120 protein-coding genes, 2 pseudogenes and 2 other annotated features (1 of these 124 running past the window's edge) are annotated in these 115343 nt (G+C 36.7%); of the genes and pseudogenes, 99 read left to right on the top strand and 23 right to left on the bottom strand.

Annotated features, from left to right (window positions below; genetic code table 11):
• Together ACZ76X_RS10630 and ACZ76X_RS10635 are read left to right on the top strand one after the other, a co-directional pair.
• Nucleotides 1–427, top strand: a pseudogene (locus tag ACZ76X_RS10630) (peptigoglycan-binding protein LysM); the annotation flags it as partial.
• Nucleotides 428–607: 180 nt separating this feature from the next.
• A complete protein-coding gene (locus tag ACZ76X_RS10635; RefSeq protein ID WP_098670082.1) occupies nt 608–1255 on the top strand; it encodes a YhcN/YlaJ family sporulation lipoprotein in 648 nt (215 codons plus the stop codon).
• A gap of 33 nt (nt 1256–1288) precedes the next feature.
• On the opposite strand, the gene ACZ76X_RS10640 is transcribed toward ACZ76X_RS10635, so the two are convergent.
• On the bottom strand, nt 1289–1723 hold the full coding sequence (locus ACZ76X_RS10640; protein ID WP_479850446.1) for a branched-chain amino acid ABC transporter substrate-binding protein: 435 nt from the start codon (nt 1721–1723) through the stop codon (nt 1289–1291).
• A 446-nt stretch (nt 1724–2169) separates the two neighbouring features.
• Here ACZ76X_RS10640 and ACZ76X_RS10645 point away from each other — a divergent pair, with 446 nt between their 5' ends.
• From ACZ76X_RS10645 to ACZ76X_RS10655, 3 genes are all read left to right on the top strand, one after another.
• A complete protein-coding gene (locus ACZ76X_RS10645) occupies nt 2170–2490 on the top strand; it encodes an ArsR/SmtB family transcription factor (RefSeq protein WP_479850447.1) in 321 nt (106 codons plus the stop codon).
• Between the two features lie 67 nt (nt 2491–2557).
• Nucleotides 2558–3487: a DMT family transporter gene (locus tag ACZ76X_RS10650; RefSeq protein WP_479850448.1), complete on the top strand. Its 930-nt coding sequence runs from the start codon at nt 2558–2560 to the stop codon at nt 3485–3487.
• A 120-nt stretch (nt 3488–3607) separates the two neighbouring features.
• A complete protein-coding gene (locus ACZ76X_RS10655; RefSeq protein ID WP_342715832.1) occupies nt 3608–4138 on the top strand; it encodes a BofC C-terminal domain-containing protein in 531 nt (176 codons plus the stop codon).
• Between the two features lie 13 nt (nt 4139–4151).
• Here ACZ76X_RS10655 and ACZ76X_RS10660 read toward each other — a convergent pair whose 3' ends face one another.
• The gene (locus tag ACZ76X_RS10660) at nt 4152–5096 is read right to left on the bottom strand and encodes an iron-hydroxamate ABC transporter substrate-binding protein (RefSeq protein WP_479850449.1); all 945 of its coding nucleotides are present in this window, start codon (nt 5094–5096) and stop codon (nt 4152–4154) included.
• 188 nt (nt 5097–5284) lie between these two features.
• Here ACZ76X_RS10660 and ruvA point away from each other — a divergent pair, with 188 nt between their 5' ends.
• From ruvA to yajC, 6 genes are read left to right on the top strand one after another with little or no spacing between them, the layout of a single operon-like run.
• Nucleotides 5285–5902, top strand: a complete 618-nt coding sequence (gene ruvA / locus ACZ76X_RS10665; RefSeq protein ID WP_479850450.1) for a Holliday junction DNA helicase RuvA — start codon at nt 5285–5287, stop codon at nt 5900–5902.
• A 5-nt stretch (nt 5903–5907) separates the two neighbouring features.
• Complete coding sequence (ruvB, locus tag ACZ76X_RS10670) at nt 5908–6909, top strand: Holliday junction branch migration DNA helicase RuvB (RefSeq protein WP_479850451.1); 1002 nt, start codon at nt 5908–5910, stop codon at nt 6907–6909.
• Nucleotides 6906–7106 carry a DUF2905 domain-containing protein gene (locus ACZ76X_RS10675; RefSeq protein WP_000138162.1) on the top strand — a complete coding sequence of 67 codons (201 nt, stop codon included), beginning with the start codon at nt 6906–6908 and terminating at the stop codon, nt 7104–7106. Before ruvB ends, ACZ76X_RS10675 begins: the two co-directional genes overlap by 4 nt.
• A gap of 19 nt (nt 7107–7125) precedes the next feature.
• On the top strand, nt 7126–8178 hold the full coding sequence (gene queA, locus ACZ76X_RS10680; protein WP_479850452.1) for a tRNA preQ1(34) S-adenosylmethionine ribosyltransferase-isomerase QueA: 1053 nt from the start codon (nt 7126–7128) through the stop codon (nt 8176–8178).
• A 12-nt stretch (nt 8179–8190) separates the two neighbouring features.
• Entirely contained in the window at nt 8191–9330 is a 1140-nt protein-coding gene (gene tgt / locus ACZ76X_RS10685) for a tRNA guanosine(34) transglycosylase Tgt (protein ID WP_479850453.1), read from the top strand.
• Nucleotides 9331–9358: 28 nt separating this feature from the next.
• Nucleotides 9359–9619: a preprotein translocase subunit YajC gene (gene yajC, locus ACZ76X_RS10690; protein ID WP_048531388.1), complete on the top strand. Its 261-nt coding sequence runs from the start codon at nt 9359–9361 to the stop codon at nt 9617–9619.
• 36 nt (nt 9620–9655) lie between these two features.
• Here the strand turns inward: yajC and ACZ76X_RS10695 are convergent, their stop codons facing one another.
• A complete protein-coding gene (locus tag ACZ76X_RS10695) occupies nt 9656–10039 on the bottom strand; it encodes a TIGR04086 family membrane protein (RefSeq protein WP_479850454.1) in 384 nt (127 codons plus the stop codon).
• A 103-nt stretch (nt 10040–10142) separates the two neighbouring features.
• Here ACZ76X_RS10695 and ACZ76X_RS10700 point away from each other — a divergent pair, with 103 nt between their 5' ends.
• Nucleotides 10143–10790 (top strand): DUF421 domain-containing protein, encoded by a 648-nt coding sequence (locus ACZ76X_RS10700; protein WP_098670090.1) that lies wholly within the window; start codon nt 10143–10145, stop codon nt 10788–10790.
• Between the two features lie 29 nt (nt 10791–10819).
• On the opposite strand, the gene spoVB is transcribed toward ACZ76X_RS10700, so the two are convergent.
• Nucleotides 10820–12379 (bottom strand): stage V sporulation protein B, encoded by a 1560-nt coding sequence (spoVB, locus tag ACZ76X_RS10705; RefSeq protein ID WP_479850455.1) that lies wholly within the window; start codon nt 12377–12379, stop codon nt 10820–10822.
• Between the two features lie 171 nt (nt 12380–12550).
• Between spoVB and ACZ76X_RS10710 the strand changes: the two genes are divergently transcribed.
• The 12 genes from ACZ76X_RS10710 to ACZ76X_RS10765 all read left to right on the top strand — a co-directional run bounded on the left by ACZ76X_RS10710 (nt 12551) and on the right by ACZ76X_RS10765 (nt 28150).
• Nucleotides 12551–12835, top strand: coding sequence for a post-transcriptional regulator (locus ACZ76X_RS10710; protein ID WP_000886978.1), 285 nt, complete (start codon nt 12551–12553; stop codon nt 12833–12835).
• A 269-nt stretch (nt 12836–13104) separates the two neighbouring features.
• Nucleotides 13105–15369 (top strand): protein translocase subunit SecDF, encoded by a 2265-nt coding sequence (gene secDF / locus ACZ76X_RS10715; RefSeq protein WP_479850456.1) that lies wholly within the window; start codon nt 13105–13107, stop codon nt 15367–15369.
• A 153-nt stretch (nt 15370–15522) separates the two neighbouring features.
• Nucleotides 15523–16416: a cation diffusion facilitator family transporter gene (locus ACZ76X_RS10720; protein WP_078417956.1), complete on the top strand. Its 894-nt coding sequence runs from the start codon at nt 15523–15525 to the stop codon at nt 16414–16416.
• 101 nt (nt 16417–16517) lie between these two features.
• Complete coding sequence (gene recJ / locus ACZ76X_RS10725) at nt 16518–18857, top strand: single-stranded-DNA-specific exonuclease RecJ (protein ID WP_479850457.1); 2340 nt, start codon at nt 16518–16520, stop codon at nt 18855–18857.
• A gap of 47 nt (nt 18858–18904) precedes the next feature.
• Nucleotides 18905–19417 (top strand): adenine phosphoribosyltransferase, encoded by a 513-nt coding sequence (locus ACZ76X_RS10730; protein ID WP_078383408.1) that lies wholly within the window; start codon nt 18905–18907, stop codon nt 19415–19417.
• A gap of 210 nt (nt 19418–19627) precedes the next feature.
• On the top strand, nt 19628–21811 hold the full coding sequence (gene relA / locus ACZ76X_RS10735; RefSeq protein WP_098670094.1) for a GTP diphosphokinase: 2184 nt from the start codon (nt 19628–19630) through the stop codon (nt 21809–21811).
• 17 nt (nt 21812–21828) lie between these two features.
• Nucleotides 21829–22269, top strand: a complete 441-nt coding sequence (locus ACZ76X_RS10740) for a D-tyrosyl-tRNA(Tyr) deacylase (protein WP_001266956.1) — start codon at nt 21829–21831, stop codon at nt 22267–22269.
• A 128-nt stretch (nt 22270–22397) separates the two neighbouring features.
• On the top strand, nt 22398–23090 hold the full coding sequence (locus ACZ76X_RS10745) for an alpha/beta fold hydrolase (RefSeq protein WP_479850458.1): 693 nt from the start codon (nt 22398–22400) through the stop codon (nt 23088–23090).
• Between the two features lie 197 nt (nt 23091–23287).
• A complete protein-coding gene (locus tag ACZ76X_RS10750; protein WP_001242605.1) occupies nt 23288–23464 on the top strand; it encodes a hypothetical protein in 177 nt (58 codons plus the stop codon).
• Nucleotides 23465–23518: 54 nt separating this feature from the next.
• Nucleotides 23519–23751, top strand: a binding site (T-box leader).
• Between the two features lie 69 nt (nt 23752–23820).
• Nucleotides 23821–25092, top strand: a complete 1272-nt coding sequence (hisS, locus tag ACZ76X_RS10755; protein ID WP_479850459.1) for a histidine--tRNA ligase — start codon at nt 23821–23823, stop codon at nt 25090–25092.
• A gap of 12 nt (nt 25093–25104) precedes the next feature.
• On the top strand, nt 25105–26880 hold the full coding sequence (gene aspS / locus ACZ76X_RS10760) for an aspartate--tRNA ligase (RefSeq protein ID WP_479850460.1): 1776 nt from the start codon (nt 25105–25107) through the stop codon (nt 26878–26880).
• A gap of 502 nt (nt 26881–27382) precedes the next feature.
• Complete coding sequence (locus ACZ76X_RS10765) at nt 27383–28150, top strand: tRNA threonylcarbamoyladenosine dehydratase (RefSeq protein ID WP_000903176.1); 768 nt, start codon at nt 27383–27385, stop codon at nt 28148–28150.
• Between the two features lie 505 nt (nt 28151–28655).
• Here ACZ76X_RS10765 and ACZ76X_RS10770 read toward each other — a convergent pair.
• Both ACZ76X_RS10770 and ACZ76X_RS10775 read right to left on the bottom strand, forming a co-directional pair.
• The gene (locus ACZ76X_RS10770) at nt 28656–29297 is read right to left on the bottom strand and encodes an RsfA family transcriptional regulator (RefSeq protein ID WP_479850461.1); all 642 of its coding nucleotides are present in this window, start codon (nt 29295–29297) and stop codon (nt 28656–28658) included.
• A 37-nt stretch (nt 29298–29334) separates the two neighbouring features.
• Nucleotides 29335–30621 (bottom strand): replication-associated recombination protein A, encoded by a 1287-nt coding sequence (locus tag ACZ76X_RS10775; protein ID WP_479850462.1) that lies wholly within the window; start codon nt 30619–30621, stop codon nt 29335–29337.
• Nucleotides 30622–30907: 286 nt separating this feature from the next.
• On the opposite strand from ACZ76X_RS10775, the gene cymR reads away from it, so the two are divergent.
• From cymR to ACZ76X_RS10810, 7 genes are all read left to right on the top strand, one after another.
• Nucleotides 30908–31324 carry a cysteine metabolism transcriptional regulator CymR gene (gene cymR / locus ACZ76X_RS10780; protein WP_000704116.1) on the top strand — a complete coding sequence of 139 codons (417 nt, stop codon included), beginning with the start codon at nt 30908–30910 and terminating at the stop codon, nt 31322–31324.
• A 35-nt stretch (nt 31325–31359) separates the two neighbouring features.
• Complete coding sequence (locus ACZ76X_RS10785) at nt 31360–32505, top strand: IscS subfamily cysteine desulfurase (protein ID WP_474404621.1); 1146 nt, start codon at nt 31360–31362, stop codon at nt 32503–32505.
• A gap of 16 nt (nt 32506–32521) precedes the next feature.
• Nucleotides 32522–33637, top strand: a complete 1116-nt coding sequence (gene mnmA, locus ACZ76X_RS10790) for a tRNA 2-thiouridine(34) synthase MnmA (protein WP_479850463.1) — start codon at nt 32522–32524, stop codon at nt 33635–33637.
• Between the two features lie 110 nt (nt 33638–33747).
• A complete protein-coding gene (locus tag ACZ76X_RS10795) occupies nt 33748–34407 on the top strand; it encodes a tetratricopeptide repeat protein (protein WP_479850464.1) in 660 nt (219 codons plus the stop codon).
• Between the two features lie 96 nt (nt 34408–34503).
• A complete protein-coding gene (recD2, locus tag ACZ76X_RS10800; protein ID WP_479850465.1) occupies nt 34504–36840 on the top strand; it encodes an SF1B family DNA helicase RecD2 in 2337 nt (778 codons plus the stop codon).
• Between the two features lie 127 nt (nt 36841–36967).
• Nucleotides 36968–37156, top strand: coding sequence for a hypothetical protein (locus ACZ76X_RS10805; RefSeq protein ID WP_000469281.1), 189 nt, complete (start codon nt 36968–36970; stop codon nt 37154–37156).
• A gap of 18 nt (nt 37157–37174) precedes the next feature.
• A complete protein-coding gene (locus ACZ76X_RS10810; protein ID WP_098670102.1) occupies nt 37175–37303 on the top strand; it encodes a YrzQ family protein in 129 nt (42 codons plus the stop codon).
• A gap of 37 nt (nt 37304–37340) precedes the next feature.
• Here ACZ76X_RS10810 and ACZ76X_RS10815 read toward each other — a convergent pair whose 3' ends face one another.
• Nucleotides 37341–37553 carry a hypothetical protein gene (locus ACZ76X_RS10815; protein WP_000242552.1) on the bottom strand — a complete coding sequence of 71 codons (213 nt, stop codon included), beginning with the start codon at nt 37551–37553 and terminating at the stop codon, nt 37341–37343.
• Nucleotides 37554–37729: 176 nt separating this feature from the next.
• Here ACZ76X_RS10815 and ACZ76X_RS10820 point away from each other — a divergent pair, with 176 nt between their 5' ends.
• Nucleotides 37730–38797 (top strand): AI-2E family transporter, encoded by a 1068-nt coding sequence (locus ACZ76X_RS10820; protein ID WP_098670103.1) that lies wholly within the window; start codon nt 37730–37732, stop codon nt 38795–38797.
• 38 nt (nt 38798–38835) lie between these two features.
• On the opposite strand, the gene ACZ76X_RS10825 is transcribed toward ACZ76X_RS10820, so the two are convergent.
• Nucleotides 38836–39180 (bottom strand): PH domain-containing protein, encoded by a 345-nt coding sequence (locus ACZ76X_RS10825; RefSeq protein WP_479850466.1) that lies wholly within the window; start codon nt 39178–39180, stop codon nt 38836–38838.
• 222 nt (nt 39181–39402) lie between these two features.
• Nucleotides 39403–39619, top strand: a binding site (T-box leader).
• Nucleotides 39620–39659: 40 nt separating this feature from the next.
• On the opposite strand from ACZ76X_RS10825, the gene alaS reads away from it, so the two are divergent.
• The 12 genes from alaS (at nt 39660) to ACZ76X_RS10885 (ending at nt 51742) form a co-directional block, all read left to right on the top strand.
• Nucleotides 39660–42302, top strand: coding sequence for an alanine--tRNA ligase (gene alaS / locus ACZ76X_RS10830; protein WP_342715809.1), 2643 nt, complete (start codon nt 39660–39662; stop codon nt 42300–42302).
• A 76-nt stretch (nt 42303–42378) separates the two neighbouring features.
• Nucleotides 42379–42645, top strand: coding sequence for an IreB family regulatory phosphoprotein (locus ACZ76X_RS10835; RefSeq protein WP_000348590.1), 267 nt, complete (start codon nt 42379–42381; stop codon nt 42643–42645).
• A gap of 3 nt (nt 42646–42648) precedes the next feature.
• Entirely contained in the window at nt 42649–43062 is a 414-nt protein-coding gene (ruvX, locus tag ACZ76X_RS10840; protein ID WP_001221197.1) for a Holliday junction resolvase RuvX, read from the top strand.
• A 12-nt stretch (nt 43063–43074) separates the two neighbouring features.
• Nucleotides 43075–43353 carry a DUF1292 domain-containing protein gene (locus ACZ76X_RS10845; protein WP_000392247.1) on the top strand — a complete coding sequence of 93 codons (279 nt, stop codon included), beginning with the start codon at nt 43075–43077 and terminating at the stop codon, nt 43351–43353.
• Nucleotides 43354–43569: 216 nt separating this feature from the next.
• Nucleotides 43570–44640 carry an endolytic transglycosylase MltG gene (gene mltG / locus ACZ76X_RS10850; RefSeq protein WP_479850467.1) on the top strand — a complete coding sequence of 357 codons (1071 nt, stop codon included), beginning with the start codon at nt 43570–43572 and terminating at the stop codon, nt 44638–44640.
• A gap of 202 nt (nt 44641–44842) precedes the next feature.
• Nucleotides 44843–45484 (top strand): O-methyltransferase, encoded by a 642-nt coding sequence (locus ACZ76X_RS10855; protein ID WP_000389094.1) that lies wholly within the window; start codon nt 44843–44845, stop codon nt 45482–45484.
• Nucleotides 45485–45491: 7 nt separating this feature from the next.
• On the top strand, nt 45492–46421 hold the full coding sequence (locus ACZ76X_RS10860) for a peptidase U32 family protein (RefSeq protein WP_479850468.1): 930 nt from the start codon (nt 45492–45494) through the stop codon (nt 46419–46421).
• Between the two features lie 18 nt (nt 46422–46439).
• Complete coding sequence (locus ACZ76X_RS10865) at nt 46440–47720, top strand: peptidase U32 family protein (RefSeq protein ID WP_000217970.1); 1281 nt, start codon at nt 46440–46442, stop codon at nt 47718–47720.
• 17 nt (nt 47721–47737) lie between these two features.
• Complete coding sequence (udk, locus tag ACZ76X_RS10870) at nt 47738–48376, top strand: uridine kinase (protein ID WP_000537078.1); 639 nt, start codon at nt 47738–47740, stop codon at nt 48374–48376.
• A 278-nt stretch (nt 48377–48654) separates the two neighbouring features.
• A complete protein-coding gene (gene greA / locus ACZ76X_RS10875) occupies nt 48655–49131 on the top strand; it encodes a transcription elongation factor GreA (RefSeq protein ID WP_000179963.1) in 477 nt (158 codons plus the stop codon).
• Nucleotides 49132–49223: 92 nt separating this feature from the next.
• A complete protein-coding gene (locus tag ACZ76X_RS10880) occupies nt 49224–50978 on the top strand; it encodes a peptidoglycan D,D-transpeptidase FtsI family protein (protein WP_479850469.1) in 1755 nt (584 codons plus the stop codon).
• A 116-nt stretch (nt 50979–51094) separates the two neighbouring features.
• The gene (locus ACZ76X_RS10885) at nt 51095–51742 is read left to right on the top strand and encodes a YrrS family protein (RefSeq protein WP_479850470.1); all 648 of its coding nucleotides are present in this window, start codon (nt 51095–51097) and stop codon (nt 51740–51742) included.
• 34 nt (nt 51743–51776) lie between these two features.
• Here the strand turns inward: ACZ76X_RS10885 and ACZ76X_RS10890 are convergent, their stop codons facing one another.
• Nucleotides 51777–51992 carry a YrzA family protein gene (locus ACZ76X_RS10890; RefSeq protein WP_000010984.1) on the bottom strand — a complete coding sequence of 72 codons (216 nt, stop codon included), beginning with the start codon at nt 51990–51992 and terminating at the stop codon, nt 51777–51779.
• 136 nt (nt 51993–52128) lie between these two features.
• Here ACZ76X_RS10890 and ACZ76X_RS10895 point away from each other — a divergent pair, with 136 nt between their 5' ends.
• The 13 genes from ACZ76X_RS10895 to ACZ76X_RS10955 all read left to right on the top strand — a co-directional run bounded on the left by ACZ76X_RS10895 (nt 52129) and on the right by ACZ76X_RS10955 (nt 63964).
• Entirely contained in the window at nt 52129–52767 is a 639-nt protein-coding gene (locus ACZ76X_RS10895; RefSeq protein ID WP_479850471.1) for a class I SAM-dependent DNA methyltransferase, read from the top strand.
• A 14-nt stretch (nt 52768–52781) separates the two neighbouring features.
• The gene (mtnN, locus tag ACZ76X_RS10900; protein ID WP_001217039.1) at nt 52782–53477 is read left to right on the top strand and encodes a 5'-methylthioadenosine/S-adenosylhomocysteine nucleosidase; all 696 of its coding nucleotides are present in this window, start codon (nt 52782–52784) and stop codon (nt 53475–53477) included.
• An 82-nt stretch (nt 53478–53559) separates the two neighbouring features.
• The gene (locus ACZ76X_RS10905) at nt 53560–54483 is read left to right on the top strand and encodes an O-acetylserine dependent cystathionine beta-synthase (RefSeq protein ID WP_479850472.1); all 924 of its coding nucleotides are present in this window, start codon (nt 53560–53562) and stop codon (nt 54481–54483) included.
• A 3-nt stretch (nt 54484–54486) separates the two neighbouring features.
• Nucleotides 54487–55620 carry a bifunctional cystathionine gamma-lyase/homocysteine desulfhydrase gene (locus ACZ76X_RS10910; RefSeq protein ID WP_098670113.1) on the top strand — a complete coding sequence of 378 codons (1134 nt, stop codon included), beginning with the start codon at nt 54487–54489 and terminating at the stop codon, nt 55618–55620.
• Nucleotides 55621–55880: 260 nt separating this feature from the next.
• A complete protein-coding gene (adhE, locus tag ACZ76X_RS10915) occupies nt 55881–58484 on the top strand; it encodes a bifunctional acetaldehyde-CoA/alcohol dehydrogenase (protein ID WP_479850473.1) in 2604 nt (867 codons plus the stop codon).
• A 126-nt stretch (nt 58485–58610) separates the two neighbouring features.
• Nucleotides 58611–58838: a YrhC family protein gene (locus ACZ76X_RS10920; RefSeq protein WP_479850474.1), complete on the top strand. Its 228-nt coding sequence runs from the start codon at nt 58611–58613 to the stop codon at nt 58836–58838.
• A gap of 158 nt (nt 58839–58996) precedes the next feature.
• Nucleotides 58997–59944, top strand: coding sequence for a helical backbone metal receptor (locus tag ACZ76X_RS10925; RefSeq protein ID WP_479850475.1), 948 nt, complete (start codon nt 58997–58999; stop codon nt 59942–59944).
• Nucleotides 59945–59949: 5 nt separating this feature from the next.
• Nucleotides 59950–60978: a FecCD family ABC transporter permease gene (locus ACZ76X_RS10930; RefSeq protein ID WP_479850476.1), complete on the top strand. Its 1029-nt coding sequence runs from the start codon at nt 59950–59952 to the stop codon at nt 60976–60978.
• The gene (locus ACZ76X_RS10935; protein ID WP_479850477.1) at nt 60965–61783 is read left to right on the top strand and encodes an ABC transporter ATP-binding protein; all 819 of its coding nucleotides are present in this window, start codon (nt 60965–60967) and stop codon (nt 61781–61783) included. Before ACZ76X_RS10930 ends, ACZ76X_RS10935 begins: the two co-directional genes overlap by 14 nt.
• Nucleotides 61750–62145: an ankyrin repeat domain-containing protein gene (locus ACZ76X_RS10940; protein ID WP_479850478.1), complete on the top strand. Its 396-nt coding sequence runs from the start codon at nt 61750–61752 to the stop codon at nt 62143–62145. Before ACZ76X_RS10935 ends, ACZ76X_RS10940 begins: the two co-directional genes overlap by 34 nt.
• A gap of 309 nt (nt 62146–62454) precedes the next feature.
• On the top strand, nt 62455–62961 hold the full coding sequence (locus ACZ76X_RS10945; protein WP_098667241.1) for a GNAT family N-acetyltransferase: 507 nt from the start codon (nt 62455–62457) through the stop codon (nt 62959–62961).
• A 56-nt stretch (nt 62962–63017) separates the two neighbouring features.
• Nucleotides 63018–63476, top strand: a complete 459-nt coding sequence (locus ACZ76X_RS10950) for a GNAT family N-acetyltransferase (protein WP_098667242.1) — start codon at nt 63018–63020, stop codon at nt 63474–63476.
• A gap of 110 nt (nt 63477–63586) precedes the next feature.
• On the top strand, nt 63587–63964 hold the full coding sequence (locus ACZ76X_RS10955; RefSeq protein ID WP_479850479.1) for a hotdog family protein: 378 nt from the start codon (nt 63587–63589) through the stop codon (nt 63962–63964).
• 34 nt (nt 63965–63998) lie between these two features.
• On the opposite strand, the gene ACZ76X_RS10960 is transcribed toward ACZ76X_RS10955, so the two are convergent.
• Nucleotides 63999–64544: a helix-turn-helix domain-containing protein gene (locus ACZ76X_RS10960; RefSeq protein WP_001020700.1), complete on the bottom strand. Its 546-nt coding sequence runs from the start codon at nt 64542–64544 to the stop codon at nt 63999–64001.
• Between the two features lie 156 nt (nt 64545–64700).
• Between ACZ76X_RS10960 and ACZ76X_RS10965 the strand changes: the two genes are divergently transcribed.
• Both ACZ76X_RS10965 and ACZ76X_RS10970 read left to right on the top strand, forming a co-directional pair.
• Complete coding sequence (locus tag ACZ76X_RS10965; protein WP_098667244.1) at nt 64701–65105, top strand: DoxX family protein; 405 nt, start codon at nt 64701–64703, stop codon at nt 65103–65105.
• Nucleotides 65106–65125: 20 nt separating this feature from the next.
• Nucleotides 65126–65983 (top strand): VOC family protein, encoded by an 858-nt coding sequence (locus tag ACZ76X_RS10970; RefSeq protein ID WP_479850480.1) that lies wholly within the window; start codon nt 65126–65128, stop codon nt 65981–65983.
• A gap of 16 nt (nt 65984–65999) precedes the next feature.
• Here the strand turns inward: ACZ76X_RS10970 and ACZ76X_RS10975 are convergent, their stop codons facing one another.
• The 3 genes from ACZ76X_RS10975 to ACZ76X_RS10985 all read right to left on the bottom strand — a co-directional run bounded on the left by ACZ76X_RS10975 (nt 66000) and on the right by ACZ76X_RS10985 (nt 70988).
• Nucleotides 66000–66314 carry a 4a-hydroxytetrahydrobiopterin dehydratase gene (locus ACZ76X_RS10975; RefSeq protein ID WP_098667246.1) on the bottom strand — a complete coding sequence of 105 codons (315 nt, stop codon included), beginning with the start codon at nt 66312–66314 and terminating at the stop codon, nt 66000–66002.
• Nucleotides 66295–68049 (bottom strand): aromatic amino acid hydroxylase, encoded by a 1755-nt coding sequence (locus ACZ76X_RS10980; protein WP_479850481.1) that lies wholly within the window; start codon nt 68047–68049, stop codon nt 66295–66297. Before ACZ76X_RS10980 ends, ACZ76X_RS10975 begins: the two co-directional genes overlap by 20 nt.
• Nucleotides 68050–68240: 191 nt before the next feature.
• Complete coding sequence (locus ACZ76X_RS10985; RefSeq protein WP_479850482.1) at nt 68241–70988, bottom strand: S8 family serine peptidase; 2748 nt, start codon at nt 70986–70988, stop codon at nt 68241–68243.
• A gap of 296 nt (nt 70989–71284) precedes the next feature.
• On the opposite strand from ACZ76X_RS10985, the gene ACZ76X_RS10990 reads away from it, so the two are divergent.
• On the top strand, nt 71285–72523 hold the full coding sequence (locus tag ACZ76X_RS10990; RefSeq protein WP_479850483.1) for an eIF2A-related protein: 1239 nt from the start codon (nt 71285–71287) through the stop codon (nt 72521–72523).
• 39 nt (nt 72524–72562) lie between these two features.
• Here ACZ76X_RS10990 and ACZ76X_RS10995 read toward each other — a convergent pair whose 3' ends face one another.
• Nucleotides 72563–72685, bottom strand: a complete 123-nt coding sequence (locus tag ACZ76X_RS10995) for a DUF4023 domain-containing protein (RefSeq protein WP_000071866.1) — start codon at nt 72683–72685, stop codon at nt 72563–72565.
• A 69-nt stretch (nt 72686–72754) separates the two neighbouring features.
• On the bottom strand, nt 72755–73093 hold the full coding sequence (locus tag ACZ76X_RS11000; protein WP_098667248.1) for a phosphoglycerate mutase: 339 nt from the start codon (nt 73091–73093) through the stop codon (nt 72755–72757).
• A gap of 170 nt (nt 73094–73263) precedes the next feature.
• On the opposite strand from ACZ76X_RS11000, the gene ACZ76X_RS11005 reads away from it, so the two are divergent.
• The 3 genes from ACZ76X_RS11005 to ACZ76X_RS11015 all read left to right on the top strand — a co-directional run bounded on the left by ACZ76X_RS11005 (nt 73264) and on the right by ACZ76X_RS11015 (nt 75186).
• Entirely contained in the window at nt 73264–73866 is a 603-nt protein-coding gene (locus ACZ76X_RS11005; RefSeq protein WP_479850484.1) for a histidine phosphatase family protein, read from the top strand.
• Nucleotides 73867–73884: 18 nt separating this feature from the next.
• The gene (locus ACZ76X_RS11010; protein WP_479850485.1) at nt 73885–74421 is read left to right on the top strand and encodes a delta-aminolevulinic acid dehydratase; all 537 of its coding nucleotides are present in this window, start codon (nt 73885–73887) and stop codon (nt 74419–74421) included.
• Nucleotides 74422–74685: 264 nt separating this feature from the next.
• Entirely contained in the window at nt 74686–75186 is a 501-nt protein-coding gene (locus ACZ76X_RS11015) for a DoxX family protein (RefSeq protein WP_000236600.1), read from the top strand.
• 41 nt (nt 75187–75227) lie between these two features.
• On the opposite strand, the gene ACZ76X_RS11020 is transcribed toward ACZ76X_RS11015, so the two are convergent.
• Entirely contained in the window at nt 75228–76103 is an 876-nt protein-coding gene (locus ACZ76X_RS11020; RefSeq protein ID WP_479850486.1) for an alpha/beta fold hydrolase, read from the bottom strand.
• A gap of 15 nt (nt 76104–76118) precedes the next feature.
• Nucleotides 76119–76952: a GNAT family N-acetyltransferase gene (locus ACZ76X_RS11025; protein WP_479850487.1), complete on the bottom strand. Its 834-nt coding sequence runs from the start codon at nt 76950–76952 to the stop codon at nt 76119–76121.
• A gap of 261 nt (nt 76953–77213) precedes the next feature.
• Here ACZ76X_RS11025 and ACZ76X_RS11030 point away from each other — a divergent pair, with 261 nt between their 5' ends.
• Both ACZ76X_RS11030 and ACZ76X_RS11035 read left to right on the top strand, forming a co-directional pair.
• On the top strand, nt 77214–78599 hold the full coding sequence (locus ACZ76X_RS11030) for an alkaline phosphatase (protein WP_479850488.1): 1386 nt from the start codon (nt 77214–77216) through the stop codon (nt 78597–78599).
• A gap of 54 nt (nt 78600–78653) precedes the next feature.
• On the top strand, nt 78654–79121 hold the full coding sequence (locus ACZ76X_RS11035) for a hypothetical protein (RefSeq protein WP_479850489.1): 468 nt from the start codon (nt 78654–78656) through the stop codon (nt 79119–79121).
• Between the two features lie 208 nt (nt 79122–79329).
• On the opposite strand, the gene ACZ76X_RS11040 is transcribed toward ACZ76X_RS11035, so the two are convergent.
• On the bottom strand, nt 79330–79980 hold the full coding sequence (locus ACZ76X_RS11040; protein WP_000456225.1) for a GTP pyrophosphokinase: 651 nt from the start codon (nt 79978–79980) through the stop codon (nt 79330–79332).
• Nucleotides 79981–80317: 337 nt separating this feature from the next.
• Here ACZ76X_RS11040 and rpmG point away from each other — a divergent pair, with 337 nt between their 5' ends.
• Both rpmG and ACZ76X_RS11050 read left to right on the top strand, forming a co-directional pair.
• Nucleotides 80318–80467, top strand: coding sequence for a 50S ribosomal protein L33 (rpmG, locus tag ACZ76X_RS11045; RefSeq protein WP_001265617.1), 150 nt, complete (start codon nt 80318–80320; stop codon nt 80465–80467).
• Nucleotides 80468–80538: 71 nt separating this feature from the next.
• A pseudogene (locus tag ACZ76X_RS11050) lies at nt 80539–81081 on the top strand (YcdB/YcdC domain-containing protein); the annotation flags it as partial.
• Nucleotides 81082–81122: 41 nt separating this feature from the next.
• Here the strand turns inward: ACZ76X_RS11050 and ACZ76X_RS11055 are convergent.
• Nucleotides 81123–82016, bottom strand: coding sequence for a hypothetical protein (locus ACZ76X_RS11055; protein ID WP_479850490.1), 894 nt, complete (start codon nt 82014–82016; stop codon nt 81123–81125).
• 181 nt (nt 82017–82197) lie between these two features.
• Between ACZ76X_RS11055 and sigK the strand changes: the two genes are divergently transcribed.
• The gene (sigK, locus tag ACZ76X_RS11060; protein WP_000051382.1) at nt 82198–82911 is read left to right on the top strand and encodes an RNA polymerase sporulation sigma factor SigK; all 714 of its coding nucleotides are present in this window, start codon (nt 82198–82200) and stop codon (nt 82909–82911) included.
• Between the two features lie 290 nt (nt 82912–83201).
• Nucleotides 83202–83990 (top strand): phosphatidylserine decarboxylase, encoded by a 789-nt coding sequence (locus tag ACZ76X_RS11065; RefSeq protein ID WP_479850491.1) that lies wholly within the window; start codon nt 83202–83204, stop codon nt 83988–83990.
• A 146-nt stretch (nt 83991–84136) separates the two neighbouring features.
• Here the strand turns inward: ACZ76X_RS11065 and sda are convergent, their stop codons facing one another.
• On the bottom strand, nt 84137–84292 hold the full coding sequence (gene sda, locus ACZ76X_RS11070; RefSeq protein WP_000850093.1) for a sporulation histidine kinase inhibitor Sda: 156 nt from the start codon (nt 84290–84292) through the stop codon (nt 84137–84139).
• Between the two features lie 247 nt (nt 84293–84539).
• Here sda and ACZ76X_RS11075 point away from each other — a divergent pair, with 247 nt between their 5' ends.
• From ACZ76X_RS11075 to ACZ76X_RS11110, 8 genes are all read left to right on the top strand, one after another.
• The gene (locus ACZ76X_RS11075; RefSeq protein WP_074614814.1) at nt 84540–85052 is read left to right on the top strand and encodes a YqeG family HAD IIIA-type phosphatase; all 513 of its coding nucleotides are present in this window, start codon (nt 84540–84542) and stop codon (nt 85050–85052) included.
• A gap of 3 nt (nt 85053–85055) precedes the next feature.
• On the top strand, nt 85056–86162 hold the full coding sequence (yqeH, locus tag ACZ76X_RS11080) for a ribosome biogenesis GTPase YqeH (protein ID WP_000140795.1): 1107 nt from the start codon (nt 85056–85058) through the stop codon (nt 86160–86162).
• A 15-nt stretch (nt 86163–86177) separates the two neighbouring features.
• A complete protein-coding gene (gene aroE / locus ACZ76X_RS11085) occupies nt 86178–87011 on the top strand; it encodes a shikimate dehydrogenase (protein WP_479850492.1) in 834 nt (277 codons plus the stop codon).
• Between the two features lie 5 nt (nt 87012–87016).
• Nucleotides 87017–87310, top strand: a complete 294-nt coding sequence (gene yhbY / locus ACZ76X_RS11090) for a ribosome assembly RNA-binding protein YhbY (protein WP_000955224.1) — start codon at nt 87017–87019, stop codon at nt 87308–87310.
• A 137-nt stretch (nt 87311–87447) separates the two neighbouring features.
• Nucleotides 87448–88017: a nicotinate-nucleotide adenylyltransferase gene (gene nadD / locus ACZ76X_RS11095; protein WP_479850493.1), complete on the top strand. Its 570-nt coding sequence runs from the start codon at nt 87448–87450 to the stop codon at nt 88015–88017.
• Nucleotides 88007–88576 carry a bis(5'-nucleosyl)-tetraphosphatase (symmetrical) YqeK gene (yqeK, locus tag ACZ76X_RS11100; protein WP_479850494.1) on the top strand — a complete coding sequence of 190 codons (570 nt, stop codon included), beginning with the start codon at nt 88007–88009 and terminating at the stop codon, nt 88574–88576. The genes nadD and yqeK overlap by 11 nt, the downstream gene beginning before the upstream one ends.
• A complete protein-coding gene (rsfS, locus tag ACZ76X_RS11105) occupies nt 88573–88929 on the top strand; it encodes a ribosome silencing factor (protein ID WP_000653200.1) in 357 nt (118 codons plus the stop codon). The genes yqeK and rsfS overlap by 4 nt, the downstream gene beginning before the upstream one ends.
• Nucleotides 88926–89675, top strand: a complete 750-nt coding sequence (locus tag ACZ76X_RS11110; protein WP_062923560.1) for a class I SAM-dependent DNA methyltransferase — start codon at nt 88926–88928, stop codon at nt 89673–89675. The genes rsfS and ACZ76X_RS11110 overlap by 4 nt, the downstream gene beginning before the upstream one ends.
• A 222-nt stretch (nt 89676–89897) precedes the next feature.
• Here the strand turns inward: ACZ76X_RS11110 and comER are convergent, their stop codons facing one another.
• Nucleotides 89898–90725 carry a late competence protein ComER gene (comER, locus tag ACZ76X_RS11115; RefSeq protein ID WP_098344846.1) on the bottom strand — a complete coding sequence of 276 codons (828 nt, stop codon included), beginning with the start codon at nt 90723–90725 and terminating at the stop codon, nt 89898–89900.
• A 77-nt stretch (nt 90726–90802) separates the two neighbouring features.
• Here comER and ACZ76X_RS11120 point away from each other — a divergent pair, with 77 nt between their 5' ends.
• The 3 genes from ACZ76X_RS11120 (at nt 90803) to ACZ76X_RS11130 (ending at nt 94359) form a co-directional block, all read left to right on the top strand.
• Nucleotides 90803–91402, top strand: coding sequence for a helix-hairpin-helix domain-containing protein (locus ACZ76X_RS11120; protein WP_479850495.1), 600 nt, complete (start codon nt 90803–90805; stop codon nt 91400–91402).
• Nucleotides 91403–91465: 63 nt separating this feature from the next.
• Nucleotides 91466–92023, top strand: a complete 558-nt coding sequence (locus ACZ76X_RS11125) for a ComE operon protein 2 (RefSeq protein WP_479850496.1) — start codon at nt 91466–91468, stop codon at nt 92021–92023.
• Between the two features lie 14 nt (nt 92024–92037).
• Nucleotides 92038–94359: a DNA internalization-related competence protein ComEC/Rec2 gene (locus ACZ76X_RS11130; RefSeq protein ID WP_479850497.1), complete on the top strand. Its 2322-nt coding sequence runs from the start codon at nt 92038–92040 to the stop codon at nt 94357–94359.
• A 29-nt stretch (nt 94360–94388) separates the two neighbouring features.
• Here the strand turns inward: ACZ76X_RS11130 and ACZ76X_RS11135 are convergent, their stop codons facing one another.
• Nucleotides 94389–94523 carry a YqzM family protein gene (locus ACZ76X_RS11135; protein WP_000997609.1) on the bottom strand — a complete coding sequence of 45 codons (135 nt, stop codon included), beginning with the start codon at nt 94521–94523 and terminating at the stop codon, nt 94389–94391.
• Between the two features lie 346 nt (nt 94524–94869).
• On the opposite strand from ACZ76X_RS11135, the gene holA reads away from it, so the two are divergent.
• The gene (gene holA, locus ACZ76X_RS11140; RefSeq protein WP_479850498.1) at nt 94870–95880 is read left to right on the top strand and encodes a DNA polymerase III subunit delta; all 1011 of its coding nucleotides are present in this window, start codon (nt 94870–94872) and stop codon (nt 95878–95880) included.
• A gap of 83 nt (nt 95881–95963) precedes the next feature.
• Here the strand turns inward: holA and rpsT are convergent, their stop codons facing one another.
• Nucleotides 95964–96221, bottom strand: coding sequence for a 30S ribosomal protein S20 (rpsT, locus tag ACZ76X_RS11145; RefSeq protein WP_001274011.1), 258 nt, complete (start codon nt 96219–96221; stop codon nt 95964–95966).
• A 181-nt stretch (nt 96222–96402) separates the two neighbouring features.
• On the opposite strand from rpsT, the gene gpr reads away from it, so the two are divergent.
• The 18 genes from gpr to ACZ76X_RS11235 all read left to right on the top strand — a co-directional run.
• Nucleotides 96403–97506, top strand: a complete 1104-nt coding sequence (gene gpr, locus ACZ76X_RS11150) for a GPR endopeptidase (RefSeq protein ID WP_029439956.1) — start codon at nt 96403–96405, stop codon at nt 97504–97506.
• Nucleotides 97506–97868, top strand: a complete 363-nt coding sequence (locus ACZ76X_RS11155) for a YqxA family protein (RefSeq protein ID WP_479850741.1) — start codon at nt 97506–97508, stop codon at nt 97866–97868. Before gpr ends, ACZ76X_RS11155 begins: the two co-directional genes overlap by 1 nt.
• Before the next feature lie 209 nt (nt 97869–98077).
• Entirely contained in the window at nt 98078–99901 is a 1824-nt protein-coding gene (gene lepA, locus ACZ76X_RS11160; RefSeq protein ID WP_001030955.1) for an elongation factor 4, read from the top strand.
• A gap of 152 nt (nt 99902–100053) precedes the next feature.
• Nucleotides 100054–100428, top strand: a complete 375-nt coding sequence (locus ACZ76X_RS11165; protein WP_139866624.1) for a winged helix-turn-helix transcriptional regulator — start codon at nt 100054–100056, stop codon at nt 100426–100428.
• A 52-nt stretch (nt 100429–100480) separates the two neighbouring features.
• Entirely contained in the window at nt 100481–101620 is a 1140-nt protein-coding gene (hemW, locus tag ACZ76X_RS11170) for a radical SAM family heme chaperone HemW (RefSeq protein ID WP_479850499.1), read from the top strand.
• A 133-nt stretch (nt 101621–101753) separates the two neighbouring features.
• Nucleotides 101754–102770 (top strand): heat-inducible transcriptional repressor HrcA, encoded by a 1017-nt coding sequence (gene hrcA, locus ACZ76X_RS11175; protein ID WP_479850500.1) that lies wholly within the window; start codon nt 101754–101756, stop codon nt 102768–102770.
• A 114-nt stretch (nt 102771–102884) separates the two neighbouring features.
• Nucleotides 102885–103463, top strand: a complete 579-nt coding sequence (gene grpE, locus ACZ76X_RS11180; RefSeq protein ID WP_098667265.1) for a nucleotide exchange factor GrpE — start codon at nt 102885–102887, stop codon at nt 103461–103463.
• A gap of 26 nt (nt 103464–103489) precedes the next feature.
• Nucleotides 103490–105325 carry a chaperone protein DnaK gene (gene dnaK, locus ACZ76X_RS11185; RefSeq protein WP_000034690.1) on the top strand — a complete coding sequence of 612 codons (1836 nt, stop codon included), beginning with the start codon at nt 103490–103492 and terminating at the stop codon, nt 105323–105325.
• 204 nt (nt 105326–105529) lie between these two features.
• Nucleotides 105530–106645, top strand: a complete 1116-nt coding sequence (gene dnaJ / locus ACZ76X_RS11190; protein ID WP_071757255.1) for a chaperone protein DnaJ — start codon at nt 105530–105532, stop codon at nt 106643–106645.
• A gap of 28 nt (nt 106646–106673) precedes the next feature.
• Nucleotides 106674–107612 carry a 50S ribosomal protein L11 methyltransferase gene (gene prmA / locus ACZ76X_RS11195; RefSeq protein WP_479850501.1) on the top strand — a complete coding sequence of 313 codons (939 nt, stop codon included), beginning with the start codon at nt 106674–106676 and terminating at the stop codon, nt 107610–107612.
• Nucleotides 107613–107756: 144 nt separating this feature from the next.
• Nucleotides 107757–108506: a 16S rRNA (uracil(1498)-N(3))-methyltransferase gene (locus tag ACZ76X_RS11200; protein ID WP_098667267.1), complete on the top strand. Its 750-nt coding sequence runs from the start codon at nt 107757–107759 to the stop codon at nt 108504–108506.
• Nucleotides 108507–108512: 6 nt separating this feature from the next.
• Nucleotides 108513–109865 carry a tRNA (N(6)-L-threonylcarbamoyladenosine(37)-C(2))-methylthiotransferase MtaB gene (mtaB, locus tag ACZ76X_RS11205; RefSeq protein ID WP_098760895.1) on the top strand — a complete coding sequence of 451 codons (1353 nt, stop codon included), beginning with the start codon at nt 108513–108515 and terminating at the stop codon, nt 109863–109865.
• A gap of 407 nt (nt 109866–110272) precedes the next feature.
• On the top strand, nt 110273–110446 hold the full coding sequence (gene rpsU, locus ACZ76X_RS11210; RefSeq protein WP_000048061.1) for a 30S ribosomal protein S21: 174 nt from the start codon (nt 110273–110275) through the stop codon (nt 110444–110446).
• Nucleotides 110447–110461: 15 nt separating this feature from the next.
• The gene (locus tag ACZ76X_RS11215; protein WP_000054573.1) at nt 110462–110905 is read left to right on the top strand and encodes a GatB/YqeY domain-containing protein; all 444 of its coding nucleotides are present in this window, start codon (nt 110462–110464) and stop codon (nt 110903–110905) included.
• 108 nt (nt 110906–111013) lie between these two features.
• Nucleotides 111014–111307: a sporulation protein YqfC gene (gene yqfC / locus ACZ76X_RS11220; RefSeq protein ID WP_000732265.1), complete on the top strand. Its 294-nt coding sequence runs from the start codon at nt 111014–111016 to the stop codon at nt 111305–111307.
• A 176-nt stretch (nt 111308–111483) separates the two neighbouring features.
• The gene (gene yqfD, locus ACZ76X_RS11225) at nt 111484–112683 is read left to right on the top strand and encodes a sporulation protein YqfD (protein ID WP_098667270.1); all 1200 of its coding nucleotides are present in this window, start codon (nt 111484–111486) and stop codon (nt 112681–112683) included.
• Between the two features lie 3 nt (nt 112684–112686).
• Nucleotides 112687–113646 carry a PhoH family protein gene (locus tag ACZ76X_RS11230; RefSeq protein WP_002194561.1) on the top strand — a complete coding sequence of 320 codons (960 nt, stop codon included), beginning with the start codon at nt 112687–112689 and terminating at the stop codon, nt 113644–113646.
• Between the two features lie 176 nt (nt 113647–113822).
• Nucleotides 113823–115343: the 5' portion of an HD family phosphohydrolase gene (locus tag ACZ76X_RS11235; RefSeq protein WP_078417920.1), read on the top strand. Its footprint extends 624 nt past the window's final position; 1521 of the gene's 2145 nt are visible here — the first part of the coding sequence; it begins with the start codon at nt 113823–113825; its stop codon lies off the right edge, out of view.

Here is a 115343-nt window from a genome sequence, read left to right on the forward strand (position 1 = left end):
TCAAATGCCAAACATGATGCCGAGCATGGATAATAATCAACCACCGAATATGATGCCATATCAAATGCCATACCAACAACCTATGATGCCACCGAATCCGTATTATCAACAACCAAACCCATATCAAATGCCGTATCAGCAAGGTGCACCATTTGGACCGCAGTACACGTCTATGCCAAATCCAAATATGATGCCAATGGATAATAATATGCCGCCGCTCGTGCAAGGAGAGGAAGATTGTGGGTGTGGAGGAGAGAGTAGGTTATATAGTCCACAACCTGGAGGGCCACAATACGCAAATCCTTTATATTATCAACCAACTCAATCGGCATATGCACCACAACCAGGAACGATGTATTACCAACCAGATCCACCAAATGTATTTGGGGAGCCAGTTTCAGAAGAAGAGGATGAAGAAGAAGTTTAAAAAAGGTGGGGTTATTCCCATCTTTTTTTGTATGTAGAGTCGTTCTGAAACAGGAAGATTTACACCTAATGTTAGAAAATTCCTAGTGAAATATTAACAGTGTAAAAACCTTCTCTGTTACTCATCATAAGAGGGAGCTTTTCAGAAGAGAAGCTCATTCTAACAGAGGGGGTTTTTGTATTGAATACGAAAGTAAAAGTGATTGCTGCTTCTTTGTTAGTTACCAGTGCATTAGCTGCATGTGGTACACCAAAAGATAACAATGCAATGGATGGACGTAACTACAATTACGAGCGTACATCTTATAATGATACACACCAATATCGTGATAATGTAACGCGTAACGATCGTTATACAGATTATGTAACATATAGAAATGGTCGTAACGGTACAGGATATAACAATTATTACCGCGATGTAAATTACAATGGTCAAATTGCTAATCCGCATCCAACACGTAATATTACAATGAACAATTCATACATTAACAATGATGGTAAAACAGCAGAAAGAATTACAAATCGTGTGAAACGTATGAATAACGTAGACCGTGTGTCTACAGTTGTATATGGAAATGATGTAGCGATTGCAGTAAAACCACGTAATCCAGTATCGAATGAAACAGCGCTTGCAAATGAAGTTCGTCAAGCTGTTGCAAATGAAGTTGGAAACAGAAACGTATATGTTTCTGTAAGAAATGACATGTTTACACGTGTCGATGCAATGAGTACACGACTGCGTAACGGTACAGTTACAAACGATTTCAACCGTGACATAACAAATATGTTCCGAGACATCCGTTACGGTTTAACTGGTACTATGCGATAGCAAAACAAAAGAGGAAGGGGGAGCCCTTCCTCTTTATTCATCTTCGTCTTGTAAACGACGTTTTTTAATGAAATAACTAACGGAATAAGAACCTAAAAAACATATGAAGAGAATACCACCTGTTAAAATAGCTTCAAATAGGGGGCTTTCTGGACTGAAAATAATATAAATAATAGCCATAACGATTCCTATAATAAGAGAACGTAAAACAATTTTGTAATAAGGAGTTAATTTTATTTCCTTTTCGCTTTCTTCTACATCAATTGAAACACTTAACTGTAAATAACTAAGTACGATACTCGTAAGAATAAATAATAGCCATAATGGAGATTTCGTAATTTGGTCCATTCCTTCAGTGAATCCGATATAGCCTAAAATTCCAATTATACCAAGTGATTGAAAAAGAAAGGCAATACGTACGTTTTTTAACGTTTGTAGAATGAGGCGTTCATCCTTTATTTTTTTCACAATATCCATCTCCTGTTTATTATGATTTCGCTGTTACATTGATTGTAACATATATATTGCATTTATCAATTTATAATTTACATATAATTCATTTGGATGAAAGAGGAAATGAAATATTTTTATAAACATGTTGCACTTATACTGTATTAATGTTATATTAGCAAAGCGATGAGCTAATTTACGTAAGACGAGAGATATGCTTAAGTGCTAAACACGCGAATGTGGTCGCCTGGTCTCTCGCCGTAAACGCATCAAGACGCCTGCTTTGCAGGCGTCTTTCATTTTATATGAATCTAAAGGGAAGAATGGAGAAATCCAATCTTCCCTTTTTTTATCGGGATAAAAATCTGAAAATAAAGTTATTTACAATTGTGAATGAAAGAGTTACTATTTAATGGTAATATATTACATGTTTTTTATATATAAAAGGTTGGGATGAATAGGATATGGAGAAGTTTGAATGTAGAAATACAGAAGTTGTATTAGAAAAATTTCAGGGCGTAACACCTATATTTCAGGCATTAGGAGATGAGAATCGTCAGCAAATTATTATGCTGTTATTAGAAAACAAACAGATGAATGTAACGCAAATAACAGATAAAATGGGGATTTCTAGACCAGCTGTTTCGCATCATTTGAAAATTTTAAGGCAAGCAGAACTAATTGTAGCGGATCGACATGGGAAAGAAATTTTTTATTCTATAATAGCCGGAGAATTTTTAAAACAGGTGAAGGATTTACTTCAAGCAATAGAATCGAATTATTAATTTTTTTTAACTAACAAGTAAATAAGTTTAAACTTTTAAACCTGTTTACTTGAAAGGAGTAATAAAAATGAAAAAAATAAATCGTATGTATGTCATTATGTTACTTGTTCCTTTATTTTGGGGTGGGTCTTTTGCGACAGCAGAGCATGTTATTACTGAAATTCCACCGATTACTGCGGCAACAATTCGTTTTGGTTTAGCGGGTTGTATTTTAATAGGCATAGTGTTTATGAAATCTGAGTGGAATACAAGTTTGTTATTAAAGAATTGGAAGGGACTGTTATTCGTATCGTTAACAGGTATTTTTGGCTACAATGTTTTTTTCTTTATGGGACTTAACTATACTTCTACTCTGAATGGCTCGCTTATTATTGCTACAATGCCCGTTTTTGTAACATTGGGAGCAATATTGTTTTTTAAAGAGTCTTGGAGTATAAAAGTCGGAATAAGTTTAACTTTATCTCTTGTCGGTGTAATAGTTGTTATTACGGGTGGTTCAATGAATATACTTATGTCTTTGTCGTTTAATAAGGGAGATCTTTTATTTATAGCTGCTTTAACCTGTGGGGTGTTATATAGCTTAACAGGCAAAAAAGTTATGAGTGGTGTCTCCCCTCTGTTAACTACAATGAGTATGACGGTATTGGGTACTGTGTTTTTAGTAGGCCTTTCTCTATATGAAGATGGATGGGGAAAGGTTGCGACACTCTCTTTACAGGGATGGATAGAAATGTTGTATATGGTCGTATGCGGGACGTTAGTTGGATATATCGTGTTTAATAAAGGGGTAGAAGAACTAGGTGCAAGCAAAGCGAGTATGTATTTAAATTTAACTCCTATTGTGGCTACTGGTATCTCAGTTGTATTGTATGGAGCAGCTGTTACTTGGCAACAAATAGTTGGGATGATAATCGTATTAATTGGGGTTTATATAGCGACGGTACAATCAAATAAAGATATAAAAAAGTTTTCGCGTAATCAATGTGTTTCGAAATAGGTAGAAATCATTGCACTCTATAAGTCTTAATGAGAGTAATCTATGAATTAGGGATAAAACCCCCATTTCCGGAAAAACTACTAATGAAAGTTTGATCTTGCCTAAAAGAGGTGAACGGAAATGAGATGGATACTGATTGCGATGCAAGCTTTCGTTATGATGTTTTGTTTCTTTTATGAAACGAATGTGAAGGCGGAAGGGCCAGTACCAAAAATAACAGAAAAAGAGCCAGAAGTTACAATTTTATTAGAGCGTATGTATGTTGATGGAGAAGTAAGTGAGGAAATCTTTACAGAAAAAGTGGCGGATTTAGAAAAGTTTTTACAGCAGTATAAAGAATGGCAGCTCGTTGATCGTGATGATGTACAAATCGTACTACAAAAGAAAGTTGATGATATTTCTCCGTTATTAAAGACGAGTGGTTATTTTGGCGTGTCAGAGGAAGGGATATTACAAATTTTTAAAGGTGTACCGAAAAGTGATAATGCGATTCATTCCTTCTTCCAAATTGATATGAAAAAGCTTGAGAGTTATGAGCGTGCGAAATTGAAGCGTGGTATTCGAATTAAATCAAAAGAAGGTTTTGTGAAGACGATTGAAAAAATGAAACAATATGCAGTGCAAAATAAGAAAAAAAGCAGCTCATGGTGAGCTGCTTTTTTTCTTATTTATTTTTCGCCAAAATTTGTTTTGCGATTTCATCAATTAGCATGTCTTTTCCGATTGGATTGAATGCTTTCGTATTGAAGACTTCGTTTGATACTTCATATACATGATTGTTTTTCACAGCTTTATTGTCTTTCCAGACGGCACTGTTTTTGTAGTCTTCGTAAACTTTATCAGCTTCGCCGCCAAAGTTTACTATAAACATTTGATCAGGTTGGAATGCAACAAGACCTTCTAGCGATACTTGCGCCATCGTTTGTTTTAAATCTGTACCTTTTGTTGCTGGAAGTTTTAAGTCGTTAAAGATGATGTCACCGTATCCGAAGCTACCGTATACGCGGAAGTTTTGTGGTGTAACTGCGACGAACATAAAGTTCTCATCTTTTGTTTTTTCTTTAATTTTTTTAGATAGAGAGCCTGCTTTTTTATCGTAGTCTGCAATCCATTTGTCTGCTTTTTTTTCTTCGTCAAATAGTTTACCTACTTCTTTAAACTTACCGCGCCAGTCTTCTAAGTTTGTTTCTAAAACAACTGTCGGTGCGACCTTTTCTAATTGGTCATAAATCTTCAATTGACGATTATTTAAAATAATTAAGTCTGGTTTTAAAGCAGTAACAGCTTCTAAATCAACTTTAGGTGCCCAGTACCAACCCACTGCTTTTACGCCATCTAATTTCTCCGTTAAATGATTTTGGATTTTATCTTTATATGTATTTGCTGTACCAACAGGTTTGTGTCCAAGAAGTAATAATTCTTCTGTTGATCCAGATAAGTCAACAATTCTCTTTGGATTTACTGGAATTGTCGCTTCCCCTTTAGCGTGTTTTACAACTTTTGTTTTCGGTTGTTCTTTTGTTTTTGCTTCTTCTTTTTGAGAAGAACAGCCAACGATAGAAAGAACAACTAGCATAATCGTAAATAAAATAAATAGCTTCTGTTTCATCCTGATGTAACCCCTTTAATTAATATTGATAATCATTATCGACATCTGTATATTAAGGTGCTTTATGCTTTCTGTCAATGGAAAATAACAGAAGTTTCAAATAGAGAACATTTGTTGGGGCAGTCTCGCTTTTCTATCATTAAATATGTTAAAATGGAATACATGATTTAAGAGGGAGAGATCGTATTTTGTTTGAATATGTTACAGGTTACGTGGAGTATGTAGGGCCGGAATATGTCGTAATTGATCATAATGGAATTGGTTACCAAATTTTCACACCAAATCCGTATGTATTTCAAAGAAGTAAGCAAGAAATCCGTGTCTATACATATCATTATGTGAGAGAAGATATTATGGCACTTTACGGGTTTAAAACACGTGAAGAGCGTTTATTATTTACAAAATTGTTAGGTGTGTCTGGTATTGGACCAAAAGGTGCTCTTGCGATATTAGCTTCTGGTCAAACAGGCCAGGTCGTTCAAGCAATTGAACATGAAGACGAGAAGTTTTTAGTGAAGTTCCCGGGAGTGGGAAAGAAAACAGCACGCCAAATGATTTTAGATTTAAAAGGAAAACTAGCAGACGTTGTACCAGATGCATTTGTTGATTTATTCTCAGACGAAGAACGTTTTGATGAGAAGAAAGGTTCATCAGCTGAGCTTGATGAGGCGCTGGAAGCTCTGCGCGCACTTGGATACGCAGAACGAGAAGTTTCTCGCGTTGTACCAGATCTATTAAAAGAATCATTAACGACGGATCAGTATATTAAAAAGGCACTTAGTCTTTTACTAAATGGTAAGAGGTGAGTATAATGGACGAACGTCTCCTTTCAGGGGAATCTGCATATGAAGATGCGGATTTAGAGTATTCATTACGGCCACAGATGCTCCGTCAGTATATTGGCCAAGATAAAGCGAAACATAATTTAGAAGTGTTTATTGAAGCAGCGAAAATGCGTGAAGAAACGTTAGATCACGTTCTTTTATATGGGCCGCCAGGTCTTGGTAAAACGACGCTTGCCAATATTATTGCCAATGAAATGGGCGTAAATGTTAGAACAACTTCAGGTCCAGCAATTGAAAGGCCGGGAGATTTAGCGGCCGTATTAACATCGCTTCAACCAGGGGATGTATTATTTATTGATGAAATTCATCGTTTGCATAGATCAATTGAAGAAGTACTATATCCTGCGATGGAAGATTTTTGCCTTGATATTGTAATTGGAAAAGGTCCGTCAGCACGGTCTGTACGTTTAGATTTACCGCCATTTACATTAGTTGGAGCAACAACACGTGCGGGAGCATTATCAGCGCCGCTTCGTGATCGTTTTGGTGTACTTTCAAGATTAGAGTATTACACAGTAGATCAGCTTTCTGCGATTGTTGAACGTACAGCAGAAGTGTTTGAAGTTGAAATTGATTCGTTAGCTGCACTAGAAATTGCAAGACGTGCTCGTGGTACACCTCGTATTGCGAATCGTTTATTACGACGTGTACGAGATTTTGCACAAGTCCGTGGTAACGGAACAGTTACGATAGAAATTACTCAAATGGCGTTAGAACTACTGCAAGTAGATAAATTAGGTCTAGATCACATCGATCATAAATTATTGCTTGGTATTATTGAGAAATTCCGTGGGGGCCCAGTTGGGTTAGAAACGGTTTCCGCAACGATTGGAGAAGAATCCCATACCATTGAAGATGTGTATGAGCCGTATTTATTACAAATAGGCTTTTTACAACGAACGCCAAGAGGCCGAATTGTAACGCCACTTGCATATGAGCATTTCGGAATGGAGATGCCAAAAATATGACGGAGATGCCAAAATTGCTTATTACAGCAGGTATCTTACTCATCGTTGTTGGATTAGCTTGGAAGTTCATTGGAAGGCTTCCAGGCGATATTTTTGTGAAAAAAGGAAACGTTACCTTTTATTTTCCTATCATTACATGTATTGTGTTAAGTATTGTATTATCTTTTATTATGTATATAATAAATCGATTTAAATAAGAAATAGGTGGATATAGTTATGGATATTAATCTGTTTGATTTTCATTTACCAGAAGAACTTATTGCACAAGTCCCATTAGAAGAACGTGAAACATCAAGATTAATGGTGTTAGACCGCGAAACAGGCGATATTGAGCATAAACATTTTACGGACATTCTTTCTTACTTACATGAGGGGGATTGCTTAGTTTTAAATGAAACGAAAGTAATGCCAGCTCGTTTGCACGGTGTGAAAGAAGATACAGGAGCACACATTGAAGTGCTTCTACTAAAACAAGAAGAAGGCGATAAGTGGGAAACGCTTGTTAAGCCAGCGAAACGTGTAAAAGAAGGAACTGTTATCTCTTTTGGCGAAGGGAAATTAAAAGCAACTTGTACAGGAACTGCAGATCAAGGTGGACGTCAGCTTGAATTTTCATATGACGGTATCTTCTATGAAATTTTAGATGAACTTGGAGAAATGCCACTTCCTCCATATATTAAAGAGACGCTAGAAAATCGCGATCGCTATCAAACAGTATATGCGAAAGAAATTGGTTCAGCAGCAGCGCCCACAGCAGGACTTCACTTTACAGAAGAATTACTAGAGAAGTTAAAACAAAAAGGCGTCGAGTTAGCTTTCATTACACTTCACGTAGGACTTGGAACATTTAGACCAGTTTCTGCTGATACGATTGAAGAACACCATATGCACGCAGAATATTACCATATGTCTGAAGAGACAGCAGCATTATTAAATCGTGTGAAAGAGAGTGGTGGACGTATTATTACGGTAGGTACGACTTCAACTCGTACGTTAGAAACAATTGCGACAGATCATGATGGCAAGCTTTGTGCTGCTTCTGGCTGGACAGATATTTTTATGTACCCAGGTTATGAATTTAAAGCAATTGATGGTTTAATTACAAACTTCCATTTACCGAAATCAACATTAATTATGCTTGTAAGTGCATTTGCAAACAGAGATAATGTACTGCATGCTTATAATGAAGCAGTAAAAGAAAAATATCGTTTCTTTAGCTTCGGTGATGCAATGTTCGTTGCATCCCACGCTAAAATGGGAAACAAATAAAAGGAGTAAATTATGACAGCAATTCGTTATGAATTTATTAAAACTTGTAAACAAACGGGGGCGCGTTTAGGACGTGTACATACGCCGCACGGTTCATTTGATACACCGACATTTATGCCAGTTGGTACACTTGCAACAGTTAAGACAATGTCACCAGAAGAATTAAAAGCAATGGATTCTGGCATTATTTTAAGTAATACGTATCATTTATGGCTACGCCCAGGTCACGAAATTATTCGTGAAGCAGGCGGTTTGCATAAATTTATGAACTGGGATCGTGCAATCTTAACGGACTCTGGTGGTTTCCAAGTATTCAGTTTAAGTGACTTCCGTCGTATTGAAGAGGAAGGCGTTCACTTCCGTAATCACTTAAATGGAGATAAACTATTCCTATCACCAGAAAAAGCGATGGAAATTCAAAATGCATTAGGGTCAGATATTATGATGGCATTTGATGAATGTCCTCCATTCCCAGCAACTTTTGAATATATGAAGAAGTCTGTAGAGCGTACAAGCCGCTGGGCAGAGCGTTGTTTAAAAGCGCATGAACGTCCACAAGATCAAGGTTTATTCGGTATTGTACAGGGCGGAGAGCTCGAAGAGCTTCGTCGCCAAAGTGCAAAAGACCTTGTTTCAATGGACTTCCCTGGTTACGCTGTAGGTGGTTTATCTGTAGGTGAGCCGAAAGATATTATGAACCGTGTACTTGAATTTACAACACCACTTCTTCCAGATAATAAGCCACGTTACTTAATGGGAGTAGGTTCTCCTGACTCATTAATCGACGGTGCAATTCGCGGTATTGATATGTTTGACTGCGTACTTCCAACTCGTATCGCTCGAAATGGTACATGTATGACAAGTGAAGGTCGTCTAGTTGTAAAAAATGCGAAATTCGCAAGAGACTTCGGTCCGCTTGATCCAAATTGTGATTGCTATACATGTAAAAATTACTCTCGTGCGTACATTCGTCACTTAATGAAATGTGATGAAACGTTTGGAATTCGTTTAACGTCTTATCACAACCTTCATTTTCTGTTAAACTTAATGGAGCAGGTGAGACAAGCTATTCGTGAAGACCGTCTTGGCGATTTCCGCGAAGAGTTCTTTGAACAGTATGGCTTTAATAAACCGAATGCTAAAAACTTCTAATACATAATTTAAAAGGAGGAACAAAAAGATGAATCCAGGTATGATGAATATCGTTATGATTGTTGCGATGTTTGCGATTTTCTATTTCTTATTAATTCGCCCGCAACAAAAACGTCAAAAAGCAGTTGCTCAAATGCAAAGTGAGTTAGCAAAAGGTGATGCTATCGTAACAATCGGTGGTTTACACGGTACAATCGAATCAGTAGATGATACGAAAATCGTTATTAAATCTGGTGGTTCACACTTAACTTTCGATCGCAATGCGATTCGTGAAGTTGTGAAAAACTAATGAGGAAGGCCCTGCATGAAATGTGCAGGGCCTTTTTTAGGTGTTTTGTTTGGACATATTTACACCGAAAATACCACCGAGTGTACTCGCACCCATTAAGGCTAATTGGTAAAGTACCTGTGAGTTCGATAAAGTTTGAGAGAAGCCTAAATAGTTAACTAAAAAAACAAGTATAGTGAATGTAAGTCCTGTTGAGAAGCCTACTAGCCAACCTTTTCCTTGTGCTTTTTTGCCGGCAGTAAATCCGGATATAAGCATAGATAAAAGAGCTATTATAAAAATAGTAACAGCTAATGTGCCCTCATTCATATCTGTAAATTTTAATAAAAGAGCCATAATCATGCTAGTAACTGTTGCAAGAATTAATAGGGTAACGATACCGAAGCCGATTGCAGTTGATAATTTTTTTGTTCCATCCATTTATACATTCCCCCTTTTTAATACAAGCATATTTTCCTTTTGCCTAAGTTAGACTAGTTTCTTTTTTAAAGGGGAGCCTATATGTAAAAAAGGAGATGTAGAAATGGAATGGATATCGGTAATTGGCCGGACGATGCTTTTGTATATTATCATTTTAATTATCTTTCGCCTTATGGGTAAACGTGAGATAGGAGAATTAAGTGTATTAGATTTAGTCGTATTTATTATGCTCGGTGAAATGGCTGTAGTAGCAATTGAAAATACCGACAAATCACTTTGGCATCAATTAGTTCCGATGACCTTTCTTATGTGTATACAAATCATTTTGTCAGTCATTTCATTAAAGTTTCAACGGTTTCGACATTTGATAGAAGGAGAACCAGCGATTATTATTAATGCTGGAAAAATTGATGAAAAAAAGATGAGAAACCAGCGATATAATATAGATGATTTAATGATGCAATTAAGGGAGCAGGGAGTCGGAGATATTAGGGATGTAGAATATGCCATTTTAGAACCATCTGGGAAGTTATCTGTTTTTCAAAAACAAAAAGGCGGGCAGGATGCATTGCAGTTTACTCTTCCGCTTATTATTGATGGAGAAATTCAATCTAGTCATTTACAAATGATTGAACATACAGATGAATGGCTTATTGGGAAATTAAAAAACTTAGGTTATAACGATACAACAAAAATTTTATATTGCAGCTTTCAAAATGGAGAATTTTTTGTTGATTCGAAAGAAAGCTAGAGGCTTACTATACGACATAGTAAGCCCGTTCACTTCAAAAATGAAAGCTTTCGAATGATAGGAAGGCGGCTTAACTCTTCTTTTCGAATGAGTTTGAAAATGAAGAGGAGCACAATATAAACGAGCGTTGTTAAAGTGATTTCCCATAATGTTTGTATGCCAAGTGAATGAGAGAAAATCATATACTTATGAAGGTAAAAACCGAAAGAGCCTGCAATACCGATGGCAAGTCCGCCGAAAATGTAGTCTTTTGCGTAAATGGTGAATGTAATTTTCTTTAAAACAGTAGCGTAATGGAGAAAAGTTACTGTTACTATATTTGCAGCGATAGCAAGGGCAACTCCCATCATTTGAAACTCTGGCCTTGAAGCTAGTACAAAAATAACGATTAATTTCACGATTGCGCCAATAAATGTATTCATCATGGCGGCGCGTGCTAAGTTTAAAGCTTGTAAAACAGAGGTAAGTGGACTTTGGAAATAATGAAATAAAAAGCAAGGTGCAAGGAGCTGGATGAATGCTGTTGCACTATCTGATCCATACATAAGAGTTAAAACAGGAGAAGCGAATACGTATAATATAACAACTGACCAGCCGCCAGTAATTAATGAGATACGCAGAGCTTGTTGCAAGCGGTGTTCCACTAATTTATGTTGTCTTTTGGCCATTGCTTCACTAATGGATGGAACGAGTGCTGTAGAAAGAGCATATGTAATAAAGGCTGGCAGTGAAAGAAGTGGGAAGGCATACCCGTTTAATATACCGTATTGCTGGGTTGCGACGGAAGCAGCAACGCCGGCAATCGCTAAGCTTTGCATAACGACGATAGGTTCAAAAAAATAGGAAACGGAACCAATTAAGCGACTTCCTGTAGTTGGAAGTGCAATATCCATAAGAGAATAAAATGTTCCCTTGCTTTCCTTTACAGTAGTGAAAAATCCAGAGCGTATAGATAAATGTTTTTCACGCTGGAATAAAGTGAGTAAAAATAATAACGATGCAACTTCACCGAGAACGGCTGATAACATAGCGCCGGCTGCAGCATATTCTACGCCGTAAGGTAAAAATAATTGAATACATATAGCGATAATTGTAATGCGGACAACTTGTTCTATAACTTGGGCGTAAGCGCTAGGCTTCATATTTTGTTTCCCTTGGAAATAACCGCGTAAAACAGAAGAAACAGCAATAACAGGAACGACAGGTAAAATGGCCATTAATGGATAGTATGTTCGTTCATCAGTTAATAATGTTTTTGCTAAAATAGGTGTGAGGAGCATAATTCCAATTGTTAAAATGATACTAATAATGGATGTAACAGCTAATGATACTGTTAATATTTTTTTAACTTTTTGTTTATCGTTCACAGCTTCCGCTTCTGCTACAAATTTTGCGATTGCGACAGGAAGACCAATTTGTGTTAATGTAATTGCTAGAATAAATGTAGGGACAGCCATCATATAAAGGCCAACGCCTTCTTCCCCTAAAATACGTGCCATTACAATACGGTTAATAAATCCTAGGATCTTGGTAATAAAGCCGGCTATCATTAAAATAAATGCGCCTTTTAAAAAGCTTTGTCTCGTCATGGTCTTCTCCTACCTTCTCAAAATCAATGGAATGATTTACAATAATTTATATGCACGTACGAGACAAGAATGACAAGCATTTAAGAGAGTGCTCTTGAAAGTAGTTATTGCTGTCCATTAGAGCGGGAATAAAAGCGACTTTTCGTGCGAAATAAGAAGGAGATGTTATATATGTTAGATAGAGAGGCTTTGGTAGAATCATACCGCGGACAGTTACAAGTCGTTTTAGAAAGTAAAGTAGAAGAGTTTCAAATGTTCGGCTACGACAGAGTGACAGATGATGACATTTGGAAGTTTCTTAAAGTGAAAAAGTGGAAGAAGATAGACAGCGATGTTAGATTGTATGAATTAGTTAATGACGTATTAACCGTAAGTGCTAATGAATATATGACATATTTAACTGTTGAAGCATATCAAGCGCCACTTTGGTCATTTGATGAATATGAAAATAAATAACCGACTGCAATTGGTTTGTTCTTCCTTTTGCAGTATAATGATAGGTATTGATAATCAGGAAATAATTATGTCTAAGATCATATATAAAGGAGGTAGTGAAGAGAGAAAACAAATAATGAAAGTGCAGGTATTGTGAAAACTTACCGGCATGGCTAGTGATGAGCTAGCAAAATTATAGAAAGGAAGTCTACTAACTAGACGTATGCACACGTGTAAAAGTGAATCGTAAGAGATTTATTTAAAGTGTTAGTAGCGGAAAGAGGGTACATATGGCAAAGCGTGGTACGAGAATTGCTGCCTTTTTCCTCATCGTTTTATTAATCGGTGGAGTAATTGGTGCGGCAGGAAAAGACATAGCAAAAGGAATTAGTCTAGGACTAGACCTTCGCGGTGGTTTTGAAATTCTGTATGAAGTAAAACCAGCCAAAAAAGGTGACAAAATCGATCGAGACGTACTTGTAAGTACAGTAGGTGCTCTTGAGAATCGTGTCAATGTTCTCGGTGTAAGTGAGCCGAACATTCAAATCGAAGGGCAGGACCGAATTCGTGTACAGCTTGCTGGTGTACAAGATCAGCAAAAAGCACGTGAAATGTTATCCACACAAGCAAAATTAACATTCCGTGATGTAGATGATAATCTTCTTATGGACGGAACGGATTTAAAAGGCGGCGGAGCGAAGCAAACATTTGATGAGCAAGGCCGTGCGAGCGTAGGTCTTACACTAAAGAGCGCTGAAAAATTCCGTGAAGTAACTGAAAAAATTTCAAAAATGCCACCACCAACAAATTTAATGGTAATTTGGCTTGATTTTGAAGAAGGAAAAGATTCGTACAAAGCAGAATCTGCAAAACCGAATCCGAAGTTCTTATCAGCAGCAACAGTAAACCAAGTATTTAACCAAGCTGAAGTATCTATCGTAGGTGGAAACTTCACAGTTGAAAGTGCGAAACAACTTTCATCTTTATTAAATGCTGGTGCACTTCCTGTTGATTTAAAAGAAATGTATTCAACATCTGTTGGAGCGAAGTTTGGTCAACAAGCGTTAGAGCAAACGATTTTCGCTAGTGCGATTGGTATCGCTCTTATTTTCTTATTTATGCTTGTATTCTACCGTTTACCAGGACTTGTAGCGGTTATTATGTTAGGTCTATACATTTTCGTTACGTTACTTGTCTTTAACTGGATGCATGCAGTTCTTACGCTGCCGGGTATTGCGGCGTTAGTGCTCGGAGTAGGTATCGCAGTTGATGCGAATATTATTACGTACGAGAGACTGAAAGAAGAGCTGAAAATTGGTAAGTCAATGATGTCAGCATTCCGTGCTGGTAACCATCGTTCATTAGCAACGATTTTAGATGCGAACATTACAACACTTGCAGCAGCTGGTGTGTTATTCGTTTATGGTAATAGTTCTGTAAAAGGGTTCGCAACAAGTTTAATCGTAAGTATTTTAGTCGGTTTCATTACGAACGTATTCGGTACTCGTTTCTTACTAAGTTTACTAGTAAAGAGCCGTTACTTCGATAAAAAACCAGGATACTTTGGTGTGAAACAAAAGGAAATTATTCCGTTAACAAAAGGTGTAGTACATCCACCGACAAGATTTGATCGTATTAACTTCGTAAATATCGGTCATAAATTCCTTGTGTTCTCGATTGTAGTTGTAATTGCAGGTGCAATTATCTTGCCAATTTTCAAATTGAATCTTGGTATTGACTTTGCGAGTGGTACACGTATCGACTTACAATCAAAACAAGCAGTTACTGTATCTGATGTTTATAAAGATTTTAAAGAATTGAAAATTGATGTGAAGGAAGAAAATATTGTACCGACTGGAGAAGACAATAAAGGATTCGCAGTTCGTACATTAGGCGTTCTATCAAAAGATGAAATTGCGAAAACAAAAACATTCTTCCACGATAAATATGGTACAGATCCAAACGTAAGTACAGTTTCACCGACAATTGGGAAAGAAATTGCACGAAATGCATTTATCGCAGTATTAATCGCTTCTGCGGTTATCATTTTATACGTAAGTATTCGATTCAGATTTACGTACGCATTATCTGCAGTACTTGCATTATTACATGACGCATTCGTTATGGTTGTTATATTTAGTATTTTCCAATTAGAGGTAGACTTAACGTTTATCGCTGCGGTATTAACAATCATCGGTTATTCTATTAATGACTCGATCGTTACATTTGATAGAAACCGTGAATTATACAAACAGAAAAAACGAGTACGCGATATAAAAGATTTAGAAGAAATCGTAAATGCAAGTATTCGTCAAACGCTTGGTCGTTCGATTAATACTGTATTAACAGTGTTATTCCCAGTAATTGCACTGCTTATCTTCGGTAGTGAGTCACTACGTAACTTCTCGTTTGCGTTACTTGTTGGATTAGTTGTAGGTACGTATTCTTCTGTTTTCGTTGCTTCTCAAATTTGGTTAATGCTTGAAAACCGTCGTTTGAAAAAGGGCAAAAACAAGAAAAAGGTTGAGAAAGTAGAATCTGAACCGCAAGTATAAAAAAGATGATGTCTCTTTATGAGGCATCTCTTTTTTCGTTTGTGGATACAATAAGATAGCAACTTTCAAATGATAAAGTGGAAGAAAGTGGAGGTCTTACTGCCCATTAAAGTGGGATAAAAAGATAGGTTAAGAAAAGAAGGGATTTTAATGATGGAAAAAGATGAACGTTTTAAACAGGCCGAGTTTGGTGCTATCGTCGGGATCGTTGGTAATATTATATTAGCGATTGTAAAGGCGGTAATTGGTTATATTGGGAACAGTAAAGCGCTATTAGCGGATGCTGTGCATTCTGCGTCAGATGTAATTGGTTCACTAGCTGTACTGTTTGGATTGCGAGCAGCAAAGCAGCCGCCCGATGAAGATCATCCGTACGGTCATGGTAAAGCGGAATCGATTTCAGCGATTATTGTTGCAGTATTGTTATTTATTGTGGGGATCGAGATAGCGATTTCGTCTATAAAAGCTTTTTCGCAGGAACTAGAACCACCGAAAGGAATTACGATTTTTGCTGTTGTTCTTTCGATTATCGTGAAGGAAGGGATGTTTCAATATAAATTCCGATTAGGGAAGAGGGTAAATAGTGATGCAATTATTGCAAATGCATATGAGCACCGTTCGGATGTATTTTCTTCAATTGCAGCTTTAATTGGTATTTGTGCAGCGATTATCGGTGGTAAGTTTGGGTTAGATTGGCTTGTATATGCTGATCCAATTGCAGGATTATTCGTTTCACTTCTTGTTGCAAAAATGGCGTGGAGTATTGGGGCAGAAGCAATTCATGCAACGCTGGATCATGTTCTTCATGAAGAAGACGTTATTCCGCTTAGGGAAGCAGTGCTTCAAATAGATGGTGTGAAAAAGATTGGTTCTTTATATGCAAGGGAGCATGGACATTACGTTATTGTTGATATTAAAGTTTCAGTAGATCCATACATTACTGTAGAAGAAGGGCACCGCATTGGAAAGCATGTGAAAGAAACGCTTATGAAACAAGATAACGTACAAAATGTGTTTGTACATATAAATCCGTATTCTCCAAATTAAACATTAGCAACATTTTAGTATATAGATATTGCATCGTAGTTTGCATGATATTGTCACCCCTTAATCTGTCTTGTATAATGAACAGGTTAAGGGGTGATTTCGTGTTACAACCGAAGACGCGTTGGAAAGAAAAAGAATATAATGGCGAACGAGTGAGTGAATTAGCAAGTAAATTACAATTATCACCACTTGTCGTTTCGTTATTCCTCGGCAGAGGATTAGATACAGAAGATAAGATTTTAGATTTTTTAAATACAGAAAATCAAGAATTTCATGATCCATTTTTATTAGAAGGAATGGATAGAACGGTAGAACGTGTAAATAAGGCGATTCAAAATGGAGAGCAAATATTAATATTTGGTGACTACGATGCGGACGGAGTAAGTAGTACGACTGTTTTATACCTTGCCTTGCAAGAATTAGGTGCAGACGTAGAATTTTATATTCCAAACCGTTTTACAGAAGGTTATGGACCAAACGAAGAAGCATTCCGTTGGGCGCATAGCGCAGGATTCTCACTAATTATTACTGTCGATACTGGTATCGCAGCGGTACATGAAGCGAAGGTAGCGAAGGAACTTGGAATAGATCTTATTATTACGGATCACCATGAGCCACCACCAGAATTGCCAGAAGCACTTGCGATTATTCATCCAAAATTAGATGGCGGTGTGTATCCGTTTCACTATTTAGCTGGTGTAGGTGTTGCGTTTAAAGTTGCACATGCACTATTAGGCCGTGTACCAGAACATTTATTAGAAATTGCAGTAATTGGTACAGTAGCCGATTTAGTATCACTTCACGGTGAAAATAGATTGCTAGTGAAGCGTGGTCTAAAACATATGCGCATGACGAAAAATATCGGACTACAGGCGCTATTTAAAGTTGCTAACGTTTCGCAAAGTGAAATTACAGAAGAGAGTATTGGTTTCTCAATCGCACCTCGTATTAATGCTGTTGGACGTTTAGAAGATGCTACGCCGGCTGTACATCTTTTATTATCAGAGGATCCAGAAGAAGCGAAAGAGCTTGCTGAAGAAATTGATGAGTTGAACAAATTACGAAAAGATATTGTAAAGCAAATTACAGAAGAAGCTATCGCTGAAGTGGAAAATAATTTCCCACCTGAAGAAAATAAAGTGTTAGTGCTTGCAAAAGAAGGATGGAATCCGGGTGTCATTGGAATTGTCGCTTCTAAATTAGTTGAACGTTTTTATCGTCCGACGATTGTATTAAGCATTGATCCTGTGAAAGAAACAGCGAAAGGTTCAGCGCGTAGTATTGCAGGATTTGATTTGTTTGCAAACTTGTCAGATTGTAGAGAGTTATTGCCACACTTCGGAGGACATCCGATGGCAGCGGGAATGACGCTACATATGAATAATGTAGATGAATTGCGCCGCCGCTTAAATGAACAAGCAGATACAATTTTAACAGAAGAAGACTTTATTCCAATTACAGCTGTTGATGTCTTTTGTAAAGTGGAGGATGTAACACTTGCAGCAATTGAAGATATGCAAAAGTTAGCGCCATTTGGTGTTGGAAATCCAAAGCCACGTATTGCAGTGAAAGATGCAGATTTAGAAAGTATTCGTGCAATTGGATCAGACGGTTCACATTTAAAAATGGCTCTTCGTGATGGACAAGCGACACTGGATACAATTGGATTTGGTTTTGGCGCGTATGCGAAAGAAATTTCTCCAGTTGCAAAGGTATCTGTAATAGGGGAAGCATCTATCAATGAATGGAATAATTTTAAGAAGCCGCAATTAATGGTGCAAGATATTGCTGTAGAGGCGTGGCAATTATTTGATTGGCGTAGCATGCGTAACGTAGAGGCGAATGTAGCGGAACTTCCGAAAGAAAAAATAACGATGGTGTATTTTTCTGAAGAGGTATTGAATAAATTTTCTTTAGAAGACTATAAAGAGTATATGATGCATGCATCAGAAGTTACGCAGTTAGATGATCAATACGTTGTGTTCCTTGATTTACCAAAAGGAACAGATGAACTACGACAGCTATTTAAAGTTGGGTTCCCATCGCGAATTTATACACTATTTTATCAAGAGAATAATCATTTATTCAGTACTGTTCCAACGAGAGAACACTTTAAATGGTACTATTCGTTCTTGAGCCAAAAAGCACCATTTTCTTTAAGACAATATGGAGCGCAACTATGCCAACATAAAGGTTGGTCAAAAGATACAGTAAATTTCATGACACAGGTGTTTTTTGAGTTAGAATTTGTTACAATAAAAGATGGCGTTATTTTTATGGCAGACAAAAAACAAAAGCGTGATTTAATTGAATCGAACACATATCGTGAGAAAATGAACCACTTACAATTAGAAAAAGAATTGGTTTATAGCACATATCAGCAACTATATACATGGTTTGAAACGATTCGTAATCATAAAGAAGTAGAACAGTTAGGGTAAAGGATTTGTATTTACAAACCTTTTAGATCTGAGGAGGATTCAGAAATATGGATTTCAAGCAACATATCGCAATTGTACCGGATTATCCAAAAGAAGGTATTGTGTTTAAAGACATTACACCGTTAATGAACGACGGTAAAGCATACAAAGCAGCAACAGATGCAATCGTTGAGTATGCAAAAGAGAGAGACATCGATCTTGTAGTAGGACCAGAAGCTCGTGGTTTCATTATCGGTTGCCCAGTTTCTTATGCGTTAGAAGTAGGATTTGCGCCAGTTCGTAAATTAGGAAAATTACCACGTGAAGTAATTACGGTTGACTACGGTAAAGAATATGGTAAAGATGTTTTAACAATCCATAAAGATGCAATTAAGCCAGGTCAACGCGTATTAATTACAGATGACTTATTAGCTACAGGTGGAACAATTGAAGCGACAATTAAGTTAGTTGAAGAGCTAGGCGGAATTGTAGCAGGAATTGCATTCTTAGTAGAACTTACTTACTTAGATGGTCGTAAAATGTTAGATGGTTACGATGTATTAGTATTAGAAAAATACTAATCACTATATAGTAAAACTACGGTGATAAAAAGTACCCGTGAATCTCTTGGAGAGGAGCGGGTACTTTTGTATAATTGAACAAAAAATTATGGTGAAATGTCAGTAAAATCTTTTCCTTTTCACAATTCACAATCATTGGGTTATAATGATAGAATATAATTTATTCTATTTAATTAAAGATAAAGTCAATTTTCAATAAAAGGTGATTCGATGGCAAATGAGCAGGTACTAACAGCTGAACAGGTACTCGAGAAAGCAAGTCAATATTTAGTAGATGAAGATATTGAGCTAGTAGCACGTGCCTATGAATATGCACGCGATGCGCATAGCGAACAATACAGAAAATCGGGTGAACCATACATTATTCATCCAATTCAAGTTGCAGGTATTTTAGTTGATTTACACATGGATCCAGCTACAGTATCGGCAGGTTTCTTACATGATGTAGTAGAAGATACAGAGGTTACATTAGAAGATATTGAACGGGAATTTAATAAAGAAATTGCTATGCTTGTTGATGGTGTGACAAAGCTTGGAAAGATTAAATATAAATCTCATGAGCAACAACAAGCAGAAAACCATCGCAAAATGTTTATTGCAATGGCTCAAGATATTCGAGTTATTTTAATTAAACTAGCTGACCGTCTTCATAACATGCGTACATTAAAACATTTGCCTCAAGAGAAGCAGCGTCGCATTGCGAATGAAACGTTAGAAATCTTTGCACCTTTAGCACATAGACTCGGAATTAGTACTATTAAATGGGAGCTAGAGGATACGTCACTTCGCTACTTAAATCCGCAACAATACTATCGTATTGTAAATTTAATGAAGCGTAAACGTGCAGAACGTGAAGAGTATTTAGACGAAGTAATGACTGGTATTCGTGAGAAATTAGACGAAGTTGCAATTCAACCTGAAATTTCTGGAAGACCAAAACATATTTACAGCATTTATCGTAAAATGGCACTGCAAAATAAACAGTTCAATGAAATTTACGATTTATTAGCTGTACGTGTCGTTGTAAATAGTATTAAAGATTGTTATGCGGTACTTGGAATTATTCATACGTGTTGGAAGCCGATGCCAGGGCGTTTTAAAGATTATATAGCAATGCCGAAAGCAAACCTATATCAATCTCTTCATACGACTGTAATTGGACCAAAAGGTGATCCACTTGAAGTACAAATTCGTACGAAAGAAATGCATGAGATTGCAGAATTCGGGATCGCGGCACACTGGGCGTATAAAGAAGGAAAAACAGCAGAAACAACGGGTACATTAGAGAAGAAACTGACATGGTTCCGTCAAATATTAGAATGGCAAAATGAAGCTTCTAATGCAGAAGAGTTTATGGAGTCATTAAAAATTGATTTATTCTCTGACATGGTATTCGTCTTTACACCGAAAGGCGATGTAATGGAATTACCACTTGGATCTGTTCCGATTGACTTTGCATATCGTGTGCATTCAGAGATTGGGAATAAAACAATTGGTGCAAAAGTAAACGGGAAAATGGTGACGCTTGATTATAAATTAAAAACAGGTGACATCATTGAGATTTTAACATCGAAACATTCGTATGGACCAAGTCAAGACTGGGTGAAACTTGCTCAAACATCTCATGCGAAAAATAAAATACGTCAATTCTTTAAGAAGCAACGTAGAGATGAAAATATTGAAAAAGGCCGTGAACTTGTTGAGAAAGAAGTGCGTAGCCTAGAGTATGAGATGAAAGAAGTATTAGCTCCTGATAATTTAAAACGTGTTGCTGAAAAATTCAATTTTGCAAATGAAGAAGATATGTTTGCAGCAGTTGGATATAATGGCATCACTGCATCACAAATTGTTACACGACTGACGGACAAGTTCCGTAAGCAACGTGAAGAAGAAGAGATTGTTGAAGTTAAAGAAGTTCGTAAACCGATGAAAATTCGAAAATGGGATTCTGGCGTTAAAGTAAGTGGTGCGGATAATTTATTAATTCGTTTATCAAAATGCTGTAACCCAGTACCAGGCGATGATATCGTTGGGTATATTACGAAAGGCCGAGGCGTATCGATTCACCGCCGTGATTGTGTAAATGTTCATACAGAAGAAGCTATAGAACGTTTATTAGAAGTAGAGTGGGAAGGTAGCCCTGAAAAAGAAATTGAGTATAACGTTGATATTGAAATTTCAGGTTACGATCGCCGTGGTTTATTAAATGAAGTGCTGCAAGCTGTTACAGAGACGAAAACGTACATTTCGGCAGTTTCTGGTAGAAGTGACCGTAATAAGATGGCGACAATTAATATGTCAATCTCTATTCGTAACTTACAACATTTGAAAAAAGTAGTAGAACGCATTAAACGTGTTCCAGAAATTTATGCAGTACGACGCATGATGCATTAATAGGGAGTGTAGAAAAGATGAGAGTTGTTTTACAACGATCAAAAGAAGCGTCTGTCACAGTAGACGGTGAGATCGTAGGACAAATTCCGTTCGGTTTAACATTACTAGTTGGCATTACGCATGAAGATACAGAAAAAGATGCAACTTACATTGCAGAAAAAATTGCGAACTTACGTATTTTTGAAGATGAGAGCGGAAAGATGAATCATTCTGTACTTGATGTAGAAGGACAAGTTCTATCAATTTCGCAATTCACATTATACGGAGATTGCCGCAAGGGAAGACGTCCAAACTTTATGGATGCTGCCAAACCTGACTATGCAGAGCGTTTATACGATTTCTTTAATGAAGAAGTTCGTAAGCAAGGGTTGCATGTAGAAACAGGAAAGTTCGGAGCAATGATGGATGTTTCATTAATCAATGATGGTCCGGTGACCTTAATTGTGGAAAGTAAATAGTGTTGCTAAGGAAGAGAGGGGAGAGCCCCTCTCTTCTTTTATGTTTTTAATGGTATATTTTGTTAATTGTTGTTATGATAGTTAAGACAATAAAAGATATAATCGGGGGATTATAGGAGGTAAATCTTATGAAAACATTTGTACTCGTTCATGGAGCATGGGATGGCAGTTATGTTTGGAAAAAACTAGCTCAACTTTTAAGGGAAGAGGGGCATAGTGTATATACTCCTACATTAACTGGCCTTGGGGAACGAACGCATCTCATGCAACCTCATATAGGGTTGAAAACATTTATTCAAGACATTGTTAATACCATTAAATATGAGAGCCTAAAAGATGTGATTTTAGTAGGGCATAGCTATTCTGGGATGGTAATTACAGGAGTGGCAGAAGTGATTCCTGAGTTTATTAAGGAGCTAGTATATGTGGATGCAATGCTTCCGGAAAATGGTGATTCTGTTATGGATATTTCTGGACCGGAAATGGCCGCACATTTTATAGAAGAAGTAAAAGTACACGGGGAAGGATGGCGTGTTCTTCCTAGAAATACAACAGATGAAAAAAAATCAGCGATGTCATTGTTGGCTTTTACACAATCGGTTGAAATAAAAAACTCTAAAGCACAACTTATACCGCATATATACGTAGAAGTAAAGGATAATCCAGAACATTGGCCAATGACGCCTATCTTTTTAGAATCAGCAAAAAAAGCAAGGGACAGAAAATGGGAAGTTTTTTCTATTGAAGTTGGTGGGCATTGGGTAATGGAAACTAATCCAGAGGCGTTGGTTCGTATATTGAATCAGAGTGTAGAAGTGTAGAAGTAGTTTAATGTATGCTTTACTTCCTATAGAAGAATTGGAAGCATCATATGCTAGCAAGTGGACTAGCTCATTGTTATAAATCCAATACTAATGTTTATTTTGAGTCAATAGCTTTTTCGTTTATGTATAACTCTTTAATCAATATGGAACAATAAAAAGTAAAACATCCATATTGAATGTGAGGGATAATACGTATGCGTATGAATGAAAAAGGGCATTCTGTTACAAATGGTGCAAATCAACTGTTTAACGTGAATTTTCATGATTTTATTTCAAAAGAGCAAAACAATACGTCAATGGAGCTTGCTTCTGAGTTTGGGATTTCTCTTCAAGATGTAAAGCGTTTAAAGAAGCAGATTGAACGCTCTTAGAGCACTTGACAATCCTACTGAACAAACGTATAGTAATTTTATATTTACATATGAATATAACCGTTGATAGAGAAGAGTAAATGAGACACACATGGAAAGAGAAGAAATGTCTTAGGCTGAAAACATTTCTACATGATGACTGATTGAATGACACTCTAGAGGTTTCAACTTGAACGGCATATATACGCTTAGTAGGGATGAACGCACATTTAAGCGTTATTAAAAAAGTGGAAGCATACGTGCTTCAATTAGGGTGGCACCACGGGTATAATACTCTCGTCCCTACTGTTCAAACAGTAGAGGCGGGAGTTTTTTTATTTTTATTAAGATTAAAACAATTTGAGGAGGAACTGAATATGTCTATTCAAATCCCACGCGGAACGCAAGATATTCTTCCAGGCACTGTTGAGTTATGGCAGTATATCGAAGGGCAAGCACGCGAAATTTGCCGTCGTTACAATTATAAAGAAATTCGTACACCAATTTTTGAACACACTGAGCTATTTTTACGTGGTGTTGGTGATACGACAGATATCGTACAAAAAGAAATGTACTCATTCCAAGACCGTGGAGAGCGTAGTTTAACATTACGTCCAGAAGGTACGGCACCTGTTGTACGTTCTTACGTTGAAAATAAAATGTTCGGTGACGCAACACAACCAACGAAATTATACTATATCGGTCAAATGTTCCGTTACGAAAGACCACAAGCAGGTCGCTACCGTCAATTCGTACAATTCGGTATTGAAGCAATCGGTAGTAACGACCCTGCAATTGATGCAGAAGTAATTGCGCTTGCTGTAGAGTTTTACCGCGGCATGGGCTTAAAAAATATTAAAGTTGTATTAAACAGCTTAGGTGATGCGGCGAGCCGTCAAGCACACCGTGATGCGTTAATCGCACACTTTGAGCCACGTATCGGTGAGTTCTGTTCTGACTGTCAATCTCGTTTAGAAAAGAATCCTCTTCGTATTTTAGATTGTAAGAAGGACCGTAACCATGAATTAATGGGAACAGCACCATCTATTACAGAATACTTAAACGAAGATTCAGCCTTATACTACGACAAAGTTCAAGAGCTATTAACGATGATGGATGTTCCATTTGAAAAAGATCCGAACTTAGTACGTGGTTTAGACTACTACCAACACACTGTATTTGAAATTATGAGTGAGGCGGAAGGTTTCGGTGCTATCACTACATTAAGCGGTGGTGGCCGTTACAACGGACTTGTACAAGAAATCGGTGGACCAGAAATGCCAGGTATCGGTTTTGCGATGAGTATTGAACGTTTAATTATGGCGCTAAAAGCTGAAAACATTGAATTACCAATTGAACATAGCATTGATTGTTACGTTGTAGCGCTTGGTGAAAAAGCGAAAGACCATGCCGCAAAAGTTGCGTTTGATCTTCGAAAAGCTGGATTATCAGTTGAAAAAGATTATTTAGACCGCAAAATGAAAGCACAATTTAAATCAGCAGATCGTCTAAAAGCGAAATTTGTAGCTGTATTAGGGGAAGATGAGCTAGATAAAGGCATCATTAACTTAAAAGATATGGCAACGGGCGAGCAAGAAGAAGTAGCATTAGATGTATTTGCTTCATACGTAGCAGAGAAATTAATATAGGGGGAACTTACAGTGGCTGAAAGAACACATGCATGTGGAAAAGTAACAGTAGAAGCAGTTGGACAGACAGTTCAATTAAAAGGTTGGGTACAAAAACGCCGTGATTTAGGTGGATTAATCTTTATTGACTTACGTGACCGTACAGGTATTGTACAAGTTGTATTTAACCCAGAAACATCAAAAGAAGCACTAGAAGTAGCAGAAACAATTCGTAGCGAATACGTATTACACGTAGAAGGTACAGTTGTTGAGCGTGGTGAAGGTGCGATTAATGACAATATGGCAACTGGTCGTATTGAAGTACAAGCAACGAAAGTGAACGTATTAAATGCAGCGAAAACAACGCCAATCATTATTGCTGATGATACAGATGCATCAGAAGATGTGCGTTTAAAATATCGTTATTTAGACTTACGTCGTCCTGTAATGTTCAACACATTCAAAATGCGTCACGACGTAACAAAAACAATTCGTAACTTCTTAGATACAGAAGAGTTCTTAGAAGTGGAAACACCAATTTTAACGAAGAGCACGCCAGAAGGGGCTCGTGACTATTTAGTACCAAGCCGTGTACATGACGGTGAATTCTATGCGTTACCACAGTCTCCACAGTTATTTAAACAGCTTCTTATGGTTGGTGGATTTGAGCGTTACTATCAAGTAGCACGCTGTTTCCGTGACGAAGATTTACGTGCAGACCGTCAACCTGAATTCACGCAAATCGATATCGAAGCTTCATTCTTAACACAAGATGAAATTTTAGATATGATGGAGCGCATGATGACGAAAGTTATGAAGGATGCAAAAGGTGTAGAAGTGAGTGCACCATTCCCTCGTATGAAATATGCTGATGCAATGGCTCGCTACGGTTCTGATAAGCCAGATACACGCTTTGAAATGGAACTAACAGACTTATCTGAGTTTGCAGCAGGTTGTGGCTTTACAGTGTTTACAAGTGCTGTAGAAAGCGGCGGACAAGTAAAAGCAATTAATGCAAAAGATGCTGCAAGCAAATACTCTCGTAAAGATATCGATGCATTAACTGAATTCGTGAAAGTATACGGTGCAAAAGGTTTAGCTTGGCTTAAAGTGGAAGAAGACGGCTTAAAAGGACCAATCGCGAAATTCTTCGGTGAAGAAGATGCGAACGCGTTAATGACTACGTTAGACGCTACTGCTGGAGACTTATTACTATTCGTAGCAGATAAGAAGAGCGTTGTTGCAGATAGCTTAGGTGCACTTCGTTTACGTCTAGGTAAAGAGCTTGAGTTAATTGACGAAAGTAAATATAACTTCCTATGGGTAACGGACTGGCCACTTCTTGAGTACGATGAAGATGCAGATCGTTACTTCGCAGCTCACCACCCATTCACAATGCCATTCCGTGAAGACGTTGAGCTATTAGAAACAGCTCCAGAAAAAGCACGTGCACAAGCATATGACCTTGTATTAAACGGTTATGAGCTTGGTGGTGGATCACTTCGTATTTACGAGCGTGACGTACAAGAAAAAATGTTCAAAGCACTTGGATTCTCACAAGAAGAAGCGCAAGAGCAATTCGGATTCTTATTAGAAGCATTCGAATACGGTACGCCACCACACGGCGGTATCGCATTAGGTTTAGACCGTCTTGTTATGTTACTTGCAGGACGTACAAACCTTCGCGACACAATTGCATTCCCGAAAACAGCAAGCGCAAGCTGCTTATTAACAGAAGCTCCAAGCCCAGTTGCTGAAGCACAGCTTGAAGAGTTAAACTTAAAATTAAGCTTAAAAGAAGAGAAGTAAGAATAAAGTCTAGATGGTTATACTATAGCCATCTAGACTTTTTTTGAGAGGAAGTTTAAAAAGTCCGGTTCAGATGGCAGTCGCATCTCTTCGTTGCTTCGCCAGTCCGGTGCTCGAGTAGTGACGCTACACTGCGCTCCTCCTAGCTTCAGCGCCTCGATCTGCTCGGCCCTCTGAATCCTCCTTTTTAAACGTATATTGAAAGGATTGTTTAAAAAGTCCGGTTTAGATAACTGTCGCATCTCATCGTTACGTATGCTAGTCCGGTGCTCGAGTAGTACTCCTACACTGCGCTCCTCCTAGCATACGTGCCTCGATCTGCTCGGTTCTCTAAAGCCTCCTTTTTAAACGTGTATTTAGGAAGAAATAAAAGTCGGTTTACAGTATGTCTTCATTTTCGAAATATGTATTTTTAGGAATTCTATAACTTTTTCTATACAAATAGTCGGAAAAACGCTAGAATACATGGTAGACCATTTTTGTAATAGGAGTGTAGAGCTGAATGTTACATCAATTTTCACGTAATGAATTAGCCTTCGGTAAAGAAGGACTTGAAATATTAAAAAATAGTACAGTCGGTATTTTAGGAATTGGCGGCGTAGGTTCTTTTGCAGCTGAAGCGTTAGCGCGTTCTGGCGTTGGACGTCTTGTATTAGTTGATAAAGACGTTGTAGATATTACAAACGTAAACCGTCAAATTCACGCTTTAGTATCTACTGTAGGACGTTCAAAAGTAGAATTAATGAAAGAGCGTATCGCAGATATTAACCCTGAGTGTGAAGTAATTGGACTAGAAATGTTTTATACAGATGAAACATATGAAGAGTTCTTTAAACACGGTTTAGACTTCGTAGTGGATGCATCTGATACGATTACGTTCAAAATTCATTTAATTAAACAATGCTTACGTCGTAAAATTAAAATTATCTCATGTATGGGTGCGGCAAATAAAATGGACCCAACTCGTTTCCGTATTGCAGACATTTCTAAAACACATACAGATCCAATTGCGAAAGTCATTCGTACGAAGCTTCGTAAAGAGGGTATTAAAAAAGGTGTAAAAGTTGTCTTCTCTGACGAAAACCCAATCGTAATTCGTGAAGAAGTACGTAAAGAAATCGTACCAGACGAAAATGCAAAAATTCGTAAAGCGAAATTACCGCCTTCTTCAAATGCATTCGTACCATCTGTAGCAGGCTTAATTATGGCAAGTCACGTTGTACGTGAACGCATTAAAAACGTAGAAGTGAAACGTGTAGGGCAAGAATAAAAGAAAAGCATATATCCATTTCGGATATATGCTTTTTTATATGTATCAAAGAAATAGGGATATTTGCATTACTACTAGTTCAAATGTAAGTAAGGCTAGTAAGTAATGATCATATTTATCTGATTTATAGGCAGACGTCTTTTTTAAACTGTTAATGGTAAAAAGAGCTAAAGTTAAGACGAGGACACCGAGTGTTATTTTGAAAACTATTAAAGAAATAGTAATCAGCTCCCTTTAAAAGTATATGTTTATAATAACATTTCAGTAAAAAATATCCAATATATACCGAGAGTTTTCTTGTATGATAGGGAGAGATATTTCGTCAATTTTTGTCGGTAAATCGATATTCCTTGTCGAATCGTCGATATATTAAAAAAATCGTTGATATATTTTGAGTTACGATAGATATATTTGAAAAATCGTCGATATAATTTCATGTACCAATATACTCTTTAACGAATAAAAACAGGGATGCCACTCAGTCAAAAAAGTGACGTCCCTGTTTTTAATTCTCTGCAGAATAAATAATATCTAAATTTCCATTTTGATCTGTTTTGAAAATGGGAGCAATCTGTTCTTCTTGTTCTTCAACCGAAACGAGTTTTCGAGCACGGTCCATAATTCTAACAAGCATTGCATAATCTTCTTCGATTGCTTGTTGTTTTTTTGAGAGTACCGCTAATTTTGCTTCCAGTTCATGATTCGTTTTTTTCAAAGTCGTGAGCTGAGTTTGTAATACTTCATTTTCAGTTTGTAGCTTTGTGAGTGAAGGGTTGGTATGCTCTAAGTTTTGCAAAAATGAGATGACATGTTGCATTGTAAGTTCTTGTTTACTTGGCGTAACATCTTCAGAGAACTCGGCATCGATTACGAGTTGTTTCGTTTTCGTGAAATGCTCTTTTTCTATTTTAGCTTCAGAACGCTTTAATTCTTTACGTTGTTTTTTCGCAAGCTGCACAGCATCTTCGTAATTCGATCTTACTTCAGCATTCCATCTAAACCCGCAAGCTGCTGAAGTGCGGTTCAATGCATCGCCGACTTCATCGAATGCTTTTATTTGTGTACTGCCGCTGCGAATATGTCGTAAAACAGTTTCTGCTAAAAGGAGATCGTCTTCTTTTGTCCATGCATCTTGACGTGTTTTCATAAGCGAAACCTCCATAATGGTGACGTTTTCGCTTATGTTACCCTTTATTTTTCGTTTTATTCGAACTTTGTAATCTTTCATATACAGTAGAAAGTGCTTGCTCAAATTTCCCTGTCGTTTTCGGCTTATAATATTGTTTGTTTTTTATTTTATCAGGTAAGTATTGTTGCTGTACCCAACCATTTGGATGGTCATGTGGGTATAAGTATCCAATGCCTCTTCCAAGTGATTCTGCGCCTTTGTAATGACTATCTTTTAAATGACCTGGGATGTCGCCTGTTTGACCGTTCCGTAAATCGTGTAATGCAGCATCAAGTGCTTTATAAGCTGAGTTTGATTTTGGTGATAGGCAAAGCTCGATAACAGCATTTGCAAGTGGTATGCGTGCCTCTGGGAATCCCACTCGTTCAGCTGATTCTATAGCTGCTAGCGTACGCGGTCCGGCTTGCGGGCTAGCAAGTCCGATATCTTCATATGCCATAATAAGAAGACGTCTGCCAATGCTTTGCAAATCACCTGCTTCAATAAGGCGTGCTAAATAATGAAGTGCTGCATTTACATCACTTCCGCGCACCGATTTTTGAAATGCCGATAATACGTCATAATGAGCATCTCCACCTTTATCGTGAACGAAGCTCTTTTTTTGCAAGCATTCTTCTGCGATTTCTAGCGTGATTTCCGCAGCTTTATCATCCGTTGTAAAGCTAGATAATACAGCTAGTTCAAGTGCATTATAAGCGGAACGCATATCTCCGCCTGATGCATTTGCAAAGTGATATAATGCTTCAGGCGTAACCGTTACATCATATTCTCCAAGACCTTTTTCTTTATCTTCAAGTGCTCGTTTTAAGCCGATTAAAAGATCATCTTCTGTTAATGCGTGTAATTCGAAGATTTGACAACGACTTCGAATAGCAGAATTAATAGCATGGAACGGATTACTCGTCGTTGCCCCAATTAAGGTAAGAAGTCCGCTTTCTAAATGAGGTAATAGAAAATCCTGTTTTGCTTTATCTAGACGGTGTACTTCATCTAAAATTAAAACGAGGTGTCGATGCATCTTTGCTTCTTGTACGACAACTTCCATATCTTTTTTATTATGAGTAACAGCATTTAATAGGCGAAAAGGGGTTCCGGTACTGCCTGCAATTGCGCTCGCAATGGATGTTTTTCCAGTGCCTGGAGGGCCATATAAAATCATAGATTGAAAATGATTTGCTTGGACCATTCGCCATAAAATCTTTCCTTCACCAACTAAATGTTGTTGGCCGATAATTTCTTGAATATTTGTAGGGCGCATTCGATGTGCGAGTGGTTGTTTCATTTTTACCGTCTCCCTTAAAGTATAATCTCTTTCTATCGTATCATTTTTTTTAGTGGAATTTGAAATAGGATGCTGTTTTGTGGGGAAAATGAATATTTTTATTTTTCTTTCAATTGTAATAATTTCCGAGTTTTTCAATGTGATTTTATGTTATCATTTTGATACACAAGTTGAAATTTCTTATAATACTATATTATGCTATAATTTCATAGGATTTTAAATTGTGTTCTTTTATAAATAAGATATAACCAATAGAAGTGAAAATTTGAAAAGAGGTGCAAAATAGATGAAGATTTCAACGAAAGGCCGTTACGGCTTAACGATTATGATCGATCTTGCAAAAAAGTTTGGTGAAGGTCCAATTTCCTTAAAATCAATTGCGCAGGCACATGATTTATCGGAACATTACTTAGAGCAATTAATTTCACCACTTCGTAACGCTCGTCTAGTAAAGAGTACGCGCGGAGCATATGGTGGATATGTATTATCAGATCAGCCAGCTAACATTACAGCTGGGGATGTAATCCGTGTATTAGAGGGTCCGATTAGTGTTGTAGAAATGATAGAAGAAGAAGAACCAGCACAACGCCAATTATGGATGCGTGTTCGTGATGCGGTGCAAGAAGTGTTAGATAGTACAACGTTAGAAGATTTAGTACGTTATGAGGAAGAAAATCACGGGGGCTATATGTTTTACATTTAATTCCTTGTGAAACGATTTGGAAAGAAGGAGATTTAATGGAACGCATTTACTTAGATCATGCTGCGACATCTCCGACTCACCCAGAAGTGGTCGAAAAGATGATTCCATATATGACAGAAACATTCGGAAACCCGTCTAGTATTCACTTTTATGGACGTCAAACGCGCCATGCAGTAGATGAGGCGAGACGCGCGTGTGCACGTAGCATTCATGCGAATCCGAATGAAATTATATTTACGAGCGGTGGTACAGAAGCTGATAATTTAGCGCTTATCGGTGTAGCACGTGCGAACCGTCATAAAGGTAACCATATTATAACGACGCAAATTGAACATCATGCGATTTTGCATACGTGTGAATTGTTAGAGCGTGAAGGGTTTGAAGTGACATATTTACCTGTCGATGAAACAGGGCGCGTTCAAGTTTCTGACATACAAAAGGCATTAACGGAAGAGACAATTCTCGTATCCGTTATGTTTGGGAATAATGAAGTTGGGACGATGCAACCAATTGCGGAAATAGGTAAGTTGTTAAAAGAGCATCAAGCTTATTTCCATACAGATGCGGTACAAGCTTACGGTTTAGTAGAAATTGATGTGAAAGAGTTTGGTATTGATTTATTATCGATTTCAGCTCATAAAATTAACGGGCCAAAAGGTGTCGGATTCCTATACGCTGGTGCAGACGTGAAATTTGAACCGTTATTAATAGGCGGGGAGCAAGAAAGAAAACGCCGTGCTGGTACGGAAAATGTACCGAGTATCGCCGGACTCCAGCATGCTATTTTGTTAGCTGAAAAAACTCGTGAGCAAAAAAATGCCCAATATGAAGAGTTTAAAGATATAATGGTATCTGTCTTCAAAAATGAAGACATTACTTTCGAGGTAAACGGAAACTTAGAATATCGCTTACCACATGTGCTTAATATTAGTTTTACAGGAATGAACATTGAACCGTTTCTTGTGAACTTAGACTTAGCGGGCATTGCAGTGTCAAGTGGTTCGGCTTGTACAGCTGGTTCGATTGATCCATCACATGTATTAGTAGCGATGTTCGGAAAAGACTCCGATCAAATACGTTCATCCGTACGCTTTAGTTTCGGACTTGGAAATACGAAAGAGCAAATTGAGAAAGCGGCGTACGAAACAGTGAAAATCGTGAAGCGATTAACACAAAATTAGCATGGGAGGTGACATGATGAACAAACTACCTCAAGAGACACGTGTTGTCATCGGGATGTCCGGTGGCGTCGATTCATCTGTAGCAGCTCTTTTATTAAAAGAGCAAGGTTATGATGTAATCGGAATTTTTATGAAAAACTGGGATGACACAGATGAGAATGGCGTCTGCACAGCAACAGAAGATTACAATGATGTAATCGAAGTGTGTAACCAAATTGGTATTCCGTATTATGCAGTAAACTTTGAAAAACAATACTGGGATAAAGTATTTACGTACTTCTTAGATGAATACCGAGCTGGTCGTACACCAAACCCAGATGTAATGTGTAATAAAGAAATTAAATTTAAAGCATTTTTAGAGCATGCCATTGCGCTTGGTGCTGATTATGTAGCAACAGGTCATTATGCACGCGTTGCCTATATGGACGGCGAATTTAAAATGCTTCGCGGCGTTGATGATAATAAAGATCAAACGTATTTCTTAAATCAATTAAGCCAAGAGCAATTATCAAAAACAATGTTCCCGCTCGGTGAACTGAAGAAACCACAAATTCGTGAAATGGCGAAAGAAGCTGGTTTAGCGACAGCGGCGAAGAAAGATAGTACTGGTATTTGCTTCATTGGTGAGCGTAACTTTAAAGATTTCTTAAGTAACTATTTACCAGCACAACCAGGTGTGATGCAAACATTATCTGGCGAAGTGAAAGGAAAGCATGACGGTTTAATGTACTATACAATTGGACAACGTCATGGCCTTGGTATTGGTGGTAACGGTGATCCATGGTTTGCTGTTGGGAAAAACTTAAAAGAAAACATTTTATATGTTGATCAAGGATTCCATAACGAACTTCTATATGGTGATGAAGTTATTGCTACGAATATCGGCTGGGTAAGTAACAAAGCGAAAGAAAAAGAATTTAAGTGCACAGCGAAATTCCGTTATCGTCAAGAAGACAATAAAGTAACGGTTCAAATCGTTGATGAAAATACAGTTCGTATTCTTTGTGACGAGCCAATTCGTGCAATTACACCAGGACAAGCAGTTGTTTTCTATGATGGAGATGAGTGCTTAGGCGGTGCTACAATTGATGAAGTGTACCGTAGCGGTAAGAAATTGGATTATTTAGGATAAAATGAGAAGCCTCTGCCGATTCGCGGTTAGAGGTTTCTTTTACATAAAGCGAATTTTCGTTCGCTTGGAAAATACATTCTTTGTTATAATTTATTGTAGAGGTGAAGGACATGTCAAACAAACTTGAAACAGGTATTCAATATATGCAAGAAGGAAACTGGGAGGAAGCTGCTAAAAATTTCACAGAAGCAATCGAAGAAAATCCGAAAGATGCGCTTGGATACATTAATTTTGCAAACTTATTAGATGTAATAGGTGACAGTGAGAGAGCGATTTTATTTTATAAACGTGCATTAGAGCTAGATGATAAATCTGCGGCTGCTTATTATGGATTAGGTAATGTATATTACGGTCAAGAGCAATTTGCAGAAGCTAAAGCTGTATTTGAACAAGCGATGCAAGCTGGCTTACAATCAGCTGATGTAACATTTATGCTAGGTATTACGCATGTGCAACTTGGAAATGATCGTCTTGCACTGCCGTTTTTACAAAGAGCAACAGAATTAGATGGAAATGATGTAGAAGCTATGTTCCAGTGTGGACTTTGCTTTGCGCGATTAGAACATATTCAAGAAGCGAAACCTTATTTTAAAAAGGTATTAGAAATGGATGAAGAGCATGCGGATGCGTATTATAATTTAGGCGTTGCGTACGTATTTGAAGAAAATAACGAGAAGGCTCTTGCTTTATTTAAGAAAGCAATTGAAATTCAACCAGATCACTTTTTAGCTGGTAATGGTGTTCGTTTATTAGAGCAAGAAGCTGAATAAGATGAAAATATAGTTAATGGGTAGTTATCCCTCATCTAAATAGGTGGGGGATGTACTGCTCATTAAATCGAAACGAAACCGGAAAGGAGAGGAAAGATGGGAAATCAACATGCAATGGATTTGTTTGAAGAAGAGAAAAAGTTTATAAAAGCGCAAGTTCTTCATACCATTTTCCACAACGAAGAAAACCTCTATTCCGTTGTCAGTATGAAAGTCATTGAAACGAATGAAACGTACGACGAAAAAAAAGTAATGATAAACGGTCATTTTCCCCGCATGCATGAAGATGAAGTGTTTACATTGACAGGACATTTTAAAGACCATCCGAAGTATGGGAAACAATATTTAGTTGAAACATTTAAGAAAGAATTGCCGCAAACAAAAGCTGGTATGGTGCAATATTTAGCGAGTGATTTATTTAAAGGGATAGGAAAGCGTACAGCTGAAAAAATTGTGGACCATCTGGGGGAACATGCTATTTCTAAAATTATGGATGATCCTGAGGCTTTAAATGGTGTTGTCAACAAGCAAAAAGCACAAGAAATTTATGAGACAATTGTTGAACATCAAGGGCTAGAGAAAGTAATGAGCTTTTTAAATGGCTACGGTTTTGGAACGAAGCTTTCTATTAAAATTTACCAACAATATAAAGAGATGACATTAGAAGTAATTCGTAATAATCCATATCAACTTATTGAAGAAGTGGACGGAATTGGTTTTGGAAGAGCGGATGATATAGGAAGGGCGTTAGGGATATCTGGTAATCATGACGATCGTGTACGGGCGGGATGTTTTTATACGTTAGAAAATGTATCATTGCAGCTTGGCCATGTTTATATGGGGAAAGATCAACTTGTAAGAGAAACGATGTCACTTTTAAATAATCAAGAAGGAAGAGTGACAGAGGAAGACATTATCGGTTGCATTGAAATGATGCAAAGTGAAGGGAAAGTCATCATAGAAGAAGAACGGATATATTTAGCATCGTTATTCTACTCTGAAAAAGGTGTTGTCAAGTCTATTCGTAGGCTTATGAATCAAGAGGAAACACCTTCATTTCCTGAAGCAGAAGTGTTAAAGACGTTAGGTGAAATTGAAGAACAACTGAATGTGCAGTATGCACCATTTCAGCAAGAAGCAATTCAAACAGCACTTCATAAACCGATGATGTTATTAACAGGTGGACCAGGAACAGGGAAAACAACAGTTATTAAAGGGATTGTTGAAATGTATGCGTCACTTCACGGGCTATCGTTAAATCCGAATGAATACAGTGATGATAATCCATTTCCGATATTATTAACAGCTCCAACAGGAAGAGCAGCGAAGCGAATGAGTGAATCAACAGGGCTACCAGCTTGTACAATTCACCGTTTACTTGGCTGGACGCCAGAAGGGTCTTTCCAACGTAATGAAACGGATCCAGTACAAGGGAAATTGCTCATTATTGATGAATTTTCAATGGTTGACATTTGGCTTGCCAATCAGTTGTTTAAGTCATTGCCAACTAATATTCAAGTTATCGTTGTAGGCGATGAAGATCAATTACCATCTGTAGGCCCCGGACAAGTGCTGAAAGATTTATTGAATGCAGGTGCAGTTCCGACAGTAAAGCTTACTGAAATTTATCGTCAAGCGGAAGGATCATCAGTTATACAACTTGCCCATGCGATAAAAAATGGAACGCTCCCACCAGATTTAGCGCAAAACCAAAAAGATCGTTCATTTATCGGTTGTACAGGAGCTCAAATTGTTGAGGTTGTTAAGAAGGTTTGTGAGAATGCTAAGACAAAAGGGTTTAGCGCAAGAGATGTACAAGTATTGGCTCCGATGTATCGTGGACCTGCCGGCATTAATGTACTAAACGAAGCGTTACAAGAAGTGTTTAATCCGAAAAGGGAAAAAAGTAAAGAAATTGCTTACGGTGATGTTGTATACCGACGAGGCGATAAAGTATTGCAGCTCGTTAATCAGCCGGAGAGTCAAGTGTTTAATGGTGATATCGGCGAAATTGTTTCGGTGTTTTATGCGAAAGAGAATGTTGAGCAACAGGATATGATTATCGTTTCATTTGATGGAATTGAAGTAACGTATACAAAGCCAGATTTAAATCAAATTACGCATGCCTATTGCTGTTCAATTCATAAATCGCAAGGTAGTGAGTTTCCGATTGTGATTATGCCGATAGTAAAAAGTTACAATCGTATGTTACGTCGTAATTTAATTTATACAGGTATTACAAGAAGTAAGAAGTTCCTTATTATTTGCGGAGAGGAAGCCGCTTTCCAGTCTGGTGTAAATCGCCTTGATGATGCAATGCGTCAAACGACTTTAGCCAGTCGATTGCAAGAATCACAAGGAGAAGTACAGATGGTAACGGTAAATGGCGAAGAAATGGATGTGGAAAACATTTCACCGTATGATTTCATGTAACAAGGTGAAATTATATAGTGAAACTTTCAAACGTATAACGTTGAAAGGCTCCAGCAATGTATAAATGAATGCGGTTTGGACATAATGGCGAATAGAATCTGGGAGAATGTAAGGAGATGAAAGCCATATGTTCATTTGTCCAAATTGCAAAGGGAAAGACATTGGAAAAATAGGTGTCAACCAATTTTATTGCTGGAATTGTTATATCGAATTATCGGTTTCAAAAGGGAAAATCCATACGCATCAAGTAGAAGAAGATGGTTCATTAAGCTCTCTTGATGATTTATTTGATGAGAATGAAAGAACGATCGGATAACGAAAAGGGGGATTTACTTTGAATCTACGCAATTCATTAATCGCATTAGGTGTTGGAGCGGCAGCATATCAATATGCTCGCAAACAAGATATGTTCTCAAAACGCAATATGAAAAAAGCACGTAAGATGATTAAATCTTATTTATAAGCATAAAAAAACTCCCTTCATCTATAAGGGAGTTTTTTTATGCACTTGTATGCAAATATAAAAGTCCGATTTCAGAGAAGAGATAAGATAGGCCGTAACATCCAACACCAAGCATGCCGTAATGAAATAATTGCTTCGCTCTTTCTTTTCGTGAGGAACGAATAAAGAAACCCTTCCAAATACCAAACCCGATACAAATCCATTCAAGAATCATAAAAAGTGCTGATAATACGAGCATAAATAAAACCATTATGAGCCCTCCTGATTATATTGTTTCACGCTGCATTCTCAGGGGTGGTTGTCCTTGTTATGTTATGTATATGTACGTCTTTACAAAACAGTATGGTCTACATGAAAAGATTTTAAAACTTTCGCACATAACCTACCCTATTTATTTTCAAAATAAGGGTGGAGGAGGTTTTTCGTGTGAAGAATCTTAAAATAATTTGGATATATCGTTTAGGATTATTGTTACTTGTATTTCTTTGTTTGCTCGTCTTTCTAAAAATTAAGCCGCTATGGGCACCGATTATTTTTGTATGTAAAGTGGCCATTACACCGTTTCTTATTGCGTGTTTTATTGCGTATTTATTGCATCCTTTAATTGAAAAAATTCATAAGGAAGGGATGCCACGCACACTCGCTATTTTGCTCATTTATATCCTTTTCTTTGGCGGAATTGGTTATGGCATTTATAAAGGAACGCCAGTTGTAATTAAGCAATTACAAGAAATCAATGAACAATTCCCGCAGTTTACAAAAATGTATGATTCTTGGATGGATGGCGTTACGGAACAAACAGCGAATTTCCCTTCCTTTATTCATGAAAAGGTGAAACAAATTTTTGTCGGGGTAGAAACGAAGATACAAGCACTTTTAAATAAAGTGATGAGCACAGCTCGTGGTGTGCTAGATTCATTACTCATTATTTTCTTAATTCCGTTCATTGTATTTTACATATTAAAAGATTACGGTGAGTTTTATCATATCTTTTGGAAACTAGTCCCAAGTAAGTGGCGTAATACAGGGCAAATGCTGGCGAAAGAAATTGATAAATCACTTGGGAGTTATATTCGAGGACAATTATTTGTTTGCTTAGTATTAGGGGGCGTATCTGCTCTTTCCTTTTGGTTTATCGGTATGAAATATCCATTGTTACTCGGGATTATTATTGGGGTGACAGATATAATACCGTATTTTGGTCCTATTTTAGGAGCGATCCCGACATTAATGATTGCGGCAACGGTATCAACGAGTTTACTTATTAAAGCGGGGATTACGATTGCTATTTTACAATTCGTTGAAAGTAACATTTTATCCCCTTATATCGTTGGTAAGTCACTTCGCATGCATCCTGTTATTATTATGCTTGCATTATTAGTTGGGGGAGAAGTGGCAGGAATTGTAGGTTTATTAATATCAGTTCCTGTTTTAGCTGTCATTCGTACAGTAATCGTTCATGTAAGGCCTCTTTGGAAAAAAGAAGATGCGTAATAGGAAAGCCCTCTATTTATAAAAGTAGAGGGCTTTCCTTATTTAGAGAGTTGCTTATTTATTTGTTGAACGAGAGAGCTTACATCATTTGTTTGAATATGTTTTATTCTTTTCCATTCATTATCATACATAAAGATAATTTGATTGCTGAAAAGGCGCTTTTGTTCTTTTAGGTCGGAAATTTTTTCGAAAGAGTACTCCTCAAATAATGGATTCTTACTTACATCTGGTCCATAAAAGAAGAGTCGTTTGTTCGTTAAAATTAACAGTCCTGGTCTTGCAACGGAACGATAAATAAATATATCTAATGAACACGCAGTGTAAAATAATATTGTTTCGTCAGTCGTTAACATATTTTTAGCTTTGTTCAATAAGGTTGTCATTATAATCGCTCCTTTATTATTGATAATTTAATTATAACAAAAATAAAATATTTAGAAAATTGCGTAGGGGTAGTGCAATTTAGTAACACATGCATAATATATGAAAAGGCTGTTAAGAATGAATAGTAGAATAGCTATGATTAATAAGCAATTGATATAATATAAATGATTATCTACATTGACAAACTTAAGAGAATTCTATTATATTTAGTCATATAATACATTAAATCAATGACGGAACAAGTACGTTACAGTCCATTTATAGAGAGAAGCTTCCATATGGCTGAAAGAAGCTTTAAATGAAGGGTAACAGAAAGCTAATCCTGAGAGCAGCTAATCACTGCCGTCTTGCCACGTTACGGCACCATGAGGTGATGAATTGATTGTTATAATCAATTCATAATTAGGGTGGTATCGCGAGTTAACTCTCGTCCCTTTTATAGGGGCGGGAGTTTTTTATATTTAAGGAGGAAAATACAATGAAACAACTAACAGGCGCACAAATTCGTCAAATGTTTTTAGACTTTTTCCAAGAAAAAGGGCATGCAGTAGAACCTAGCGCATCACTAGTTCCACATGAGGATCCATCTCTTTTATGGATTAACAGTGGTGTAGCAACATTAAAAAAATATTTTGATGGACGTGTAATCCCACAAAATCCACGTATTACAAATGCTCAAAAATCAATTCGTACAAACGATATTGAAAACGTAGGGAAAACAGCTCGTCACCATACATTCTTTGAAATGTTAGGAAACTTCTCAATCGGTGATTACTTTAAAGAAGAAGCAATTACTTGGGCTTGGGAATTCTTAACGAGCGACAAATGGATCGGATTCGATAAAGAATTACTATCAGTTACAATCCATCCAGAAGATGAAGAAGCATTCACAATTTGGAATGAGAAAATGGGCGTTCCAAAAGAGCGCATCATCCGTTTAGAAGAAAACTTCTGGGATATCGGTGAAGGACCAAGTGGACCGAATACAGAGATTTTCTATGACCGCGGAGAAGCTTACGGTAATGACTTTAGTGACCCAGAATTATATCCAGGCGGAGAAAACGAGCGTTACTTAGAAGTATGGAACCTTGTATTCTCTCAATTTAATCATAATCCAGACGGTTCATATACACCACTTCCTAAGAAAAACATCGATACAGGGATGGGTCTAGAGCGTATGACATCTATCGTTCAAGATGTGCCTACAAACTTTGACACAGACTTATTCATGCCAATGATTGGTGCAACAGAAACAATCTCTGGTGAGAAATATCGTAATGGTGACTTAGAAAAAGATATGGCGTTTAAAGTAATCGCTGACCATATCCGTACAGTAACATTCGCTGTTGGTGACGGCGCTCTTCCATCTAACGAAGGTCGTGGTTATGTATTACGTCGTTTATTACGCCGTGCTGTTCGTTACTCTAAGAAATTAAACATCAACCGTCCGTTCATGTTTGAATTAGTACCGGTTGTTGGAGAAGTAATGAAAGACTTCTATCCAGAAGTACTTGAAAAGAAAGATTTCATCGCAAAAGTTGTGAAAAATGAAGAAGAGCGTTTCCACGAAACTCTTCATGATGGTGAAGCAATTTTAGCTGAAGTTATCGCAAAAGCAAAAGAAGAAAAAACAACTGTTATTTCTGGAGTAGATGCGTTCCGTCTATATGACACATACGGTTTCCCAATTGAATTAACAGAAGAATATGCAGAAGAAGCTGGTATGACAGTTGATCATGAAGGCTTTGAAAATGAAATGGAAAAACAACGTGAGCGCGCACGTGCTGCTCGTCAAGACGTTGATTCTATGCAAGTTCAAGGCGGTGTCCTTGGAGAAGTGAAAGTAGCGAGCGAATTCGTTGGTTACGGTACAGTTGCGACAGAAAGTAACGTTGTTGCACTTGTGAAAAACGGTGAATATACAGACAGTTTACAAGCTGGTGAAGAAGGACAATTAATGCTTGATGTAACACCATTCTACGCTGAGAGCGGCGGACAAATTGCAGACCGTGGTTACCTTCTTGCTGACGGTGTGAAAGTTCTTGTAAAAGACGTACAAAAAGCACCAAACGGCCAAAACTTGCACAAAGTTGTTGTTGAAGAAGGTACATTAACGAAAGATGCAGCTGTGAAAGCTATTATCGATACGAAAAACCGTGGTAGCGTTGTGAAAAACCATACAGCAACTCACTTACTACACCAAGCTTTAAAAGATGTACTTGGAACGCACGTTAACCAAGCAGGTTCTCTTGTAACTTCTGAACGTTTACGCTTTGACTTCTCTCACTTCGGTCAAGTACAAGCTGACGAATTAGAAAAAATTGAGCGTATCGTAAACGAGAAAATTTGGGAAAGTATTGATGTTGAGATTTCTCAAAAAGCAATCGAAGAAGCGAAAGAAATGGGTGCAATGGCATTATTTGGTGAAAAATACGGTGATGTTGTACGCGTTGTACAAGTTGGCGATTACAGCTTAGAGCTTTGCGGCGGTTGTCACGTGGATAACACAGCTTCTATCGGTATTTTCAAAATCGTTGCTGAGTCTGGTATCGGTGCAGGAACTCGTCGTATTGAGGCGGTAACTGGTAAGTCTGCATACGAATTAATGAACGATCAAGTAGGTTTATTAAAAGAAGCAGCAGGAAAAATGAAAACAAATCCGAAAGATATTTTAACAAGAGTAGATGGTTTATTTGCTGAAGTAAAACAACTTCAAAAAGAAAATGAATCTCTTGCAGCAAAATTAAGTAACATTGAAGCTGGAAACTTAACTGATTCAGTAATGACAGTTGATGGTGTGAACGTATTAGCGGCAAAAGTAAATGTTGCAGATATGAACAATTTACGTACAATGATGGATGACCTAAAAAATAAATTACAATCTGCAGTTGTCGTATTAGCGTCTGTAAATGATGATAAAGTAAACATCTTAGCTGGCGTAACGAAAGATTTAATTAGCCAAGGATACCATGCTGGTAAACTTGTGAAAGAAGTAGCTTCTCGTTGTGGCGGTGGCGGTGGTGGCCGTCCTGATATGGCACAAGCGGGCGGTAAAAACCCAGCGCAAGTTGAGGAAGCTTTAGCATTTGTACAAGAGTACGTTAAATCTGTTTCAAAATAAAGAGATAGTAGTGTACAATGGTAGGGAGAGGGGAAGTTCTTCTCCCTATACTTACTATATAAGTGAGGTGCTTGAAATGGACGGTTTTGATAAAACAATGAAGTTTAGCATTCAAGATGAAAAACAGAGTGTCCATGTAAATGATGTACTTTTAACTGTGTATGATGCACTTCAAGAAAAAGGCTATAATCCGATTAATCAAATCGTCGGTTATTTATTAAGTGGAGACCCAGCATACATACCTCGCCATAAAGATGCACGAAGCATCATTCGCAAGCTTGAACGTGATGAATTAATTGAAGAGCTTGTGAAGTCTTACTTGAAACATCATCGTGAGGAGTAGTTTATGCGGATATTAGGTTTAGATGTAGGTACAAAAACAGTCGGAGTTGCAATTAGCGACGAAATGGGCTGGACAGCACAAGGACTTGAAACAATCAAGATTAACGAAGAACGAGGTCAATTTGGTTTTGACCGCATTTCTGAGTTAGTAAAACAGTACGATGTGGACAAGATAGTAGTAGGTTTACCTAAAAATATGAATGGTACAATTGGCCCGCGTGGTGAAGCATGCCAACAATTTGCAGAAAACCTACGAGAGCTGTTACAATTAGACGTTGTAATGTGGGACGAGCGTTTGTCAACAATGGCAGCGGAACGTCTGCTCATTTCAGCCGATGTAAGCCGTAAGAAGCGAAAGCAAGTAATTGATAAGATGGCTGCAGTCGTAATCTTACAAGGATTTTTAGATAGTAAATAAGAGGTGACCAAAATGGAAGAAAATCAAATTACAATTGTAGACGAAAAAGGTAACGAACATTTATGTGAAATTATTTTCACTTTTGACGCTGAAAAATTTGGTAAAAAATCATACGTAGTCTTCTCTCCAATCGGTGAAGTAGACGAAGATGGAGACCAAATTTATGATGCAATGGCTTATGAGCAAAACGAAGAAGAGGGCGGAACTTTACTTCCAATCGAATCTGAAGAAGAGTGGGAAATGGTACAAGAAATGTTCAACACTCTAGCTGATGAGCAAGAAGCTGAATAATAAGTACTGAAGAGGTGGACGATATATCGTCTACCTTTTTTATATGTAAAATGAAAGATTTTTTGTCGAAACTGCGCAATCCTTTGTAGTATAATGAGACGGATTGTAGAAAAATAAACTATCTGTCAAAAATGATAGGTACGTTTATTGTGATTTTTCATTGTGTTGTATAGAAAGATGTACATATGGCCTACAATTGAATAAGGAGGAAGAGTTTTGGTAGAGAATCAAGTGAAAAAGAAGCGTAGACGCATTTTTTTATTTTCGATTATTGCACTGCTTTTAGTTTGTGGTTCAGTCTATGCGTATATTTCATCCGCATTAGGACCAGTTGATAGCGGGAATAAAAAAGAGATTGAAGTAGAAATTCCAAAGGGATCATCTACTAGTAAAATTGGTGAGATTTTAGAAGAAAAAGGTGCTGTGAAAAACGGTACAGTTTTTAGTTTTTATACAAAGGCTAAATCTAAAAATTTACAAGCAGGTACATATTTATTAAATCCTTCAATGAGTGCGAAAGATGTTATTGAGCAAATGTCATCAGGTAACGTACATCGTCCAGCACTTTATAAAGTGACGATAAAAGAAGGTGCGCAAGTAACTGAAATTGCAGAAACGGTTGCAACCGAATTAAAGTTGAATAAAGATGATATCGTACGTCAACTAAACGATAAAGCATTTATTCAAAAAATGCAGCAAAAGTATCCGAAGTTGTTAACGGATAAAATCTTTGATAGCAATATTAAATATCCATTAGAAGGTTACTTATATCCTGCGACGTACTCTTTCTATAAAAAAGATACGACGTTAGAAGAAATTGTAATTCCAATGCTGGAGAAAACGAATGCAATTATCGTGCAAAACGAGGCAAAAATGAAAGCGAAAAACTGGGATGTTCATCAGCTTTTAACATTGTCTTCACTTATTGAAGAAGAGGCAACAGGCTTTACAGATCGTCAAAAGATCTCTAGTGTCTTTTATAATCGTTTAGCAAAAGGTATGCCTCTGCAAACGGACCCAACGGTATTATACGCACTTGGAAAGCATAAGCAACGTGTACTATATGAAGATTTAAAGATAAACTCACCGTACAATACGTATGTTGTAAAAGGATTGCCAGTTGGGCCGATTGCAAACTCTGGTAAACATTCAGTGGAAGCAGCGTTAGAGCCTGCTCAAACAGATTATTATTATTTCTTAGCTGCACCAACTGGTGAAGTGTACTATGCGAAAACATTGGAAGAGCATAATGCACTAAAGCAAAAATATATTACGAAAAAACAGTGAAATGAGGAGGGATAGCGAAAAAGGTCGCACATCCCTCTTTTTTGTGGTAAAATATATCGGGTTAAAAACTGGCAGAAGAATCGTTTTTAATATCAAAACGGGACGTACAAGCTAAGGGTAAAGCTGGCTTGTATTTTTATTGCATTCTATGTGTGAAAAGACGTCATAGAGGCACTTCTCCATGTAAATAAGGAGGACCATTATGGAGGATGCAGTTAACGAGTACCTATTATCATTTATTGATCCGAAAGATAAATTAATTCTTGAAATGGAAGACTATGCGAAAGAAAACCATGTGCCGATTATGGATCGACTTGGAATGGAATTTATGTTGCAATTTTTACGTTTAATTGGACCGAAAAGCATTTTAGAGCTTGGTACAGCAATTGGCTATTCTAGCATTCGTATGATGCAAGCTATTCCAAATTCTCGCATTGTGACAGTTGAGCGCAATCGCGAGCGATATGAAAAAGCACTTGAATATATAGAACGTTCACCAGTTAAAGAGCGTATTTCCGTTATTTACGGTGATGCGTTAGAAACAGGCGAGCAAGTAGAAGAACATGGAACATTTGACGTTATTTTTATTGATGCAGCAAAAGGACAATATCGTCGCTTTTTTGACTTATATGAACCGTTATTAAATCCTGGTGGCGTAATTATTTCAGATAATGTTATGTACCATGGTCTTGTAACGACTAAAGAGAAAATTGAAAACAGACGTACACGTGGTTTAATCCGTCGTATTAAGACGTACAATGAATGGCTTATGAACCATGAAGGATATGATACAACGATTTTCCCAATTGGTGATGGAGTAGCTGTTAGTAAAAAGAGAGGGTGACCAAGGTATGAAGAAACCTGAATTGTTAGTAACGCCAAAAGCAGTGGCGGATATCGAACCTCTTGCGAAAGCAGGAGCGGATGCGGTAATGATCGGTGAGCAAAAGTTTGGTTTACGTTTAGCAGGGGAATTTTCACGTGAAGATGTGAAACAGGCTGTGAAGATTGCACATGAAAATGGTGTAAAAGTATACGTAGCAATGAACGCGATGTTCCACAATGATAAAGTTGAAGACTTAACAGATTATGTTACATTTTTAAACGAAGTACATGTAGATGCAATTGTTTTCGGAGATCCAGCGGTATTAATGGCGGTTCGCGAAGTTGCACCAAATATGCAATTGCACTGGAATACAGAAACAACAGCAACAAACTGGTTTACTTGTAACTACTGGGGACAAAAAGGAGCAAAACGTGCTGTATTAGCTCGTGAGCTTAGCTTAGATGAAATTGTTGAATTAAAAGAAAATGCAGAAGTGGAACTTGAAGTACAAATTCACGGTATGACTTGTATGTTCCAATCGAAGCGTTCATTAGTAGGAAATTACTTTGAGTATCAAGGACGTCATCTTGACATTGAAAAGAAAAAATATGAAGAGAATATGTTCTTATATGACCCAGAGCGTAACAATAAATATCCAATTTATGAAGATGAAAATGGTACTCACATTATGAGTCCAAACGATATTTGTTTCATTGATGAGTTAGAAGAGCTAATTGATGCTGAAATCGATAGCTTAAAAGTTGATGGTGTACTAAAAAGCTCTGAATACATTATTGAGGTAACGAAGAAATATCGTAAAGCAATTGATTTATGTGTAGAAGATCGTGATGCGTATTATGACGTGAAAGACGATTTATATAAAGAGATAGAAGAAATGCAACCGGTAAATCGTCCGTTAGATACAGGATTCTTCTTTAAAGAGACGGTTTACTAAACGAGGAGGGTGTAGGAAATGACTGTACAAGAAATTTCACGAGTGATCGATGGCAAACGTGTTATTGTGAAGAAACCTGAACTGTTAATCCCTGCGGGTAACTTAGAAAAATTAAAAGTAGCTATCCATTACGGGGCAGATGCTGTATATTTAGGTGGACAAGAATTTGGTCTTCGTTCGAATGCAGGTAACTTTACACTGGAAGAAATGGCAGAAGGTGTGGAATTTGCAAAGAAATATGGAGCAAAAATATATGTAACAACAAATATCTTTGCACATAATGAAAATATGGACGGGCTAGAGGAATATTTAAAAGGGATTGAAAAAGCTGGCGTAACGGGAATTATCGTTGCTGATCCGCTTATTATTGAGACTTGTAAACGTGTAGCGCCTTCTGTTGAGGTGCATTTAAGTACACAACAATCACTATCCAACTGGAAAGCAGCACAGTATTGGAAAGAAGAAGGTTTACATCGTCTTGTATTAGCTCGTGAAGCAAGCTATGAAGAGATGAAAGAGATTAAAGAAAAAGTGGATATTGAAATTGAGGCATTCGTCCATGGTGCAATGTGTATCGCATATTCGGGAAGATGTACGTTAAGTAACCATATGACAGCGCGTGACTCTAACCGTGGTGGTTGTTGTCAATCTTGTCGCTGGGACTATGATTTAGTTCAAACAGTATCACAACATAAAGATGCAAAAGAGCTTCCTTTATTCCAAGAAGAAGATGCTCATTTTGCAATGAGTCCAAAAGACTTAAATTTAATTTTATCAATTCCGAAAATGATTGAAATTGGAATTGATAGTTTAAAGGTTGAAGGACGTATGAAATCAATCCATTACGTAGCGACTGTAGCGACAGTATATCGTAAAGTAATTGATGCATATTGTGCGGATCCTGATAACTTTGAGTTTAAACAAGAATGGTTAGATGAGCTGGATAAATGTGCAAATCGTGATACAGCTCCTGCATTCTTTGAAGGGGTTCCAGGACATCAAGAGCAAATGTTTGGAAATCATAGTAAGAAAACAACGTATGATTTTGCTGGTTTAGTGTTAGATTATAATGAAGAAACGGGCATCGTAACGATTGAGCAACGTAATCATTTCAAACCAGGACATGAAGTGGAGTTCTTTGGGCCAGAAATAGAAAACTTTACACAAACGGTGGAGAAAATTTGGGATGAGGATGGAAACGAATTAGATGCAGCGAGACATCCGTTGCAAATCGTGAAATTCAAAGTGGATCAACGAGTGTATGTGAATAATATGATGCGCAAAAGCATACTTCAATAAGAAAGAGTGGTAGTCGAATGGGGACGAATAAGCCTGTTGTAATTGGAATTGCTGGTGGTTCGGGATCAGGTAAAACGAGTGTAACGAAAGCGATTTTTGACCATTTTAAAGGTCATTCTATTTTAATCTTGGAGCAAGATTATTATTACAAAGATCAAAGCCATTTACCAATGGAAGAGCGTTTAAAAACAAATTATGATCATCCGCTTGCGTTTGATAATGATCTGTTAATTGAACATTTGCAGCAGTTGCTTGCATATGAGCAAATTGATAAGCCTGTATATGACTATACATTGCATACGCGTTCAGAAGAAATTATTCCAGTTGAGCCGAAAGATGTAATCATTTTAGAAGGAATTCTTATTTTAGAAGATCCACGTCTTTGTGAGTTAATGGACATTAAGTTATTCGTTGATACAGATGCAGATCTTCGTATTCTGCGCCGCATGCAGCGTGATATTAAAGAACGCGGTCGTACGATGGATTCAGTTATTGATCAATACGTAAATGTTGTACGTCCAATGCACAATCAATTTATTGAGCCTTCTAAGAAATTTGCGGATATTATTATCCCTGAAGGTGGACAAAACCACGTTGCAATTGATATTATGGTTACAAAAATTGCAACAATTCTTGAACAAAAAGTAAATTTGTAATAGCATAGTAAAAGATATTCGATAGGAAGGGATTTTTTCCCTTCCTATCGAATACAATGAAACATGCAACCTCATCTATATATAGGTGAGGGCATATTTATATCAACTTTCCATACATATCTTCTTTATATAAAGAAGAATTGGGAATACGGGGTTGTATGTGACAACTCCGCTAGTACAGGCGTGCTAGAAACCTCCGCTCTACATATAAGCGGGGGAGTTTTCATATGGAACTCCTCTTTTTTTCGGGGGATTGGTATATAAAAGGAGTGGAAAATATGGCAACAGAAAAAACATACCCTATGACGCAAGAGGGTAAGCAAAAGCTAGAGAACGAACTTGAGGATTTAAAAACGGTAAAACGTAAAGAGGTTGTAGAGCGCATTAAGATTGCACGTAGCTTCGGAGATCTTTCTGAGAACTCTGAGTACGATGCAGCAAAAGATGAGCAAGCGTTCGTAGAAGGACGTATTACACAATTAGAAAACATGATTCGTAACGCAGTTATCATCACAGATAACGGTGAAGAATCTACAGTTGTTACATTAGGTAAAACAGTAACATTTAAAGAATTACCAGATGGAGATGAAGAAGCTTACACAATCGTAGGTAGCGCAGAAGCAGACCCGTTTGAAGGAAGAATTTCTAACGATTCTCCAATCGCAAAGAGCTTATTAGGCAAGCAAATTGGTGAGAAGGTAGCAATCCAAACTCCAGGTGGAGAAATGCAAGTAGAGATTATCTCTGTAAAATAATTGAAAATCACTCGTGTAAAAGCGAGTGATTTTTTTATTTGTATAAAAGATGAAACACTCCGTCCAAACTATAGTAGACGAGGTGTTTTTGTATGATAATAAACCGGAGAATTATAATTGTTCTAATTTGTTTTATAAGTGTTATGTTTATCTTATTTTGTCGTTTAATTCAAATACAAATTATAGATACGGAGTCATTTACGGATCGTAAGATTAATTTAATTGAAAAAAGTGTTACACAACGGACGCAATCCATTACGGTAGATGATGGACGAGGTCATTTTATAGATCGAAACGGTAAGGAAATAGGCGAGGAAAAGTACCCTGTTTTAATTGTTTTTCCATTTCTACAAATAAAAAATGACATGTTAGAGAAAATTGCGCATATCATTGGTGTGTCGAGACAAGAGATTGAAAGTCAAATGAAAGATAAGAAAAGTGCATTTATCATACAAAGGGGAGATAGACCATTTCGATTGGCACGCGAGCAGATGGAGAAGGTAAATCAATTAAATGTATTAGGTATGGTAGCAGCTGAAGTTCGTTTACGGCAAACTGGCAGGGTGAATCATTTAATTGGCAATGTGGGTGAGAATGAACGAGAATTTCAAAAACGATACGGAGAAGTAAGCAAAATTTCAAAGCAAACGCCAATTGGCATTTCAGGATTGCAACAATCGTTTGATGAGTTTCTTTTGACCGATGGAGAGACGAAAGTATTGTATCAGGTGGATCGGCAAGGAGAACCGATTTTTGGAAAACAAGCGAAATACACGGCACCTGGAAATCCGTTTTACCCAGTGAAGATTCAAACTACTTTACATAACGAGTTACAGCGAAAAGCAGAAGAAGTAGTTGAAGCAAGCGAAATAAAGAAGGGGGGATTAGTGTTACTTGATGTAAAGAAAAATGAAATTTTAGCGATGGTCAGCAAACCATCTGTACAGGTGAAAGATGAAAGGCTATATAAAACTACACTTGAAAATCAAATGTTAACACCACATTTTCCTGGTTCTGTTTTTAAAACAATAGTTGCAGCCGCAATGATTGATCAAAATGAAAATATTTTTAATCGCAGATTTAATTGTAATAAAGATTTATATGGTGAAGACCACCCACAAGTTATGATGGGGACACTTAGTTTTAAAGAGAGCTTTGCTAGAAGCTGTAACAGGACATTTTCAGAGTTAGGTAACGAGTTAATACAAAAGGATAAGATGGCGTTAGAAACCTACGTAGCAGCTTTAGGAGCCGCTGATAAGGTTGGATGGAGAGGTTCTGTATTTCATACAACTCACTTTGAACAAATGCCAGAGGAGAAGAGTGTTACGATTTGGGGGAATGAAGGGAATAAGAATAGTAAAAAAGCGGTAGCACAAACAGCAATTGGACAGAAAGATGTACGCATGTCACCTCTAGCGATTGCCAATATGATGGCGACAATTGCTAGGAATGGAGAAAAAATGGAAGTAAAAGCTGTTGAAAAGATAATGTATAAAAATGGAACAGACTTTTATACATTTGAAAACCATGCATTAGGTGGAAAGCAGCTTCCGTATGAAACAGTGAAAGCATTACAACAGTTATTAAGGAGCGTTGTAACAACGGAGAAAGGAACAGGAGCCGCATTTAGGTCGTTACCACTAAGTGTCGCTGGAAAATCTGGGACAGCACAAACAGGAAAAGGGACGAAAGAGAATCGTTGGTTTGCAGGTTATTTTCCATATGAAAATCCAAGATACGCTTTAGTTGTCGTGGATATAGAAACGAATAGCAATGTAAATAAAGTTACACCTATTTTCAAAGCTATCGTAGAATCAATCTATCGATTAGAGAAGGAAAAGTAATCTTGCAATTTATAGTGAAATCTATTCATTTCATGAAAATATTATTGTAAATGTTCAACCTTTCTAGATTTAATGTTACAATAGCAAGTATGAAAAACTGCATGGAGGTTTGAAGAATGGCAGGAGGATCTAGATTCCAACAGAAACAACAAAAACGTCGTCAAAACGGTGTTTTAAATATTGCAATCGCAATTGTATTAATATTAGTAGCTATTGTATCATATCAATTGTTTGTTCCTGAAAGAAAAGAAGAAGCGTCTCCTAGTGACAAAAAAGTATCTCAGCAAACAACGAAAGAGAATAAATCTGAGAAAGCTAAAGGAAAAGAAGAGACGAAGAAGAACGAGCAAGAGATGGCAGAGGCTAAGAAGAAAGAAGAAGAGAAGCTAAAGGCTGAAGAAGAACAGAAAAAAGCTGAGGAAGAAGCGAAAGCTAACGAGAAAGTACCAGCTGAAAAAACACAGCCAAAGGCAACTGACGCTTATACGAAATCTTCTTGGAAGCCAGTAGGTACAGAGCAAGGTGCAACACCTGCGATGACGTTTAAAAAAGGTACAGCAGATTGGAATGAGATGAACCAAGCAATTTCAGCTGCAATTGACGTTCCAGTAGAGCAATTAGTTATTCATCGAATCGGAAATAACGGTAAAAATAAAGCTTACGGTAACGTACAAGATAAACAATCAGGTAAAAGATATTATGTAAATATTGATTGGGTAGAGAATGAAGGCTGGAAACCAGTACTTGTTCAAACTCTAAACTAAAAAAAAAGAGAAGCTCCTTAGGAGCTTCTCTTTTTTAGCGTAATTTTTTTAATTTAAAATGAACAACCGCGCTATAATACGGTCTTTTGCTTTCAGGATCCATAACCATTTGATGTGAGATGTGATGAACTTCAAGCATAAGTGCTTTATTATTATCAATTTGTTCACTAATTTTTCGTTCTAAAGAAGCTAAGTCTCCCGCTTCAAAAAACTCTACTTTATCTTCTAACATTTCAAAGGTAAATGACATGAAGACGGCCCCTCTCCTATGTAATCAACTATAGTGTAACAAAGAAAAGAAGGAAATACCATGTACATTTCAATTGACATTTTTAAAAAGAGGGAATATCATACTGATAAAACCGATAAGAAAAAGGGGAATTTTTATGGGTACAGAATTTAATGGTTTATTTGATGAGTGGGCTCATACGTACGATTCATTTGTACAAGGCGAAGATATACAATATAAAGAAGTTTTCGCCCATTATGAGGATATTCTAGAGGATGTAGTTAACAAGTCATTTGGTAATATATTAGAATTTGGTGTTGGTACTGGTAATTTAACAACTAAATTATTACTTGCTGGCCGCACAGTTTACGGTATAGAGCCATCACGTGAAATGCGCATGATTGCAAAAGAGAAATTGCCGCAAGAGTTTTCCATTACAGAAGGTGATTTTCTTTCATTTGAAGTCCCAAATTCAATTGATACCATAGTAAGCACCTATGCATTTCATCATTTAACAGATGATGAAAAAAATGTAGCAATTGCGAAGTATAGTCAATTGCTAAACAAAGGTGGTAAAATAGTGTTTGCTGATACGATATTTGCAGATCAAGATGCATATGATAAAACTGTTGAAACAGCAAAACAAAGAGGTTTTCATCAGTTAGCAAATGATTTGCAAACGGAATACTATACACGTATTCCAGTCATGCAGTCTATTTTTGAAAACAATGGCTTCCATGTAACGTTTACGAGATTAAATCATTTCGTTTGGGTAATGGAGGCAACTAAGCAATAGAAAGAGGGATTAGATTGAGAATTGCTGTAATTGGAGCAATGGAAGAAGAAGTACGTATTTTACGTGACAAATTAGAACAAGCAGAGACAGAAACGGTTGCGGGTTGTGAATTTACGAAAGGACAATTAGCAGGACATGAAGTAATCTTGTTAAAGTCTGGTATTGGTAAAGTAAATGCAGCGATGTCAACGACAATTTTATTAGAAAGATATAAGCCTGAAAAAGTAATTAATACTGGTTCAGCTGGTGGATTCCATCATTCTCTAAATGTTGGAGATGTCGTTATTTCAACAGAAGTTCGTCATCATGACGTAGATGTAACAGCATTTAACTATGAGTATGGTCAAGTACCAGGAATGCCGCCTGGATTCAAGGCTGATGAAGCATTAGTTGCATTGGCTGAGAAATGTATGCAGGCAGAAGAAAATATTCAAGTTGTAAAAGGTATGATTGCAACAGGTGATTCATTTATGAGCGATCCGAACCGCGTTGCAGCAATTCGTGATAAATTTGAAAATCTTTATGCAGTAGAAATGGAAGCAGCAGCTGTTGCGCAAGTATGCCACCAATATGAGGTCCCATTTGTTATTATTCGTGCACTTTCTGATATTGCTGGTAAAGAATCAAATGTTTCATTTGATCAATTTTTAGATCAAGCAGCTCTTCATTCTACAAACTTTATCGTAAAAGTACTAGAAGAGTTAAAGTAATGTAACAAAAAGGCAACTGTCTCATATAAAGAAAATACATACAGTTGCCTTTTCTTTATTGGCAAATAAGGGGGAGAACACGATGAATATATATCGTGGAGTTCATGAGTTAATTGGTCATACACCAATTGTAGAAATTACTCGTTTTTCACTTCCAGAAGGGGTCCGTTTATTTGCAAAGCTTGAATTTTATAACCCAGGCGGAAGCGTTAAGGATCGTTTAGGAAGAGAATTAATCGAAGATGCGCTCAAAAAAGGGCTTGTTACCCAGGGCGGAACAATTATTGAACCGACTGCTGGAAATACTGGTATTGGACTGGCACTTGCAGCGTTACAACATGATTTACACGTTATCGTTTGTGTACCAGAGAAATTTAGCATTGAAAAACAAGAATTAATGAAAGCACTAGGCGCAACGGTCGTGCATACGCCGACTGAGCAAGGAATGACCGGTGCAATTGCAAAAGCAAAAGAGTTAGTAAATGAAATACCGAATTCATACTCTCCAAGTCAGTTTGCGAATGAAGCAAACCCACGTGCATATTTCAAAACATTAGGTCCTGAACTTTGGTCGGCACTTAACGGAGAGATTAACATATTCGTTGCAGGAGCAGGAACTGGTGGTACATTCATGGGGACTGCATCTTATTTGAAAGAAAAAAATATAGATATAAAAACGGTTATTGTCGAACCAGAAGGATCCATTTTAAATGGTGGTAAAGCTGGGCCGCATGAAACAGAAGGGATTGGCCTTGAATTTATCCCGCCATTTTTGAAAACATCTTATTTTGATGACATTCATACAATTTCTGATCGAAATGCTTTTTTACGAGTGAAGGAATTAGCGCAAAAAGAAGGACTGCTCGTTGGGAGCTCTTCCGGGGCGGCATTTCATGCAAGTTTACTTGAAGCAGAGAAAGCGGCACCAGGTACAAATATTGTAACGATTTTTCCTGATAGTAGTGAGCGCTATTTAAGTAAAGACATATACAAAGGATGGGAATAAAAAATGAGAGCAAAGACAAAGTTAATTCATGGTATTCGCATAGGAGAACCTTCAACTGGATCTGTAAATGTACCGATTTATCAAACAAGTACGTACAAACAAGAAGCAGTTGGTAAGCACCAAGGATATGAATATTCACGTACAGGCAACCCAACACGTGCAGCTTTAGAAGAAATGATTGCTGTATTAGAAAACGGTCATGCTGGTTTTGCATTTGGTTCAGGAATGGCTGCTATTACAGCTACAATTATGTTGTTCTCAAAAGGTGATCATGTTATTTTAACAGATGATGTGTATGGTGGAACGTACCGCGTTATCACAAAAGTATTAAACCGCTTCGGTATTGAGCATACATTTGTAGATACAACAAAATTAGAGGAAGTTGAAGAAGCGATCCGTCCAAATACGAAAGCGATTTATGTGGAAACACCAACGAACCCGTTACTAAAAATTACTGATATAAAGAAAATATCTACTCTTGCTAAAGAGAAAGATTTATTAACAATTATTGATAACACATTCATGACGCCATATTGGCAGTCGCCGATTTCTTTAGGAGCAGATATTGTACTTCATAGTGCAACGAAGTATTTAGGAGGTCATAGTGACGTAGTTGCAGGTTTAGTAGTTGTAAATAGCCCACAATTAGCAGAAGACCTTCACTTTGTACAAAATTCAACAGGAGGCATTCTTGGCCCACAAGATAGCTTCTTGCTACTTCGTGGTTTAAAAACATTAGGAATTCGAATGGAAGAGCATGAAACGAATTCACGCGCTATTGCGGAGTTTTTAAATAACCATCCAAAAGTAAATAAAGTATATTACCCAGGCCTTGAGTCACATCAAAACCATGAACTTGCAACAGAACAAGCAAATGGATTTGGTGCTATTATCTCATTTGATGTAGATAGCGAAGAAACATTAAATAAAGTACTTGAGAAATTACAATACTTTACACTTGCTGAAAGTTTAGGAGCAGTAGAAAGTTTAATTTCTATCCCATCTCAAATGACACATGCATCAATCCCAGCAGATCGTCGCAAAGAATTAGGAATTACAGATACATTAATTCGAATTTCTGTCGGTATTGAAGACGGGGAAGATTTAATTGAAGATTTAGCACAAGCGTTATCATAATAAAAATGCACTGCTCATATAGGCAGTGCATTTTTATTATGATATTTTGTAAAATATTTCACAAAATAGACATACACAAATGAAATCATTTCATGTATATTAAGTTCATGAAATATTACTCACGAACAAACTTGTGAAATGTTTCACAAACAATGAGGTTCATGTAGGAAAGCAACTCTATTTTTTTTTACGCTAATCGGGACTTATTATGACCTATGGGGTCTTATTTAGTCCAAGATAGCATAATAGGAGGAATTTACATGGTAGTCAAAGAGAAAGTTGTAAATGAAATGCAGGAAGTAAAAGAGATGGTTGATACGTTAGTGAATAACGGTCGAAAGGCTTTACAAGCATTAGAAAGTTTTACACAAGAGCAAATTGACAACATTGTTCATGAAATGGCATTAGCAGGTGTTGATCAACATATGCCACTTGCGAAGTTGGCTGTTGAAGAAACAGGTCGTGGTATATACGAAGATAAATGTATTAAAAATATTTTTGCTACTGAATATATTTGGCATAGCATAAAGAAAGATAAAACAGTAGGGATTATTCACGAAGATCCTCATGAAGAAATAATAGAAATTGCGGAACCGGTCGGTGTAGTAGCTGGGGTAACGCCAGTAACGAATCCAACATCGACAACGATGTTTAAAGCATTGATTGCGATAAAAACGAGAAATCCAATTATTTTCGCATTTCATCCTTCCGCACAAAATTGTTCCATTGCAGCGGTGAAAACAGTATATGATGCAGCAGTGAAGGCGGGGGCACCAAAATATTGTATTCAGTGGATTGAAAAACCTTCTGTCGAAGCAACGAAACAATTAATGAATCATGAAGATGTTGCGCTTGTTTTGGCCACTGGAGGAGCAGGTATGGTGAAATCAGCTTATTCTACTGGAAAACCAGCGCTAGGTGTAGGTCCTGGTAATGTACCATGTTATATAGAGAAATCAGCGCGTATAAAACGAGCAGTTAATGATTTAATTTTATCCAAAACATTTGATAACGGCATGATTTGTGCATCAGAACAAGCAATCATTGTAGATAAAGAAATTTATGATGCTGTGAAAACAGAAATGGTTGCAAATGATTGCTACTTTGTAACAGAGGAAGAGAGCAGAAAATTAGAAAAACTTGTTATTAATGAAAATACATGTGCGGTAAATAGTGATATTGTAGGGAAATCCGCACAGTATATTGCTGCATTAGTTGGAATTAATGTACCTGAAAATACAAAAATGCTTGTAGCTGAAATACAAGGTATCGGAGCAGCATATCCACTATCTCGTGAGAAATTGAGTCCAGTATTAGCTTGTGTAAAAGCAAATTCATTAGAAGAAGGATTTACATATTGCGAAGAAATGTTAAACCTTGGTGGTTTAGGACATTCAGCAGTCATCCATTCTGTAAATAAAGAAGTGCAAAAGCAATTTGGATTACGTATGAAAGCTTGCCGCCTTATTGTAAATGCTCCTTCATCACAAGGTGGAATTGGTGACATATATAATGGATTTATTCCATCACTTACGCTTGGTTGCGGATCCTACGGGAAAAACTCGGTTTCCCAAAATGTAACAGCGACGCATTTATTAAATATAAAAAGGTTGGCAAATAGAAAAAAGAATATGCAGTGGTTCAAATTACCACCAAAAATTTATTTTGAAAAACATGCGACAGCATATTTAGCAAATATGCCTAACATTTCACGTGCATTTATTGTAACGGACCCAGGAATGGTTGAACATGGATATGTAGATACGGTCTCGCATTATTTACGTAAACATGCAAATGATGTGAAAGTGGAAGTTTTCTTTGAGGTCGAGCCAGATCCATCAGATGAAACCGTGTTTAAAGGTGCGGAAATGATGAGAAGTTTTCATCCAGATGTAATCATTGCACTTGGCGGTGGTTCAGCTATGGATGCAGCGAAAGGGATGTGGCTTTTCTATGAGCATCCGGAAACAACATTCTATGGAATTAAACAGAAGTTTTTAGATATAAGAAAACGTACATGTAAATATCCGGAATTAGGAAGTAAGGCGCAATTTGTTGCCATTCCAACAACATCAGGAACAGGATCAGAAGTGACACCATTCGCGGTTATTACAGATAAGAAAAATAATATAAAGTATCCACTTGCAGATTATGAATTAACGCCAGATGTAGCAATTGTGGATCCGCAATTTGTAATGACAGTACCACCGCATGTAACAGCTGATACTGGGATGGACGTATTAACGCATGCAATTGAGGCGTATGTGTCTGTTCTTGCAAATGACTATACAGATGGATTAGCATTAAAGGCCATTGATCTCGTATTTAAATATTTACCAAGAGCATTTAAAGATGGAAATGATGAAGAAGCACGAGAAAAAATGCATAACGCTTCTGCAATCGCAGGAATGGCATTTGCCAATGCTTTTCTAGGTATTAATCACAGTTTAGCACATAAAATAGGACCGGAATTCCATATTCCGCATGGGCGTGCGAATGCGATACTTATGCCGCACGTAGTTCGCTATAATGCTATTAAGCCAAGAAAACATGCATTGTTCCCAAAATATGAGCACTTTGTAGCTGATGAACGCTATGCACATATTGCGAGAATGCTCGGGCTCCCAGCAAATTCGGCGGCAGAAGGTGTGGAATCACTTGCCCAAGCAATTATTGAACTTGGAAAAAGCTTAAATATTAATATGAGTATTGCAGGACAAGGAGTAGTTAAAGACCAATTTGAAGAGGTTGTTGGATTATTAGCAGAAAGAGCTTTTGAAGATCAATGTACGACAGCTAATCCAAAACTCCCTCTCATTTCAGAGCTGAAAGAAATTTATATGAAAGCATATAAAGGTGAGTAATGGTTATGAAAGAGCCGCCATAAAGCGGCTCTTTTTCTTTTGGAAAACATCTCCCAGAATGGCTGTATTTACTTGTCTTTAAGTGTAATAGAATATGATACAGTGAAATGGAGGAGTGAGAATATAATGAAAGAATTACAAGAAAAAATAGAAGATTATACTCGTTTTGGACAAGTTCTTCTCGCTGTAAGTACATTGTTAATGGTTGGCTTATTGATTCCGAATGGAGCAAAAGAAGCAATACAACCTTTTGTTATGATGGGGAGCATCGTTATATTTTTAAGTTTATCTTTCTTTTTCTTTCAGCGTGTGAAAGCGATGCGAGACGAGTTAGAGGGAAACGAATGTGAATAATATTGATAAATAGAGCGTTACAAAAAGAAGGAATCTTTTTTTGTAACGCTTTTTGTTTTTTCTAGAAAATGTATGCGGTTTATATTGACAATGATAATCCTTATCAATTAAAGTAGAATAGTAGTTAATGATTATCATTATCAATTAGAGGTGAAAGAATGAAAAAATCTATTACGCTATTCACAGCGATTTTATCTATTTTTTTCTTATTAATAGGTTGCAGTGCGAAAGGAGACGAAAAAGCATCTGCAACAAAAACAGAAAAAGGAAAAGAGAAAATAGAAGTTACCGACCTGTCAGGAAGAAAGGTAACGTTCGATAAAGTACCAGAGACTTTTGCAACATTAAGTATGGGCGACATGAATATTATCCACGCTTTAGGCGGAAAAATAGTAGGTCGTCCGGATGTAAAAATAACTCTTCCAGAGGATGTAAAGAAAGTACAAGTAATTGGGAATGCACATCAGCCAAATTTTGAGCAGATTGCTAGCTTAAAGCCGGATGTACTTATTGCTAACAATGGATTCCAAAAGAACATCCCAACAGTTGAAGGGCAAGGGACGAAAGTAATGATTTCTTCTGCGAATTCCGTACAAGATATTCAAAAGAATATTGAACTGTATGGAACGATAATGAAGAAAGAAGATAAAGCGAAAGAACTTAACCAAAAAATTACGGAACAAATGAAGACATATGAGAAAAAAAGTGATGTGAAAGCGTTGCTAGTGTATGGAGCACCGGGTACTTATTTAGCAGCATTATCAACATCTTTATCAGGTGATATTTTAGAAAAAATAGGTGGAAAAAATATTGCAGCTGATTTTCCAGAAATGAAGGAATATCCGCAATATGCACAGCTAAGTGTGGAACGTATTATTGAGGCGAATCCAGATGTGATTTATTTAATTACACATGGAGATCCAAATAGCGTTAAAAAAGCATTTGAAGGCGAAATGATGAAAAATGAAGCGTGGAAAAATATAGATGCAGTAAAACAAAATCGTGTGGTTATTTTGCCACCAGACTTATTTGGGTCAAATCCTGGAACAAAGGTTACAGAAGCGATGGACTTTATGTATAAAAGTATACAAGATGTAAGGAAATGATAAGTATGGAAAGTAGTGAAGTAGTAAGGGAAAAGGAACACCCTTTTGCGAAAAAAAGATGGATAATAGCAGTTACTTTAGTTGTATTAACGGTTTTAGGTCTTTGTTACGGTCTTTTCGCAGGAAGCCTATCCTTTTCTTTACGAGATATTCTAACGGGGATACAAGATGAAGATTCGACAGTTCATCGTATTGTATGGGACCTTCGTATACCGAGAGTGCTCGTTGGATTTATAGTAGGAACATGTTTAGCTGCATCTGGCGCACTGCTGCAAGGGGTTATGAGAAATCCTCTTGCAGACCCTGGTATTATCGGCGTTTCATCTGGAGCAGGCCTGGTAGCAATTGTAATTATGATATTATTCCCTCAACATATGGCATTTTTACCGCTCGGGGCATTTTTAGGAGCTTTCATAACGGCAATGGTCATTTATGCTTTATCGTGGCAAAAAGGGGCACCGCCTTCAAGAATTGTCTTAGTAGGTGTATCAATCAATGCTTTAATTGGTGCAGCAACGTCAGCGCTAATGTTATTACATAGTGACAAAGTACAATCCGTGTTACCGTGGTTAGCGGGCGGCATTGGTGGCGTAAGTTGGGCACATTTAAACATGATTATTTATTATGCAATATTCGCTATTATATTAGCTTTCTTCGGAATTAAGCCTATTCGAGTGTTAATGCTAGGAGATGAAATGGCGAAGTTATTAGGTTATAACGTGGAGAGAAGCCGGTTTTATTTAATAGTAGTAAGTACGTTACTAGCTGGAATTGCAGTTAGTGTCTCTGGTCTTATTGGATTTGTCGGTCTTGTCGTACCACATATGTTACGTTTATTAGTTGGAAATGACTATAAATATTTACTGCCATTATCATGTCTTGGCGGAGGGATATTACTTGTTTTCGCGGATGCGATAGCTCGAAGTTGGTTCGATCCAATTGAATTGCCTGTTGGTATTCTATTATCCTTCTTAGGCGGTCCATTCTTCTTATATTTAATTCATAGAGGAGGGAAACAGAGTGATTTCCGTTAACAAAGTGTTTTATGCACATTCTAAAAGGTTTCAAATGCAAAATATGAATGTACATATTAAAGCTGGAGAGGTCGTTAGTTTAATTGGGCCAAATGGATCGGGGAAATCTACTTTGCTTCGTTTAATGGCAAGACTACTTAAACAAAGCGAAGGGGATATCATTTTAGATGGAAAAAGTATTCATACGATGAAAAGTGGTGATGTAGCGAAGCAATTAGCGATGTTACCACAAATGCATGATCATCAATTAGATTTAACAGTGAAAGAATTAATTGAATTTGGAAGAGGTCCTCATAAATCATGGAGAGGTCACTTAAATAAAGAAGATGAAGAAATTGTTGATTGGGCATTGTCTGTTACAAATCTTGAAGGGGATGAATATCGTCTTTTACAATCTTTATCAGGAGGAGAAAGACAACGTGCCTGGATTGCAATGACGTTAGCACAACGTACAAATGTCTTATTATTGGATGAGCCAACAACCTTTTTAGATATCGTGCATCAGTTGGAAGTAATGGAACTTGTGAAACGGTTAAACGAGGAGTTTGGTATGACAATTATAATGGTTTTACATGATATTAACCAAGCGGCTCAATATAGTGATCGTTTACTCGTATTAAAGCGAGGGAAGCTTCAGTATGACGGTGTACCAGAAAAAGTGTTATGTCATGAAATGTTTCAACGTGTGTTCGGCATAGAGGTAGATATTTTTCAAGGAAGCGACAAGCCATTTTTCACACCGAAACGAATTTCTAAAAAAGGAGGAGCAGGATGCGAACAGAAGAACGTATTACCACTGAATTAGTAAGAGAATTTGTTATGGCAGCTCACGGAGATTTAGAAAAAGTACAAGAACTGTTGGCGGAATCGCCAAGCTTACTTCATGCCTCTTACAATTGGGGCGGATCAGATTGGGAAAGTGCATTAGGAGCAGCAGCACATGTAGGTCGTAAAGATATTGCTCTTTATTTACTAGAAAAAGGTGCTCGAATGGATATTTTCGTAGCTGCTATGCTTGGAGAATTAGAAGTTGTACAAGCTATTTTAGTAGCGCAACCAGAAGCATTACGTGCATCGGGGCCACATGGTATTTCCCTTCTTCAGCATGCACGAATGGGTGGAGAGAAAGCACAGCGTGTATTTGAGTATTTAACAGTGCTCTCTTAATGACCGCAAAAGTTCTTATGTGCGGTAAACTTTTCACTTTTACATAATTGAAAAGTTTACCGCCCGTTAGAACGGGATAAGTATCTAGTATATTTGAAAATCCTACACCCCCCTCAATTGTAGTTTTCTTTATACTAGTTATGATATGGATGCAGTAGACAACATTTGTCTACTGTCTTTTTTTAATTCTTTTGAGATTGAATATTCTGTATTTAGTCTTTGGTTCCTTTATAATAGATAGTAACATTTAGTATATATCCAAAACATGATCGTGTAGGTAAGTACAAATTCGTGGGAAGGAGTGTAGAGATGTTTCATACAGATCGTTTACAAGTTCGCAAATATAAGATGGATGATTTACAGTTCTACGCCTCACTATGGGGAAATGAGAAGGTAATGCGATATATTGGAAATGGGACGTTAAAAACATATATGCAATGTAAAAAAAGTTTGGAGGAATGGGTGATTCCTAGCTATAAAAACGGTCTCGGTTTATTTGTATTGATTGAAAAGGAAACGGGGATACGAATTGGTCATGCAGGATTAGTAAAGCAGCAAATAGATGGAAAAGAGGAAATTGAAATTGGTTATTGGTTATTACCTCGGTATTGGGGAAAAGGGTATGCGAAAGAAGCAGCGGCAGCATTTCGAGATTATGGCTTTCAAGCGTTACGAATGAATAAATTAATTTCTCTAATTAATCCAGACCACCCAGCATCAATATTTGTTGCTAGAAAAACAGGACTTAGTTATGAGAAAACAACTTCATTTCATGGGATGGATGTTCTCGTTTATTCCATTAAGCGTGTTGGATGAAAAAAGGTAAATTGCATCTTTTGAAGAATGGTATATAAAAATAAAGGGGGGATTACATGTACATTTACCATAATGGACTTATTATTCGCGAGGGAACGAATGGTGTACCTGCATATGCAATTAAAACCTTATTCGAAGATGCCGGTTGGAGCAATGATAATATCCCTTCTTGGCAAATTGAAAAATTTACGATAGCATTTGAAAATTCAACATGGGCATTCACAATTTGGGATGAAGAAGAGATGGTTGCGATGGTTAGAGTCATTTCTGATGGAATCATGGTCGCGAACATAGTAAATTTAGTTGTGAAATATGAATATAGAGGAAGGGGACTAGGTAAGAAACTTGTCGCTCTTTGTTTGCAAAAATTGCCCCATGGCGACTGGTTTGCACATACATCTGCGAGTAATTTTGATTTTTATAGAAGTTGTGGTTTTGAGGTGAGAGAGCTATCAAGAAATGGAACATGTGCGTATTATGGATATCAAATAGCAAAAAAAGATGGGCATCGATAAAGAGAAAAAGTAGCATGGAAAAAGCTCGATATTTTAATAAGATAAACTGAACTAAGCCTCATTTTATGGTAAAATGAAAGAAAATTCTGTTTATTATCAGGGGGATAAAAATGAGTATAAAAATTGGGGATGTATTTAAATACGAAAGAAGGTTTACTGAAGAAGAAGTTTTTGAATTTGCAAATATTACAGGAGATAAAGGTAGACATCATATGGAATATGATGAAAATGGACGTTTAATGGTTCATGGTTTATTGACTGCTAGCATTGGAACGAAATTAGGAGAAGAATTACATTACATAGCAAGAGAATTAGTAAGTGAGTTTATTAGACCAGTTTTTACAGGAGATACGATCACTTGTGAATTAACTTTAACAAATATTGAACAGATGGAAGGATACAAAAAGGTTTCAATCGAGTCAGTTTATCGCAATCAAGACGAAAAGACTGTATTAGTTGGGACAAGTTATGGAGTTATAAGGGGATAAAAAAAGAAGCCTGATTTGCAGGCTTCTTTTTTATTTAATAAACACGTTTTCGATTTTCTGCATGACTTGAGATGAGTAATAATGCAGTTTCTTCCCCTATATTACGAACGATATGAGGAACACATGCATTCCAGGAGAAAGAATCACCTTCTTCTACAATTGCAATATCTTCTCCATGTTGAACTTCTAGTTTTCCGCGTAATACAAGATGACACTCTTCCCCTTCATGGGCATTTGGCGTATTTTCTTTCGGGAACCCAGCAGGAATTTCTACGAGATTCAGGCGAAGGCCACCTTGCTCTGCAACATGCTCAATTCTTTGTTCATCTTTTCCATATACACTGTATTTACGCTCTACCTTTTTAACAACTTTCAACCGATCTTTTTGTTCTAATAATAAATAGGGAAGGGGAACGTTTAAGAAATTGGAGATTGTTTCTAAGGTTGAGATAGATGGTGATGTTTTATTATTTTCAACCTGACTCATAAATCCTTTAGAAAGACCTGTTCCCTCACAAATTTGTGCGATTGTTATGCCTCTACGTTGACGAATTTCACGTATTGCAGAACCAATATTCATAAAATCAAGCTCCTTTTTGTAAACAACTATTTGTATCATAGCAAAAAAAATATATTTTTTCCCAGTGAAAATGAATTGACGAATAAAAAAAATTAGTGTATGTTTTGTAATGTAAATAAAAGTTTTGTATAAGAAAACTATAAAGGAGAGAAAGAAATGAATCAACATATCGGTAACTTAATTATTCGTATCGTGTTAGGGGTAACGTTCTTTATGCACGGTTTAACAAAATTCCAATCGGGGATTGACAATATTGCAGGGTGGTTCACAAGCATTGGTTTACCAGGAGGACTTGCATACGGTGTAGCAACAGCAGAAGTCGTTGGTGGTATATTGTTAATTCTCGGTTTAGGTGTAAGATATATTGGATTATTATTTGCACTTGTTATGGTTGGAGCAATTATAAAAGTAAAATGGTCAGCTGGTTTATTAGGGGATGGAAAAAATCCTGGCTTCGAATTAGAGCTTGCATTGTTAGCAATGGGTGCGTACTTATTTGTTGCGAAAGCAGACGGTTTTGTAGATAATTTCTTAAAAGAGAAAATGTCAAAGAAGAACTAAATGAAATGGGGGCTAACAAGATGAGTTTTCAACTTCATCCCGAGACAACACTTGATGTTGTTCATTTATATGTATCAAATGTAAAGAAATCACTAGAGTTTTATACAGAAGTACTAAGCATGAAAGTACTAAAAGAAGATGAAATGGTCGTCACATTTGGGAATGAAAATAACGAACCACTCCTTATTATTGAAGAAAAGAAAGAAGCCTTACCAAAGCAAAGAGGGAGAACGGGGTTATATCATTACGCAATTTTATTACCGAGCAGACAAGATTTAGCGAATATTCTTCGTCATCTTGTAGAAATGGTATATCCACTGCACGGCGGAGCCGACCATTACTTTAGTGAAGCCCTTTATTTAGCTGATCCAGATGGAAACGGGATTGAAATTTATCATGATCGTCAAAAAGAAGTTTGGCGTGATGAGAATGGAGAACTACCATTTGTTAGTAACCCTCTAGCTGGTGAAGAATTATTACAGCAAGGAAGTGCGTGGAATGGTTTTCCAACGGGCACTGTGATGGGGCATGTTCATTTCCATGTTGCTGATTTAGAAGAAGCAAAACGTTTCTATGTAGATGGTCTTGGTTTTGAAGTAACAATCCCAGCTCGTAACGGGGCGCTCTTTGTATCGGCAGGCGGCTATCATCACCATATCGGTTTAAATACGTGGCAAGGTGAAGGAATACCACCTCAAATGCCAAATTCCGTTGGGTTGAAATATTTCACAATTGTACTAGCAGATGAAAAACAAAAAGAGGAAGTATGTGAAAGCTTAAAAAGTATTGGCAAGATTGCTACGTACAAAGATGGAATATTACAGGTCGAGGATCCATTTGGACATTGTATTCATTTCAAAATAAAAGGAGAAGCCTAATAAAGGCTTCTCCTTTTTACTTTCTTATAATAGCTTTTTCATTTTGGACAAATAGTTTATCAAATTGCTTCGCAAGCTCAAAATCGAGTTTCGTTAAACCTTTTGCATTCCAAGAGGACAAAGTAATAATGACTGCTTTATACTGGATAAGGATAAATGGATGGTGATTATGTTCTTCTGATAGTTTGGCGACTTCAGAAACAAATTCGACTCCTTTTAAGTAGTCGGAAAACATATATTTTCGTTCAATCCATTTTTCATCTTTTATCATCCATTTATCTACTGTCAATAATTCCTCTTGAACTTCTTCCTCAGTTAATCGTAGCATCATTTTTCACATCCTTTACAGGTAATAGTGCAAGACCATTGTTAATAAGACGTGTTACAGCTTCATCGGTTGTAAAAGTAGAAAGTTGTTGTAATAATGCTGCGGATGTTTTATGCCCTTTGTTATGCTTTAAAAGCAATTCTAATATTTCAAGGCGAAGCAGCCATTCTTTCGCATAAAATTTATTTAATACTTCTTGAATTGCCACTAGCTGTTCGATATGAGCTTCGTGTAAAATACCTTCATTTCGAATATCACGAACTGTTTGATACATACGATCTAGCTCAGTTAATGTAAGAGGTGTTGGAGTTGCTTCTATTTCTTCATCAGCAGGGAAAAATGATGCAGCATCTGCAGCTCCTGGGAATACAGAAGTGATTTTTGAGCCAACAGCCATATCAAAAACACCCCATGAAGCATCAAATAATAAACGTTCTTTATAAGTAACGGTACAATCGATAAAGGAGATAAGAGCAATCTTTTTATCATTTTTTTGAATTGCTGTTACCGTTCCATTTACATGGATGCCACTTGCAAAAGTAAATGATGTTTTATTTCCAATTGTAATTCCTAATGATTGTAATTGTTCATCTGTACAATTTTCTAATGCAATATTTTCAGTAAGTAACCCAATCGGTGTTCCAAAACCATCACTGTGTACAGAGGTAGAATGATCCGCTAGTTGTTTATTATGAATGGCTAATGCAGTTGGCGAATTTGTACGCATGTAAATCACTTCACCTGCATCGTTTTCAATTGTCTCATTGAATGTACCAGTAATTTGTAGCCCACTACTTAGCTCAGCAGTTGCATAGTTTTCAGAACGAATTGCTTTTTCTAATCCTTCTTTACCACCTGTTTTAAAGGCCATCGTTTCAGAGAATTTCTCAAGTGCTTCTGTTAACTCTTCAAAGGACTCGCAAACAAATAGTTGAGGTTGCATTTTTGTTACATCATAAGTTGTTCCAGTACATGCTTCTATAGAAAATGGAACCTTTTCTACAGCGTCAGTTAAGCAATGTTTGCTTTCGCCTACAGAGGAAAGGAGACCAGCGCCATATATCTTTGGATCGTCTATACTTCCGATTAAGCCATATTCTACTGTCCACCAGAAAAGCCTTGAAATTTGTTCCGCTTCTGATAAGCCAGAAACTAAGTTTTGTTTTTCAATTACAGCATTTTCAGCAGCTGCAACTTCTTCAGGTGTAGAAGTTGGACTTTCTTTTACGATTGTTAATGTACGAACAGCTTCAAACGCATCATGTTCTTCTTTTGTAGAGAAAGCTTTTGCTCCAATTTGTCCAAAGCGTTTTACATACTTTGCATATGTAGGATCAAGTAAAATTGGTGCGTGTCCTGCAGCCTCATGAACGATATCAGGAGCCGGTGTATACTCGATATTTTCTATTTTACGAATATCTGTTGCAATTGGTAATAATCCATGCCCCTGAAAATCAAAGAACGCTACGCCTGGAATGAGTCCATCAATCGTTACAGCTCCCCACCCACTCGGTGCTAAACATTCATTCATTTCTTCTACCTTAGGAATTGCATCTATATTTATACCAGATGATTGTAAGCCATTCACGTAGGCTGGATGAGCAACGTCTTTTAAGAAACTATGATTTTGTCTCATAATGTAACGCCATACAGCGTGGTTCACCGGTGTATATTGATCATAATGTTGTGTAGATACGAATGGTTTTAAATGCGATGGAATTTCTGTTTTCTTTGTCATTTAAACATCCTCCTTTTTCTCTATAAAGCTGAATATCAATTCTGTATAGTTTGTATCACCTCTCTTTAAGATTGAAAGCGCTTATAAAAATTCTATCATAACATTCAGAATTATTTAACATTTGTTTCTGTGAGAAATAGAAAAAGCCCCTACTGAAACATTTGATAGGGGCGAAAAATTGTAGTGTGATTTTATTTTACTTCTAAATCAACGTTTAAATTATTTGTATTTCCAGCTGCATCTGTTGCAACAATATGAATTGTATTCTTTCCTTGTTGTAATTGATTGCGGTCGAAATAAATTTCGTAGTTTTTCTCCCACGTGTTTAAGAATGCACTCTCCCATACACCATTCCCGTTAATCTCATATTGCATTCTCACTGGAATACCAGGTGCAATCCAACCAGATTCAGTCATCCAATCTAGTAGAATATCATCAACATTTCCTCTAATAATAAGATTTTCTTGATCAATTTCGTGAGTTAATTTGGGTGCTGTTCGATCGATAAATACAGCTCCTGTTTGCTTTGTTTCTCCACCAGAGTTAGAAGCAACGGCTTCGATTTGGTATAAGCCATCAGGCAACTGAGATCCGTCTGCTCTTGTACCATTCCATTTGAAAGATTTATAACCTGGTGTTTCGTTTTTACCTTGATATACCGCACCTTGATATGTTACACGGTCTTTCGTAATTAAATTGGCATGAAACGCGATGTCCTCAACTGGTGTAACTAAATAGTAATGGATTAGGTTATCATCAAGTATTTTGTCATTATTGGGACTGAAAGTAGAATTAACGATTTCAAGGCCGTCAATACGCTTGTATTCTTTTGGATCGATGCTAAATGTAAATGGAATACGCATTTCTTCCGTTTTCCCTTGTTCTTTTACATACAGATTTCCTGTATATACGCCTTGTGGTAAGGAGCTATCTACAGTAATAGTAAAAGGTTTTTCGATGTTACTATTTGCTTTTAAACTAATTGAAGAAGGGAAAGAAGTCTGGATTTTTGTTTTTGTATCTAGTAATTCAATACGGGTTGAAAAGTTTTTCTTTTTGCTAGAAAGATTTTGTAACGTAATATTTTGTGTTAGTTTTACTTTGCCACTATTCGGTTTAATAAGACCGAAACTTACGTTGTTCGGTTTCACTAACGCATCCGTTTGAGCGGCTTTCGGAATGTTAATTAAACCAGACCCTTGTGCCATAACAGGATATGTATTTTCATTGACATCCTTTAATGTTTTTGCAGTGTTGGCAAGAGCAGATTTCAATTGTTCTGTCGTCCAATCAGGATGCATCTGACGTAGTAATGCAACGGCTCCCGCTACTTGTGGCGCAGCCATGCTTGTTCCATTATGAGATTCATACCCGCCTCTTGGTACAGTACTAGTAATTTGTACGCCAGGTGCAATAACATCAGGTTTTATGAGCCAACTACCTTGTGATGGTCCTCTGGAACTGAAGTTACCAATAAGTTCGGTTTTATTTGGTTGTCCAATCTTTATATTTTTCTTTCGTTTTGTAATTAAATTTTTCAACTCTTCACCGTTTATATTTGATAGTTGCATAACTGGAAGAGCTATATCTTCACGTCCAAAGTATTCGGGCATAATATTAATTTCTTTTTCGTTAGAAATTAGTAGTACGCCGAGAGCTCCAGCTTGTTTTGCTTGTTCTGCTTTTACTAATGTGCTTGAAGTTCCTTGTAAAACAAGGGCGAATTTACCTTTCACATCTTGTTTAGCGTAATCGCTTGAATTACCGTAGCCAACATAGACAAGCTGAGCATCGTTCCCTACTTGGAAATCTGATTTTGATAACGGTAATCCTTGGTAAGATTTATTAGAACCAGCTACTTGGAATGTTGGGAATGGAATAGAAACAGTAGATGCACCAACAGAGATGACGCTACTTGCATTACCAGGAGCATCAACAGACCAAGGTTTTGGTCCATCATTTCCATTTGAAACGACTGCAGTAACACCAAGTTTTGCTGCACGTTCTAACGTCATTGTCACAGGTTGATCAGGGACATTTAAATCTTGACCGAGTGATAGATTTAAAACATCTGCACCATCTTGAATAGCGCGCTCAATACCTTGAATAATATCATCGGTCGTTCCAGTGCCACCATCATTCATTACACGATAGGCTAGAATAGATGCATTTGGAGCAACTCCTTTAATTTTTCCGTTACCAGCAATTATGCCAGCTACATGAGTGCCGTGTACATTGCCGTCCATCGGATCGTTATCCTCATCGACTGTATCATATCCGCCGATATAGTTTGCTTGTAAGTCAGGGTGTGTATAGTCTACGCCAGAATCAATAATAGCGACTTTCATACCTTTTCCATCAAGAGGTTTGCCAGATGGATCTTTTAAATTCCAAGCTTCATGTGCACCGATTGTCGGTCCACCGACATTTGGCACTTCTTCATTAGCAGTGCTTTTTGCTGTTTCATGCAATTTATATGTTAAGTTCGGATAAACAGCTTTTACTTCAGGTAAAGAAGCTAAAGCGGCAACTTGATCTCCGGGGATAGAAATAGAGAATCCAGAAAATAACGTGCTATACGTTTCTTTAATTTTTGCTTTCGGTGCTTTTTCTTTCATTTTCTTTTTTGTATCCTCTTGTGCTTTTTTTAGTTGTGCATGGTATGATTGCACACTGCCATTTTTTAAATCTGGAGCATGCTGAATGTTACTTTGTGAAGCGAGCGGAGCATGTTGCAATTCTACAATGACTGAAATTTCTTTTGATGTTTTTGTTTCAACATTTTGCGCAATTTTACTTTCTCCCCATTGTTCAATATTTGCTTTTAACTGTGGGCTAAATTGCTTTTCCTTTTGTAGCGATTCAGCATGTGCGCTTAAAGCTCCAAAACTAGAAAAGACGAGCGCCATACTTAATAGTGTAGATGCAGTTTTTTTCATTGAAACTCCCCCTAATAAAAAGTGTCAATATTCCGAAAAGTTATCTTGCATTTTTATCGCAAAATATAAAATTGAATGTTGGATAAACTATATTTTCGACATAATTCATACTAATCCTCTTTGAATTAAAAATTTCTTGGGAAATTTTTTGGGATTATGTCGAATGATTAATATTCAGCGAGGAAGGCCCATTCTTATTGGGGATAAATCCATAACAATTCTGCAATTAATAAGGAGTGAAATTCGCATATAGTAAGCGGAATATGAGGAATGCTATAAGGAGAATGGAGGAACGTATGAAAAAAATTATCGTGAGTAGTAGTGTGGGTTTATTCATTTTTATATCTTCAATTTTTAGTGCTAGTGCGGAACATAATGGGGCAAAAGTTGCTTTTATTCGTCATCATGACCTTTGGATTAAAGTTGATGAAAAAGAAAAACAAATAACAAAAGGTGAGTACATAACAGGACCGAAGTGGTCTCATGATGGAAAATGGATTGCCTATGCTAAAGGAAAGAAGCAAAACACTTTGGAATTGTACCGACTGGAAGATGGAAAGAAAGTTAGACCATTTCAATCTGAAGTATCAAATTATCAATGGTCACCGACAGAGAATACTATTGCATTTATATTTATGAACACATTAAATACGTTTGATGTCCAAAAAAAGAATGCAGATTTTGAAAATGTATCAGCTGGTGTAGGTGATTATGCATGGTACCCTGATGGAAAGAAGTTTCTTGTATCCTCTGAAGCACACTTACTTCCAACAGGATGGACAGGAGCCCAGCTATATGAAGTGCAAAAAGATGCACATATGAACCCTCATAAAATGAAACATTTATATGCATTACCAAATGAACATGATGATTTTCTAGCTTTAGTTGCAAGTGGGTTTAAGTGGTCACCAGATCAAAAATGGATTTCATTTTTAGCGGTACCGACAGCTTCATGGTCAGCTGATAGTAATACGCTTTGTTTAGTTCGAGCAGATGGTAGTCGGTTTGAAAAAGTAGATCAAATGTTACTAAACACACAATGGTTCAAATGGGCGCCATCTAGCAACATATTAGCCTACATTGAAGGAAGCGGGAGAGTTGCGTTAGAGAATAAACATTTAAAAGTAAAAGAATTGCCAGTACTTCAGCAGAACACATTTACGCCGAAAGGATATGTCGATTGGGATTTTGCATGGAAGAACGATAGAGTAATGATCGTTTCAAGGGCAAAAGAGGCAGGGATAGAAACTCCGCCGGAAAAAAGGCCACTGCCATCTTTATATGAAATCGATCGTACAAGCGATAAACAATATCAAATCACAAAGCCACCTCATAAGAAAGGTGATTATCATCCGATCTTTATGAAGAAGAGCAATCAATTAATATGGATACGTTCAGACCGTGAGAAAGCCAATGTATGGATTGCCAATAGTGATGGAAAGCAAGAAAAGAAGTGGATTGAAAATATAGATGTACCAGAGTGGTATTATGAGAAATGGAATTGGGAAAATGTTATCTCGGTGAAAGAAGAATAAAAAACGTGCCTAAAAGATAATTTTAGGCACGTTTTATTATTATTTATGTGTTTTATTTGGCTTTTTTTTCGCTGGGTTTCCGTTTCCCTGACGCTTTCTGTTTTGTTCATCTTTTGCTTGTTTTTCATGCAGTGTATCTAAAAACTCATTTGAATTACTCATTTTTCTATCGCTCCTTTCATCTAGTCCTAATTACTATAACCATTTAGGAGGATAATCATGAATAAAAAGTTAAGCACTTAGTTTTCTTCGATAGTATACGTAAAATATGCCATACGTAATAAATAGCATAAATAAAATTTGTAACTCTACATTTTCTTTTAAAATAGTTGCGACAGAAGATGGTAAGTAAGGCGATGTATCGTTTGTTCCTACACCTAACCATTTGTTTAAGAGATTAATGGTACAAAACATAAAAACACCAGACCAGCTTGCAATAATTGCTTTCTGCTTAATTTTTGTTTCCCGTTCATCATCTGTAATCCAAGGGTTAGCAGTTTTATCACTACTAAAAAATCCGTTTATATATCCCCATATAATCATTCCAATTAAGATGGTTATCCATTTCATATTGGTGATTCCCCTCTCTCTTGTAAAAAATATTTGACATATAAAATTGTAATGTTTTCCAATATGTTGTGTCAAATGTTTTTTACACATTAGTTTTTTTATAGCAGGAATAATGGATGAAATAGGGAAGGAATTATGTTGAAGGATTTCATAGGGGGAGGAGGATTGATATGAAACTCGTTTTCGTTCGGCATGGAGAAGGTGAACATACAAAAGATTTGCCGTCAACTTTACAAGTATTGCATCCATCATTAACGGATGAAGGAAGGAATCAGGCTAAATTACTTCAATGCAATGTGCCATTGCAAGAGACGGATATATTAGTTGCCAGTCCTACAATTAGAACTTTACAAACGGCGACAATATGGAGTGCGAAAGTAGCTTGTCAAAAAATTGTTCATCCATCTGTATCCCCACGTATTTTTCCTTATCGGGAAGGAGCGAAAACATTACCATGTGACCACATAGTAGATCAGGGGATAATAACAAATTTATTTCCACGTTTTTCGATAGAGAAAAGTACAAATAAGCAGTTATGGACGGAAGGTATAAATACTATTTCAGAGAATCGTTTTCGGCAAATAGTAGATGAATTTCTTCGTTGGTGTTATGAGATAGGCGCTGAAAGAATTTGCATTGTATCTCACGACGGGACAATTACAGCATATAGGCAATATTTACAGAAAGTCGTTTTAACTAGAACTGATTTTTTGAAAGAAACGGGTATATATGAAATGGATGTATCGCTTGAAAGTTTGATGGATGAGATCTAATACTAGGATGGAGGGTGTATGTTGAATGTTGCACTAGTAGTTGGTTTTAATTCTGATTTAGAGGCGCAATCAATCCGAGCATCGCTTGAATATTTTGGGGCAAAAGTTGTCACATATTGGATTGGTAGACCGAAAGAGTTCATCGATATTCTTTCTGGAAAGGGTTTATATAATGATATCGATTATGTTGTCTTTTGCTTTCATGGTGAGGAAGGAAAGTTTGTCATGGAAGAGTTAGGTGAAGATATATATGAACAAGATGAACCGAGGGGATACTTTGGTACAGCAGAAATTTATAAATATGCAAAATTGCATAATACACATATTGTAAATAGCGGGTGTACATTAGGGGAGCGAAAACTAGCAGAATCTTTCTTACGTAGTGGCGCGAAATCGTATATTGGATCGATAGATTATGTAGATGGGAATGCAGCACTTATGTTTACAATACGCTTATTTTACGGGCTTATTAACCATGAAAAAACGTTAGGAGAGGCTTTTGAAGAAGCACGGTTAATTGATAAAGAGACATATACATTTCGATTATATAAGTAGTGTGAAACACGTTTATTCTATATTCGAATAAATGTGTTTCACATTTAACTCACATTTTTTTTACATTTTCTTCAATGAAAACCATTATCACTTATGGTATGATATGTTCAAGTTTTTACAGGTAATAAAAGTTACTATATAAACGTTAGTTTTTGATGTTTCATACACATGTCACGAATTATTCATAATTAACGTTTGGAAAATAAGTAACTAATGTTATTATATTATCTGTAACTAACTTAATTACAACTTTAGGAGGAAGATATGGTTATTCAATTTTTAAGAGAAAACAAAGCAGTTTCTTTTGTGTTAGCAGTAATTCGAGTGTATCTTGGTTACACATGGTTAATGGCTGGAATCGGTAAACTACAAGGAAAAGGATTCGATGCAACTGGTTATTTACAAGGTGCAATTGAAAAATCTAAAGGAGCACAACCGGCTGTTCAATCTTGGTGGGCATCATTTTTACAAGATTTCGCAATTCCAAACGTTGATCTATTTAATACACTTGTAACGTGGGGAGAAATTTTAGTCGGAATTGGTTTAATTGTAGGTTGTTTAACAAAAACAGCGGTCTTTTTCGGTCTTGTAATGAACTTTTCCTATATGTTTAGTGGGTCAATTGGTGTGAATCCTGAAATGGTTATTCTATCAATGTTCGTTCTAGTTTCTGGTATGAATGCTGGTAAATTTGGAATAGATGGTTTCGTTATTCCGAAAGTATTAGGTTCAAAAACTCAAAAACGCCAAAAGCAAGCTGCTTAATATATGAAAGCGGGTATCTCAAAATGAGATACCCGCTTATGTTATTTTTCAACTTTGATAGGATTGTTCTTAAAGAATTCTTTTACATACCCTACAAATTCTTGTGGTTCTTGACGAAATGGTGCATGATAACCTTTTTCGATAATATGGAAAGTACTATTTTTTAAGAATTGATGATACGTTTCTCCTTCTTTCCAAGAAACGCTACTATCGTTTCTTCCCCATATAATTAAGGTTGGTTGTTGTATTTCATTTGCATTGATTTGAAGACGTCTCGGCCATAATTTCATTTTATTGTAATGCTCTTCATCGTTACGTTTAAATTTCACTTTGCTCTCATCATAATCTGTAATAGCAGAAACGGTATTTAAATCGGTCGACAATTGTGGTTTTGGTGACCCTTGTTTATTAACGAGTGTATGAGGACCACCTGTAGCATCAGTTAAAATAAGGTGGGTAACGGCTTCAGGATATAAATATGTTAAATTAAGGGAGATTTCTCCGCCCATTGAGTGTCCTAGTATCGCAAACGAATCATAACCTAGTTTTTTCATTAATTTATAATACAAATTTGCATGGGTTGGGAAAGAATAATAAAAATCCATCGGTTTAGATGAGCGCCCGAATCCTAAAGCATCTACAGAAATAATTGTATGATCTTTTGCTAAGTCTGAGTAAATCTTTTGAAAACCATCTGATGATCCTCCAAATCCATGGATCATAAGTAAAGGTGGCTTTTCGTTACCGATCTGCTTAAAGTAAATGGTTTGACCATCTATTTCCACCATCTTTTCCTCGGTAGCTAGTTTCGCTGTAAGTGTATTTTTAACTTGTTCTACTGGCTTTTCTGCTGCACTACATCCTACTAATAGTGTAAGAGTAAGACAACCTACCATAAAATAGCTAAATCGCTTCAATGAGGTGTCCCCTTTCTAACATAACGCTGTATCTATCATAGCAAATAGCATATTACGATTTCCAGGAAGTTGGCTACCATTTTTTATCATAAGAGGTGAAAGGAGCGTTTCTTGGAAATTTTCTGTTTGAAGAAATTTACGAAATGAAAATTGTGAATGTGGGACATCAATCCTTACTGTGCCACTCCAGCTTTCACAGATTTTCTTGAATAATTGAATGGCATCCATCTCTTGCTTTGCAATAAGTGGATTGACGCATAATATATTTCCTTTTTGTATACATAAGGAAAAAGCTTCTATACAGTTATTTCTCTCAATTTTAAAAGAGTGGCTCGTTCTTGGTAATAGCGATGAGTAAAGTAAGGAACGATTAGCACCAGTTGTAATTTGATCGAGAGAAATAAGTGAGACAAGATCTTGTTCTTTCACTTGTTGTGTATGAGTAATATGTGTTTTAGTAGTTTGTTTCTCAAAACGATGAATCCTTGTTACTGTTTTAAATTCGCATGATGTATAAAGAGGCTCGCCAGCTTTTGTTGCAATAAGTGCAATTGGTTGTTTTGGGTGAGTGTGTGCTAAGCAATGATTTAGCAAAGTTCGTCCGATGCCCTGGCCTTGAAAATCAGGATGGACGATTAACATGCCAATAGTAGAAAAACTATCTTTAAAAGGAAATACTCCTCCAGTTGCAATCAGTTTATTGTCATGCATATAACCGATAAGTGTGCCAAGAGAAAGGTACATTTCGAATTGTTTTTTCATAAATGTTTTATCTTGTAACCATCCCACAGCTTTACAAAGGTCGAGTAGATCAAAAATAAAAGATTTATCTAGCTGTATTGTTTTCATAAATGCTCACCACATTTCTATTAATTTTCATGAAAGTAGATTGAAAATGTTAAATAAGAGATTTACGTTACATGAAATCCAACTTGTTTATATTTTAATTGTAAAGGAGAAGATGGTTGATATGAAAAGACAAAGTTATACAAATTATAACTGATATTTACATAAGTTAACAAAAAATTTACATATAACTAATTTTCTCTTAACAGTATTCTATTAAATTTGATAGTGGGAAATGAATAACCTAATTAGGGGGACAAGACAGTGAAAAAGTTTGTGAAAAAAGCATGGCCATTTGCAGTTGTGGCGTCGTTAGCAGTTACTTCGGTGGCAACATGGAATTTTACACGTTCTAGTGAAGTGAGTGCAGATGAGAGCGGAAGCAATGCAAAGATTAAAAATGTCATTGTATTAATTGGGGATGGTATGGGCCCTTCATATATGACGGCTCACCGTTATATGAAAGATAATCCAAAAACTTTTGAGATGGAATCTACAGAGTTTGATAAACATCTTGTAGGAACACAAAAGACATATCCGGAAGATGAACATGAAAATATCACAGACTCTGCATCAGCAGCAACAGCTATGTCAGCTGGAATTAAAACATATAATGCGGCAATTGCAGTTGATAACGATAAAGCAGAAGTGAAAACTGTTCTTGAACAAGCGAAAGAAAAGGGGAAATCAACGGGACTCGTTGCTACTTCTGAAATTACACATGCAACACCAGCTGCTTTCGGTGCGCATGACATTAGTCGTAAAAATATGGACGCAATTGCAAATGATTATTTTGATGAAAAAATTAAAGGGAAGCATAAAGTAGACGTTATGCTTGGCGGCGGCGTAAAAAACTTTGTTAGAAAAGATCGCAATCTTACAGAAGAATTTAAGAAATCTGGTTATAGCTACGTAACAGATCGAGATCAATTGTTAAATGATAAAAATGATCAAATCCTTGGTTTATTTGCACCAGGCGGTTTAGATAAAATGATTGATCGCACTGATAAAACACCTTCATTAGAAGAAATGACAAATGCAGCAATTGAGCGTTTGAACAAAAATAAAAAAGGTTTCTTCTTAATGGTTGAAGGAAGTCAAATTGACTGGGCAGGACATGATAATGATATCGTTGGTGCAATGAGTGAAATGGAAGACTTTGAAAAAGCATTTAAAGCTGCGATTGAATTTGCGAAAAAAGATAAGAATACGTTAGTTATTGCAACGGCAGACCATGCTACTGGCGGATTATCTTTAGGTGCAAATGGCGAGTATAACTTTAAAGTAGATCCAATTAAAGCTGCAAAACGCACACCAGACTTTATGGCAAATGAGATTGCAAACGGTGCAAATGTAGAAGAAACATTGAAAAAATATATTGATTTACAATTAACACCGGAAGAAATTAAAGCGGTAAATGATATTGCTCCTTCAAAAGATGTAACAAAGATTGATAATGCGATTGAAGATATTTTCAATAAGCGTTCGGTTACAGGATGGACAACAGGTGGACATACAGGAGAAGATGTAAACGTATATGCATTTGGCCCTGGTAAATACTTGTTCTCTGGCGTTCAAGAGAATACAAATATCGCTAAACGTGTCTTTGATATCGTTGGCGGTGGCGACCCGAATAAAGGAAGACGCTAATTATAAATGAAAGTGGGGCGAAATGCCTCACTTTTCTTTTTAGGAGATGGGAAAATGAGGGCTTTTTTCAGAGGGATAGGGTCCCTTCTAATAGGTGTATTATTGCTAGTTGGATGTCAATCCAAAGAGAATAAGATAGAACAAAAAGCTACTACTACAAAAGCTGAAGAAAAGGTACAAATAACGAAAGAAGAAGAGAAAGCGATTCAAGGTGTGATAGAGAAATTTGTACGGACCACAAATGAAAAAAATCTTACTGAACATATGGAGTTATTTTCAAAGAACATGCCTAGTGCTGAAGACTTAAAAACGCAAAAAGAAGCAGCTTTTCAAAAGGGAAATAAAAAAATTGAATTGGAACATATAGACATGAAAGCTAGTAAAGCAGGGTATGTTGTTGTTGAAGCAAAGGAAAAGGAAATAGAGGGAGAAGTCACTCTTCAGAAGAAAGTACGGTATGCACTTGGAAAAGAAGAGGATGGATGGAAAATTGAAGAGGTTCGCACGATAGAGAAGAAATAAAGTGAAACTTTCCGTAAATAGCACAAAAAAGGTTCTCATTGGCGAGAACCTTTTTTTATCCCGCGTTAACGGACAGTAAAACTCCCACCTCAAAATTCAGTTGGAGCAAAGAAGTTGGGTGGGAGTCGGGCTGTCCGTTAACGTCCGATTGGTGAGGGCTGATAATCAGTGGGGAATAAACAAAACCCTCACTGGTTAAAGTTTCACTTTATAGTGGTAACATAATTTGATTTGAGCATGCTTCGATATCATCAATATCCTGGCGAATGGTTGCCATTTTATTATCAAGATCTTCAGCTTTCATTGCGGCATCATGTAGTTCATCTTTTAAATACTCAGGTATTTTCCCTTCATATTTATAATAAAGTTTATGTTCTAAACTTGCCCAGAAGTCCATTGCTAGCGTGCGTAATTGAATCTCGGCAAAGACTTCTTTTGTACCAGAGTTTAGCGATAAAGGATATTTAATAATCATGTGTAAACTTTTATATCCATTTTGTTTTGGATTAGCGATATAATCTTTTACTTCTATGATTTCCATATCTTCACGTTTTTGAATGACATTTTTCAAATGATAGATATCTTCTACGAAGCAACATGTAATACGAATGCCGATGATGTCTTGTAAATGCGTTTGTGCATTTTCAACTGTCGGTAATAAATTTTTACGCTCAAGCTTTTTAATAATACTTTCAGGCTGTTTTAATCTTGTTTTTATATGTTCAAACGGGTTGTAATCCTCTAAAAATTGAGCTTCCCGGTTCATAATTTCAAATTTAGTTTTTAACTCTTCTAAAGCAAATGTATATGGTAGTACAAAAGCTTTCCAGTAGTTAACTGTTGATTGATTATATTCCATTTATATACACACCTTTTCCTATTTACAAGTGAGGTTGTTATTATACTAAATACCAAAGCATATAAGCGCAAGCAGCAAATGATGAGATCATAAAACGATATTTAGTTTTCATAATTTCAGCTCCTTTCGATTAAAATTCTATATAAATAAACGTGATTGTTAATAAGTTCACTATGTACAATTCCTATAGTAATAGATTCGTGTGAATTTCGTATGAACTAATTGTTTCAGCTTTTTGTCTTTTTTTGCAATTGACAAATAGAATGAAGTTATATAATATTTAAATCGTAATCATTACGTTTTAGTTTGCGATCTTTAAAAGAAAGGAGAATTATATATGCGTGTAAATATTACATTAGCTTGTACAGAGTGCGGTGATCGTAATTATATTTCTAAAAAAAATAAACGAAACAATCCAGAGCGCATCGAACTAAAAAAATATTGTCCACGATTAAAGCGAGTAACGCTACATCGTGAGACGAAGTAGAAGACTAGAGATATCTCTAGTCTTTTTTGTTTGTTATAATTACCTTAAATTGTAATAAAGGGAGCGGTATGATGAATCAAAAAGATAAAGAAAGAAAAGAGCAAGTGGCTCATATGATTGACATTTCAGATGACTATAGGCTTGTAGTAGACGATCAAGAAGGCGTAGACGACCCGTATCATCTATTATGGTGGGAGCATAAAGAGGATGAGGAGAGAACGATACAAATTACGTTGAATAGACATACTGGTAATTTAATAGAGTTTAGGATAGATGATAAAAATTATTTTTCGAGTGATAAGGAAGCGATAGAGGAAAAGAAAGCAAGAGAGATTGCAAATGTATTTTTAAAAAAATATACAAAAGAAGGTTATGAATGTTATACATATGTAACGGTTAAGGACGACAGAAGTGGTTGGAAAGAAATAAATTATATGCAAGAAGTGAATGGCTATCCACTGCCGAATACAGGATGTGTCGTGCAAGTTTGTCCTTCAGGTAATGTTGTGCATTTTCGTTATAATGGACAAAAAGCTATCGAGAAAAAAACGGTATGGCCAAGTGAAATTGTTGAGGAGAACGTCGTCTTAGAAAATTTGAAAGCTAGACAAGAATAAAAAGAGTTATTTTTCAAAGAAAATAACTCTTTTTATTCTTATAATTTGCCTGTTCGTTTTTCAAATGTAAATGTGATAGGAAGGTTGCAAGGAGAACTATCACTTTTAAATGTTACTTTCCATTCTTTAGAATGAGCTTTAATTTCGAAATCAAGAAGGTTCATTGCTCTACGTTTATCTATTTCTAAAAACATATTATGAATTTCTGGTTCTTGCTGTAAATTAAGAGCCTTTAGTGTGACTGTTAATGTGAAAAAATTTCGCCCTTCATATACTATTTTTGATATTTTTGTTTTTTGTGTATTTAACAGTATATAAAAACGGTCTGATGGAGTTAATTGTACAGAGTCATCAGTAATTTCATCCTCCATATTATGAAGTTCAACTAAGAAAGATGTACTATGGGAAGAATCTTTTTTGCTTGTAATCTGTAATTCAGTGGGAATCATCGGTATTTCATAAAAATCATTCCTTATTATATTGTTGTAATCCTCGGAAAATTTACGGACTTCTTTTGGGAAAGAGTCTTTTTCTTTTGTACTTAAAAAAGTTTTATGTTGCTTTGGAATTTTTTCACTAGACTTTAATGTTTCTTTAAAGTAATAATTGGATCCAGTTAAAAATAAAAAACTACAAATTAATAAAAAAATTCGATAGTGATTTTGAAAGTGAAAGAACAATAGTATACATGTAATAAATCCAATTACATAGAAAATAAAGATAAGTAGTTCTAGTTTTGAGTGAAAGGAGAAACCATAGTTATGAAGAAATTTCATTCCAATTATAATTTGAGCTCCAAAAAACAAAGAAATTCCAAATTGAAAAAATAATAAATCAGGTCCTCTCTTAATAACAAAAGTAATGAACGAAACGAAAAGTAAAAATACCCCTAAATAAATTGTTACATTTAATAATCGATCTAATGTAAGCATGAATAGTGTCCCCTTTAATAGCATATTCATATATAACTAACAATTTATATAATTATAATATAATGATAAATTATTTTAAATATTGGAAGTGTTGAGTTTTATAAATAAACTGTACAGACACAAACAACCTCACGCCCACATACACTTAGTAAAGACCACTATTTTGGCGGGGGTGAAAGGTTTGAGTCTATTCGCCGCAATTGGATATATGGTTCGAGAAGTGTTTGTCTTTGTTTCTTATGTGAAGAATAATGCGTTTCCGCAGCCGTTATCATCAGATGATGAGAGGAAGTACTTAGAGTTAATGGAGCAAGGTGATGCTCAAGCGAGGAATTTGTTAATTGAACATAATTTACGGCTTGTAGCTCATATCGTTAAGAAATTTGAAAACACAGGGGAAGATGCAGAAGATTTAATTTCAATTGGTACAATCGGGCTTATTAAAGCGATCGAGAGCTATTCAGCAGGGAAAGGCACAAAACTTGCGACGTATGCAGCACGTTGTATTGAAAATGAAATTTTGATGCATTTACGTGTACTAAAGAAGACGAAAAAGGACGTTTCACTTCATGACCCGATCGGGCAAGATAAAGAGGGGAATGAGATATCGCTTATTGATATATTAAAATCAGAGTCTGAAGATGTAATTGATATGATCCAGCTTAGTATGGAGTTAGAAAAGATTAAAGAGTATATCGATATTTTAGACGAACGAGAGAAAGAAGTGATCGTGAAGCGTTTTGGACTGGGACTTGATAAGGAGAAAACGCAACGAGAGATTGCAAAGGCACTCGGTATTTCCAGAAGCTACGTATCAAGAATTGAAAAGCGCGCTTTAATGAAAATGTTCCATGAATTTGTAAGAGCAGAGAAAGAGAAAAAAGCGAAAGAATAATGTATATTGCAAGCAGCCGTATTTTAAAATGGGCTGCTTTTCTTTTTGGAAATCAGGAAAGAAAAACAGTTGTGTTCAGAAGAAATCCATGTTCACTGTTGAAAATGAAGGATTCTATCTGTAATATTAGAGGGTGCTAAACAATTTAAGAATGATACCATACTTAGTTTTCCGCATTTATAATATAGCGGTTCTATATGATATGTGGGAATAAGAACCAATTTTACATATGATATAGAAGGAAAAGAAGGGGAAGCTAAAGTTATAGACTGATTAGGAGGTTTCGCAATTTGCGACGTACATTATATCGACTTATGATCGAACTTACAAATGGTCGTTTTACTTCTTATATATTACGTAAATTTGCACAATCTCGTTTAAGCTCTGTCATTATTCCATCGTATGCGAAAGTTTTTCAAATTAATCAAGATGAGATGGAAAAGGGTTTGAAGGAATATAGAACATTGCATGAATTATTTACGCGTAAGCTAAAAGAAGGAAAGCGTAGTATTGATACAGATGCATCGAGTATCGTTAGCCCTGTTGATGGTGTTTTTGCTGATCACGGTCCTATTGAGGACACAAAAACATTTGATATTAAAGGAAAGCGTTATTCGATTGTGGATATGCTAGGTAATGAAGAGCGTGCACAGCGATATGCAGGTGGTACATACATGGTTATTTATTTAAGCCCAAGTCATTATCATCGTATTCATAGTCCGCTTTCTGGTTCTGTGACTGAAAGATTTGTACTCGGTAGAAAATCATATCCGGTAAATGCAGCTGGTATGGAATACGGGAAAGAACCGTTGTCAAAAAATTATCGCTCTGTTACAGAAGTGAATAGTGACGGTGAACATATGGCGCTTGTAAAAGTAGGAGCTATGTTTGTTAATAGTATTGAGCTGCTACATGAAAGAGACGTTGTTCAAAAAGGTGAAGAAATGGCATACTTTACATTCGGTTCAACAGTTGTGTTATTGTTTGAAAAAGATATGATAAGAGTAGTGCAGCAATTAAAGAGTGGACAAGAGCTTCGCCTTGGTGAAAAAATTGCTACTCGATTGGCTCATAAATAGAAAAGATTTTATAACTGTAAGCAAGAGTTATGGACAAAGATGCTTAATGATGAAATTCCCTAGATGGGAGTACTTGTTTATTCGAGAGCCATCGCGGGATGGCTCTTTTTACAAGTTAGCTATTTAAAATTTCACTTTATATGTAATCAAGACGATTTGGCAAGCTTGTCCTCTAATGAGCGTCTAATAATTTCTTGTTTTATAAGTAAAATGAAGTCGGGATTTAATTTTAGTTCTTTTGCTTTATAATAAGACTCAGTGAGTAACTCAGTAGATAACTGTTCCATATGTTTTGTTTTCAAGGTGAGTCACCTCCTAATAATATAAGGATTGATTCGTTGTTGCATTTAATGTACCAAAAAAATATGACAGTCACAAACGAGTGGTTATCCACATACCTAGGTGGATAAAATGTGTATAGATTGTTAGTAAATTCCAAATTGACTGAAAAATTAATGTGGAAAATGTGTACAATTTTATCCACAGGTCATATATCGAAATATGTTGTCGAAAAATTTTTATGAAAACTCCTCAAAGAGGTGAAAGAAATTGAAACTATTTTTACCAAATGAATACGTGAAAAATGTATATCATGTTCAACCAGAAGATTTGAAAAAGCGTGGTATTAAAGGCGTTATTACTGATTTAGATAACACTTTAATTGAATGGGATCGTCCAAATGCAACGCCACAACTTGAAGAATGGTTTTTGAAAATGAAAGAGCAAGGCATTCAAGTAACGGTCGTTTCAAATAATAATGAGCAACGAGTGAAAGACTTTGCTGATCCATTAGGTATTCCATTTATTCATAGTGCGCGTAAGCCATTTGTTCGTGCGTTTAAGCGTGCGATACAAGAGATGCAGTTGCAGCCAGATGAAGTTGTAGTAATTGGGGATCAGTTACTAACGGATGTGCTAGGTGGAAATCGAGTAGGACTTCATACAATTTTAGTTGTACCGGTAGCACAAACGGACGGATTAGTAACGCGCTTTAATCGAAAAATTGAACGAAGAATTATGAAAAACATGAAGAAAAAAGGTTTAATTAACTGGGAGGAATAAAGTTTGACTGAAACAATTAAATGTATTGGTTGCGGTGTAGAAATTCAAACAGAAGATAAAAATGAAGTGGGATATGCTCCTGCCTCATCTTTAGAAAAAGAACAAGTTATTTGCCAACGCTGTTTTCGTTTAAAACATTATAACGAAATTCAAGATGTATCATTAACAGATGATGATTTCCTACGTATTCTAAACGGAATTGGAAAATCGGATGCGTTAGTAGTTAAGATTGTAGATATTTTTGACTTTAATGGTAGCTGGTTACCTGGCTTACATCGTTTCGTAGGAAATAATAAAGTATTACTTGTTGGAAATAAAGCTGATTTAATTCCTAAGTCAGTAAAACATGATAAAGTAAAGCATTGGATGCGCTATAGTGCAAAGCAGCTAGGATTAAAGCCAGAGGATGTCTTTTTAATCAGTGCAGCGAAGGGACAAGGAATTGCTGAGCTGGCAGATGCAATTGAGTATTACCGCGGTGGAAAAGATGTTTATGTTGTTGGATGTACAAATGTAGGGAAATCAACATTTATTAATCGTATGATTAAAGAATTTAGTGATGAGACTGAAAATGTAATTACAACATCTCATTTCCCAGGAACAACGCTTGATTTAATTGATATTCCATTAGATGAAGAATCTTCTTTATATGATACGCCAGGTATTATTAACCACCATCAAATGGCTCACTATGTTGGAAAACAAAGCTTAAAGCTTATTACACCAACAAAAGAAATTAAGCCGATGGTGTTCCAATTAAATGAAGAACAAACATTGTTCTTTAGTGGACTGGCACGTTTTGATTATGTAAGTGGCGGTCGTCGTGCATTTACTTGTCATTTCTCAAATCGTTTAACAATCCATCGTACAAAGCTTGAGAAAGCAGATGAATTGTATAAAAATCATGCTGGAGATTTACTAAGCCCACCAACACCAGAAGAATTAGAAAATATGCCAGAGCTAGTGAAATACGAGTTTAATATTCGCGAACCAAAAACGGATGTTGTATTCTCTGGATTAGGATGGGTTACTGTAAACGAACCGGGAGCAAAAATTGTTGCACACGTACCAAAAGGAGTAAGTGTTTCATTGCGTAAATCTTTAATTTAATATGGAGAGGGATTTATGAAACAATTATATGGCGTAATCGGAAATCCAATTGGACATTCATTATCACCCGTTATGCATAACGATGCATTTGAACACTTGAATATGGATGCCCATTATCATGCCTTTCTTGTTAAAGAGGAAGAGCTAGGGGAAGCAGTAAGAGGTTTAAAAGCATTAGGTATTTCAGGATTTAATGTAACAACTCCGCACAAAGTTGCGATTATGGATTGTTTGGATGAGATTGATCCGCTAGCAAAACAAATTGGGGCAGTAAATACAGTGGTTCATAAGGATGGAAAGTTGATTGGCTACAATACAGACGGAATTGGTTTTGTCCGAGCACTGCAGTCCATTAGTAGCGAACCACTTCAAGAGAAACGTATTTTATTACTTGGCGCAGGTGGTGCTAGTCGAGCGATTTATTTTTCTCTTGCTGACGTAGGTGTGAAGGAGATTGATGTAGCTAATCGTACAGTAGATAAGGCGAAAGAACTTATTGCTGCATGTACGGCTACTGTTCATTCTGTTGCTTTATCGTTAGAAAAAGCAACAGAAGAACAAGGAAATTATGATATTATCATTCAGACGACAACAATAGGTATGCATCCACGTGTCGAACATGCGCCTTTACAAATTTCTTCGTTAAAAAAAGGAACGATTGTATCAGATATAATTTATAATCCATTTGAAACGAAAATTTTATGTGAGGCGAAAGAGCAAGGTGCAATCATTCAAAATGGTATTGATATGTTTGTTTATCAAGGTGCACTTGCGTTTGAAATGTGGACGGGACGCGCGCCAAATATCGAACGAATGAAACAATTAGTTATAAGAAAGCTTGGAGGCTAACATATATGTTAACAGGAAAACAAAAAAGATTTTTACGTGCACAAGCACATCATTTAACACCGATTTTTCAAGTAGGAAAAGGCGGAGTAAATGAAAATATGATTAAACAAATCGCAGATACTTTAGAAGCTCGTGAGTTATTTAAAGTAAGTGTGCTACAAAACTGTGAATTCGATCGCCGTGAAGTTGCAGAAGAACTTGCAAAAGGTGCACGTGCTGAAATCGTTCAAGTAATTGGAAGCACAATCGTTTTATACAAAGAGTCAAGAGAAAATAAACAAATTAAGCTTCCTCGATAAAAAGATTAGCATGCGCTATTTTTATTGTTGATGCGTAATGATGTAGAGAGCGAAACCAATTGAACTTTTATTAATAGCAACTCTCTTCATTCCTAACCGAAGAGAGTTGCTGTACGTAAAAGGAAGGGGCGTTTCTTTTGAGAAAAATTGGCATCATTGGCGGTACATTTGATCCGCCACATTATGGACATTTGCTCATTGCAAATGAAGTATATCACGCTTTGAATTTAGAAGAAGTGTGGTTCTTACCGAACCAAATTCCGCCGCATAAACAAGGGCGAAATATTACAAGTGTAGAAAGTCGCTTACAAATGTTAGAGCTTGCGACTGAGGCAGAGGAACATTTTTCTATTTGTTTAGAAGAGCTAAGCAGGAAGGGCCCATCTTATACGTATGACACTATGCTACAATTGACGAAGAAACATCCGGATGTGCAGTTTCACTTTATTATTGGTGGAGATATGGTTGAGTATTTACAGAAGTGGTATAATATTGAGGCGTTACTTAATCTTGTAACGTTTGTTGGGGTTGCAAGACCTGGTTATACATTGCATACACCTTATCCTATCACCACAGTGGAAATTCCGGAGTTTGCAGTTTCTTCATCTTTATTACGTGAGAGATATAAAGAGAAGAAAACATGCAAATATTTACTTCCTGAAAAAGTACAGGTATATATTGAGAGGAATGGGTTGTATGAATCGTGAGAAAGCACTTCATATTGTCAAACAACAAATGCATGAAAAACGTTATATACACACAATTGGTGTAATGGAAACAGCAATTGAACTTGCTAAGTTATACGGTGTGGATGAAAAAAAGGCTGAAGTTGCAGCTATATTCCATGATTATGCGAAGTGTAGAGCGATTTCAGAGATGGAAGAGATCATTAACAGTGAAGATTTGCCGAAAGATTTACTTTGTTACAACAAAGAGTTATGGCATGCACCTGTTGGGGCATACTTAGTAGAAAAAGAAGTAGGCATTACGGATCCTGAAATCCTGCAAGCTATTACATATCATACAAGTGGTCATGAAAAAATGACGATGTTAGATAAAGTAATTTATGTAGCGGATTACATTGAGCCTGGTCGAAAGTTTCCAGGAGTGGAGGAAGCTCGTAAACTCGCATATACGGATATAAATCAAGCTTTATTATTTGCGTTAAAGAGAACAATTCAATTTTTAATGGAAAAAGATCAAACGATTTATCCATTAACATTCCAAACATACAACGCAGTTATCAAGGAGGAAATGAGTAAATGAAAGATAAAGATTTATTAGTATTAGCGGCAAAAGCAGCTGATGATAAGAGAGCAGAAGATATGGTTGTCCTAAATATGCAAGGTATTTCACCAATTGCAGATTATTTCATTATTTGTCACGGTAACTCAGATAAGCAAGTGCAAGCAATTGCACGTGAAATTAAAGCAAAAGCACACGAGTTCCAAATCGACGTACAACGTATGGAAGGTTTTGACGAAGCGCGCTGGGTATTAGTTGACCTTGGAGATGTAGTTGCTCATGTATTCCATAAAGATGAGCGTAATCACTATAATTTAGAGCGTCTATGGGGCGATGTGCCGCGTGAAGATATTACAGAAGAGTTAGGCCAATGAATTACGAACAATTTGCATTGCTGTACGACGAACTAATGAATGATGTTCCTTATGATAAATGGGTAGAATTCACAGAGGAAAGCTTGCAGCAAGCGGATATGAAAGAGGCAAAGATTCTTGATGTAGCATGCGGTACTGGTAATGTAACGCTTCCGCTTGTACAAAAAGGTTACGATGTAATCGGTGTCGATCTTTCAGAAGAAATGTTAGCAGTTGCTCAGCAAAAACTAGGCGGAGAAGGATATTTTATTCCTTTTTACCAACAAGACATGCGAGAGCTTGATGTTCCGGGTGAGTTTGACTGTGTAACGATCTTTTGTGATTCATTAAATTATGTATTGCAAGAAGATGGAGTGCAAGAAACATTCCGGAGAGTGTTTCACCATTTACGTCAAGATGGTTTGTTTTTATTTGATGTACATTCTTTATATAAAATACATCATGTATTTCAAAATGAAACATATACAGTGAATGGAGAAGAAATATCTCTTATTTGGAATTGCTTCCCTGGTGAAGAATCAAATAGTGTAGAACATGATCTAACATTCTTTGTTCAAGATCCAGAGGAAGATGTGTACCATCGTTTTGACGAATGTCACGTGCAACGTGCATATCCGGTTGAAGAGTTAACGAAATGGCTTGAAGAAGCTGGTTTTACAGTGCTTCGCGTAACTGGTGACTTTGAACGACTTGAAGTTACAGAGCAAACAGAGCGTATTTTCTTCATGGCGAAGAAAAACGGGTAAAGTAAAACTTTAATCAGCGGGCTACTACTGCCCGGCAAATAGAGGGATAAAACAAAAGCAACCGAGAAGGTTGCTTTTGTTTTGTAAAGAAGATGTACTTTTCGTTCTAGCATAATTAGAAGGTGTTATACGTGAATTGTGAAAATGCTAGTTTAAGTGAAGTTGTAGTGTGAAAAAATTAAGTATTTATAAAAAGGATTTGGAATGACGATGACGTATTTATTATGTGTGTTTATTGAATTGCTGATCAACGCATTTTAAATCTTCATCAAATTTTTCGTGTGTCCGCTCAATTAATTTGTGAAACATATCCCCAACATGTTCTTCTAAAACACGAATACCTTCTCCTGTAACGCCGCCTTTAACACATACTTTTTCTTGTAAAGTAGGCAATGTGAAAATCCCTTTTTCGAGTAGTTTACCCATTCCGACGACCATTTCACTTACTAAAGTAGTGGCTTCTTCATGTGTAATATTTGTTTTATCTACAGCAGCGTTAATGAAACATTGTAATAAATAACTAAAGAATGCAGGGCCGCAGCTTGCTATATCAGATGAAACGCGCGTTATATCTTCTTCTATTACAAGGGGAGTAGAAATGTTTTTGAATAGGCGAAATAGTTTTTGTTGCCACTCTTCAGAGCATTTACTTCCGAATGTAAATAGTGATGCGCCAGATAGGGCGCGGTTTGTAATGCTCGGAATAATACGGGCAACATGGCAAGGTACAAGTGTCTCTAATTGTGATGGAGATATTGGACTTGTGATAGAAACTAAGCACTTTTCATCAGAAAAATGTTCAGCGTATTTTTGTAGAATCGGGTATATATCTATCGGCTTTACGCAAATAAAAATAAGATGTGATCGTTCAATTACCTCATCAATAGTTTTGGCTATATGAACAGAAGGGTATTTTTCCTTTATATGATATGCTTTGGCGGGTGTTCGATTAATGATTGTAAGGCACGAAGGTTTGACAGCACGGGTTTCTAAAAATGCATCGATTAGTATATTCCCCATGTTTCCTGTCCCTATAATTCCTATGTTCAATGTTTCATCCCTCCTTCGTAACAGCTTTCTCCTAAACAATATGAATGATGTTATAAATTTATGATTAGAGGTGAAAAATGATGTGGGATTTTCCAAAGAAATGGTTAGGATTAGTAGCTATTATGGGAACTTTACTTTTTTTTCTTGTTTGGAAAGCGAACGAGCATACAGAGCGGTCAGCCATTGCAACGGATGTGCAAGTGAAAGAGATAGAGAAAAAAAGTAAACCGAAAATATCGGATACAAAGCAACAGAAAAAAATAATTGTAATTGATATGAAAGGAGCTGTTGTTAAAGAGGGAGTGTATGAAATGAAAGAAGGAGACCGGGTCAAGGATGCCATTGAAAAGGCAGGTGGTTTTTTGCCCGAGGCAGATAGGATGAAGGTGAATTTAGCCCAAATGGTACAAGACCAAATGATTCTTTACGTACCGAATAAAAACGAACCAGCGCAAGAAGTAGCTGCTGTTTCAAAGGGAGAGGGCAAAGTTCAAATAAATACAGCTTCTAAAGAACAAATTGAAAAAATTACAGGTATCGGTTCTCGGAAAGCGGAAAGTATTTTGAAATATCGAGAGGAACATGGTCCGTTTCAGAAAATAGAAGATTTGTTAGAGATTGACGGGATTGGTGTGAAGTCATTGGAAAAAATAAAAGATCAAATTATTATTCCGTAAAAGATTGACGAAGTTTTTCTTCATTCGCTACACTACAAGTAGACAAAAAAGTAGGTGAAGAATATGGAACGAATTTCATGGGATCAATATTTTATGACGCAAAGCCATTTGCTATCTTTACGTAGTACATGTACAAGGCTTGCAGTAGGGGCGACAATCGTTCGTGATAAACGAATTATTGCTGGTGGATATAATGGTTCAATTAAAGGTGGCGTACATTGTATAGATGATGGATGCTACGTTATTGATAATCATTGTGTTCGTACAATTCATGCAGAAATGAATGCTTTATTACAATGTGCAAAGTTTGGTGTGAAAACAGAGGAAGCAGAAATTTATGTTACGCATTTTCCTTGTTTACAGTGCTGTAAGGCAATTATTCAAAGTGGGATTACGGCAGTTTATTATGCGCAGGATTATAAAAATCATCCATATGCCATAGAGTTATTTGAAAAAGCGAATGTAACAGTGAAACATGTTCCGCTAGAATATGATATTGCAGCATTAGAGGATCAAAAGCGCCATATGGAGTTAAAAGAACTATTCGCATCTTTAGAAAAAGAGGACTTATCAATGGAAGAATTACAGCATGTATTCACGAAAGCAAAAATGATGCTATAAGGAGTGAGTATGAGTTGCAAGGACAATGGGGCTATGTTGCAATCTCATTTATAATAGGGATTGCAATTGCCTTCTCCTCTTCGGTTTTATTGCTGACTTGTTGTCTCGGACTATATGTTTTCTTTTGTTTGTATCGTACTTCGCGTAAAACCTTTTTTTATTGTATGGTAGCGTGTTTTAGCGGCGCTATGTACACTACGTATGTTCAAGGGCAAAACAAGCCTCTAGGAGAATCCTACGAAGCTACAAGAGGAGTGATACACAATACACCTCTTATTAACGGGGATCGTCTATCATTTCAAGTTGAAGATCAGAATGAAAATATAGTGCAGTTAAGTTACAAAATTAAATCAGCCTCAGAAAAGAAACAACTACGAAAATTACATGCAGGAGTATCATGTGTATTCGAAGGTGAGAGGAAAGCCCCGCCAATAGCTCGGAATTTTCATGGTTTTAATTATCGTGATTATTTGTATAAGCAAAACATTCATTTCATATTGGAAGCGACATATATTTCTGAATGCCATAAAACATCGTTGTCACTCGTGCAATGGATTCTTCTGTTGAGACAGCAAGCAATCTCGGGCGTTACAGAAATGTTTCCAGAACAATCAGGCGCTTTTATGAATGCGTTAGTATTTGGTGATAGACAACAAATGACATTTGAAGTTGAAGAGCAATATCAACAATTTGGTCTTGTGCATTTGTTGGCGATTTCAGGTTCACATATCGTATTGTTAATGGCGATCGTGTATTTCATTTTGCTGAGAAGTGGTGTGACGAGGGAGGTAGCAACAGTATGTCTTATCTTCTGTATTCCTCTATATATGATTTTAGCAGGAGCGTCACCGTCTGTTATAAGAGCCTCTATAACAGGAGTGTTAATGTTAATTACTTTTATGTACTCTATTCGTTTATCTAGCTTAGATGCTTTAAGTATAACAGCTATATGTATGCTTATATTTGATCCGTATCTTCTGTTTAATATTGGTTTTCAGTTTTCTTTCGTTGGTAGTTTTGCTTTACTGTTATCTGCCCCGCTTTTACTAGAGAGTAGTAATGGATTGATTCGAAATTCTATTTACATTTCTCTTATTTCACAACTTGTTAGTACCCCAATTTTGTTATATCACTTCGGTTATTTTTCTCCATATAGTATTTTTCTTAATATCCTATACGTTCCGTTTTTATCCCTCATTGTATTGCCGTGTAGTATCGTTATTTTAATATGTATACCGATTATCCCGTTTTTTGCAAAAGGACTTGCGAATGTACTATCAATAGGTTTGAATCTTTCTAATGATGTTTTAAGTTATTGTGAAAGTTTACCATTTACCAGTCTTAATTTCGGGCAAACACCTATACTTCTTGTAGCCCTATATTGCGTTAGTATGATTAGTATATTGATAGTTTGGGAAAGGCGAATGCCGAAAGGAATTATGTGTGTAGCTTCGGGGATATTTCTTTTTATTAGTACATGTCATTATATATATCCGTATTTTCGGGAAAGTGGAAGTGTTACATTTCTTGATGTTGGACAGGGAGATGCGATATTAATTCGTCTCCCATACGATAAAGAGATTTACCTCATTGATACTGGTGGAACAATTCGTGTAAACAAGGAAGAATGGCAACGGAAAAAGCATGAATTTTCTGTTGGAAATGATATTTTGATTCCTTATTTACAAAAGGAAGGTATTAAAAAAATCGATAAATTAATCGTAACGCATGGAGATGCGGATCATATAGGTGCTGCGCAAGAGTTATTATCAAATATAACCGTAAAAGAAGTCGTATTTGGCCGAAAGGAACAAGATACGGAATTAGAAAAAGTAGTAAAGAAACAGGCGTTAGAAAAGGAAGTGAAAATAAGAGAAGTGAGAGGAGGGGAAAGTTGGAGCATAAACGGAGCGGAATTTTTCGTATTAGCACCAGCAGGAAAGGAGAGCAGTGAAAATAACGCTTCAATTGTAATGTGGGCAAAAGTAGGAGGGCTAACGTGGTTGTTTACAGGTGATTTAGAAGAAGAAGGAGAGAAGCTTTTAGTAGCTACGTATCCAGAGTTAAGGGCGGATGTTTTAAAGGTTGCTCATCATGGGAGTAAAACGTCATCTATAACACCTTTCCTAGGCGCTGTACAGCCTAATATAGCGATTATTTCTGTCGGTGAGCGTAATAGGTATGGGCACCCCCATAAGGAAGTTATAGAGCGTTTTGAGAAGATGGGGATTGAAATATGGCGCACGGATAAGCAAGGGGCTATTTCCTATGTTTTTAAAGGGGAAAACGGAACCTTTCGTAGCAAAATCACATATGATGAAACACATAATCGATAAAAAAGAAGACTGCCAGTAAGCAGCAGTCTTTAAGAACCAATAAATTTAATAACAGTTGCAATGATGAAAAGTGTTGCGAAAAAACCAAATGAGACGATAAATCCTACCCCTGAATCAATAGCGTCATTGCGTTTGCTTTGAACATTTTGTTCAAAATCATTCATTTAGAATCCCTCCCCAACATTCCACTTTAGTATAAAATATTGTCAGAAAAAAATCTACAATTTCCATATGAAGAGAAATATAGCGTTTTTACTATTTTTAGATTATGAAGTAACGTTAATTTTTTGTTTCCAAGCATGTTAACAGTTGGCACTTATACTCGAATTTTTATTGTGAATAATAAAGGGAAGGTGATTACCGCACACCAATAAGAAACCCGGGGCTTATTGCGTGGCGTTTAATATAAATAAAGGGACGGGTTATACAGCCTGTTCCTTTGTACTTGTAAAACAATAGCTAGGGCATTAGTATAAATATATATTGCCAAGTTAGGGAGTAGGAAAAAGTATGAGTGATATACATAAAAAGATAAAAAAGAAGCAGTTTGCTCCGTTGTATTTACTGTATGGAACGGAAGCGTTTTTTATAAATGAAACGATAAAGCTTATTACAACAGAAGCGCTTGAAGAGGAAGATCGCGAGTTTAATGTCGTGACATATGATTTAGAAGAAGCGTATTTAGAAGATGTGGTTGAGGATGCACGTACACTGCCTTTTTTCGGAGAGCGTAAAGTACTATTAATAAAATCACCACTATTTTTAACTTCACAAAAAGAAAAGTTAGAACAAAATATAAAAATTTTAGAAGAATATATTGGAGAGCCTTCTCCGTTTTCTATTCTTGTTTTTGTTGCACCTTACGAAAAGCTTGATGAACGAAAAAAAATTACAAAACTATTAAAGAAAACAGCGGATGTAATAGAAGCGAATGCAATGCAAGTGCAAGATGTTCAGAAGTGGATTGTTGCTCGTGCAGATGAAGTGCATGTACATATTGATCATTCAGCTGTTAGTTTATTGTTAGAGCTTGTAGGAAGCAATGTAACGATGTTGGCGAAAGAAATGGACAAGTTAACGTTATATGTCGGTATGGGCGGAGAGATTACATCGAAACTCGTTGCAGAGCTTGTGCCAAAATCAGTTGAACAAAATGTGTTTGCTTTGACAGAAAAAGTGGTAAAAAAAGATATCGCGGGTGCGATGCAAATTTTGGATGGATTATTTACGCAGCAGGAGGAACCTATTAAATTGCTTGCATTATTAGTAAGTCAATTCCGTTTGCTGCATCAAGTGAAAGAGTTACAGCAGCGTGGTTATGGGCAGAATCAAATTGCGTCTCATATTGGTGTGCATCCATATCGTGTAAAGTTAGCGATGAATCAAACGAAGTTTTTCTCTTTTGAAGAATTAAAAAAAGTAATTATAGAATTAGCGGAAGCTGATTATAGTATGAAAACTGGAAAAATGGATAAGAAACTTGTACTTGAGTTTTTCTTAATGCGGTTAAATCATATGTGATGGAACAAAAAAGTTCACGTGCTTAGCAAGTGAACTTTTTTGTATATAAAAAAACGATCCATTTGGATCGTTTTTTAAACGCCTTACGCGTTTACTTGTTTCGCTAAGCGAGATTTTTGACGAGCTGCAGCGTTTTGGTGGATAAGACCTTTACGAGCTGCTTTGTCAAGTTTTTTAGAAGCAGTTTTGAAAGCTTCTTTAGCATTTTCAAGATCGTTATTAGTAACTAAAGCTTCAACAGTTTTAACAGCAGAACGCATGTCAGACTTGATAGAAGCGTTATGTGCACGACGCTCTTCGCTAAGTTTAGCGCGTTTGATAGCAGATTTGATGTTTGCCATACTTTTCACCTCCCTGGTGCAATCGAATGACTCGATTCATAACATAGAACAAGTGATATTCTATCAAACGGTGAAGAGAATTGCAATAGTATATCCATGAAATTTCACGTAAAGGAAAGAATGACCTTATATAACTTTGGGAAATCTAACGATATTTACTATGAATTACGGAGGAGATACGATGAAAGAACCATTAGATTTAAGTAAATATAGTGTTAGAACGGACCTTGCTGTAGAGGCACATCAAATGTTGCAAGAGCGTCAAGAAGAGCAACAAGGAATACAAGGAGTTATTGTAAAAGAGAGGGAAGAAGAAGGTATTACCATTACGAAAGTAACGATTGATGAAGTTGCCTCTGAATCGATGGGTAAAAAACCTGGAAATTATTTAACGCTTGAAGTACAAGGGATACGTCAACAAGATACAGAATTGCAACAAAAAGTAGAGCGTATTTTTGCAAAAGAATTTTCGTATTTCTTAGAAGAGGTTGGCGTTACGAAAGAAGCGAGTTGTTTAATTGTTGGTCTGGGAAATTGGAATGTAACGCCCGATGCGCTTGGACCAATAGTTGTAGAAAATGTATTAGTAACGAGACATTTGTTTCAATTGCAGCCTGAAAGCGTAGAAGAAGGGTTTAGGCCTGTTAGTGCGATTCGGCCGGGGGTAATGGGGATTACAGGAATTGAAACGAGCGATGTCATTTATGGAATCATTGAGAAGACAAAGCCAGACTTTGTCATTGCAATTGATGCATTAGCTGCTCGTTCTATTGAAAGGGTAAATAGTACGATACAAATTTCTGATACAGGAATTCACCCTGGGTCGGGTGTTGGGAATAAACGTAAGGAACTCAGTAAAGAAACATTAGGAATTCCTGTAATCGCAATTGGCGTTCCGACTGTGGTGGATGCCGTTTCGATTACAAGCGATACAATTGATTTTATTTTGAAACATTTTGGCAGGGAGATGAAAGAAGGTAACAAACCTTCCCGATCTTTGTTACCGGCTGGTTTTACATTTGGAGAAAAGAAAAAATTAACAGAAGAAGATATGCCGGATGAAAAGAGCCGAAATATGTTTTTAGGTGCTGTAGGTACACTGGAAGATGAGGAGAAGAGGAAATTAATTTATGAAGTGTTATCTCCTCTAGGTCATAATTTAATGGTGACTCCGAAAGAAGTGGATGCTTTTATAGAGGATATGGCAAATGTAATAGCAAGTGGTTTAAATGCAGCACTGCATCATCAAATTGACCAAGATAATACAGGAGCATACACACATTGATGGGGAGAGAGGATAATCATTTAAGCCGCTTTTCGCTTTTATGTATATGTAGTGCGGCCATATGCTTACTTATGGTGATAGCGGGGGTGGCACTTGCTAATCACGGTTTGAAAAGTATGAAAGGTTATCAGCAAATGTCGTATGAACAAATCGCACATATGACAGGAACAAAAGGCGAGGCTACTGAGTCAGAGATTTTGGAGGGTTCGTTTTCCGCTACTGAAAAACAAAAACAATTAGAAAGCTTAAGAAGTTTTAATGTTGTAGAAGGAATGGGTATGGCGATAGCAAGTGTTGCCTATGAAATAACAAAGTTTGGAACAGACATAGTTGTCGGGAAAGTAAAAGAAATTTTTAGTTAAGAGTCAAACGGGGACGGCTGTTTTACAGATTTGTAAGACAGCCGTTTTTTAATTTGAAAAAGGTTTGTCTCTTATGGTTTGTTCGCATAAGATATAGATAGAATGATTTGTATTGTAAGCAGCACGAGTTTTCATTGAATCTTTGCTGCTCTATTGATATAATCAGTGCTAGTGTATATTGGCGAGACTATTAGGAGTTGAGAACATAGATGAACAAAGAAGAAAGAGCAAAAAGACAGTCCAAAATTCGTAACTTCTCTATCATTGCTCATATTGACCACGGAAAGTCAACGTTAGCAGACCGTATTTTAGAGAAAACAAACGCGTTAACACAACGTGAAATGAAAGCTCAGTTGCTTGACTCTATGGATTTAGAGCGTGAGCGTGGTATTACAATTAAATTAAACGCAGTACAGTTAAACTATAAAGCAAAAGACGGTGAAGAATATATTCTTCACTTAATTGATACACCAGGACACGTCGACTTTACGTACGAAGTATCTCGTAGTTTAGCGGCTTGTGAAGGTGCGATTCTTGTAGTAGATGCAGCGCAAGGTATTGAAGCGCAAACGTTAGCGAACGTATACTTAGCGCTTGATAACAATTTAGAGATTTTACCAGTTATTAATAAAATCGATTTACCAAGTGCAGACCCAGAGCGTGTACGCCAAGAGGTAGAAGATGTAATCGGTTTAGATGCATCAGAAGCTGTACTTGCTTCTGCAAAAGCTGGGATTGGTATTGAAGAGATTTTAGAACAAATCGTTGAAAAAGTACCAGCACCAACAGGAGATTCAGAAGAGCCGTTACAATGTATGATTTTTGACTCTTTATATGATCCATACCGCGGTGTAATTGCATATATTCGTGTTGTTAACGGAACGGTAAAAGTTGGCGATAAAGTACGTATGATGGCAACTGGAAAAGAGTTTGAAGTAACAGAAGTAGGTGTATTCACACCGAAAACTACGCAACGTGATGAGTTAACAGTAGGTGATGTAGGTTTCTTAGCAGCATCGATTAAAAATGTTGGTGACACACGCGTTGGTGATACGATTACACATGCGAAACGTCCAGCTGCAGAGCCGTTAGCAGGTTACCGTAAATTAAATCCAATGGTATTCTGTGGTTTATATCCGATTGATTCTGCACGTTACAATGATTTACGTGATGCATTAGAAAAATTAGAGTTAAATGATTCTGCTCTTGAGTTTGAACCAGAAACATCTCAAGCGCTAGGATTTGGTTTCCGTTGTGGTTTCTTAGGACTTCTTCACATGGAAATCATTCAAGAGCGTATTGAACGTGAATTTAAAATTGACTTAATTACAACGGCGCCAAGCGTTATTTATAAAGTTTATTTAACAAACGGTGAAGATGTTATTGTTGATAACCCATCTAATATGCCAGATCCACAGTCTATCGATCGTGTAGAAGAGCCGTTTGTGAAGGCTTCAATTATGGTTCCAAATGACTACGTTGGAGCTGTAATGGAAATTTGCCAAGGTAAACGTGGAACGTTTATTGATATGCAATATTTAGATGAAACACGTGTTACATTAACATATGAAATCCCGTTATCAGAAATCGTATATGATTTCTTCGATCAATTGAAATCAAACACAAAAGGATATGCATCATTTGATTACGAGTTAATTGGCTACAAACCATCTAAACTTGTGAAAATGGATATTCTTTTAAATAATGAACAAGTCGATGCCCTATCATTTATTGTACACCGTGATTCAGCGTATGACCGTGGTAAAGTGATTGTAGAAAAATTAAAAGATTTAATTCCAAGACAGCAGTTCGAAGTACCAATTCAAGCGACGATCGGAAACAAAGTTGTAGCGCGTTCTACAATTAAAGCGATGCGTAAAAACGTACTTGCGAAATGTTACGGTGGTGACATTTCTCGTAAACGTAAACTTCTTGATAAGCAAAAAGAAGGTAAAAAACGTATGAAGTCTGTTGGTTCTGTAGAAGTACCGCAAGAAGCATTCATGGCTGTACTGAAAATGGATGACAACTAATAATCGATCGTTATTTCATGTGAATTGATATAAAAAAAGAAGTCGTTTTATACGGCTTCTTTTTTTATATCATTACTTTTTAGACAACGTAGCTTCTCTCAATTACAATAGTGAGAGAGCTTTTTAGTTCATATAGAGTTAGGAGTTTGTTAATGTCCGAAAATATTCGAAAAGATATTCAAGAAAAAATACAAAATGGCAATTTTAATTGTGAAAAGGAATTGACGCTTTCTATTATTAGTGGAAAGTGGAAAGTTGTAATATTGTGGCATCTTGGTGTGGAAGGGCCTCATCGTTTTAGTGAATTACAACGATTATTTCCAAGCATTTCTCATAAAGTTTTGTCAAACCAATTAAAAGAGTTAATGGAAGATGGGATTGTTGATCGAACGGTATACCCAGAAATTCCTCCGCGAGTGGAATATTATATGACGGGATTAGGCATGTCGCTTTTACCAATCGTTGAAATGATGTATGATTGGGGAAAAATGCGAATGGAACAAATTCGTAATACGTTAGAGAAGTAAAGGAAGCCTCCCGAGCGCGGAGGTTTTCTTTTTAGAAAGGTAGGAGTTATTTTTGGTGCAAGCTGCATATATTCATATTCCGTTTTGTCAGCATATTTGTCACTATTGTGATTTTAATAAAGTGTTTATTGAACGCCAGCCAGTCGATCAATATTTAGAGTATTTAGAGAGAGAAATTATAAATACAGTTCAAAAAGTACCGTTTGATAGTATAAAAACGATTTTTGTTGGTGGAGGAACTCCGACAGCATTAAATATGGAGCAGACAAAGAAATTATTAGATATTATAAATCGTCGTTTACGTCCGTTTGCCCCGAATTGTGAATTAACATTTGAAGCGAATCCGGGTGATTTGCCGAAAGAGAAGTTAAATCTGTTACTAGAAGGTGGAGTGAACCGAATTAGTTTTGGTGTGCAAACATTTCGAGATGAATTGCTTGAGAAAATTGGACGTAAGCATACGAGGGAAGATGCATTTGTAGCAATTAGAGAAGCGCAGGAAGTAGGCTTTAAAAATATAAATGTAGATATTATTTACGCTCTGCCAGGGCAGACGATAGAAGACGTAAAAGAAACATTAGACATTGCTTTTACGCTTGGTGTACAACATTTCTCGGCATATTCATTAATCGTGGAACCAAAAACGGTATTTTATAACTTAATGAATAAAGGGAAATTAAGACTTCCAGGTGAAGACCATGAAGCGAAAATGTACGAAATGGTAATGGATGAAATGGAGAAACATGGCTATAGCCAGTATGAAATTAGTAATTTCTCAAAAGGTGATAATGAAAGTAGACATAATCTCACATACTGGAATAATGAAGAGTATTATGGATTTGGAGCTGGGGCGCATAGTTATGTAAATGGGGAACGTATTCAAAATGTGGGACCGCTCAAGCAATACTTCAATAAAATTGATGAAACTGGATTTCCGTATTTAGATGTTCACATGGTGACGGAGAAAGAAAAAATGGAAGAAGAGTTATTCTTAGGGCTTCGAAAAACAAAAGGTGTATCTAAAATAGCGTTTCAAAAGAAATTTAGTATGGAGATGGATCAAGTTTTCGCGAAGCAGTTACAAAACAACCAAGAACAAGGATTGCTTGAAGAGAGCGATGGATATGTTCGTTTAACGCGAAAGGGAAAATTATTGGGGAATGAAGTATTCCAATCATTTTTGATTGACTAATTAAATGTTTCATTAACGTGAAAAAGTTTCATTATTTCGTGACGTTTCCGTTGACAATTGAATGTCAATTTTGGTAAGTTATTAATAGATTTAGCACTCGAAGACAAAGAGTGCTAACAGAGGTGATGATGAGATGCTTACGGAACGTCAGCTCTTAATTTTACAAACAATTATTGATGACTTTATTGGATCAGCGCAACCTGTTGGGTCAAGGACGCTGGCTAAGAAAGATGAAATTACATTTAGTTCAGCTACTATTCGAAATGAAATGGCTGATTTAGAGGAACTAGGATTTATTGAAAAAACGCACAGTTCTTCTGGACGTGTTCCTTCTGAAAAAGGATACCGATTTTATGTAGATCATCTTTTAGCGCCGCAAAACTTACCGAACGATGAAATTGTACAAATTAAAGACTTATTTGCTGAAAGAATTTTTGAAGCAGAAAAGATTGCGCAGCAATCGGCTCAAATTTTATCAGAGCTTACGAATTATACAGCCATTGTTCTTGGACCGAAGTTAAGCACAAATAAACTTAAAAACGTACAAATTGTACCGCTTGATCGTCAAACTGCAGTCGCTATTATTGTAACGGATACAGGGCATGTACAAAGCAAAACGATTACCGTTCCGGAATCTGTTGATTTATCAGATTTAGAAAAAATGGTTAATATTTTAAATGAAAAGCTATCAGGCGTACCAATGTCGGAACTCCATAATAAAATCTTTAAAGAGATTGTTACGGTATTGCGCGGGTATGTTCATAACTACGATAGTGCAATAAAAATGCTAGATGGTACATTTCAAGTTCCTTTATCGGAAAAGATATACTTTGGGGGAAAAGCAAATATGCTTTCGCAACCAGAGTTCCATGACATTCACAAAGTAAGATCCTTGCTGACGATGATTGATAACGAAGCTGAGTTTTATGACATTTTGCGTCATAAACAAGTAGGTATTCAAGTGAAAATTGGTAGGGAAAACTCTGCGACAGCCATGGAAGATTGTAGTTTGATTTCTGCAACATATTCGATTGGAGAAGAACAGCTTGGAACAATTGCAATTTTAGGTCCAACGAGAATGCAATACTCTCGTGTAATTAGTTTGTTGCAGCTATTTACAAGGCAAATTACAAATGGACTAAAAAAATAAAGAAGAATACATGCGCTCAAGTGATGAACAATACATCGCTGTGTGTAATATATAACTATGCTTAGGTAATCATGCTATGCGTGATACCTAATACCTTTTAAGGAGGTGAAAATTGTGGAAGAGCGTAACGAACAAGTTGTAGAAGAAATGAAAGAAGAAGTAAAAGAAGCAAAAGTTGAAGAAGCCGTAACATCTGAAAACAGCGAAGAAACTGTTGAAGAAAAAAGTGAGGCTGCTCTTTTACAAGAAAAGGTAGATGAATTGCAAGCGAAACTGACGGAAACGGAAGGCCGTATGCTACGTCTACAAGCAGATTTTGAAAATTATAAGCGCCGTGTTCAAATGGATAAACAGGCTGCTGAAAAATATAGAGCACAAAGTCTTGTTTCAGATATTTTGCCAGCTCTTGATAATTTTGAAAGAGCGATGCAAGTGGAAGCAACTGATGAGCAAATGAAGTCCTTATTACAAGGGATGGAAATGGTATATCGTCAATTGTTAGAAGCGATGACAAAAGAAGGTGTAGAAGCGATTGAAGCTGTTGGTAAACAGTTTGATCCTCATGAACACCAAGCTGTTATGCAAGTAGAAGACAGCGAATTTGAATCAAACGCGGTTGTGGAAGAATTCCAAAAAGGTTATAAATTAAAAGACCGTGTAATTCGCCCATCGATGGTAAAAGTAAATCAATAATTTACATAAAAGTAGGAGGATTCGCCATGAGTAAAATTATCGGTATTGACTTAGGTACAACAAACTCTTGTGTAGCTGTTATGGAAGGTGGAGAACCAAAGGTTATCCCAAATCCAGAAGGAAACCGTACAACACCTTCTGTTGTAGCTTTCAAAAATGAAGAACGTCAAGTTGGGGAAGTAGCAAAGCGTCAAGCAATTACAAACCCAAATACAATCATGTCTGTTAAACGTCATATGGGTACAGACTACAAAGTAGAAATCGAAGGTAAAGAATATACACCTCAAGAAATTTCTGCAATCATTTTACAAAACTTAAAAGCTTCTGCTGAAGCATACTTGGGTGAAACAGTAACGAAAGCTGTTATTACAGTACCTGCATACTTCAACGATGCAGAACGTCAAGCAACAAAAGATGCTGGTCGTATCGCTGGTTTAGAAGTTGAGCGTATCATTAACGAACCAACAGCAGCAGCCCTTGCTTACGGTTTAGAAAAACAAGATGAAGAGCAAAAAATCTTAGTATATGACTTAGGTGGCGGTACATTTGACGTATCTATCCTTGAGTTAGCAGATGGAACGTTCGAAGTTATTTCAACTGCTGGTGACAACCGTCTTGGTGGAGATGACTTTGACCAAGTTATCATCGATCACTTAGTGGCTGAGTTCAAAAAAGAAAATAACATTGATTTAAGCCAAGATAAAATGGCACTTCAACGTTTGAAAGATGCAGCTGAAAAAGCGAAAAAAGATCTTTCAGGTGTAACACAAACACAAATTTCATTACCATTCATTAGTGCTGGAGCTGCTGGTCCATTACATTTAGAATTAACATTAACAAGAGCGAAATTCGAAGAGCTTTCAGCAAACCTTGTTGAAAGAACATTAGAGCCAACTCGTCGTGCTTTAAAAGATGCTGGTCTATCTGCAAGTGAATTAGATCGTGTTATCCTTGTTGGTGGTTCTACTCGTATCCCAGCTGTACAAGAAGCTATTAAACGTGAAACTGGTAAAGAACCATATAAAGGTGTAAACCCTGATGAAGTTGTAGCATTAGGTGCTGCAGTTCAAGGTGGTGTACTTACTGGTGATGTAGAAGGCGTACTATTATTAGACGTAACTCCACTTTCTTTAGGTATTGAAACTATGGGTGGCGTGTTCACGAAATTAATCGAGCGTAACACTACAATTCCAACAAGTAAGTCACAAGTATTCTCAACAGCTGCTGATAACCAACCAGCAGTAGATATTCATGTATTACAAGGTGAGCGTCCAATGTCAGCTGACAACAAAACGTTAGGACGTTTCCAATTAACAGATATCCCACCAGCACCACGTGGTATTCCACAAATCGAAGTAACATTCGATATTGATGCGAACGGTATCGTTAACGTACGTGCGAAAGATCTAGGAACAAGCAAAGAACAAGCTATTACAATCCAATCTTCTTCAGGTCTTTCTGATGAAGAAGTAGATCGTATGGTAAAAGAAGCAGAAGCGAACGCTGATGCTGATCAAAAACGTAAGGAAGAAGTTGAACTTCGTAACGAAGCTGACCAACTTGTATTCCAAACAGATAAAGTTGTAAAAGACTTAGAAGGTAAAGTGGATGCTGCTGAAGTTGCGAAAGCAACAGAAGCGAAAGAAGCATTACAAGCTGCGATCGAAAAGAACGAGCTTGAGGAAATCCGTGCGAAAAAAGACGCTTTACAAGAAATCGTACAACAATTAACTGTTAAATTATACGAGCAAGCTCAAGCTGCTGCAGGGCAAGCAGAAGGTGCGCAAGGAGCACAAGATGCTGGCGCTAAGAAAGACAATGTAGTTGACGCTGAGTTTGAAGAAGTAAAAGAAGACAAGTAATTCAACTGTAAACATAATAAGTAAGATGACAAAAAGTCAAAGTCAAGCGTGCCTTGACTTTGGCTTTTTTCACGAATGAGAAGAAAAGTGTGAGGTTCTTAAGTTTTTTACTTTGCATACTGTAAGTGAGGAAACTTTGTTGCAAAGCACTTTCTTTCGGTGTTAAAATTACGTTTATGTGAAAGATTCGGGGGTTGTAAATTTATGAGTAAACGAGATTATTATGAGGTCCTTGGACTTAGCAAGGGTGCTTCAAAAGATGAAATAAAAAAAGCGTATCGTCGTTTGGCTAAAAAATACCATCCAGACGTAAGTAAAGAAGAAAATGCAATTGAAAAGTTTAAAGAAGTACAAGAAGCATACGAAGTGTTAAGCGACGATCAAAAGCGCGCGCAATATGATCAATTTGGTCATGCTGGTGCTAATCAAGGCTTCGGTGGCTTTGGCGGCGGAGGAGACTTCGGCGGTGGTTTCGGTTTTGAAGATATCTTTAGTTCATTCTTTGGCGGCGGTGGCGGCAGACGTCGTGATCCAAATGCTCCGCGCCAAGGTGCTGATTTACAATATCAAGTCACTTTAGATTTTGAAGAAGCTATTTTTGGTAAAGAATTAAATGTCGAGATTCCAGTAGAAGATCCATGTGATACTTGTAAAGGTAGCGGGGCAAAACCAGGAACTTCAAAAGAAACATGTAAACATTGCTCAGGATCAGGGCAAGTAAGTGTAGAACAAAATACACCATTTGGTCGTATCGTAAACCGTCAAGCTTGTGGTCATTGTTCAGGAACTGGTCAAATGATTAAAGAAAAATGTACGACATGCCACGGTTCTGGTAAAGTACGTAAACGTAAAAAAATCAACGTTAAAATTCCAGCAGGTATCGATAATGGTCAGCAAATCCGTGTATCTGGAAAAGGTGAAGCGGGCGTAAATGGCGGACCGGCAGGAGATTTATATGTTGTTGTTCATGTAAGAGATCATGAATTCTTTGAACGTGAAGGAGATCACATTATTTGCGAAATGCCATTAACATTCGCGCAAATGGCACTTGGTGCTGAAGTGGAAGTTCCTACTGTTCATGGGAAAGTGAAGCTGAAAATTCCAGCAGGTACACAAACAGGAACAGAATTCCGCTTAAAAGGGAAAGGTGCTCCGAACGTACGTGGATACGGTCAAGGAGATCAATATGTAGTCGTTCGTGTTGTTGTACCGACGAAATTAACTTCACATCAAAAAGATTTATTGCGTGAATTTGCGGGACAAGAAGAGCAGGATGATAGTTTATTTGGAAAGCTTAAACGTGCTTTCAAAGGGGAATAATGGAAATAAAAAATGGAGTTGGTAAATTGTGGAATGGTCAGAAATTAGTATTCATACAACAGAAGAAGCAGTGGAAGCTGTCTCTCATATTTTACATGAAGCTGGTGCTAGTGGAGTTGCGATTGAGGATCCAGCGGAGTTGACGAAAGAGCGCGAGCAACAATACGGTGAAATTTATGCATTGAACCCAGATGAATATCCGGCGGAAGGTGTATTAATAAAAGCATATTTCCCGCAAACGGATTCTTTACATGAAACGATTGCAGGTGTAAAATCATCTATTGATGTGCTTCCATCTTACGACATCGAAATTGGTACTGGAAATATTACCGTTAACGAAGTCAATGAAGAAGATTGGGCTACTGCTTGGAAAAAATATTACCATCCAGTACAAATTTCTGATACATTCACAATTGTGCCGACGTGGGAAGAATATACACCGTCTTCTCCGGAAGAAAAAATTATTGAATTAGATCCAGGTATGGCGTTTGGAACAGGAACTCATCCAACAACAACGATGTGTATTCGTGCTTTAGAGAAAACAGTTCAGCCAGGTGACACTGTCATTGATGTAGGAACAGGTTCTGGTGTACTTAGTATTGCAGCAGCAAAATTAGGTGCGTCTTCTGTTCAAGCGTATGATTTAGATCCGGTTGCAGTTGAAAGTGCAGAAATGAATGTACGTTTAAATAAAACAGATGATATCGTGTCTGTTGGACAAAATAGTCTTTTAGAAGGCATTGAAGGTCCTGTTGATTTAATCGTAGCTAACTTATTAGCAGAAATTATTCTATTATTCCCTGAAGATGCAGCGAGAGTTGTGAAGTCAGGTGGATTATTTATTACATCGGGCATTATTGCTGCGAAGGAAAAAGTAATTTCTGAAGCGTTAGAAAAGGCCGGATTTACAATTGAAGAAGTGTTACGAATGGAAGATTGGGTAGCAATTATTGCACGAAATGCGTAATATAGATTTTAGTCTATAATGAAAAGGGGAGTCTCTCACTATAAGGTGAGGGACTTGCCGTTTGTTATATGAAAAATGATAACGTTTCGTTCTTTTCGTAAGTGTTGACTTACGAAAGGAACGAAACTCTACTAAGGTGATTATATGCAACGTTATTTTGTAGAAGAGAAATATGTAAATGAGACAAGTATTCGCATTGTAGGTGATGACGTACATCATATCGCAAGAGTGATGCGTATGTCAGCTGGTGATCACATTTATTGCTGTGTAAACGGAAAAACAGCAATATGTTCAATTGATGAAATTACCAGTGAATTTATTAATACGGCTATTGTAGAATGGGTAGAGACGTCAAGTGAACTTCCTGTTTTCGTGACGATTGCAAGTGGACTGCCGAAAGGAGACAAGCTCGAGTTAATTTTCCAAAAAGGAACTGAGCTTGGGGCGGCTGCATTCTTACCATTTCAAGCATCTCGCTCTATCGTAAAATGGGATGCGAAAAAAGCTGATAAAAAAGTTGAGCGTTTAAGAAAAATTGTGAAAGAAGCTGCGGAACAATCACATAGAAGTGAAGTTCCAGAAGTACATGCTCCAGCATCATTTAAACAATTGCTTTCGATGAGTGGTGAGTATGATGTTTGTCTTGTTGCTTACGAAGAGGAAGCAAAACAAGGCGAGAAATCTAACTTTGCGAAAGCTTTAACGACGATGAAACCAGGTCAAAAGCTATTGATTGTATTTGGCCCAGAAGGCGGTTTAGCTGAGGAAGAGATTACAGCGCTTCGTGAACATAAATTTGTACCATGTAGTTTAGGACCAAGAATTTTAAGAACAGAAACGGCGCCGTTATACGCGTTAAGTGCTGCTTCGTATCATTTTGAATTGATGGGGTGATGATCAATGTCAACTGTTGCGTTCCATACGTTAGGTTGTAAAGTAAACCACTATGAAACAGAAGCCATTTGGCAATTGTTTAAACAAGGTGGATATGAAAGAACTGAATATGAAAAGAAAGCTGATGTATACGTTATTAATACGTGTACAGTAACGAATACGGGAGATAAGAAAAGTCGTCAAGTTATTAGACGTGCTGTTCGTCAAAATCCGGATGCGGTTATTTGTGTAACTGGATGTTATGCGCAAACATCTCCAGCGGAAATTATGGCAATTCCAGGCGTAGATATTGTAGTCGGTACACAAGATCGTGAAAAGATGTTAGGATACATCGAAGAATTCCGCAAAGAGCGTCAGCCAATTAATGCTGTCCGCAACATTATGAAAACACGTGTATACGAAGAACTAGATGTACCTTACTTCACGGATCGTACACGTGCATCTTTAAAAATACAAGAAGGTTGTAATAACTTCTGTACATTCTGTATTATTCCTTGGGCGCGTGGTTTAATGCGTTCTCGTGATGGGAAAGAAGTTATTAAACAAGCACAGCAATTAGTAGATGCAGGCTATAAAGAAATCGTATTAACAGGTATTCATACAGGTGGGTACGGTGAAGATATTAAAGATTATAACTTAGCTGGATTACTTCGTGATATGGAAGCGGAAGTCAGCGGATTAAAACGTCTTCGTATTTCTTCTATTGAAGCGAGTCAGATTTCAGATGAAGTAATTGAAGTGTTAGATAAGTCTGAAGTAGTTGTACGTCACTTACACATTCCGTTGCAATCTGGATCTAATACAGTATTAAAACGTATGCGTCGTAAGTATACGATGGAATTCTTCCAAGAGCGTTTAGATCGTTTGAAAGAAGCGTTACCAGGTCTTGCGATTACATCGGACGTAATCGTTGGTTTCCCAGGTGAAACAGAAGAAGAATTCATGGAAACATACAATTTCATTAAAGAGAATCGCTTCTCTGAGTTACATGTATTCCCTTACTCAAAACGTACAGGAACACCTGCAGCGCGCATGGAAGATCAAGTTCCTGAAGATGTAAAGAACGATCGTGTTCACCGTTTAATTGAACTATCTAATCAATTAGCGAAAGAGTATGCGTCACAGTTTGAAGGCGAAGTACTTGAAATCATTCCGGAAGAGCAATTTAAAGAGGGCGACCGCGAAGGGTTATATGTAGGTTATACAGATAACTATTTGAAAATTGTATTTGAAGGATCAGAAGAATTAATTGGTAAACTAGTGAAAGTAAAAATTACGAAAGCTGGTTATCCATATAATGAAGCGCAATTTGTTCGTGTTCTTGAAGATGATGTGAAAAAAGAATCAGCAAGCGCATAAAGTGAAACTTTAATCAGTGGGGTATCCCTCGCTGATTATCAGTCCTCGCCAATCGGGTGGCAGGGCAAATAGCGTGATAAAAAAGCATGCAAACGGAAACGATTTGCATGCTTTCTTTTTAGTGGAGAAGTTAAGTACTGAAAATGTACGAAATGAATAGTTGTTTCGTACGTTCCTGCATGAAAAAAGGTGTAATGACAAAAATATAGTTGTCTTCAGGGAAAAGGATAACAGCTATCTACATAGTTTTAAAAAAGGAAGAGCATCTATTCTTCTTTTATTCTGCCAAATAGTTGACCTGAAGTGATAAAATGTATTATAATCGTAAAAGACATGCTGAAGAAGTGTTTCTTTTTGCATGCTGGAGTTAGTATGTAAGTGTGATGTTTCGGAGGGAGGGAAAGAGAATGTCAAAAACAGTCGTTCGTAAAAACGAGTCTTTGGAGGATGCACTTCGCCGTTTTAAAAGATCGGTTTCTAAAACTGGTACACTTGCTGAAGCAAGAAAGCGCGAGTTTTATGAAAAACCAAGTGTAAAACGTAAGAAGAAATCTGAAGCGGCAAGAAAGCGTAAATTCTAAGAGAGGGTGTAAGTTATGAGTCTTCTCGGTCGTTTAAACGATGATATGAAACAAGCGATGAAGAATAAACAAAAAGAAAAATTAACCGTCATTCGTATGGTTAAGGCTGCTTTACAAAATGAAGGTATTAAACTACAGCATACTCTTACTGAAGAAGAGGAACTAACAGTTTTAGCTCGTGAAGTAAAACAGCATAAGGACTCCCTCCTTGAATTTAAAAAAGCTGGTCGTGAAGACCTTGTTAATAAACTGCAAAGTGAAATTCAGATTTTAAGCGCATATTTGCCGGAGCAATTAACTGAAGAAGAACTAGTTGATGTAATCAAGCAAGTTATTTCTGAAGTTGGTGCGACTTCTAAAGCAGATATGGGTAAGGTGATGACTGCTGTTATGCCGAAAGTAAAAGGTAAAACAGACGGATCGCTTGTGAATAAGCTGGTTATCCAGCTATTAGCATAAAAAAACGTCTCATTTCTTATGAGACGTTTTTTTATGCTTTTTTTCAGTTTGGACGTGATATTACAAGCTCTTTTTTCATACATATGGGATGAGAGGGGGTCTTTTGGGATGAAAAAATTAGAACAAATGAAGAATTGGTTAACGAAGCAAATAGACCTGCCAGTGGATGTGCTAATGGATCTACCTCGGATCACGCTTGTTGGGCAAGTGCATATCTATATAGAAAATCATCGAGGTTTATTAGTGTTTTCAGATAAAGAAGTAAGATTATTGCTAAAGCATGGTCAGTTATTAATTAAGGGGCAGTCCTTTGTTATTAAAACAATCCTTCCAGAAGAACTTTTGCTTGAAGGGATAATTGAGCAAGTGACATTTTTAGAAGACGAAAAGAAAGAGAAGTAAGGGAAACTTCCGTATGTGAAGTTTTTCTTCTTTATTCTAATGATTTGACCCTACTATTTAGTTTATCCCGCTATTTATGGAAAATAAAACTCTTTATTTCATTTTCGTACGAGCTATTTTGCTAATTAAAGTGAAAAGTAGAGTGTCTACTTTTGGAAAGGTAGTGAAGGTGGTAGATGAAAAATAAATGGTTTATAAAGTGGCTTGGATATGTAAAGGTACGAATTGAAGGTAGAGGAGCGGAACGATTTGTTAATGAATGTGTGCGTAGGAAATTATTAGTTTGGGACGTTAAGAAAATTGCTGAAGAAACGTTAGTTTTTTGTATGCTATTGCGAGATGTGAAAAAAATAAAGCCAATTTATAGAAAAAATGAATGTAAACTATATTTTATTGGGCGTTACGGTTTCCCTTTTTGGAATAAGCGTCTAATTAAGAATAGTGGATTCTTAATTGGTTTTTTAATTTTCTTTTTTGGTATGATCGCATTATCGAATATGGTTTGGAAGATTGAAATTTCAGGAGCGAAACCTGAAACAGAATATATATTAATGAAAGAATTGGACAAAATGGGTATTAAAAAAGGAAAATTGCAATTTCAAATGCCTAGTGTAGAAGATGTACAACGTCATTTGACAGACAATATTAATGCGATTACTTGGGCAGGATTAGAAATAAGAGGAACGACGTACCATTTTAAAATTGTTGAAAAAAACGAGCCGAAAAAAGAAAAAGAACAAAAGCCACAAAATTTAGTGGCGAAAAAAGAAGCGATTGTTACAAAAACATTTGTTGAAGTAGGAAAACCAGTCGTTCTAAAAAATGATCATGTAGAAAAAGGGCAGCTTCTCGTATCAGGGATATACGGTAATGAGGAGAGTCCGACGATTGTTTCGGCGAAAGGTATTGTATATGGAGAAACTTGGTATACATCTAATGTGAATGTGCCGCTAAAGACACAATTCCAAGTATATACTGGCAATGCATATAATGAGCATTACCTTACGTTTGGGAGTGCAAAAATAAAAATATGGGGATTTCAACATGATAAGTATAAACGCTCTCGTACGGAAAGTGTAAAGCATGATGTGAAATTATTTGGTTTTACACTGCCGATTGCATACGAAAAAGATATAGTGCGGGAAGAGGAAGAGGCAAATCGAGAATATACAGAAAAACAGGCAATGAAAGTAGCAAAAGAAATGGCTGAAAAAGAACTAAAGAAAAAATTGGATGAACATGCTATGATTGTAAGTGATAAGATTTTGAGTAAAAAGGTTGAGGCGGATCAACTAAAAGTCACACTGCATTATACTGTGATTGAAAATATTGCAGAGCCACAACCAATATCCGAATCCGATATTCAAGGAGACTGAGTAATGGCAGAACAATTAGTAGAAATGAACCAACAATTGGAAAATACTAACGAAGCAATCGCTCTTTTTGGAGTCAATGATGCTCATTTGAAAGTAATTGAACGGGAACTGAATGTATCGATTGTAACTAGAGGTGAAACTGTTCATGCATCTGGAGCAGTTGAAACTGTGACACTTGTAGAAAAAATCTTACAGCAATTACTTGTTGTTATTCGAAAAGGTGTATCAATTACAGAAAGAGATGTTGCGTATGCAATTCAGCTCGCACAACAAGGGAAAATTGCTCAATTTGAAGAGTTATATGAAGAAGAAATCTTTAAAACGGCAAAAGGTAAATCCATTCGTGTAAAAACAATGGGGCAAAGAAGATATATTCATGCAATGAAGAAAAATGATATTGTATTTGGAATAGGACCTGCTGGGACTGGGAAAACATACTTAGCTGTAGTAATGGCTGTAAGAGCTTTAAAACAAGGATATGTAAAGAAAATCATTTTAACGAGACCAGCTGTAGAAGCTGGAGAAAGTTTAGGGTTTTTACCAGGTGATTTGAAAGAGAAGGTAGATCCATACTTACGTCCGTTGTATGATGCTCTGCATGATATTCTTGGACAAGAATATACACAGCGTATGATGGAGCGAGGGGTAATTGAAATCGCGCCTCTTGCTTATATGAGAGGGCGTACACTCGATGATTCATTTGTTATTTTAGATGAAGCGCAAAATACAACGGGTGCACAAATAAAAATGTTTTTAACAAGATTGGGTTTTAGTTCTAAAATGGTTATTACGGGGGATCCTTCACAAGTAGATTTACCAAAAGGGGTAAAATCAGGGCTTACGCTAGCTTCTAACATTTTATCTGGTGTATCAGGTCTTTCATTCATTACATTAGAACAAACGGACGTTGTAAGGCATCCACTGGTGCAACGTATTATTGAGGCATATGATAAAATGGAATGATCCTATTTGTCAGGATCATTTCTTTTTGTATTAAGGTTGGCGAACAGCATATTTTTTACTATCATAAAAGATAAGAGAAATAAACTATAGGTACTGGTGTATAAAATGTTACCTAAAAGAAATGAAAGCTATAAATAGTTTCACTTTATTTCTGGAGAGGAGAAGGTATTGAAATCATGTTAAGATCTCAAGAAATTTCTAAGTGGTTTCGTAATTTACAACATTCGAAAAAACTAAGTTGGATTTCTTACGTTTTATTAGGAGCAGTGCTGTTTTTTGCACTTTTGAATAATGTGAAACCAGAGCAATTAGATGTTGATATGTATTCTATTGCGAAAAAAACAATTCATTCTCCTATTAAAATTGAAGATAAGGTTATAACGGACAGAAAAAAACAAGAGGCCGCTCAAAAAGTCGGGGATCAATATACATATAGAAGTGAATATAAACAAAATAGAGTAGATATTGTAAATGATGTTTTTGCTAAGGTGAATGAAGTAATTCAGGAGATGAAAGCTGCTGGACCTGAAGAGCAAAAAAAGATGACCGATGCTAATAAATTAGAAAAATTGAAGAAGAAGTTGCCATCTAATTTAACGAAGGAATTATCGGATGAGAATTTATTATACTTTATTAATGCAGAACCGGATCAATTAGAATTAGCAAAGAATGCGGCTTTAACGTCTGTTAGCGTTATCATGGGTGGAAATATTAAAATGTCCGAAGAAATGGCAGCGAAAGAGCGATTTGTTAATGAAATGAAAAGCCTGAATGTGAATAGCGGATTGAAAGAAGCTGTGAATGCGCTAGGATCATATGCGATTACAGCAAATTATTTCTATGATCCGGCTGTAACGAAAGAGAAGAAGAAAGCAGAAGAAGATTTAGTTCCACCTGTTTATATTCTTCAAGGACAAGTTATTGTTAGAGAAGGTGAAACAATTTCAAGTGATATGTATAATCAGTTGAAATTAGTCGGTTTATTAGAGAAAGGTAATAGTTTTCAGCCTTATGTTGGATTAGCGGTGCTCATTGGTGTGTTACTATACTTTATGCATAAGCAGTTTGAAGTATTTTTACAGCGGAAAAGAGAGGACAAACCGTACATTTTAGCGTATATTACAATTTTGTCTATCACGATTGTATTAATGAAAATTATTAGTTTGTTTCAAAAGCTTGAATATGCAGGAATTGCGTATGTCGTCCCTGTTGCGATGGGGACCATACTTGTAAAACTAATGATTGGTGATCGCTTTGTATTTTTAACAAGTATGATTTTTTCTGTGTGCGGAAGTATTATGTTTAATGAAGGAGTAACAAGTACACTGAATTATAGTGTAGGTATTTATGTGTTATTAAGTTCATTATCAGTGAGTATTTTCTTACGAGAAAAAAATCGCCGTACGATGATTTTGCAAGCTGGTATACTCGTATCTATCTTAAATGTAGTCGTCTTGGCGGCGTTATTATTATTACGTAATGGGAATTTTTCACCTCTTGAAATTGGTACGCAATTATTAATGGCTTCCCTTTCAGGAATTATCTCATCCGTTCTGGCTATGGGAATATTACCATATTTAGAAAGTGGACTTGGAATTGTATCAAGCATGAAACTTATGGAGCTATCAAGTCCGAATCATCCACTTTTGCGTAGAATTTTGTTAGAAGCGCCAGGAACATATCATCATAGTGTAATG

It is taken from the genome of Bacillus sp. BC05(2025), assembly GCF_056725905.1.

What these genes read in the sequence shown, in the direction of transcription:
- alaS (WP_342715809.1), top strand. Translation starts at nt 39,660, where the DNA reads ATGAAACAACTAACAGGCGCACAAATTCGTCAAATGTTTTTAGACTTT.
- yqfD (WP_098667270.1), top strand. Translation starts at nt 111,484, where the DNA reads ATGAAAAATAAATGGTTTATAAAGTGGCTTGGATATGTAAAGGTACGA.
- ACZ76X_RS10995 (WP_000071866.1), bottom strand. Translation starts at nt 72,685, where the DNA reads ATGAGTAATTCAAATGAGTTTTTAGATACACTGCATGAAAAACAAGCA.
- ACZ76X_RS10700 (WP_098670090.1), top strand. Translation starts at nt 10,143, where the DNA reads ATGGAATGGATATCGGTAATTGGCCGGACGATGCTTTTGTATATTATC.
- mnmA (WP_479850463.1), top strand. Translation starts at nt 32,522, where the DNA reads ATGAACAAACTACCTCAAGAGACACGTGTTGTCATCGGGATGTCCGGT.
- ACZ76X_RS10965 (WP_098667244.1), top strand. Translation starts at nt 64,701, where the DNA reads ATGAATCAACATATCGGTAACTTAATTATTCGTATCGTGTTAGGGGTA.
- ACZ76X_RS10835 (WP_000348590.1), top strand. Translation starts at nt 42,379, where the DNA reads ATGGACGGTTTTGATAAAACAATGAAGTTTAGCATTCAAGATGAAAAA.
- ACZ76X_RS10805 (WP_000469281.1), top strand. Translation starts at nt 36,968, where the DNA reads ATGTTCATTTGTCCAAATTGCAAAGGGAAAGACATTGGAAAAATAGGT.
- yqeK (WP_479850494.1), top strand. Translation starts at nt 88,007, where the DNA reads ATGAATCGTGAGAAAGCACTTCATATTGTCAAACAACAAATGCATGAA.
- ACZ76X_RS10950 (WP_098667242.1), top strand. Translation starts at nt 63,018, where the DNA reads ATGTACATTTACCATAATGGACTTATTATTCGCGAGGGAACGAATGGT.
- ACZ76X_RS10890 (WP_000010984.1), bottom strand. Translation starts at nt 51,992, where the DNA reads ATGTCATTTACCTTTGAAATGTTAGAAGATAAAGTAGAGTTTTTTGAA.
- ACZ76X_RS11110 (WP_062923560.1), top strand. Translation starts at nt 88,926, where the DNA reads ATGAATTACGAACAATTTGCATTGCTGTACGACGAACTAATGAATGAT.
- ACZ76X_RS10720 (WP_078417956.1), top strand. Translation starts at nt 15,523, where the DNA reads ATGGAAAAAGATGAACGTTTTAAACAGGCCGAGTTTGGTGCTATCGTC.
- ACZ76X_RS11035 (WP_479850489.1), top strand. Translation starts at nt 78,654, where the DNA reads ATGAGGGCTTTTTTCAGAGGGATAGGGTCCCTTCTAATAGGTGTATTA.
- ACZ76X_RS10765 (WP_000903176.1), top strand. Translation starts at nt 27,383, where the DNA reads ATGTTACATCAATTTTCACGTAATGAATTAGCCTTCGGTAAAGAAGGA.
- ACZ76X_RS10945 (WP_098667241.1), top strand. Translation starts at nt 62,455, where the DNA reads ATGTTTCATACAGATCGTTTACAAGTTCGCAAATATAAGATGGATGAT.
- ACZ76X_RS10655 (WP_342715832.1), top strand. Translation starts at nt 3,608, where the DNA reads ATGAGATGGATACTGATTGCGATGCAAGCTTTCGTTATGATGTTTTGT.
- ACZ76X_RS11125 (WP_479850496.1), top strand. Translation starts at nt 91,466, where the DNA reads ATGGAACGAATTTCATGGGATCAATATTTTATGACGCAAAGCCATTTG.
- ACZ76X_RS10675 (WP_000138162.1), top strand. Translation starts at nt 6,906, where the DNA reads ATGACGGAGATGCCAAAATTGCTTATTACAGCAGGTATCTTACTCATC.
- ACZ76X_RS10660 (WP_479850449.1), bottom strand. Translation starts at nt 5,096, where the DNA reads ATGAAACAGAAGCTATTTATTTTATTTACGATTATGCTAGTTGTTCTT.
- recD2 (WP_479850465.1), top strand. Translation starts at nt 34,504, where the DNA reads ATGGGAAATCAACATGCAATGGATTTGTTTGAAGAAGAGAAAAAGTTT.
- ACZ76X_RS10960 (WP_001020700.1), bottom strand. Translation starts at nt 64,544, where the DNA reads ATGAATATTGGTTCTGCAATACGTGAAATTCGTCAACGTAGAGGCATA.
- ACZ76X_RS10910 (WP_098670113.1), top strand. Translation starts at nt 54,487, where the DNA reads ATGAGAGCAAAGACAAAGTTAATTCATGGTATTCGCATAGGAGAACCT.
- relA (WP_098670094.1), top strand. Translation starts at nt 19,628, where the DNA reads ATGGCAAATGAGCAGGTACTAACAGCTGAACAGGTACTCGAGAAAGCA.
- ACZ76X_RS10925 (WP_479850475.1), top strand. Translation starts at nt 58,997, where the DNA reads ATGAAAAAATCTATTACGCTATTCACAGCGATTTTATCTATTTTTTTC.
- ACZ76X_RS10730 (WP_078383408.1), top strand. Translation starts at nt 18,905, where the DNA reads ATGGATTTCAAGCAACATATCGCAATTGTACCGGATTATCCAAAAGAA.
- ACZ76X_RS10650 (WP_479850448.1), top strand. Translation starts at nt 2,558, where the DNA reads ATGAAAAAAATAAATCGTATGTATGTCATTATGTTACTTGTTCCTTTA.
- ACZ76X_RS11015 (WP_000236600.1), top strand. Translation starts at nt 74,686, where the DNA reads ATGGTTATTCAATTTTTAAGAGAAAACAAAGCAGTTTCTTTTGTGTTA.
- adhE (WP_479850473.1), top strand. Translation starts at nt 55,881, where the DNA reads ATGGTAGTCAAAGAGAAAGTTGTAAATGAAATGCAGGAAGTAAAAGAG.
- ACZ76X_RS11135 (WP_000997609.1), bottom strand. Translation starts at nt 94,523, where the DNA reads ATGAATGATTTTGAACAAAATGTTCAAAGCAAACGCAATGACGCTATT.
- queA (WP_479850452.1), top strand. Translation starts at nt 7,126, where the DNA reads ATGGATATTAATCTGTTTGATTTTCATTTACCAGAAGAACTTATTGCA.
- ACZ76X_RS10845 (WP_000392247.1), top strand. Translation starts at nt 43,075, where the DNA reads ATGGAAGAAAATCAAATTACAATTGTAGACGAAAAAGGTAACGAACAT.
- ACZ76X_RS11120 (WP_479850495.1), top strand. Translation starts at nt 90,803, where the DNA reads ATGATGTGGGATTTTCCAAAGAAATGGTTAGGATTAGTAGCTATTATG.
- yajC (WP_048531388.1), top strand. Translation starts at nt 9,359, where the DNA reads ATGAATCCAGGTATGATGAATATCGTTATGATTGTTGCGATGTTTGCG.
- ACZ76X_RS10885 (WP_479850470.1), top strand. Translation starts at nt 51,095, where the DNA reads ATGGCAGGAGGATCTAGATTCCAACAGAAACAACAAAAACGTCGTCAA.
- ACZ76X_RS10740 (WP_001266956.1), top strand. Translation starts at nt 21,829, where the DNA reads ATGAGAGTTGTTTTACAACGATCAAAAGAAGCGTCTGTCACAGTAGAC.
- ACZ76X_RS10815 (WP_000242552.1), bottom strand. Translation starts at nt 37,553, where the DNA reads ATGGTTTTATTTATGCTCGTATTATCAGCACTTTTTATGATTCTTGAA.
- lepA (WP_001030955.1), top strand. Translation starts at nt 98,078, where the DNA reads ATGAACAAAGAAGAAAGAGCAAAAAGACAGTCCAAAATTCGTAACTTC.
- ACZ76X_RS10905 (WP_479850472.1), top strand. Translation starts at nt 53,560, where the DNA reads ATGAATATATATCGTGGAGTTCATGAGTTAATTGGTCATACACCAATT.
- ACZ76X_RS10865 (WP_000217970.1), top strand. Translation starts at nt 46,440, where the DNA reads ATGACTGTACAAGAAATTTCACGAGTGATCGATGGCAAACGTGTTATT.
- yhbY (WP_000955224.1), top strand. Translation starts at nt 87,017, where the DNA reads ATGTTAACAGGAAAACAAAAAAGATTTTTACGTGCACAAGCACATCAT.
- ACZ76X_RS10895 (WP_479850471.1), top strand. Translation starts at nt 52,129, where the DNA reads ATGGGTACAGAATTTAATGGTTTATTTGATGAGTGGGCTCATACGTAC.
- cymR (WP_000704116.1), top strand. Translation starts at nt 30,908, where the DNA reads ATGAAGATTTCAACGAAAGGCCGTTACGGCTTAACGATTATGATCGAT.
- ACZ76X_RS10980 (WP_479850481.1), bottom strand. Translation starts at nt 68,049, where the DNA reads ATGACAAAGAAAACAGAAATTCCATCGCATTTAAAACCATTCGTATCT.
- udk (WP_000537078.1), top strand. Translation starts at nt 47,738, where the DNA reads ATGGGGACGAATAAGCCTGTTGTAATTGGAATTGCTGGTGGTTCGGGA.
- ACZ76X_RS10880 (WP_479850469.1), top strand. Translation starts at nt 49,224, where the DNA reads ATGATAATAAACCGGAGAATTATAATTGTTCTAATTTGTTTTATAAGT.
- ruvB (WP_479850451.1), top strand. Translation starts at nt 5,908, where the DNA reads ATGGACGAACGTCTCCTTTCAGGGGAATCTGCATATGAAGATGCGGAT.
- ACZ76X_RS10990 (WP_479850483.1), top strand. Translation starts at nt 71,285, where the DNA reads ATGAAAAAAATTATCGTGAGTAGTAGTGTGGGTTTATTCATTTTTATA.
- ACZ76X_RS10785 (WP_474404621.1), top strand. Translation starts at nt 31,360, where the DNA reads ATGGAACGCATTTACTTAGATCATGCTGCGACATCTCCGACTCACCCA.
- ACZ76X_RS11000 (WP_098667248.1), bottom strand. Translation starts at nt 73,093, where the DNA reads ATGAAATGGATAACCATCTTAATTGGAATGATTATATGGGGATATATA.
- ACZ76X_RS11165 (WP_139866624.1), top strand. Translation starts at nt 100,054, where the DNA reads ATGTCCGAAAATATTCGAAAAGATATTCAAGAAAAAATACAAAATGGC.
- greA (WP_000179963.1), top strand. Translation starts at nt 48,655, where the DNA reads ATGGCAACAGAAAAAACATACCCTATGACGCAAGAGGGTAAGCAAAAG.
- ACZ76X_RS11230 (WP_002194561.1), top strand. Translation starts at nt 112,687, where the DNA reads ATGGCAGAACAATTAGTAGAAATGAACCAACAATTGGAAAATACTAAC.
- gpr (WP_029439956.1), top strand. Translation starts at nt 96,403, where the DNA reads ATGAAAGAACCATTAGATTTAAGTAAATATAGTGTTAGAACGGACCTT.
- rpmG (WP_001265617.1), top strand. Translation starts at nt 80,318, where the DNA reads ATGCGTGTAAATATTACATTAGCTTGTACAGAGTGCGGTGATCGTAAT.
- tgt (WP_479850453.1), top strand. Translation starts at nt 8,191, where the DNA reads ATGACAGCAATTCGTTATGAATTTATTAAAACTTGTAAACAAACGGGG.
- rpsT (WP_001274011.1), bottom strand. Translation starts at nt 96,221, where the DNA reads ATGGCAAACATCAAATCTGCTATCAAACGCGCTAAACTTAGCGAAGAG.
- ACZ76X_RS11025 (WP_479850487.1), bottom strand. Translation starts at nt 76,952, where the DNA reads ATGAAAACAATACAGCTAGATAAATCTTTTATTTTTGATCTACTCGAC.
- aroE (WP_479850492.1), top strand. Translation starts at nt 86,178, where the DNA reads ATGAAACAATTATATGGCGTAATCGGAAATCCAATTGGACATTCATTA.
- ACZ76X_RS10710 (WP_000886978.1), top strand. Translation starts at nt 12,551, where the DNA reads ATGTTAGATAGAGAGGCTTTGGTAGAATCATACCGCGGACAGTTACAA.
- ACZ76X_RS10930 (WP_479850476.1), top strand. Translation starts at nt 59,950, where the DNA reads ATGGAAAGTAGTGAAGTAGTAAGGGAAAAGGAACACCCTTTTGCGAAA.
- ACZ76X_RS11055 (WP_479850490.1), bottom strand. Translation starts at nt 82,016, where the DNA reads ATGCTTACATTAGATCGATTATTAAATGTAACAATTTATTTAGGGGTA.
- ruvX (WP_001221197.1), top strand. Translation starts at nt 42,649, where the DNA reads ATGCGGATATTAGGTTTAGATGTAGGTACAAAAACAGTCGGAGTTGCA.
- ACZ76X_RS10860 (WP_479850468.1), top strand. Translation starts at nt 45,492, where the DNA reads ATGAAGAAACCTGAATTGTTAGTAACGCCAAAAGCAGTGGCGGATATC.
- ACZ76X_RS11155 (WP_479850741.1), top strand. Translation starts at nt 97,506, where the DNA reads ATGGGGAGAGAGGATAATCATTTAAGCCGCTTTTCGCTTTTATGTATA.
- ACZ76X_RS10775 (WP_479850462.1), bottom strand. Translation starts at nt 30,621, where the DNA reads ATGAAACAACCACTCGCACATCGAATGCGCCCTACAAATATTCAAGAA.
- ACZ76X_RS10795 (WP_479850464.1), top strand. Translation starts at nt 33,748, where the DNA reads ATGTCAAACAAACTTGAAACAGGTATTCAATATATGCAAGAAGGAAAC.
- ACZ76X_RS10970 (WP_479850480.1), top strand. Translation starts at nt 65,126, where the DNA reads ATGAGTTTTCAACTTCATCCCGAGACAACACTTGATGTTGTTCATTTA.
- yqfC (WP_000732265.1), top strand. Translation starts at nt 111,014, where the DNA reads ATGAAAAAATTAGAACAAATGAAGAATTGGTTAACGAAGCAAATAGAC.
- ACZ76X_RS10955 (WP_479850479.1), top strand. Translation starts at nt 63,587, where the DNA reads ATGAGTATAAAAATTGGGGATGTATTTAAATACGAAAGAAGGTTTACT.
- ACZ76X_RS10750 (WP_001242605.1), top strand. Translation starts at nt 23,288, where the DNA reads ATGCGTATGAATGAAAAAGGGCATTCTGTTACAAATGGTGCAAATCAA.
- ACZ76X_RS10745 (WP_479850458.1), top strand. Translation starts at nt 22,398, where the DNA reads ATGAAAACATTTGTACTCGTTCATGGAGCATGGGATGGCAGTTATGTT.
- ACZ76X_RS10975 (WP_098667246.1), bottom strand. Translation starts at nt 66,314, where the DNA reads ATGATGCTACGATTAACTGAGGAAGAAGTTCAAGAGGAATTATTGACA.
- ACZ76X_RS10940 (WP_479850478.1), top strand. Translation starts at nt 61,750, where the DNA reads ATGCGAACAGAAGAACGTATTACCACTGAATTAGTAAGAGAATTTGTT.
- hisS (WP_479850459.1), top strand. Translation starts at nt 23,821, where the DNA reads ATGTCTATTCAAATCCCACGCGGAACGCAAGATATTCTTCCAGGCACT.
- secDF (WP_479850456.1), top strand. Translation starts at nt 13,105, where the DNA reads ATGGCAAAGCGTGGTACGAGAATTGCTGCCTTTTTCCTCATCGTTTTA.
- ACZ76X_RS11010 (WP_479850485.1), top strand. Translation starts at nt 73,885, where the DNA reads ATGTTGAATGTTGCACTAGTAGTTGGTTTTAATTCTGATTTAGAGGCG.
- holA (WP_479850498.1), top strand. Translation starts at nt 94,870, where the DNA reads ATGAGTGATATACATAAAAAGATAAAAAAGAAGCAGTTTGCTCCGTTG.
- dnaJ (WP_071757255.1), top strand. Translation starts at nt 105,530, where the DNA reads ATGAGTAAACGAGATTATTATGAGGTCCTTGGACTTAGCAAGGGTGCT.
- ACZ76X_RS11200 (WP_098667267.1), top strand. Translation starts at nt 107,757, where the DNA reads ATGCAACGTTATTTTGTAGAAGAGAAATATGTAAATGAGACAAGTATT.
- ACZ76X_RS10645 (WP_479850447.1), top strand. Translation starts at nt 2,170, where the DNA reads ATGGAGAAGTTTGAATGTAGAAATACAGAAGTTGTATTAGAAAAATTT.
- ACZ76X_RS10920 (WP_479850474.1), top strand. Translation starts at nt 58,611, where the DNA reads ATGAAAGAATTACAAGAAAAAATAGAAGATTATACTCGTTTTGGACAA.
- ACZ76X_RS11005 (WP_479850484.1), top strand. Translation starts at nt 73,264, where the DNA reads ATGAAACTCGTTTTCGTTCGGCATGGAGAAGGTGAACATACAAAAGAT.
- hrcA (WP_479850500.1), top strand. Translation starts at nt 101,754, where the DNA reads ATGCTTACGGAACGTCAGCTCTTAATTTTACAAACAATTATTGATGAC.
- ACZ76X_RS10695 (WP_479850454.1), bottom strand. Translation starts at nt 10,039, where the DNA reads ATGGATGGAACAAAAAAATTATCAACTGCAATCGGCTTCGGTATCGTT.
- ACZ76X_RS10855 (WP_000389094.1), top strand. Translation starts at nt 44,843, where the DNA reads ATGGAGGATGCAGTTAACGAGTACCTATTATCATTTATTGATCCGAAA.
- ACZ76X_RS10825 (WP_479850466.1), bottom strand. Translation starts at nt 39,180, where the DNA reads ATGACAACCTTATTGAACAAAGCTAAAAATATGTTAACGACTGACGAA.
- ACZ76X_RS11040 (WP_000456225.1), bottom strand. Translation starts at nt 79,980, where the DNA reads ATGGAATATAATCAATCAACAGTTAACTACTGGAAAGCTTTTGTACTA.
- mtaB (WP_098760895.1), top strand. Translation starts at nt 108,513, where the DNA reads ATGTCAACTGTTGCGTTCCATACGTTAGGTTGTAAAGTAAACCACTAT.
- rsfS (WP_000653200.1), top strand. Translation starts at nt 88,573, where the DNA reads ATGAAAGATAAAGATTTATTAGTATTAGCGGCAAAAGCAGCTGATGAT.
- ACZ76X_RS10770 (WP_479850461.1), bottom strand. Translation starts at nt 29,297, where the DNA reads ATGAAAACACGTCAAGATGCATGGACAAAAGAAGACGATCTCCTTTTA.
- dnaK (WP_000034690.1), top strand. Translation starts at nt 103,490, where the DNA reads ATGAGTAAAATTATCGGTATTGACTTAGGTACAACAAACTCTTGTGTA.
- ACZ76X_RS11215 (WP_000054573.1), top strand. Translation starts at nt 110,462, where the DNA reads ATGAGTCTTCTCGGTCGTTTAAACGATGATATGAAACAAGCGATGAAG.
- ACZ76X_RS10985 (WP_479850482.1), bottom strand. Translation starts at nt 70,988, where the DNA reads ATGAAAAAAACTGCATCTACACTATTAAGTATGGCGCTCGTCTTTTCT.
- rpsU (WP_000048061.1), top strand. Translation starts at nt 110,273, where the DNA reads ATGTCAAAAACAGTCGTTCGTAAAAACGAGTCTTTGGAGGATGCACTT.
- spoVB (WP_479850455.1), bottom strand. Translation starts at nt 12,379, where the DNA reads ATGACGAGACAAAGCTTTTTAAAAGGCGCATTTATTTTAATGATAGCC.